Source organism: Pseudomonas sp. IT-P171 (genome assembly GCF_949767765.1).
GTDB lineage: Bacteria > Pseudomonadota > Gammaproteobacteria > Pseudomonadales > Pseudomonadaceae > Aquipseudomonas > Aquipseudomonas fluorescens_B.
In genome coordinates this window covers 399,970-495,208 of sequence record NZ_CATKQN010000022.1, presented here as the reverse complement: position 1 = coordinate 495,208, position 95,239 = coordinate 399,970, and the positions used below count along the sequence as shown (strand labels likewise).

Annotated in this window: 90 protein-coding genes, 1 tRNA gene and 3 pseudogenes (1 of these 94 cut by a window edge); 41 read left to right on the top strand and 53 right to left on the bottom strand. The window is 59.8% G+C overall.

Translation table 11 applies throughout. From position 1 onward, the window contains the following. Positions 1-62: 62 nt before the first annotated feature. A complete protein-coding gene (locus tag ACM6I5_RS17255) occupies positions 63-1,688 on the bottom strand; it encodes a methyl-accepting chemotaxis protein (protein ID WP_414877910.1) in 1,626 nt (541 codons plus the stop codon). Between the two features lie 275 nt (positions 1,689-1,963). Here ACM6I5_RS17255 and ACM6I5_RS17250 point away from each other — a divergent pair, with 275 nt between their 5' ends. Then, a complete protein-coding gene (locus tag ACM6I5_RS17250; RefSeq protein ID WP_017340385.1) occupies positions 1,964-2,986 on the top strand; it encodes a transporter in 1,023 nt (340 codons plus the stop codon). Positions 2,987-3,284: 298 nt separating this feature from the next. Beyond that, positions 3,285-4,898 carry an inorganic phosphate transporter gene (locus ACM6I5_RS17245; protein WP_414884264.1) on the top strand — a complete coding sequence of 538 codons (1,614 nt, stop codon included), beginning with the start codon at positions 3,285-3,287 and terminating at the stop codon, positions 4,896-4,898. A gap of 10 nt (positions 4,899-4,908) precedes the next feature. On the opposite strand, the gene ACM6I5_RS17240 is transcribed toward ACM6I5_RS17245, so the two are convergent. Then, a complete protein-coding gene (locus tag ACM6I5_RS17240; RefSeq protein WP_017340387.1) occupies positions 4,909-5,805 on the bottom strand; it encodes a LysR family transcriptional regulator in 897 nt (298 codons plus the stop codon). 121 nt (positions 5,806-5,926) lie between these two features. Between ACM6I5_RS17240 and ACM6I5_RS17235 the strand changes: the two genes are divergently transcribed. Continuing rightward, entirely contained in the window at positions 5,927-6,685 is a 759-nt protein-coding gene (locus ACM6I5_RS17235; RefSeq protein ID WP_017340388.1) for an SDR family NAD(P)-dependent oxidoreductase, read from the top strand. A gap of 42 nt (positions 6,686-6,727) precedes the next feature. Here ACM6I5_RS17235 and ACM6I5_RS17230 read toward each other — a convergent pair whose 3' ends face one another. Then, positions 6,728-7,165, bottom strand: coding sequence for a multidrug/biocide efflux PACE transporter (locus tag ACM6I5_RS17230; protein WP_414877903.1), 438 nt, complete (start codon positions 7,163-7,165; stop codon positions 6,728-6,730). An 89-nt stretch (positions 7,166-7,254) separates the two neighbouring features. On the opposite strand from ACM6I5_RS17230, the gene ACM6I5_RS17225 reads away from it, so the two are divergent. Next, positions 7,255-8,109 carry a LysR family transcriptional regulator gene (locus ACM6I5_RS17225; protein ID WP_017340390.1) on the top strand — a complete coding sequence of 285 codons (855 nt, stop codon included), beginning with the start codon at positions 7,255-7,257 and terminating at the stop codon, positions 8,107-8,109. Positions 8,110-8,121: 12 nt separating this feature from the next. Here the strand turns inward: ACM6I5_RS17225 and ACM6I5_RS17220 are convergent, their stop codons facing one another. From ACM6I5_RS17220 to ACM6I5_RS17210, 3 genes are all read right to left on the bottom strand, one after another. Further along, positions 8,122-9,357: an RNA polymerase sigma factor gene (locus ACM6I5_RS17220; protein ID WP_414877902.1), complete on the bottom strand. Its 1,236-nt coding sequence runs from the start codon at positions 9,355-9,357 to the stop codon at positions 8,122-8,124. 48 nt (positions 9,358-9,405) lie between these two features. Beyond that, on the bottom strand, positions 9,406-9,750 hold the full coding sequence (locus ACM6I5_RS17215; protein ID WP_414884263.1) for a YciI family protein: 345 nt from the start codon (positions 9,748-9,750) through the stop codon (positions 9,406-9,408). 66 nt (positions 9,751-9,816) lie between these two features. Next, positions 9,817-10,242: a YybH family protein gene (locus ACM6I5_RS17210; protein WP_414884262.1), complete on the bottom strand. Its 426-nt coding sequence runs from the start codon at positions 10,240-10,242 to the stop codon at positions 9,817-9,819. A gap of 141 nt (positions 10,243-10,383) precedes the next feature. Between ACM6I5_RS17210 and ACM6I5_RS17205 the strand changes: the two genes are divergently transcribed. Both ACM6I5_RS17205 and ACM6I5_RS17200 read left to right on the top strand, forming a co-directional pair. Further along, positions 10,384-10,869, top strand: coding sequence for a GNAT family N-acetyltransferase (locus ACM6I5_RS17205; RefSeq protein ID WP_017340394.1), 486 nt, complete (start codon positions 10,384-10,386; stop codon positions 10,867-10,869). A gap of 7 nt (positions 10,870-10,876) precedes the next feature. Continuing rightward, complete coding sequence (locus ACM6I5_RS17200) at positions 10,877-11,482, top strand: pyridoxamine 5'-phosphate oxidase family protein (protein ID WP_414884261.1); 606 nt, start codon at positions 10,877-10,879, stop codon at positions 11,480-11,482. A 42-nt stretch (positions 11,483-11,524) separates the two neighbouring features. Here ACM6I5_RS17200 and ACM6I5_RS17195 read toward each other — a convergent pair whose 3' ends face one another. The 3 genes from ACM6I5_RS17195 to ACM6I5_RS17185 all read right to left on the bottom strand — a co-directional run bounded on the left by ACM6I5_RS17195 (position 11,525) and on the right by ACM6I5_RS17185 (position 13,326). Next, the gene (locus tag ACM6I5_RS17195) at positions 11,525-12,013 is read right to left on the bottom strand and encodes a GNAT family N-acetyltransferase (RefSeq protein WP_017340396.1); all 489 of its coding nucleotides are present in this window, start codon (positions 12,011-12,013) and stop codon (positions 11,525-11,527) included. 97 nt (positions 12,014-12,110) lie between these two features. After that, complete coding sequence (locus tag ACM6I5_RS17190; RefSeq protein WP_414884260.1) at positions 12,111-12,596, bottom strand: GyrI-like domain-containing protein; 486 nt, start codon at positions 12,594-12,596, stop codon at positions 12,111-12,113. Between the two features lie 67 nt (positions 12,597-12,663). Continuing rightward, on the bottom strand, positions 12,664-13,326 hold the full coding sequence (locus ACM6I5_RS17185; RefSeq protein ID WP_414877898.1) for a LysE family translocator: 663 nt from the start codon (positions 13,324-13,326) through the stop codon (positions 12,664-12,666). Positions 13,327-13,465: 139 nt separating this feature from the next. Here ACM6I5_RS17185 and alaC point away from each other — a divergent pair, with 139 nt between their 5' ends. Beyond that, positions 13,466-14,677: an alanine transaminase gene (alaC, locus tag ACM6I5_RS17180; protein WP_017340399.1), complete on the top strand. Its 1,212-nt coding sequence runs from the start codon at positions 13,466-13,468 to the stop codon at positions 14,675-14,677. A gap of 126 nt (positions 14,678-14,803) precedes the next feature. Here the strand turns inward: alaC and ACM6I5_RS17175 are convergent, their stop codons facing one another. Beyond that, positions 14,804-16,156: a GntP family permease gene (locus ACM6I5_RS17175; protein ID WP_017340400.1), complete on the bottom strand. Its 1,353-nt coding sequence runs from the start codon at positions 16,154-16,156 to the stop codon at positions 14,804-14,806. Between the two features lie 81 nt (positions 16,157-16,237). Further along, positions 16,238-16,771 (bottom strand): gluconokinase, encoded by a 534-nt coding sequence (locus tag ACM6I5_RS17170; RefSeq protein WP_017340401.1) that lies wholly within the window; start codon positions 16,769-16,771, stop codon positions 16,238-16,240. A 215-nt stretch (positions 16,772-16,986) separates the two neighbouring features. On the opposite strand from ACM6I5_RS17170, the gene ACM6I5_RS17165 reads away from it, so the two are divergent. From ACM6I5_RS17165 to ACM6I5_RS17150, 4 genes are all read left to right on the top strand, one after another. After that, entirely contained in the window at positions 16,987-18,018 is a 1,032-nt protein-coding gene (locus tag ACM6I5_RS17165; protein WP_414877897.1) for a LacI family DNA-binding transcriptional regulator, read from the top strand. A 120-nt stretch (positions 18,019-18,138) separates the two neighbouring features. Then, entirely contained in the window at positions 18,139-18,627 is a 489-nt protein-coding gene (locus ACM6I5_RS17160) for a hypothetical protein (RefSeq protein ID WP_414884259.1), read from the top strand. Positions 18,628-18,796: 169 nt separating this feature from the next. Beyond that, positions 18,797-19,429, top strand: a complete 633-nt coding sequence (locus ACM6I5_RS17155) for a glutathione S-transferase family protein (protein ID WP_414877896.1) — start codon at positions 18,797-18,799, stop codon at positions 19,427-19,429. A 178-nt stretch (positions 19,430-19,607) separates the two neighbouring features. After that, positions 19,608-20,156, top strand: a complete 549-nt coding sequence (locus ACM6I5_RS17150; protein WP_414884272.1) for a hypothetical protein — start codon at positions 19,608-19,610, stop codon at positions 20,154-20,156. A 231-nt stretch (positions 20,157-20,387) separates the two neighbouring features. On the opposite strand, the pseudogene ACM6I5_RS17145 reads toward ACM6I5_RS17150, so the two are convergent. The 4 genes and pseudogenes from ACM6I5_RS17145 to ACM6I5_RS17130 all read right to left on the bottom strand — a co-directional run. Then, positions 20,388-20,816, bottom strand: a pseudogene (locus ACM6I5_RS17145) (methyl-accepting chemotaxis protein); the annotation flags it as partial. A gap of 114 nt (positions 20,817-20,930) precedes the next feature. Continuing rightward, a pseudogene (locus ACM6I5_RS17140) lies at positions 20,931-21,707 on the bottom strand (PAS domain-containing protein); the annotation flags it as partial. 405 nt (positions 21,708-22,112) lie between these two features. After that, positions 22,113-22,763, bottom strand: coding sequence for a peptidase inhibitor family I36 protein (locus tag ACM6I5_RS17135; RefSeq protein ID WP_414884258.1), 651 nt, complete (start codon positions 22,761-22,763; stop codon positions 22,113-22,115). 118 nt (positions 22,764-22,881) lie between these two features. Beyond that, the gene (locus ACM6I5_RS17130; protein WP_414884257.1) at positions 22,882-23,754 is read right to left on the bottom strand and encodes a LysR family transcriptional regulator; all 873 of its coding nucleotides are present in this window, start codon (positions 23,752-23,754) and stop codon (positions 22,882-22,884) included. 99 nt (positions 23,755-23,853) lie between these two features. Here ACM6I5_RS17130 and gstA point away from each other — a divergent pair, with 99 nt between their 5' ends. Both gstA and ACM6I5_RS17120 read left to right on the top strand, forming a co-directional pair. Next, entirely contained in the window at positions 23,854-24,456 is a 603-nt protein-coding gene (gene gstA, locus ACM6I5_RS17125) for a glutathione transferase GstA (RefSeq protein ID WP_414884256.1), read from the top strand. Between the two features lie 359 nt (positions 24,457-24,815). Continuing rightward, on the top strand, positions 24,816-25,232 hold the full coding sequence (locus ACM6I5_RS17120; RefSeq protein WP_414877894.1) for a GNAT family N-acetyltransferase: 417 nt from the start codon (positions 24,816-24,818) through the stop codon (positions 25,230-25,232). A gap of 35 nt (positions 25,233-25,267) precedes the next feature. On the opposite strand, the gene def is transcribed toward ACM6I5_RS17120, so the two are convergent. The 3 genes from def to ACM6I5_RS17105 all read right to left on the bottom strand — a co-directional run bounded on the left by def (position 25,268) and on the right by ACM6I5_RS17105 (position 27,123). Further along, the gene (gene def / locus ACM6I5_RS17115) at positions 25,268-25,807 is read right to left on the bottom strand and encodes a peptide deformylase (RefSeq protein WP_017340411.1); all 540 of its coding nucleotides are present in this window, start codon (positions 25,805-25,807) and stop codon (positions 25,268-25,270) included. Beyond that, a complete protein-coding gene (locus ACM6I5_RS17110; protein WP_414877893.1) occupies positions 25,804-26,760 on the bottom strand; it encodes a YihY/virulence factor BrkB family protein in 957 nt (318 codons plus the stop codon). The genes def and ACM6I5_RS17110 overlap by 4 nt, the downstream gene beginning before the upstream one ends. A 171-nt stretch (positions 26,761-26,931) precedes the next feature. Next, positions 26,932-27,123 carry a CsbD family protein gene (locus ACM6I5_RS17105; protein WP_017340413.1) on the bottom strand — a complete coding sequence of 64 codons (192 nt, stop codon included), beginning with the start codon at positions 27,121-27,123 and terminating at the stop codon, positions 26,932-26,934. Positions 27,124-27,323: 200 nt separating this feature from the next. Here ACM6I5_RS17105 and ACM6I5_RS17100 point away from each other — a divergent pair, with 200 nt between their 5' ends. Beyond that, a complete protein-coding gene (locus ACM6I5_RS17100; protein ID WP_017340414.1) occupies positions 27,324-27,701 on the top strand; it encodes a hypothetical protein in 378 nt (125 codons plus the stop codon). Positions 27,702-27,912: 211 nt separating this feature from the next. On the opposite strand, the gene fadD1 is transcribed toward ACM6I5_RS17100, so the two are convergent. Both fadD1 and fadD2 read right to left on the bottom strand, forming a co-directional pair. Further along, entirely contained in the window at positions 27,913-29,613 is a 1,701-nt protein-coding gene (gene fadD1 / locus ACM6I5_RS17095) for a long-chain-fatty-acid--CoA ligase FadD1 (protein WP_017340415.1), read from the bottom strand. Positions 29,614-29,972: 359 nt separating this feature from the next. Next, on the bottom strand, positions 29,973-31,661 hold the full coding sequence (fadD2, locus tag ACM6I5_RS17090) for a long-chain-fatty-acid--CoA ligase FadD2 (protein WP_017340416.1): 1,689 nt from the start codon (positions 31,659-31,661) through the stop codon (positions 29,973-29,975). A 227-nt stretch (positions 31,662-31,888) separates the two neighbouring features. Between fadD2 and ACM6I5_RS17085 the strand changes: the two genes are divergently transcribed. Next, positions 31,889-32,833 carry a lysophospholipase gene (locus tag ACM6I5_RS17085; RefSeq protein WP_414884255.1) on the top strand — a complete coding sequence of 315 codons (945 nt, stop codon included), beginning with the start codon at positions 31,889-31,891 and terminating at the stop codon, positions 32,831-32,833. A gap of 40 nt (positions 32,834-32,873) precedes the next feature. Further along, positions 32,874-33,344 (top strand): MaoC family dehydratase, encoded by a 471-nt coding sequence (locus ACM6I5_RS17080; RefSeq protein WP_008151121.1) that lies wholly within the window; start codon positions 32,874-32,876, stop codon positions 33,342-33,344. A gap of 153 nt (positions 33,345-33,497) precedes the next feature. Here the strand turns inward: ACM6I5_RS17080 and ACM6I5_RS17075 are convergent, their stop codons facing one another. The 4 genes from ACM6I5_RS17075 to ACM6I5_RS17060 all read right to left on the bottom strand — a co-directional run bounded on the left by ACM6I5_RS17075 (position 33,498) and on the right by ACM6I5_RS17060 (position 37,177). Then, positions 33,498-34,361 carry an HlyD family secretion protein gene (locus ACM6I5_RS17075; RefSeq protein ID WP_017340418.1) on the bottom strand — a complete coding sequence of 288 codons (864 nt, stop codon included), beginning with the start codon at positions 34,359-34,361 and terminating at the stop codon, positions 33,498-33,500. A gap of 10 nt (positions 34,362-34,371) precedes the next feature. Beyond that, positions 34,372-34,578, bottom strand: coding sequence for a DUF1656 domain-containing protein (locus tag ACM6I5_RS17070; protein WP_017340419.1), 207 nt, complete (start codon positions 34,576-34,578; stop codon positions 34,372-34,374). After that, positions 34,565-36,553: an FUSC family protein gene (locus ACM6I5_RS17065; RefSeq protein WP_414884254.1), complete on the bottom strand. Its 1,989-nt coding sequence runs from the start codon at positions 36,551-36,553 to the stop codon at positions 34,565-34,567. Before ACM6I5_RS17065 ends, ACM6I5_RS17070 begins: the two co-directional genes overlap by 14 nt. 156 nt (positions 36,554-36,709) lie before the next feature. Beyond that, positions 36,710-37,177: a ferritin-like domain-containing protein gene (locus tag ACM6I5_RS17060; protein WP_017340421.1), complete on the bottom strand. Its 468-nt coding sequence runs from the start codon at positions 37,175-37,177 to the stop codon at positions 36,710-36,712. A 203-nt stretch (positions 37,178-37,380) separates the two neighbouring features. Here ACM6I5_RS17060 and ACM6I5_RS17055 point away from each other — a divergent pair, with 203 nt between their 5' ends. Continuing rightward, a complete protein-coding gene (locus ACM6I5_RS17055; protein WP_017340422.1) occupies positions 37,381-37,617 on the top strand; it encodes a DUF3820 family protein in 237 nt (78 codons plus the stop codon). Between the two features lie 9 nt (positions 37,618-37,626). Next, the gene (locus ACM6I5_RS17050) at positions 37,627-38,808 is read left to right on the top strand and encodes an aminotransferase class V-fold PLP-dependent enzyme (RefSeq protein ID WP_414884253.1); all 1,182 of its coding nucleotides are present in this window, start codon (positions 37,627-37,629) and stop codon (positions 38,806-38,808) included. 2 nt (positions 38,809-38,810) lie between these two features. Here ACM6I5_RS17050 and ACM6I5_RS17045 read toward each other — a convergent pair whose 3' ends face one another. From ACM6I5_RS17045 to zwf, 4 genes are all read right to left on the bottom strand, one after another. Beyond that, entirely contained in the window at positions 38,811-39,536 is a 726-nt protein-coding gene (locus ACM6I5_RS17045; RefSeq protein ID WP_414884252.1) for an intradiol ring-cleavage dioxygenase, read from the bottom strand. A gap of 293 nt (positions 39,537-39,829) precedes the next feature. Continuing rightward, a complete protein-coding gene (locus ACM6I5_RS17040) occupies positions 39,830-40,495 on the bottom strand; it encodes a bifunctional 4-hydroxy-2-oxoglutarate aldolase/2-dehydro-3-deoxy-phosphogluconate aldolase (RefSeq protein ID WP_017340425.1) in 666 nt (221 codons plus the stop codon). Positions 40,496-40,512: 17 nt separating this feature from the next. Continuing rightward, the gene (gene pgl / locus ACM6I5_RS17035; protein WP_017340426.1) at positions 40,513-41,226 is read right to left on the bottom strand and encodes a 6-phosphogluconolactonase; all 714 of its coding nucleotides are present in this window, start codon (positions 41,224-41,226) and stop codon (positions 40,513-40,515) included. Next, positions 41,213-42,682 carry a glucose-6-phosphate dehydrogenase gene (gene zwf / locus ACM6I5_RS17030; RefSeq protein WP_017340427.1) on the bottom strand — a complete coding sequence of 490 codons (1,470 nt, stop codon included), beginning with the start codon at positions 42,680-42,682 and terminating at the stop codon, positions 41,213-41,215. Before zwf ends, pgl begins: the two co-directional genes overlap by 14 nt. 226 nt (positions 42,683-42,908) lie before the next feature. On the opposite strand from zwf, the gene ACM6I5_RS17025 reads away from it, so the two are divergent. Next, positions 42,909-43,769, top strand: a complete 861-nt coding sequence (locus ACM6I5_RS17025; protein ID WP_172825977.1) for a MurR/RpiR family transcriptional regulator — start codon at positions 42,909-42,911, stop codon at positions 43,767-43,769. Positions 43,770-43,922: 153 nt separating this feature from the next. Here ACM6I5_RS17025 and ACM6I5_RS17020 read toward each other — a convergent pair whose 3' ends face one another. From ACM6I5_RS17020 to edd, 11 genes are all read right to left on the bottom strand, one after another. Beyond that, complete coding sequence (locus ACM6I5_RS17020; protein WP_017340429.1) at positions 43,923-44,777, bottom strand: D-hexose-6-phosphate mutarotase; 855 nt, start codon at positions 44,775-44,777, stop codon at positions 43,923-43,925. Positions 44,778-44,891: 114 nt separating this feature from the next. Further along, a complete protein-coding gene (locus tag ACM6I5_RS17015; protein ID WP_414877888.1) occupies positions 44,892-46,238 on the bottom strand; it encodes a carbohydrate porin in 1,347 nt (448 codons plus the stop codon). A gap of 217 nt (positions 46,239-46,455) precedes the next feature. Continuing rightward, positions 46,456-47,616: an ABC transporter ATP-binding protein gene (locus ACM6I5_RS17010; protein WP_017340431.1), complete on the bottom strand. Its 1,161-nt coding sequence runs from the start codon at positions 47,614-47,616 to the stop codon at positions 46,456-46,458. Between the two features lie 2 nt (positions 47,617-47,618). Next, positions 47,619-48,464, bottom strand: a complete 846-nt coding sequence (locus tag ACM6I5_RS17005; protein WP_017340432.1) for a carbohydrate ABC transporter permease — start codon at positions 48,462-48,464, stop codon at positions 47,619-47,621. Next, complete coding sequence (locus tag ACM6I5_RS17000) at positions 48,457-49,365, bottom strand: carbohydrate ABC transporter permease (RefSeq protein WP_017340433.1); 909 nt, start codon at positions 49,363-49,365, stop codon at positions 48,457-48,459. Before ACM6I5_RS17000 ends, ACM6I5_RS17005 begins: the two co-directional genes overlap by 8 nt. Before the next feature lie 141 nt (positions 49,366-49,506). Next, positions 49,507-50,808, bottom strand: coding sequence for an ABC transporter substrate-binding protein (locus tag ACM6I5_RS16995; RefSeq protein WP_017340434.1), 1,302 nt, complete (start codon positions 50,806-50,808; stop codon positions 49,507-49,509). Between the two features lie 117 nt (positions 50,809-50,925). After that, positions 50,926-52,185, bottom strand: a complete 1,260-nt coding sequence (locus tag ACM6I5_RS16990; RefSeq protein WP_414884251.1) for an AGE family epimerase/isomerase — start codon at positions 52,183-52,185, stop codon at positions 50,926-50,928. A gap of 225 nt (positions 52,186-52,410) precedes the next feature. Further along, a complete protein-coding gene (locus ACM6I5_RS16985) occupies positions 52,411-53,880 on the bottom strand; it encodes an ATP-binding protein (protein ID WP_017340436.1) in 1,470 nt (489 codons plus the stop codon). Beyond that, positions 53,870-54,601: a response regulator gene (locus tag ACM6I5_RS16980; protein WP_007903365.1), complete on the bottom strand. Its 732-nt coding sequence runs from the start codon at positions 54,599-54,601 to the stop codon at positions 53,870-53,872. Before ACM6I5_RS16980 ends, ACM6I5_RS16985 begins: the two co-directional genes overlap by 11 nt. Positions 54,602-54,814: 213 nt before the next feature. Continuing rightward, positions 54,815-55,774, bottom strand: coding sequence for a glucokinase (locus ACM6I5_RS16975; RefSeq protein WP_017340437.1), 960 nt, complete (start codon positions 55,772-55,774; stop codon positions 54,815-54,817). Then, positions 55,771-57,597, bottom strand: coding sequence for a phosphogluconate dehydratase (edd, locus tag ACM6I5_RS16970; RefSeq protein WP_017340438.1), 1,827 nt, complete (start codon positions 57,595-57,597; stop codon positions 55,771-55,773). Before edd ends, ACM6I5_RS16975 begins: the two co-directional genes overlap by 4 nt. Before the next feature lie 220 nt (positions 57,598-57,817). On the opposite strand from edd, the gene gap reads away from it, so the two are divergent. The 10 genes and pseudogenes from gap (at position 57,818) to ACM6I5_RS16920 (ending at position 68,863) form a co-directional block, all read left to right on the top strand. Continuing rightward, positions 57,818-58,819, top strand: a complete 1,002-nt coding sequence (gap, locus tag ACM6I5_RS16965; protein ID WP_017340439.1) for a type I glyceraldehyde-3-phosphate dehydrogenase — start codon at positions 57,818-57,820, stop codon at positions 58,817-58,819. Positions 58,820-58,959: 140 nt separating this feature from the next. Then, the gene (locus tag ACM6I5_RS16960; protein WP_017340440.1) at positions 58,960-59,424 is read left to right on the top strand and encodes a methylglyoxal synthase; all 465 of its coding nucleotides are present in this window, start codon (positions 58,960-58,962) and stop codon (positions 59,422-59,424) included. A gap of 77 nt (positions 59,425-59,501) precedes the next feature. Further along, the gene (locus ACM6I5_RS16955) at positions 59,502-60,020 is read left to right on the top strand and encodes an RNA polymerase sigma factor (RefSeq protein ID WP_414877885.1); all 519 of its coding nucleotides are present in this window, start codon (positions 59,502-59,504) and stop codon (positions 60,018-60,020) included. A gap of 81 nt (positions 60,021-60,101) precedes the next feature. Further along, the gene (locus ACM6I5_RS16950) at positions 60,102-61,067 is read left to right on the top strand and encodes a FecR family protein (RefSeq protein WP_414884250.1); all 966 of its coding nucleotides are present in this window, start codon (positions 60,102-60,104) and stop codon (positions 61,065-61,067) included. A gap of 122 nt (positions 61,068-61,189) precedes the next feature. Next, positions 61,190-63,781, top strand: a complete 2,592-nt coding sequence (locus tag ACM6I5_RS16945; RefSeq protein WP_414884249.1) for a TonB-dependent receptor — start codon at positions 61,190-61,192, stop codon at positions 63,779-63,781. A gap of 114 nt (positions 63,782-63,895) precedes the next feature. Further along, on the top strand, positions 63,896-64,504 hold the full coding sequence (locus tag ACM6I5_RS16940; RefSeq protein WP_414884248.1) for a biliverdin-producing heme oxygenase: 609 nt from the start codon (positions 63,896-63,898) through the stop codon (positions 64,502-64,504). A 158-nt stretch (positions 64,505-64,662) separates the two neighbouring features. Then, the gene (locus ACM6I5_RS16935) at positions 64,663-65,058 is read left to right on the top strand and encodes a YbaN family protein (protein ID WP_414877881.1); all 396 of its coding nucleotides are present in this window, start codon (positions 64,663-64,665) and stop codon (positions 65,056-65,058) included. A gap of 91 nt (positions 65,059-65,149) precedes the next feature. Beyond that, positions 65,150-66,490 (top strand): annotated as a pseudogene (locus ACM6I5_RS16930) (chemotaxis protein); the annotation flags it as partial. 150 nt (positions 66,491-66,640) lie between these two features. Next, positions 66,641-67,396 carry a methyl-accepting chemotaxis protein gene (locus ACM6I5_RS16925; RefSeq protein WP_375379892.1) on the top strand — a complete coding sequence of 252 codons (756 nt, stop codon included), beginning with the start codon at positions 66,641-66,643 and terminating at the stop codon, positions 67,394-67,396. Positions 67,397-67,531: 135 nt separating this feature from the next. Beyond that, positions 67,532-68,863, top strand: a complete 1,332-nt coding sequence (locus tag ACM6I5_RS16920) for a CoA transferase (protein WP_414884247.1) — start codon at positions 67,532-67,534, stop codon at positions 68,861-68,863. Between the two features lie 168 nt (positions 68,864-69,031). Here the strand turns inward: ACM6I5_RS16920 and ACM6I5_RS16915 are convergent, their stop codons facing one another. Beyond that, the gene (locus ACM6I5_RS16915) at positions 69,032-69,895 is read right to left on the bottom strand and encodes a DNA-3-methyladenine glycosylase family protein (RefSeq protein WP_414884246.1); all 864 of its coding nucleotides are present in this window, start codon (positions 69,893-69,895) and stop codon (positions 69,032-69,034) included. Next, positions 69,892-71,319: an arginine-ornithine antiporter gene (gene arcD / locus ACM6I5_RS16910; protein ID WP_414884245.1), complete on the bottom strand. Its 1,428-nt coding sequence runs from the start codon at positions 71,317-71,319 to the stop codon at positions 69,892-69,894. The genes ACM6I5_RS16915 and arcD (ACM6I5_RS16910) overlap by 4 nt, the downstream gene beginning before the upstream one ends. Positions 71,320-71,857: 538 nt before the next feature. Here arcD (ACM6I5_RS16910) and arcD (ACM6I5_RS16905) point away from each other — a divergent pair. The 12 genes from arcD (ACM6I5_RS16905) (at position 71,858) to ACM6I5_RS16850 (ending at position 86,517) form a co-directional block, all read left to right on the top strand. After that, positions 71,858-73,285 (top strand): arginine-ornithine antiporter, encoded by a 1,428-nt coding sequence (gene arcD / locus ACM6I5_RS16905; protein WP_414884244.1) that lies wholly within the window; start codon positions 71,858-71,860, stop codon positions 73,283-73,285. Between the two features lie 24 nt (positions 73,286-73,309). Beyond that, entirely contained in the window at positions 73,310-74,566 is a 1,257-nt protein-coding gene (gene arcA / locus ACM6I5_RS16900) for an arginine deiminase (protein WP_017340451.1), read from the top strand. 68 nt (positions 74,567-74,634) lie between these two features. Then, positions 74,635-75,645 (top strand): ornithine carbamoyltransferase, encoded by a 1,011-nt coding sequence (locus ACM6I5_RS16895; RefSeq protein ID WP_017340452.1) that lies wholly within the window; start codon positions 74,635-74,637, stop codon positions 75,643-75,645. Positions 75,646-75,825: 180 nt separating this feature from the next. Beyond that, positions 75,826-76,755 carry a carbamate kinase gene (gene arcC, locus ACM6I5_RS16890; protein WP_414884243.1) on the top strand — a complete coding sequence of 310 codons (930 nt, stop codon included), beginning with the start codon at positions 75,826-75,828 and terminating at the stop codon, positions 76,753-76,755. 12 nt (positions 76,756-76,767) lie between these two features. After that, the gene (locus ACM6I5_RS16885) at positions 76,768-77,130 is read left to right on the top strand and encodes a DUF5064 family protein (protein WP_017340454.1); all 363 of its coding nucleotides are present in this window, start codon (positions 76,768-76,770) and stop codon (positions 77,128-77,130) included. A gap of 242 nt (positions 77,131-77,372) precedes the next feature. After that, positions 77,373-78,881, top strand: coding sequence for a sigma-54-dependent transcriptional regulator (locus ACM6I5_RS16880; RefSeq protein ID WP_414884242.1), 1,509 nt, complete (start codon positions 77,373-77,375; stop codon positions 78,879-78,881). A gap of 440 nt (positions 78,882-79,321) precedes the next feature. Then, positions 79,322-79,705, top strand: coding sequence for a glycine cleavage system protein GcvH (gcvH, locus tag ACM6I5_RS16875; protein ID WP_007949423.1), 384 nt, complete (start codon positions 79,322-79,324; stop codon positions 79,703-79,705). 11 nt (positions 79,706-79,716) lie between these two features. After that, the gene (gene gcvP, locus ACM6I5_RS16870; protein ID WP_414884241.1) at positions 79,717-82,569 is read left to right on the top strand and encodes an aminomethyl-transferring glycine dehydrogenase; all 2,853 of its coding nucleotides are present in this window, start codon (positions 79,717-79,719) and stop codon (positions 82,567-82,569) included. A 202-nt stretch (positions 82,570-82,771) separates the two neighbouring features. Continuing rightward, positions 82,772-84,148: an L-serine ammonia-lyase gene (locus ACM6I5_RS16865; RefSeq protein WP_017340457.1), complete on the top strand. Its 1,377-nt coding sequence runs from the start codon at positions 82,772-82,774 to the stop codon at positions 84,146-84,148. Between the two features lie 42 nt (positions 84,149-84,190). After that, complete coding sequence (gene gcvT / locus ACM6I5_RS16860; protein WP_414877874.1) at positions 84,191-85,315, top strand: glycine cleavage system aminomethyltransferase GcvT; 1,125 nt, start codon at positions 84,191-84,193, stop codon at positions 85,313-85,315. Positions 85,316-85,719: 404 nt separating this feature from the next. After that, the gene (locus ACM6I5_RS16855) at positions 85,720-85,932 is read left to right on the top strand and encodes a cold-shock protein (RefSeq protein ID WP_007977299.1); all 213 of its coding nucleotides are present in this window, start codon (positions 85,720-85,722) and stop codon (positions 85,930-85,932) included. A 96-nt stretch (positions 85,933-86,028) separates the two neighbouring features. After that, positions 86,029-86,517: an RDD family protein gene (locus ACM6I5_RS16850; RefSeq protein WP_017340459.1), complete on the top strand. Its 489-nt coding sequence runs from the start codon at positions 86,029-86,031 to the stop codon at positions 86,515-86,517. Positions 86,518-86,612: 95 nt separating this feature from the next. On the opposite strand, the gene nadA is transcribed toward ACM6I5_RS16850, so the two are convergent. The 12 genes from nadA to ruvB all read right to left on the bottom strand — a co-directional run. Next, the gene (gene nadA, locus ACM6I5_RS16845) at positions 86,613-87,671 is read right to left on the bottom strand and encodes a quinolinate synthase NadA (RefSeq protein ID WP_017340460.1); all 1,059 of its coding nucleotides are present in this window, start codon (positions 87,669-87,671) and stop codon (positions 86,613-86,615) included. Positions 87,672-87,944: 273 nt separating this feature from the next. Beyond that, positions 87,945-88,020 (bottom strand) — tRNA-Lys (locus ACM6I5_RS16840). Positions 88,021-88,083: 63 nt separating this feature from the next. Beyond that, positions 88,084-88,776, bottom strand: coding sequence for a 7-cyano-7-deazaguanine synthase QueC (gene queC / locus ACM6I5_RS16835; protein ID WP_017340461.1), 693 nt, complete (start codon positions 88,774-88,776; stop codon positions 88,084-88,086). A gap of 1 nt (position 88,777) precedes the next feature. After that, on the bottom strand, positions 88,778-89,425 hold the full coding sequence (gene queE / locus ACM6I5_RS16830) for a 7-carboxy-7-deazaguanine synthase QueE (RefSeq protein ID WP_017340462.1): 648 nt from the start codon (positions 89,423-89,425) through the stop codon (positions 88,778-88,780). 166 nt (positions 89,426-89,591) lie between these two features. After that, positions 89,592-90,431, bottom strand: a complete 840-nt coding sequence (gene ybgF, locus ACM6I5_RS16825) for a tol-pal system protein YbgF (protein ID WP_017340463.1) — start codon at positions 90,429-90,431, stop codon at positions 89,592-89,594. 6 nt (positions 90,432-90,437) lie between these two features. After that, positions 90,438-90,935, bottom strand: coding sequence for a peptidoglycan-associated lipoprotein Pal (gene pal, locus ACM6I5_RS16820; protein WP_003178634.1), 498 nt, complete (start codon positions 90,933-90,935; stop codon positions 90,438-90,440). Between the two features lie 52 nt (positions 90,936-90,987). Beyond that, a complete protein-coding gene (tolB, locus tag ACM6I5_RS16815) occupies positions 90,988-92,268 on the bottom strand; it encodes a Tol-Pal system beta propeller repeat protein TolB (protein ID WP_191623732.1) in 1,281 nt (426 codons plus the stop codon). Between the two features lie 17 nt (positions 92,269-92,285). Beyond that, on the bottom strand, positions 92,286-93,365 hold the full coding sequence (tolA, locus tag ACM6I5_RS16810) for a cell envelope integrity protein TolA (protein WP_017340465.1): 1,080 nt from the start codon (positions 93,363-93,365) through the stop codon (positions 92,286-92,288). Beyond that, positions 93,365-93,817 carry a protein TolR gene (gene tolR, locus ACM6I5_RS16805; RefSeq protein WP_162491085.1) on the bottom strand — a complete coding sequence of 151 codons (453 nt, stop codon included), beginning with the start codon at positions 93,815-93,817 and terminating at the stop codon, positions 93,365-93,367. Before tolR ends, tolA begins: the two co-directional genes overlap by 1 nt. Positions 93,818-93,840: 23 nt before the next feature. Continuing rightward, complete coding sequence (gene tolQ / locus ACM6I5_RS16800; RefSeq protein WP_017340467.1) at positions 93,841-94,536, bottom strand: protein TolQ; 696 nt, start codon at positions 94,534-94,536, stop codon at positions 93,841-93,843. After that, a complete protein-coding gene (ybgC, locus tag ACM6I5_RS16795) occupies positions 94,526-94,993 on the bottom strand; it encodes a tol-pal system-associated acyl-CoA thioesterase (protein ID WP_017340468.1) in 468 nt (155 codons plus the stop codon). The genes tolQ and ybgC overlap by 11 nt, the downstream gene beginning before the upstream one ends. Before the next feature lie 127 nt (positions 94,994-95,120). Continuing rightward, positions 95,121-95,239, bottom strand: the end of a protein-coding gene (gene ruvB, locus ACM6I5_RS16790) for a Holliday junction branch migration DNA helicase RuvB (protein ID WP_017340469.1). It continues 943 nt past the right edge of the window; only the last 119 of its 1,062 coding nucleotides appear in the window; its start codon lies beyond the right edge, outside the window; the stop codon is at positions 95,121-95,123.

Genomic DNA, 95,239 nt, shown 5'->3' with positions numbered 1-95,239 from the left:
TCCCCCCCAAAAAAGCCGCACGATTTTCGGATCGTGCGGCTTTTTTGCGTTTCGCTGGAACCTTACGCGCTTAAACGTGCCGTCACTTCATTCAGCTGTCCCGACAACCCATGCAGGTTGTGGCTGGCCGCTTCGGTGCGTTGCACGTTGTCCAGGTTGGTGCTGGCAATGCTGGTGATCTCGGTGAGGTTGCGCGAGATGTCTTCGGCGACCGAGGTCTGCTCTTCGGCAGCGGTGGCGATCTGGCGGTTCATGTCGCGGATGGCTTCCACGGCGTGGGTGATGCGCTCGAGCATGGCACCGGCCTGCGTCACTTGCTCGACGCTTTCTTCACTGCGCGACTGACCGCTCTCTATCGCCTGGGCCGCGTCTACCGCACCGGTTTGCACCGTCTGGATAATCTGGTTGATCTCAATGATCGACGCCGCCGTGCGCTGGGCCAGGCTGCGCACTTCATCGGCCACCACCGCAAAACCGCGCCCGGCTTCACCGGCTCGGGCGGCTTCGATGGCCGCGTTGAGCGCCAGCAAATTGGTTTGTTCGGCGATGCCGCGAATCACTTCCAGCACCTTGCCGATGCGGCCGCTGTCGGTTTCCAGTTGTCGAATGACCGTCGCGGTGTTGGCGATTTCACCGCGCATGCGGGTGATGGTGTGGATGGTGCCCTGCATCACTTTTCCGCCTTGTTGGGCGGACTGGTCGGCGTCATCCGCCGCACGCGCGGCATCGGCGGCATGCCGTGCGACTTCTTGCGCCGTGGCGGACATTTCGTTCATCGCCGTGGCCACCTGATCGGTGCGGTGGAACTGTTCGTTGGTGCCGCTGGCCATGAGGCCGGCGATCGCTTTCAACTCATTGCTGGCGCCGTCCAGATCCTTGGTACTGGCCTGCAAACGACTGAAGGTTTCGGCGAGAAAATCGCGCAACGTGTTGGCCGCCATCGCCAATTTGCCCAGCTCATCCTGACGGGTACTGGCCACGCGTTCGGCAAACTTGCCCTGGCTGAGTTGCGCCACGTAATCGATCAGCTTGCGGATCGGCTCGACCAGGTTGCGGTTGACCAGCCACAGGCTCAACAGGCCGATCAACAGACCCGAAGCGAGCATCACGATGATCCCCAGCAACACGGTGCGATCGGCACTGGCGCTGATCCGCTTCGACTGTTCAGTGCCCTGCTTGCGCAGCTCGCTGACCAGTTCGCTCATCTGATCACTGGTCGCCCGGTCCACGCCCTTCACGGCGGTATCGCCCGCCGTTGGATCGGCACCGGCCGCCACGTAGGCATCGCGGCCCTTCTGGTACGCCGCACCTAACACGCGGTGTTCGTCACGCAGGCGTTCGATGCGGGTCTTGAGTTGCGGCTCGATACCCTTCTGCCCTGCCAGCTCGCCGAGGATGCCCTGCACATCGCGCTGACGGTCTTCGAACTGCTTCCAGTACTTGTTCAGATCCGCCGGTTGCTTGCCGCGCAGCAGAACGTTTTTCCATTCCTGGACCTGCACCTTGAACTGCAGGTTGGCTTCATCGATCAATTGTGAGGTGTGCAGCGGGCCGTCGATCAAGTTCGCATAGCTTTGAACGCCGCTGGACAGAAAGTGAAAGCAGGCCAGCGCGATCAACAGCATCGCAAACAGGCTACCACTCAGCAGGGCGAGAATTTGCGCTCTCAAGGACTTTTGCAGAAACATCGGAAGGTACTCATGACAGGAATGAGGCACGCCCTGGGTGAGGCGTGAAAGTAGATCGGACATCCCTGTCTGCCGCGTCGGCGAGTGGCCGACGGCGCGCAACTTAACCTAAGCGTGATCGGCGTGCCAGAGCGCTTCTTTAAGCGAATCCGACCATCGGCAGCGCAATCGTTTGCGTTATTTATCCGTCACAAAAACGTCATCACAGCTTGCGATGATGCGGCTCAAGTGAACCTGTGAAACCCGCGACAGGCGCCTCCTCACAACGAGACCTCATGAACCACAGCATTGACCAAAGCCATCGCGACCCGGACCTGTTCGGTCTGCTGTACGGTTTCAGCTTTCGCCCCGGCGAACGCGGCCGGGAGATCGATTCGGCCATGGCGTTGCGGTGTCTGCAGCAACCGGGCGACAGCGATGAGTTTCTCTGGCTGCACCTGAACCTCGCCCATGCCGCGTGCGAGCGCTGGATGAAAAGTCATCTGGAGTTGCCCGACGAATTTTTCGAAGCCTTGCATGAAGGCTCGCGTTCGACGCGCATCGAGCATGTCGATTCGGCGTTGCTGGCGGTGGTCAACGACGTGGTGTTCAACCTCAGCAGCATGGTCTCCTCGGATGTGTCGACGTTGTGGGTATGCGCCCGTAGCCGGCTAATCATCAGCGCGCGCCTGCAACCGCTGCACTCGGTGGACAAGTTGCGTTCGTCGGTGAAGGCCGGTGAATGCTTTCGTTCGCCGCTTGAATTGCTGGTGCATTTGCTGCGCGACCAGGGCGAGGTGCTGACGCAGATCGTGCGCAAGACCAGCCTCAGTGTCGATCAGATCGAAGATGAATTGCTGTCCTCGCGGCTGTCGACCAACCGCGCGGAACTGGGTGCCAATCGCCGGGTGCTGGTACGCCTGCAACGGCTGCTGGCGCTGGAGCCGGGCTCGTTGCTGCGCCTGCTCAATCGTCCGCCGCAATGGTTGCAGAAAGAAGACGTGAAGGAGCTGCGCAAGTCCACCGAGGAGTTTGCGCTGATCATCAACGACCTGACGGCATTGGGTGAGCGGATCAAGCTGTTGCAGGAAGAGATTGCCGCCAACCTGAATGAACAGAGCAACCGTACGCTGTTCACCCTGACCGTGGTGACGGTGCTGGCCTTGCCGATCAACATCATTGCCGGTTTCTTTGGCATGAACGTGGGGGGCGTGCCGCTCTCCCAGGATCCGGAGGGGTTCTGGATTCTGGTGGCATTGGTCGCGACGTTTACCGTGATCGCGGGGCGATGGGCGTTTCGCAAGCGGCAGGATTACTAATCCCGAAGCGCATCGAACCCCTGTGGCGAGGGAGCTTGCTCCCGCTGGGTCGCGAAGCGGACCCACATCCTGCCAAACAGTTTTTCTGACACACCGCGAGTACCGGGTTTACGGTTGCTTCGCAGCCGAGCGGGAGCAAGCTCCCTCGCCACAGGGGATTGCGTAGCCCTTGGATGTTGGTGCGGGGTTCTGATCAACGGATCAGCAAAAGCGCCAAACACTGACCCAGCGCAGCGTCTCTGTAACATTTGGCAATGATCATGACTGACACTCCTTTCTCTCCTCAGGATTGTCCGTGATGGCTACTCCTTCCTACACCGCCGCCCAGGCGCCCGCCCGCAGCGCGAAGCCGCAGTTCGATAAAAAACCCGGCCTGCTGACCATCGTGATTTTCTTCGCTGTGCTGGCGATCGGGCTGTTGTTTACCGCGTACAGCCTGATGCACGACATGAACGAACTCGGCACGGTGGTCACCACCTGGACGCCGTTTCTGCTGCTGGGCGTGGCGTTGCTGATCGCGCTGGGGTTCGAGTTCGTCAACGGTTTCCACGACACCGCCAACGCGGTGGCCACGGTGATTTACACCAACTCCTTGCCGCCGAACGTTGCGGTGGTCTGGTCCGGGTTGTTCAACTTCCTCGGCGTGCTGCTGTCGAGCGGCGCGGTGGCGTTCGGCATCATCGCGTTGCTGCCGGTGGAGTTGATTCTGCAAGTCGGGTCGTCCGCCGGTTTCGCGATGATTTTCGCCCTGTTGATCGCGGCGATTCTGTGGAACCTCGGCACCTGGTGGCTGGGCTTGCCGGCGTCGTCGTCGCACACGCTGATCGGTTCGATCATCGGTGTCGGCGTCGCCAATGCCCTGATGCACGGGCGCGACGGCACCAGCGGCGTGGATTGGGCGCAAGCGACCAAAGTCGGTTATGCGTTGCTGCTCTCGCCCCTGGTCGGCTTCGCCGCCGCCGCGTTGCTGTTGCTGGCCCTGCGCGCCTTCGTCAAGAATCGCGCGCTGTACAAGGAGCCCAAAGGCAATACCCCGCCACCGTGGTGGATTCGCGGCCTGTTGATCCTGACCTGCACCGGCGTGTCCTTCGCCCACGGTTCCAACGACGGCCAGAAAGGCATGGGCCTGATCATGCTGATCCTGGTGGGCACCCTGCCGATGGCGTATGCGCTGAACCGCACCATGCCGGCGGATCAGGCGCTGCAATTCGCCGCCGTGGCCGAGGTTACCCAGCAAGCCCTGATGAAGCACACCTCGCTGCCCGCACCCGCCGATCCGCGTCCGGTGCTCTCCGATTACATGCGCACCAAGGACGCTACGCCGCAACTGATCCCCGCCCTCGCGACGCTGGCCGGCAACATCGGCAACGAAGTGAAGGGTTACGGTTCGCTGTCGAAAGTCCCGGCCGAGGCCATGGGCAACGTGCGCAACGACATGTACCTGACCAGCGAAACCATTCGCCTGATGGAAAAAAACAAGGTCGGTAACTTCGACGCCGACACCACCGGCAAGCTGCAGTTGTTCAAGCAGCAGATCGACAATGCCACACGGTTCATTCCGCTGTGGGTGAAGATCGCGGTGGCGATCGCGCTGGGCCTGGGCACCATGGTCGGCTGGAAGCGCATCGTGGTCACGGTCGGCGAGAAGATCGGCAAGAGCCACCTGACTTACGCCCAAGGTGCCTCGGCGGAAACCGTGGCCATGCTGACCATCGGCGCGGCGGACATGTTCGGGCTGCCGGTGTCGACCACCCACGTATTGTCATCGGGGGTGGCCGGGACCATGGTCGCCAACGGCGGTGGCTTGCAGATGACGACCATTCGCAACCTGCTGATGGCCTGGGTGTTGACCTTGCCGGCGGCGATTCTGTTGTCGGGCAGTTTGTATTGGTTGTTCACCCGAATCTTCTGACCACCACAGGTTATGCGTTGGACTGGATAATCTGCGCCAACCAATCCATGAACGCTCTGACCCGCAACGGCAAACGCCGTTGCGGGGCATAGAGGAGCGACACCTCCATCGACGGCGCGTTCAACTGCGGTAACACCGCCACCAGTTCACCGCTGAGCAAGCGCGACTGCATGCCCTTCAGCGGTGCCTGAATCAACCCGAATCCCCCCACGCACGCCGCTTCATAAGCGTCGGTGCTGTTCACCGTGACGCTGCCCGCCATCGGTAATCGATGCAGCTTGCCATCGACCTCATACAGAAACCCCTCCGAACGCGAACCCAGTACGCCGACGTAATGGACCAGCCGATGCTGCGCCAGGTCTTCGAGTGTTTCGGGAATGCCATAACGCTGCAGATAAGCGGGACTGGCGCAATTGACCATCGCAAAATCACACACGTGACGCGCGACCACCGATTGATCCGGTTGTACGCCAACCCGCACGACGCAGTCAAAACCCTCCCTTTGCACATCAACCCGGCGATCGGTGGTGCTGATTTCCAGTTCCAGATTGGGGTGCAGCGCGATGAATTCCGGCAACCGCGGCAACACCACCTGGCGCGCCAGGAAGTTCGGCATGTCGAAGCGAATCCGCCCGGTGAGCGACGCCGCATCCTGGCGAAACAGCCCTTCGATTTCGTCCATGTACGACAGCAAATCCTTGCTGCGTTCGTACAACACCAGGCCGTCCTGTGTCGCCTGAACCCTGCGCGTGGTTCGTTGCAGCAACCGCGTTCCCAGCAGCGCTTCGAGCGCCTGAACATGTTCCGACACGGTGGAACGGGGCAAGCCCAGGCTTTCGCCGGCCAGGGTAAAACTCGACACCTCGCTGACGCGAACGAAGGTGCGCAGCAGTTCCAGTTTGTTCATGGTTCGACCTTCGATTGTCCGGATTAACCGATCAGTGATTCCAATTTCAGCCTGTTTATCACCCTATGACGGATAAATAAACTTCCTTCACACCGTTACTCACCACCCTTGAGGAAGCCCCATGAATCGCAAAATCGCACTGATCACCGGCGCCAGCCGCGGCCTTGGCAAAAACGCAGCGCTGCATCTGGCCGCCCAGGGTGTCGACGTCATCGGCACCTATAACAGCAAAGCCGATGAGGCGCAGGCACTGGTCGCGGAAATCGAAAGCCTCGGTGGTCGCGCCGCCATGTTGCAACTGGACGTGGGCCAGAGCGAGCGCTTCGCAGATTTCGCCACGCAGGTCGCCGAGGTATTGCGCAGCCGTTTCGATCGCCAGCACTTCGACTTTTTGCTCAACAACGCCGGCATCGGGGTGTATGCGAACTTAGTCGACACCACCGTCGAGCAGTTCGACTTGCTGATGAACATCCATTTGAAAGGGCCGTTTTTCCTGACTCAGAAGTTGCTGCCGTTGATGACGGATGGTGGCCGCATCCTCAACGTGTCCAGCGGACTGACCCGCTTCAGCCTGCCGGGTTACGGCACTTACGCGGCGATGAAAGGCGCGATGGAAGTACTGACGCGTTATCAAGCGAAGGAGCTCGGTGCACGGGGCATCTCGGTAAATACCTTGGCGCCTGGCGCGATCGAAACCGATTTCGGCGGCGGTACCGTGCGCGACAATGCGCAGGTGAACCAGATGATCGCCGACAATACCGCGCTGGGTCGTGTCGGTCTGCCGGACGATATCGGCGCCGCGATTGCGCTGCTGCTGGCACCGGGCAGCCAGTGGATCAACGGCCAGCGCGTCGAGGCGTCGGGCGGGATGTTTTTGTAAACAGCACGCGTTAAGCGGGCTGACTATCAGCCCGCTTAACGATCATCCTTGGCAAGAAGTGCGCATTACCCATCGCTCGCGCACCACGTCATACGCCCAGTGGTAAACGTAGGTGTACGGCAGGAAAAACAGCAACACACCGATATCCAGCAGGAACGCCTGCCACAGGCTGACATTGAGCCACCAGGCAATCAGCGGCACGCCAACCGCCACCAGCCCCCCTTCAAACAACAGCGCATGGACGACTCGCGTCCAAGCGTTGTGCACGATGTCGAAACGCTGCAGCACACGATCAAATATCCCGTTGAACAGCACGTTCCACGCCAGTGCCAGCGCCGCGATCACGACGGTGACGACGCCCATGTCGAGCATCGGTTTGTCCATGATCCACGCCAGCAACGGGGTGCAGATCACGATGGCCAACAGCTCGAAGCCGATGGCCTGGAAAATACGTTCGGTGATGGATTTTTGCATGTTCATGAGCAGAGCTCCTGAGTGACTGTGGTTGTCATGATCCACTCCTGCACCGATACTTCATAACCAATAACCATCGATCAAGGCGATAGTTCATGGCGTCCCAGGAAGTGTTGCAGGCGTTTGTGCAAGCGGCGACCCAAGGCTCGTTTTCCGCCGCGGCGCGCAAGCTCGGGCGCAGTCAGTCGACCATCAGCGCCGCAGTGGCGAGCCTGGAGATTGATCTGGATCTGATCCTGTTCGACCGCAGTAGCCGCAAGCCGACCCTGACACCGGCCGGGCATGTGATGTTGCAGCGGGCCGAGGAGATTCTGGCGGCCACCAGCCGTCTGGAAATGACCGCCAGCCAGTTGGCTCAAGGGGTTGAGCCGAAGCTGACCGTGGCGATTTCCGACACCTATCAGTCCGACCGTTTCGAAGCGGCGCTCAGTGCGTTCGAGCAGCGATACCCGGACTTGGAACTCGAATGCCTGATCGCCGAATGCGATGACCTGGTGGCGCTGGTACAAAGCGGACGGGCGCATGTGGCGTTCGCCGAGCAACAGGAAAGTTACCCACCGGATCTGGTCAGCTCGACGGTGGCAGAGCGCACCGAAATCGCCCTGTTCGTGTCCCGCGAGCATCCGTTGGCAACGCTGGCTGTCATCGATCAGGACATCTTGCAACAGCACCGGGAGTTGCGTCTGGCGACGATCGTCAATCCGTATGAAAGCCGCGCCAAGGGGCGCGTCTGGTCGGCACCGAGTTATTTGATGCTGCTGGAAATGGCCCAGGGCGGATTCGGTTGGGCGCCGTTGCCGCGGTGGCTGGTGGGACGGTTTGGCGCCGGGACGTTGCAGGAGTTGAACGTGCGCGGGTGGCCAAAACCGCTGTTCGTCGATGCGCTGTGGTCGCGGCTGCATCCGCCGGGGCCGGCGGGGAGCTGGTTGTTGGGCAAGATGCTGGAATGAAGGTCCGGCACGTTATTTCAAAGCCTTGAGCCGGGCCTCGATAAACCGCCGCTCCGGCACCTGCTGCGTCAATTCCAGCGCCCGCTCATACGCCGCCCGTGCCTCCTCCACCCGTCCCAACTGCCGACAAAACTCGGCCCGCGCCGAATGTGCCAAGTGGTAATCCAGCAAATCCCCGCGCCCCAGAATCCCTTCAATCAGCGTCAACCCCGCCAACGGTCCATCCCTTCTGGAGATGGCGGCCGCACGGTTCAATTCGATCACCGGTGAAGGCACGGCCGCCAACAGCACGTCATACAACCCCACAATTTGCAGCCAATCGGTCTCCCCCGCCGTCGGCGCTTCGGCATGTACCGCCGCGATGGCCGCTTGCAAACAGTAAGGACCGAATCGCCGGGTACTCAGCGCCCGCTCGATCAGCGCGCAGCCTTCGGCAATCAACCCGGCGTCCCACAGCGAACGGTCCTGCTCATCCAGCAGGATCAGCTCGCCACTCGACGACGTCCGCGCCGGACGCCGTGATTCATGCAACAGCATCAGCGCCAGCAGGCCCATCACCTCGGGCTCTGGCAGCAGTTCCATCAGCAAACGCCCGAGGCGGATCGCCTCGCGGGTCAGGTCTTCACGGATGAGCTCGGTGCCGACGGACGCCGAGTAGCCTTCGTTGAACACCAGGTAAATCACCCGCAGCACGCTGTCGAGTCGCTCGGGCAATTCCGCCAGGGTCGGCACTTGGTAGGGAATTTTCGCGTCGCGGATTTTCGCTTTGGCCCGCACGATGCGCTGGGCAATGGTGGCCGGTGCGGAAAGAAACGCCCGGGCGATTTCTTCGGTGGTCAGGTCGCAGACTTCGCGCAATGTCAGCGGCACTTGAGCATCCGCCGCGAGTGCCGGGTGACAGCAGGTGAAGATCAGGCGCAAGCGATCGTCTTCCACGTCGTCGTCACTCCAGTCGGCCTGCTCCAGCGCCTCCAGTTGAGCGATCAGCATTGGCCGGGACGCGGCAAACCGCGCGCGGCGACGCAACACATCGATGGCCTTGAAACGCCCGGTGGAAACCAGCCACGCCCGTGGATTGTCTGGTACACCGTCACGCTGCCAGCGCTCGACCGCGATAAAGAACGCCTCGTGCAAGGCTTCTTCGGCGAGGTCGAAATCGCCAAGCAGACGGATCAGGGTCGCCAGGATCCGCCGCGACTCTTCGCGGTAAACCTGCTCGACCCGAGCCTTGACCGACACTCCGGGCATCAGTCCTGCATGCCTTGCGTCACCATGGAATCTCCTTGCCTGTGACCGTTAAGGATTCAATTGACGAACCGGCCGTACCTCGACACACCCGACCCGCGCCGCAGGAATGTTGCCGGCAACCTGAAGGGCTTCATTGAGATCTTTGGCGTCGATCAGGTAGAAGCCGGCCAATTGCTCCTTGGTTTCGGCGAACGGGCCGTCGGTGATCGACATTTTGCCGTTGCGCATGCGCACGGTAGTGGCGGTCTGCACCGACTCCAGCGCCTCGGCGGCGAGCATGCGGCCGCTGCCCTGGATCGATTCGGCATAGGCCATGCACTCGGCGTCCTTGGGGCTTTCGGGCAGTGAGTGCAATTCCTGTTCGTTGCTGTAGACCAGGCATAAGTACTTCATGGGGCTCTCCGATCGAACTGATCAACTATGGCTGCAGTTTGATGTTTTGGCGCTGATTCCCGACGATCAGGGTTCAAGGTTGAACAGCGCAGTGCCACTCGTCATGTCGAACGGGGCCGACCAGTGTTCGTGGACGATGCGCCATTGGCCGGCCTCGCGACGATAGCAGGCGGTCACGCGCATCCAGCAGGCCTGGGTTTCGCCCTTGTCGTTGGTGCCGCCGCAATGGGCCAGCCAATGGGCGAAGGCGATGTGCTCGTCCGCCACGACGTTCATCTGATCGAAGTCGAACTTATGCGCGCCCTGGCACATTTCCATGCATTCCAGCCAATGCTTGCGGTAGGCAGCCTTGCCGCGAAACTGCAGGGCCTTGACCGCGTCGTAGGAGACGATGTCATCGCCATACAACGCCATGATTTTCTCGACATCCTTGGCGATGACCGCCTGGCGATAGGAGTCGATCAGAGTCTCGATTTCGCGAGTTGCGTTCATGGTGGTTCTCCGTGTTTTTTGTTGTGAAGACACCCTTAGTCGTTCGGCGAAATGCCGAATCGACAGTCGAAATAAAAATAATCCATGGGCGCAAACTCGCTAGAATCCGAGGCTCATTTCTGATGGAAAAAGGACACTCCAGTGACAACCCGACTCGTGCCTTACGAAACCCTGAACGCGCGCCAGCGCCAGCAGGTCGAGGCCATCGAAGTTCGCAAAGAACAAATCAGATTCTCCGGCGACATTCATGGTGCGCTGCACACCTTGTTGTCCAAACCCGGCCCCGGCGTCAAAGGATTTGCCCTGTTGGCCGATGACATTCCGGTTGCCTTCCTGCTGCTCAAACGTCCGCCGGTGCTGCCTGCCTGGGCCGATGAACACAGCGCCACGCTGCATGCACTGCAAGTCGGCCAGCGTCATCAAGGCAAAGGGTATGGCAAGGCCTGCCTGCAAGCCCTGCCCGACGTGGCGCGCCAGGCATTTCCTGAAATCAGGGCGCTGGAGTTGTCGGTGGATGCGGACAACGAGGCCGCCATCGCGCTGTACGCCAGTTTCGGCTGGGTCGACAGCGGCGAAGCCTACAAGGGCCGGATCGGTTACGAACGGCGCATGGGACTGATTTTCTGAGGTGGTTATGCTCGACAGTATCGAAGCACTGGAAGCGATCTACGGCCAACCCCACGACCGCGCCATGCGCAAGCAAATCGCCTTTCTGAACGAGGACTATCAAGCGATGGTCCGCGCCTCGCCACTGGTGATCATCAGCTCGGTCGGCCCCGACGGCCTGGACGGCTCGCCGCGCGGTGACACGCCGGGTTTCGTGCGAATCATCGATGAGCGCACCCTGGCGATACCGGACCGCCCGGGCAACAACCGCATCGACACACTGCGCAATGTGGTGCTCGATTCACGGGTGTCGCTGCTGTTCATCATCCCGGGGATCGGCGAGACGTTGCGGGTCAACGGCTCGGCGCAGATCAGCAATGAACCGGGGCTACTGGAAAGCTTCGCGGTCAACGGCAAACCGGCGCGCACGGTGATGCTGGTGACGGTGGAGGCGGCATTTTTTCACTGTTCGAAAGCGATCGTGCGGTCGGATTTGTGGAACCCCGAGAAGCATCTGGATCGCTCGGCGCTGCCGACGGCGGGGGCGTTTCACAAGCGCTTGAATGATGGGGCGTTTGATGCCGAGACGTATGACCGGGAAGCGCCGGCGCGGGTGCGGGATAGCCTCTACTGATATTGCTCCCACACTCGATCTTCGGTGTTCGATGGAATCTGGTTACAGAGTCAGCACCATCTCATGCCAAGCCATCCCTCCATGATCCGACGCGGAGGGCTTGATATAGGCGAAGCCAAACCCGGCATACAGCGGAATATGCCGCTCCTTGCACATCAGGTTGATGCTGGCCTTGCCCAACGCACGCATCCGCTCGATGAATTCGCCCATCAAGCGTTTCGCCAGACCCTGCCCCTGATAATCCGGGTGCACCACCACCGACATGATCACCACGTGCGGGCCGGCCGGGTCGTGGCCGATCAGTTCCTTGAACGCTTCGTCCGACATCTCGACCTGAAACGCCGCCCCGGAGTTGATGAAACCGGCTACAACACCGTCCACTTCGGCGACGATAAACCCCTCGGGCCAGGTGGCGATGCGGGTGGCGATTTTCTCCCGGGTGGCGGCTTCGTCGCCTTCGTAGGCAACGGTTTCGATGGCGTAGCAGCGGTCCAGGTCAGCGGGGGTGACGTGGCGGATGACGGTGTTCATGGCAGCTCGGAATCAGCGGGGGAAAGGCTGGGGATCATAAATCAGCGTCGGCACGACATCGAGAGGCGAATCGCGGATCCGCCTCTCGATACCGACGTTACGCCTTGAGCGGCAGCCAGATTTCCAGCTTGCCGGTTTTGAGCTTCGGGTTGAAGTCTTCGCTGTAGCGTTCGAATTCCGGGGCGTCCGCGGCCTCTTTACCGGACTGCGGCAACCAGGTTTTCCAGATGTACTGAAACGTCTCGGGCAACTGGTCCAGCGAGCCTTTGTGCTCGAACACCGCGTAATACTGGGGTTGAACCTCGACCCAGCGGTACTTTTCGGGCAGGTCGTCGAGTTTTTCGATCTCGACGCCCGCGATGTATTCGAAGCCGCCCTTGCCATCCGGATTGCAGCAGATGCCGTAGGTCACTTCGCTTTTTTGACCGGGAATCTTGCCAATCTCGGGAACGAATTTCTCCCAGAGTTCGGGAATGCCTTGCGTGGTCTGTTGGGTAAATCGTCCACCAAGCCCCGCAATGAGCAGAAAGTGCCCGTGTTCAAAACGTGGCTCGGCCGGTTTTACGTCTGGTTGTTCATCCATGACTCGACTCCTGGATCAAAAAAGTGGGTTCGGCTGGGAGTATAGAAGCCAAACCCGATTAGCCCAGTCAGAGGCTGTGCAACGCCTCGACAGCAGCCACGCCTACAAACTCGTTGTAGCCCGATAGAATCACGTACACGGCGAAATAGCAGAAGATCGCTGCCGATGCCATGTAGGAGTAACGCAGCAGCTTGTCGCCGAGCAACTTGCCGCCATGGCTCGCGGCGAAACACAGGCCGGCGGACCACAGCAATCCCGCGCAGAGAAAACCGCCGAGAAAGAGTGCCGAGCTGAGTGCCCCGCCACCGCCGGACCGCGCAATCAGCGTGCCACCCACCGCGGCGAACCAGAGAATGGCGCTGGGTGACGACATGGCGAGAAAGATCCCGCGGAAAAACTCTTTACGGTGCGAGTTGTGACCGACTTCAGCGGTCTGTGCCAATACGGCTTCGTGGTGAATCGCCGAATAGATCATCTTCGCCGCGAAGTACACCAGCAACACCGAACCGCCGATCCACAGCACCCAGCGCACGGTTTCGTATTGCAGCAAAACAGTCATGCCAGCCAGTGCCAGCACCGCGTAAATCAGGTCGCCGACGCAGGTCCCCAATCCCAGCGCAAAGCCTTGAAAATAGCCGCGCTGCATGGCCAGGGTGATCATCGCGATATTGGCCACGCCGATGTCCAGGCACAAAGAAAGGCTCAGCAAGAAGCCGCTGCTAAATTCCATCAACCGTTATCCTTCGGAAAAATTTGTTTACACACTGGCTGGACAGTGTGCCATGCCACCCCTTATCTTCCGCAACAGGTCACCGCAGTGACCAGCGTCGCTCGGACGGTTCCGGGCGCTCACGTTATCCGAGGCAACAATGGCTAACCCAGGTTCGCCGCGCCGCTTTGCGCGCATAGATCGACTCCCCCCTTACGTTTTCAACATCACTGCCGAGCTGAAGATGGCCGCCCGTCGTCGTGGCGAAGACATCATCGATTTCAGCATGGGCAACCCCGACGGTCCGACGCCGCCGCACATTGTCGAAAAACTCGTCACCGTCGCCCAACGCGAAGACACCCACGGTTACTCGACGTCCAAGGGCATTCCGCGTCTGCGCCGGGCGATTTCCAACTGGTACAAGGATCGCTACGAGGTCGACATCGACCCGGAAACCGAAGCCATCGTGACCATCGGCTCCAAGGAAGGCCTGGCGCATTTGATGCTGGCCACCCTCGATCAGGGCGACACGGTGCTGGTGCCGAACCCGAGCTACCCGATTCACATCTACGGCGCGGTGATTGCCGGTGCCCAGGTGCGTTCGGTGCCATTGATTCCGGGCGTGGACTTCTTCGCCGAACTGGAGCGGGCGATTCGCGGCTCGATTCCGAAACCGAAAATGATGATCCTCGGCTTCCCGTCCAACCCGACCGCACAGTGCGTTGAGCTGGACTTCTTCGAGCGTGTGATCGCCCTCGCCAAGCAGTACGACGTACTGGTGGTGCACGACCTGGCCTACGCCGACATCGTCTACGACGGCTGGAAAGCTCCGTCGATCATGCAAGTGCCGGGCGCCAAGGACATCGCGGTGGAGTTTTTCACCCTGTCCAAGAGCTACAACATGGCGGGCTGGCGCATCGGCTTCATGGTCGGCAACCCGGAACTGGTCAACGCCCTGGCGCGGATCAAGAGTTACCACGACTACGGCACGTTCACTCCGCTGCAAGTCGCGGCCATTGCGGCGCTGGAAGGCGATCAGCAGTGCGTCAAGGACATCGCCGAGCAGTACCGGCAGCGCCGCAACGTGTTGGTCAAAGGCCTGCACGAGCTGGGCTGGATGGTCGAGAATCCGAAGGCATCGATGTATGTCTGGGCGAAGATTCCCGAAGCCTACGCGCACCTTGGCTCTTTGGAGTTCGCCAAGAAAATGCTCGCCGAGGCCAAGGTCTGCGTCTCGCCGGGTGTCGGGTTTGGTGAGTATGGGGATGATCATGTGCGCTTCGCGCTGATCGAAAACCAGGACCGGATTCGCCAGGCCGTGCGCGGGATTCGCGCAATGTTCAGGGCGGATGGGCTGGTCAGCAAATCCTGAGGCCTGGACACATAACACTGTGGGAGCGAGCCTGCTCGCGATAGCGGACTTACATTCAACATCTTCGCTGAATGTTAAGCCCTCATCGCGAGCAGGCTCGCTCCCACATTTGGTTTTGCGGTGTGCTTAAACGAACAACGACAGCAGCAGGATAAAGCCCAGGGCCACCACAGACAGGATGGTTTCCATCGCCGTCCAGGTCTTGAAGGTCTCCGCCACGGTCATGTTGAAGTATTGCTTCACCAGCCAGAAACCGGCGTCGTTGACGTGAGACAGGATCAACGAACCGGCACCGGTGGCCAGCACCAGCAACTCACGGTTCACACCCGGAATCATCCCCACCACCGGCACCACGATGCCGGCGCCAGTAATGGTCGCCACGGTCGCCGAACCGGTCGCGATACGGATCACCGCCGCCACCAGCCATGCCAGAAGGATCGGCGAGATTTCCGCAGCCACCGCCATGTTGCCGATGACATTACCCACGCCGCTGGTCACCAGCATCTGCTTGAAGCCACCACCGGCACCGATGATCAGGATGATTGCGGCGGTTGGCGCGAGGCTCGCGTCCAGCCATTTGAGCATCTGGTTGGAACCAATGCCCTGCTTGTAGCCGAAGGTGTACAGCGACAGCAGCAACGCCAGCAGCAGTGCCGAGATCGGGTGACCGATCAGGTCCATGAAGGTGCGGAAGAAGTTGCCGTCCGGCAGCACCACATCGGCAAAGGTTTTGAGCAGCATCAGGAACACCGGCGACAGCACGGTGATCAAGGTGATGGAGAAGCTCGGCAGATCGGCAGAATCGTTCTCGCGCGCCAGTTGATCCACCAGTTCCTGATTGGGATGACCGGGAATGTACTTGGCAATGAAGGTGCCGTAGATCGGGCCGGCGATGATGGCTGTCGGCAGCGCAACGATCAGGCCGTAGAGAATGGTTTTACCGATGTCGGCACCGAACACGCCGATGGCCAGCAACGGACCCGGGTGCGGGGGCACCAGACCGTGCACGGCGGACAGGCCGGCCAGCAGCGGGATACCGATCTTGATGATCGACACGCCGGTACGCCGGGCCACGATGAACACCAGCGGGATCAGCAGCACGAAGCCGATCTCGAAGAACAGCGGAATGCCGACCAGGAACGCGGCGAACATCATCGCCCACTGCACCTTGTCCTTGCCGAACGCGCGAATCAGCGTCTGGGCAATCTGATCCGCCCCGCCCGACTCGGCCATCATTTTGCCAAGCATGGTGCCCAGCGCAAGGATGATCCCGACGAAACCGAGCACCCCACCGAAGCCGTCCTGGAACGCTTTGATGATGGTGCCGATCGGCATGCCGGAGGTCAGCCCGAGAAAGGCTGCGGCAATGATCAGGGCAATAAACGGGTGAAACTTGAACTTGGTGATCAGGACGATAAGCCCGATCACCGTGACCACTGCATCGAGCAGCAGGAACGTCTCGTGGGACATGCCAAACATTAGGGGTGTCTCCTGGTTGTTGTTGTTATTGAAGCGGGTAATTCGAAAGCCATAAGGACAGCGCTATCTCTTCGAGCAAAATCAACCGGCGCGTTTCAAGCCGTGTTCCAGCCACCAGGCATGCGCCTGTTTCGCCAATTGGTCGACGCTGTGGGTGGACGCATCGAGGGCCAGGGTCAGCGGTTCGCCAACGGGGGACTCAAGGGTGGCGAACTGGCTGTCGATCAGCGTCGACGGCATGAAGTGCCCTGGCCGATGGGAGACACGATCGGCCGCCACTTCAGGCGTGAGTTCAAGGAACACGAAGCCCAGGCCCGGCAAGGCGCTGCGCAGACGTTCGCGGTAAATGTGTTTGAGGGCCGAGCAGGTCAGCACCGGGCGAGCGCCCGTGGCGTCTACGCGGCGCAGTTCGTCGCACAGGCTGTCGAGCCAGCCGGCACGGTCGTCGTCGTTCAGGGGAATGCCTGCGCTCATCTTTTCGATATTGGCGGCAGGGTGAAAAGTGTCGCCTTCAATGGCAGTCGCGCCGCTGAGCTCGCACAAGGCTTCGCTGACGCACGTCTTGCCGCAACCGGCAACGCCCATGATGACCAGGGCGGTGATGGGATGATTCATGTAACACCTCAGCGCGCAGACAGCGCTACCTTTGAAAGCTATGACACTCGTTCAAAAGCAGAAGTTGCCGACGCCTTCTTGTCATTTTTGTGGGTTGCAGCGTGTTCGTTCCCGACACCGAAAAGCGAGGTTCAGGCAAAACTCGCTTACGCATTTGCAGCTGCTTCGGGACAGCGCTACCTTAGTGCCTTGAATTTTGTTTGGCAAGCCGCCCGATGACCTCCCCTAAAAACGATAAAAATACGCGAACCACTGGCCGTCCTACTCTGAATGAAGTCGCCCGACTGGCCGGCGTCAGCCCGATTACCGCGTCCCGCGCCTTGCGTGGCGTGAGCACGGTGGCCACCGACCTGGTGGAAAAAGTCCAGAAAGCGGCGCTTGAGCTCAACTACGTGGTCAACCCCGCCGCCCGCGCGTTAGCCTCGGCCCAGAGCCATTCCGTCGTGGTGCTGGTGCCGTCGCTGTCCAACTTGCTGTTCATCGACACGCTGGAAGCCATTCATCAGGTTTTGCGACCGAAGGGCTTCGAAGTGCTGATCGGCAACTTCCATTACTCGCGCGATGAAGAAGAAAACCTGCTGCGCAATTACATGGCGTATCAGCCGCGTGGTTTGCTGCTGACCGGGTTTGATCGCACCGAAAGTTCGCGACGGATGATTGAGGCGAGCAACATTCCCTGCGTGTACATGATGGAACTGGACAGTGCGGCGGGCCTGAATTGCGTAGGTTTCTCGCAGCTCGCCGCCGGCGAAACGGCGGCCGAGCATTTGCTGTCACGCGGTCGCAAACGCCTGGCCTACATCGGCGCGCAACTGGATCAGCGCACATTGCTGCGCGGCGAAGGGTTCCGCAAAGCCCTGCAGAAGGCCGGTCGGTATGACCCGGACCTGGAAGTGCTGACGCCACGCGCCTCCTCCGTAGGTCTGGGTGGCGAACTGTTCCTGCAACTGATCGCCAGTCATCCGGATGTCGATGCAATCTTCTTCGGCAACGATGACCTGGCGCAGGGCGCGCTGCTGGAAGCGATGCGCTGCGGGATCAAAATCCCTGAACAAGTGGCAATCCTCGGTTTCAACGACCTGCCGATGTCGGCCCACATGGTCCCGCGCCTGAGCAGCATCAACACCCCGCGCGAGGCCATCGGCCGACGTGCCGCCGAACAGATGCTGACCTTGATGGCGGGCAACACGGTGGCGAAACCGGTGCAGGACATGGGGTTTGAGTTGAAAGTGCGCGAAAGTACGTAGTTCAGGACTGATCGTTGCCACGCTCTGCGGGCTGAACGGGAACGATCAGTTACACCTTTACCCTCCACCCCATGAGGGCCTCGTGCAAAATCCGCCCTCTCCATCCCGGCGGACACGTATATGCGCAAGATAATCATCATGGCCCTCCTGCTCGCCGTCTCGCTTGGACAGGCGCTACAGGTGCAGGCCTCTGAGCCAGATGACTGGACCCGTTTCCTGAACGACCCACGTTTCATGCCGGCGATCAAACGCTGTCTCGCCGCCCACCCGCAAGGTCAGGGGCCTGCCGTCGTAATGGGTGTTGGGCATGCCAGTCTTGAAGAGGCTTACGTCATGACCACCGACCTCACCGGGCGTAAAAATGTGTGTTTTTCCAGTAAGGATACGGGACTGGAAGTGCGCTCCCAGACCGTTTTCAATCTGCCAGGTCCGCTGTTTGTTTCAGTGGATCAAGTCAAGGTGCCCCCCAAGGGCGAGTGCATCGAGCCCACCCCTGTATTCATCGATCAACAGCTTCAAGGCTGGATCCTCAGGCAACCCATCCTCAATCAGCACATGCCCAGTGCCTGCTCGACTCCGGTCTGGACTGATCTGATACCGCTCGATTAGGTCTCACGACCCTTTTTTCAACGGTCGGTATCTGCACCATCAAGCCGCGCATCATCCATGCCGCAGGTTTTCAACTAATCTTGTGGGTGCTCCCTGTCCCGATTACCGCCTGCCAGGGCGGGCATACTGTTAGAGTCCCGAAGCGTCGAATCGCTAACGGAGTAGCTCCATGGAACATGCACTGAAGATCCTCGGTAAAGCGTCGTCCATCAACGTCAGAAAAGTCCTGTGGACCTGCGACGAGCTGGACCTTTCCTACGAGCGAGAAGACTGGGGCAGCGGCTATGCGTCGACCCACAGTCCCGAGTTTGTCCGACTCAACCCGAATGCACAGGTACCGGTGATCATCGACGATGCTGGCGTGCTGTGGGAGTCCAACACCATCTGCCGTTACCTGGCCGGCAAACATTCACACGCTGAATTGCTGCCGCACGAACCCGCGGCGCGCGCCCGGGTGGAGCAATGGATGGATTGGCAGGCCACTGATCTCAACTCGTCCTGGAGCTACGCGTTTACAGCGCTGGTACGCAAAGACCCGGAGTTCCAGGACGCGCACCGGATTGCCACTGGCTTACGCGGCTGGAACCAGAAGATGAGCATCCTCGAACATCAGCTCGCGGCCACCAAAGCTTATGTTGCCGGCCCCCGGTTCTCACTGGCCGACATTGTCATCGGGCTGTCGGTCAACCGCTGGCTGATGACCCCGATGGACCGTCCAGATTTTCCTGCCATCGACGAGTATTTCCAACGGTTGGCGCAGCGCCCCGGATTCCTGAAACATGGATGCAACGGCCTGCCTTGAAACCATGCCGGCTTCTCGGCGGTCGACGACTGCCGCCGAGCGGCAAAGGTTAACCGCGAGATTCGCGCCATTCGCCGGCCAAATAAAACTTAACTGACTGTAAAATATGTAATTTTTAATGCAGGCATAGTATTTGCTGAAGGCACTGCACCACAAACACCTACAAGGTCTACTCATCATGTTGGTCAGTGCAAACAAACAGTCGCTAATGACGCCAATCCTCAAGAAGCCCGGCGAAGATCCGACCGCCGAAGCCGCTGCCGGTCTTCAGAGTGTGATGCTGCAACGACAAGGCAACGTTCAGCCGCTCTCCGCGCAGGTGCAGAATTCCGCCACCCAAAACGCCACCCGGCAAGTCAGTGAGGCGAGTAAAATCAGCGACAACGTTGATGAAGCGTTCGCGAAAACACGCGTGGGACTGCAATTGACTAACGCGCCGCTTCCGACCGATGCGCAAGGCAAACTCAGTGGCGGTACGGCCACAGACGCGTTCAAGGAATACATGAGCAAAACCCCGGAAGAGCGCATGCAAGACGCCATTCTGGAAGAGATGGGCCTGACTAAAGAAGAAGTGTCACAAATGTCGCCGGAACAACAACAGGCGGTCGCTAAAGAAATGGCCGAACGCATGCAGGACAAGGTAAAACTGGCGCAGGCCGAGAAAGAAAACGGTGTGAGCGAGAAAGGCAGCCCGCAAGTGGTGGACAAGTTTCTCGCGTCGCTTTAACAACACCGGGTAATGCTGTTCACTTGAGCGCGCTCTTGGGTCATGCATACCTTTGTGGCGAGGGAACTCGCTCCCGCTTGAGTGCGTAGCACTCACAAAATCGGTAATGGTTGTCAGATTTTTGGGGCCGCTACGCAGCCCAGCGGGAGCAAGCTCCCTCGCCACAGATGTCTTGCTTGCCTGAAGACTTTCTTGAGTGCCCTCTACCAGCCCCTTGTCAGTTTGCCGCCATCAACTTATCTGCAAGGTCGAGTTGAACTGGCTGATCGCATCCACGACATGCCGCGACCCCTGTTGAATCTCCAGAATCACCTCCCCCGCCTCGTTCGCCAATTCCACCCCAAGACCGGTCCGGCTCAGACTCGACTGCATGCTCGACACCGCGCTCAATGACAAGTCGTGGTTCTTGCGCACCACGTCGACGATCTCCAGCGTCGCCTGACTGGTGCGTGCGGCGAGGCTGCGAACCTCATCGGCGACGACGGCGAACCCACGCCCGTGCTCCCCGGCCCGGGCCGCTTCAATCGCCGCGTTAAGCGCCAGCAGGTTGGTCTGATCGGCAATGCCGCGAATGGTCTGGACGATGGTGCCGATGATGTCGGACTGCTTGCTGACCGCGTCGATGCTCAACGCCGCCTCGTTCAAGTTTTTGGAAATGTCCTGGATGATCTGCACCGTTTGCTGCACCACCTGCGACCCTTTCTGCGCGCAGGCGTCGTTCTGGACCGAGGTGCTGTGGGCCGATTCGGCAGCGGTTTGCAGGGTGGTCACCTGATTCGTGATGTCGCTGGCAAACTTGACCACTTTGTACAGCCGGCCCTTGGTGTCGAACAACGGGTTGTAGGACGCTTCAAGGAAAATGGTATGGCCGTGTTTATCTTTGCGTTCAAAACGGTGCGAGTGATATTCGCCGCGATTCAATGAGGCCCAGAACGCTTTGTAGGCCTGGGATTCGGCTTCGGCGCGGTGGCAGAACAGGCTGTGATGCTGACCGACGACTTCGTTGAGCGAGTAATGGGTGGTCTTCAGGAAGTTCTCATTGGCGGTAATCACATGGCCTTCGGGAGTGAATTCAATCACCGCCATGGAACGACCGATCGCCGCGAGCCTGCTTTCGTTTTCGTGTTCTTTGGAAATCCTGGCGGAGACGTCCGTGGCCACTTTGATCACACTTTTTACTTGGCGGTCGGGACCGAAAACCGGCATGTAACTGGCTTCCAGCCAGATCTCCTTTCCCTTCTTGTTCAAGCGCAGGAAAGTGCCGCTGACCGGTTCGCCACGGGCCAGGTCACGCCACAATCTGGCGTAGTCTTCGCTTCGGTAAAACGCTTCTTCGCAAAAGATCCGGTGATGTTTGCCACGCACTTCCTCGACGCTGTAACCCATGGCGGCGCAAAAGTTTTCGTTGGCATCAAGGACGATGCCTTCAGGGGTGAACTCAATCATCGCCATCGAACGGCTGACGGCGGCCAGCCTGGCGTTGGCCTCGCTCAGTGCACAGCTGTAGCGCTCGATTTCCTGCAGGTCAGCTTTGTGATGTCGGTTAAACATGGTCGTATCACCCTAAGTGCGGTCCTTTGATTGATGAAAGTTCTTCAGTCTTTCAACGTATCCACCACAACGTTCCATGGCACAGGCGCACACATTCCTCCACAGGAGGAACGGTCAGGTGATCGATGATGTTGAATCGGAGAGTCCATGTGGCAACGCTCTTATCAAGACATCCGTCTCTTGATAGCCCGGGACCGGGCCAGCCCTGATGTTTTCAAAAGTAATTCCCTTTGTCGAAAGCTCCCTGTTGCTCGCGTCGGTGCCTTGGGTTGCGCACTCTTGAGGAGTGCATGACGGCCTTCATATCGCGACCTTCATGGTTTGGAATGAGCATAGTCAGGCGCAATCGGCTTGCAAGGCCACTAGTCGGCCAGTATTGAGGACAAAATCGGTTCAGCTTCGAGTCTATTTGCTAAACATCGGGCGAAAAACCACACTGATCATCGTGTCGTTTTTCGGGATAAGGCGGGACTCGGAATAAATCTCTATCCACCCACCGACAGGTTCTGTTTTTTCGGGAATGCCCAACGGACAGCACTCATTCTCATAATGGAAATCCTTGAGGGTACATGTCATGACCTTCCCCTGCCCGCCAGGTCCTTCCACACCGTAAACGATCACTGAGTACCGCTGATTGTTGTACTTCCAGGAAGATACTTGCTGGCTCATGTTGTAGTCGGAAAGATTTACCGGACTATTCGAAGGCGTACTCTGCAGTGCTAATTTGGTGCCGCCAAAGTCCCAAGCCGTCCAGACGCAAAAATAACCATAGGCGCAGTTGGTATCTTTTTGTTCAGCGCCTGAAACCGGAAACGTCATCACAACGGCTCCTTTTTCGTAAGCCACCTGAGTGGAGCTGACTTGTTGTCCTCCCGTTTTTCTCCTGAGCTGTTGATCAATCTGCTGTTGAACATCTGCCTTCTGTTCGGCCGTCATCTCGGGATTGAACAATGCATATTTGCCAAGCTCCTCAGCATCCGGTTTCGCATAGAAAAAAAACGCCAAACCGACACAGGCAAACAGTGCTGCGCAAACTCCCAGCCACTTGATGTTCATATTGAACCCCACACGTTAAGCGCCGAGAAAACCCCGGCGACCTGAAGCGCAGAATCCAAACATTACACGCGGCCGTCTACTGTCATAACTGACAGTCAAGACAATCGGTGCGGATGAATTATTGCTCGGAGAGCATCCCCATTAGCGCCTGCACCGCTGCCGAGGGTGGCTTATTCGCCGCGACCACCAAGGCGAACTCGCGATCGATTCGCGGTTTCAGCGGCACCACACGCAGGCCCTGGAGCTGGCTCGGCAGGGTCATTTCCGGCACCAGGGTCACACCGATGTTCTCCCGCACCAGGGTAAACGCACTGCTCCACTCGCGAACCTCGACCCGGACGTCATGCAACTGCAAACCGGCCTCGATGGCCAGGCTGCGGGCATTGGTCGAACAGCCGCCCGTGGCCAGCACAAAGGGTTGCTCCGCCAACTCGGCGAGGGCGACACCCTCTTCAACCGAGCGCCGCGCCAAAGGATGGCCGCCCGGCAGAACCGCCACCCAGGCATCGCGCCCCAAACGGCCGGTATTGCGCTCCGGTGCCGGGTTCAACACCACCCCCACGTCCACCAGACCGGCGCCGAGCAGTGTTTCCACTTCATCGTCGCTGACTTCCAGGGCAGTCACCTGAATACCGGGATACAGCCGATTAAACTGGCGCAGCAGCGGCGGCAGGAACGTCGCCAGCACCATGGGGAAACTCGCCAGGCGAATCGTCCCGCGCTCGATGCCTTTCGCGGCATCGACGGTACTGCGGATGGTTTCCAGGGCGCCGAGCATGGTGCGCGCCTGCTCGATGACCGGCAGACCAATGGCGGTTGGCAGGGTCTGGCGGTTTTCCCGGCTGAACAGTTGAACGCCGAGGGTTTCCTCGATCAACGCCAGCGCCTGGCTGGCGCCGGACTGGGTCATGCCGACGCGCTCGGCTGCGCGGGTGATGTTGCCTGTGTCTGCCACGGCCACCACCATTCGCCAGTGCATCAAATTCATCATGGCAGTAGCTTTCCTTATGGCAGCTTTCTGAAGAATTAATTTTACCGAAGGCGCCGCGCACTATGACACTGACGAAAACCCCGAACCAGAGGCCTGCCGATGCAGTTGTATTACGCCCCACACGCTTGCTCGCTCGCACCACACATTGTACTGCGCGAGCTGGACCTGCCCTTCGCATTGATTCGCGTCGATAACCGCACCAAACAGACCGCGAGCGGAGCGGACTTCCTCGTCATCAACCCGAAGGGTTACGTCGCGGCGCTGCAACTGGACAACGGTGCAGTGCTGACCGAAGGCCCGGCGATCCTGCAGTACCTGGCGGACCTGTGCCCCGAGGCGAACCTGGCGCCAGCCCATGGGACGTTCGAGCGGGTGCGGTTGCAGGAGTGGTTGAACTTTGTTTCGACGGAGATTCATGGCGCGCTGGGTTGGTTGTTCAATGCGCAGTTCCCGGAGCAGGTGAAGGCGCAGATCAAGGAGAAGTTGTACAAGCGGTTTGCGGTGGTGTGCCAGACGCTGGAGCGTCAGGATTATTTGCTGGCGGGTGGGTTCAGCATTGCCGATGCGTATTTGTTTACGGTGTTGCGGTGGGCGCCGTTGTTTGCGATTGATTTGGATGAGTGGCCGGCGTTGGCGGCGTTTCAAGCCAGAATTGATCAGCGGTCGGCGGTGAAAGCGGCGTTGGCCGCAGAATCCGCGTAAGCCTTGAGGCCATCGCGGGCTTGCCCGCTTCCATAAATGCGTGTGGCGAGGACGCTTGCTCCCGTTGGGTCACGAAGTGGCCCCAAAAAAGGGACTGCTGCGCAGTCCAGCGGGAGCAAGCGCCCTCGCCACAGGTTCACAGGAATCAATGACCGAACACATCCACCTTCTTGGCCTTCTTGTCTGCGCGCTTTTCATCGGCGGTTTTCGCCGGTTTTTTCTTTGCCGCTTTTTTTGAATCCATGCCTTTGGCCATGATACGTACTCCACTCATACGGGATGTGAGATCAGGTATACACCTATCGCCGGGCGCGCGTTCTTTTATAATCGCCCGCTTTGCGCACCGACAGATCACCTCCATGCCCGACACCCAGTACACCTTGCTCGCCGAGCCGTTATGGCCGCTGATGAACAAGTTTTATCGTGCCCACCAATCGTCGATGAAAGCGGTGCGCGACGCTCGATTGTGGGTCGCCAGGCGCGACGAGATCATTGGCGCGCTGTGTTTGCGTCCGGTCTCGGGCGGGCATTGGCTGACCGGTTTGTTCGTCGATCCGGCCTGCCGCGAACAAGGAATTGCGGCGGCGCTGATCGCCGAAGCGGTGAAAGGTCTCGAACAACCGGTGTGGCTGTTCTGCCATCCGGATTTGCGCGGATTTTATGAACGACGCGGTTTTACCTTCGATCCGGCCATGCCTTACGCCATGGTCGAACGCTTGAGCCGCTATGCGCGCAGCAAGCCGATGATTGCGATGGGGCTGGAACCGGTCAGGTAGAGGCATGGAGATCTAATGTGGGAGCGGCGGTGAAATCAATCGTCGGCGTTGGGATCGAGATCCGGGAACATGACTTCGGTGAACCCGAACTTGCTGAAGTCGGTAATCCGCGACGGATATAACCGGCCGATCAGGTGATCGCATTCGTGCTGCACCACACGGGCATGAAAGCCTTCGGCAATGCGCACGACCGGCTCGCCCTTCGGGTCGAAACCTTCGTAGCGAATCTGCTGATAACGATTTACCGCGCCACGCAGGCCAGGCACCGACAGGCAGCCTTCGAAGCCCTCTTCCATCACCGGGCTCAACGGCGTGATCAGCGGATTGATCAGAATGGTCTGCGGCACCGCTTCGGCATCCGGGTAGCGTTCGCTGTGCTCGAATCCGAAGATCACCAGCTGCAGGTCGACCCCGATCTGCGGCGCCGCCAGGCCAACGCCACCGACGCTTTCCATGGTCTGGAACATGTCGTCGATCAGTTGCCACAGCTCCGGGCTGTCGAACATTTCGGCGGGGACCGGCGGAGCGACACGCAGCAGGCGCTCGTCGCCCATTTTCAGGATTTCACGGATCATTTGATGACTTCGTCAGTGTTCGGCTTGATCGAGTGATCCCGACCCAGTCCCGAAACGTGGTGTTTATGTGCAGGGTCGAGCTCGCCGGGGACCTTTTCGCCAGGGCCCTTGCCTTCGTTCGACATGTGTTCGATCACCGCATTCATCTCCGCACCGAGCAACAGCACCGCCGCGGAAATATAGAAGTACAGCAACAGCACGATGATCGCGCCGATACTGCCATACATGGCGTTGTAGTCGGCGAAAGTCTTGACGTAGAACGCGAACCCCAGGGAAGCGACGATCCACACCGCCACCGCCAGCACCGAGCCGGGGGTGATAAAACGAAACTCTTGCTTGACGTCGGGCATGACGTAATAGATCAACGCCACCGCAATCATCATCAGGACAACGATGACTGGCCAGCGAGCAATCGTCCAGACCGTGACAATGAAGTCTTCCAGCCCGACCTGCGCAGCAATCCAGCCCATCACCTGCGGCCCGAGCACCATTAACGCGGCGGCGACCAGCAACATGCCGGCAATGCCGATGGTGTAGATAATCGACAGCGGAAAACGCTTCCACGCAGGACGGCCCTCCACCACATCGTAGGCGGCGTTCATCGCGCTCATCATCAGGCGCACGCCGGCCGAAGCCGTATACAGCGCGATGACGATACCGACCGACAGCAGGCCACCCTTGGATTGCTGGAGCTGGTCGATCACCGGGTTCACCTGCTCCAGCGCCTGGGGCGGCAGGACCAGTTCCGATTGCAGACGCAGCCAGGAGAAGAAGTCCGGCAGGTGCAGGAAACCGATCAGGGCGATCAGGAACAGGATGAAGGGAAACAGCGAAAACAGCATTTGATAGGCCAGTGCCGAGGCATAGGTCGACATCTCGTCGTCGACGAACTCGGTCACCGTGCGCACCATGACACGGTGCAGGCGCAGGCCTTTCATGTGTGGGAAAAACATTAGCGTCTCCTTTCGCCGCAGATTGGGTTGAAGTCGTGGCGACTCAGGGGCCGTTTTCTACATCAAAGTAGCCTACTTGGCGACTTTGAAACAATTTCAGTGTGCAAGTTCAGGCTGACACAAAAACGGCCATCCGTGGATGGCCGCCTCTGATATTCATCCAAGGCCGAATCAAGCCTTGTCGATGCCTTTTTTGATCGCGTCCTTGGCTTTGCCCACTGCTTGCTGAGCTTCGCCTTTCCTTTCCTGCACCACGCCTTCGGCGCGCATTTTGTCATTACCGGTGGCCTTGCCGACGCCTTGCTTGACGTTGCCGGCGGCTTCGTTGGCCATGCCTTTTACTTTATCGCCAGTGCTGCTCATGGTGTTTCTCCTGTGAACAATTGAACGAGAAAAGTCGTTACACAAGAATTGACCGGAGCCGTTTGCGCGGAGTTTCATTTATTTTCCCGGCGACATTTCATCGTTCCGTGCAGGTTGGGCTTTATGTTTGCCGAGCAACCCCCGAGAATGCGCAACGTATTCAGGCCGTGGCGCTGAAGATCCAATCCCGTAGGAATGTTATGAAACTCGATAAAAAGCAGGCCATTGCCCGCAGAAACCAGGAACTCGGCGGTGCTGTGCTTGGCGTCAACAACTGCCATTTCACCGAATTGAACCGTAACCGCAACATCTGGTGGTTCGACATCCCGGTTGCACGCCTGGCCGTTGGTCAGTACGAATGGATCCACCTGCTGATGCACACACCGGACACCGATGAACTGCTGCACCTGAAAGTGCCGACGGTGTTCCTGCGCGAGAAGCTCGAAGGGCTGGTCGTGCGTAACCAGGGCAAGCGCAAGGCTGCGTTAAGCCTGGAACTGAGTGCGGACAAGGATTCGTACTTGCAGGACATGCGCCCGGCGGGCACCCACGTCAATTTCGCGCCGTTCCGCCTGTAACACCGATCGCAGACAAAAACTGTGGCGAGGGAGCTTGCTCCCGCTGGGCTGCGAAGCGGCCCAAAATCAGGCGCCGCGATACTCCTGATGTATCTCCATCGCTGTGATCGCGGCTACTGCGCAGCCGAGCGGGAGCAAGCTCCCTCGCCACAGAAGCCCGCCCCTATCGCTATAAACAAAAAGCCCCGCATCTGCGGGGCTTTTTGCTGGATTACGCGGTGGCTTTCTTCGCGTTGATCTTCTTCAGCTCTTCATCACGCAATTCCCGCCGCAGGATCTTGCCAACGTTGGTGGTCGGCAATGCATCGCGGAACTCCACCGCTTTCGGCACCTTGTAGCCGGTGACGTTGGCGCGCATATGCTCCATCACCTGCTCCTTGGTCAGCGTCACGCCCGGTTTGGCGACGATGAAAATCTTGATCGCTTCGCCCGACTTCTCGTCCGGCACGCCGATGGCTGCGCATTGCAGTACGCCCGGCAGGGTCGCGAGCACGTCTTCGAGCTCATTCGGGTACACGTTGAAACCGGACACCAGAATCATGTCTTTCTTGCGATCGACGATGCGCATGTAGCCATCCGGCTGGATCAGCGCGATGTCACCTGTCTTCAACCAGCCTTCGCTGTCGAGGATTTCATCGGTGGCTTCCTGGCGCTGCCAGTAGCCTTTCATCACCTGCGGACCTTTCACACACAACTCGCCGATTTCGCCCATCGGCTGTTCAACGCCGGCATCGTCGATGATTTTGCACAGGGTCGACGGAACCGGAATACCGATGGTGCCGATCTGGATGTTCTGGATCGGGTTCACCGTCGCCACCGGGCTGGTTTCGGTCATGCCGTAACCTTCGCAGATGGCGCAGCCGGTGACCGCTTTCCAGCGCTCGGCCGCCGCCAGTTGCAGGGCCATGCCGCCGGACAGGGTGACTTTCAGCGCCGAGAAATCCAGTTTGCGGAAACCTTCGTTATTGCACAGGGCAACGAACAGCGTGTTCAGGCCGACGAAACCGCTGAACTTCCACTTCGACAGTTCCTTGACCATCGCCGGCAGGTCGCGCGGGTTGCTGATCAGGATGTTGTGGTTGCCGATCAGCATCATCGCCATGCAATGAAAGGTGAATGCGTAGATGTGGTACAGCGGCAGCGGCGTGATCAGGATCTCGCAGCCTTCGTTGAGGTTGGAACCCATCAGCGCCTTGCACTGCAGCATGTTGGCGACGAGGTTGCGATGGGTCAGCATGGCGCCCTTCGCCACGCCAGTGGTGCCGCCGGTGTATTGCAGCACCGCCACGTCACTGCTGGCCGGGTTGGCTTCAGCCACTGGCTGGCCATGGCCCTTGCTCAACACGTCGTTGAACTTGACGGCCTTGGGCAAGTGATACCCCGGGACCATCTTCTTCACGTACTTGATGACGCTATTGATCAGCAGGCGCTTGAGCGGCGGCAACAGGTCCGCCACTTCAGTGACGATGACATGCTTGACGCCGGTTTTCGGCACGACGGTCTCGGCCAGGTGCGCCATGTTGGCCAGGCACACCAGGGCTTTGGCGCCGGAGTCGTTGAACTGGTGTTCCATTTCCCGCGCGGTGTACAGCGGGTTGGTATTGACCACGATCAGCCCGGCGCGAATGGCACCGAACACAGCGACCGGGTACTGCAAGACGTTGGGCAGCTGCACGGCGATTCGATCGCCCGGTTGCAAGTCGGTATGCTGTTGCAGGTAAGCGGCAAAGGCGCCGGACAATTCGTACAGTTCACCGTAGGTAATTGTCTTGCCCAGGTTGCTGAATGCCGGTTTGTCGGCGAAGCGTTGGCAGGACTGTTTCAGCACTGCCTGAATATTCGGATACTCGTCCGGATTGATGTCGGCAGCAATCCCGGCAGGGTACTTATCCTTCCAGAAGTCTTCGATCATGGAAGCCCACTCCTCAGCAACGCGAATTCAAATACCGCATTTTGATGCGGTTATTATTGGTGTTTGATTATGGGTGAGTCTGGCTGTTAAAGCCGCCGAGAGGTCCCAAAGCGCGCCGAGAGTAGCAGCTTTGCAAAGGGCCGACTAGAGCCAAAAGCGGCCTCTACAGTCACTTTGGTGACTCGAGAATAACAAGCGGTCATTTTAGAGCAATAATTCTATAAATCCCTGAAAGCCTTTAAAACCGGGCCATAAAAGCAAAAGATCGCAGCCTTCGGCAGCGCCTACGGAGGAATACGATTCCCTGCAGGCGTTGCCGAAGGCTGCGATCTTTTGGGACCGCCCGGATCTATGACCGATCAGGCGATATCCCGCAACTCCCGCCGCAGAATCTTGCCCACCGGCGTCATCGGCAACGACTCACGCAACACAATGTGCTTGGGGACTTTGTACGCCGTGAAGTTTTCCTTGCAGTAGGCCTTCAGCTCTTCAAGGCTGACCCCCGACTCTCGCGCCACCACAAACAACTTCACCGCTTCGCCCGAACGTTCGTCCGGCACACCAATGACCGCGCAGTTGGCGACTTTCGGGTGAGCCATCACCACGTCTTCGATCTCGTTCGGGTACACGTTGAAACCCGAGACGATGATCATGTCTTTCTTGCGATCGACGATGCGCACAAAACCGTCCGGATCGATCACGGCGATGTCGCCGGACTTGAACCAGCCTTCGGCATCCAGCACTTCGGCAGTGGCCTCGGGTTTCTGCCAGTAGCCCTTCATGATCTGCGGACCCTTGATGCACAGTTCGCCGCGCTCGCCCATTGGCTGCTCGACGCCTTCATCGTTGATGACTTTCAGCGTAGTGCCCGGCACCGGCAGGCCGACCGTGCCGATCCGCGATTTGTCGCCGTACGGGTTGGTGCACGCCACCGGCGAGGTTTCGGTCAAGCCATAGCCTTCGGTGATGCGGCACCCGGTCAGTTGCTCCCAGCGCTCCGCGGTGGCCTTGACCAGCGCAGTGCCGCCGGAGTTGGTCAGTTTCAGGCTGGAGAAATCCAGGGTTTTGAAATCCGGATGGTCCATCAACGCAACGAACAGCGTGTTGAGCCCCAGCAATGCCGAAAACCGCCAGTTCTTCAGTTCCTTGATGAAGCCCTTGATGTCCCGTGGATTGGTGATCAGCACGTTATGGTTGCCGGTCACCATCATGCACATGCAATTCGCGGTGAAGGCATAGATGTGATACAGCGGCAGCGGCGCGATCATCACTTCCTGGCCTTCGCGCAGCAGCGGCTGCCCATCGTTGCCGAACTGCCCCAGGCACGCCCGCGCCTGCTGCATGTTCGCCACCAGGTTGCCGTGGGTCAGCATCGCGCCCTTGGCCAGGCCGGTGGTGCCGCCGGTGTATTGCAGCACGGCGATATCGCTGAGACCGGCGTCCAGCGGCTTGATGCCCAGGCCCCGGCCCATGCGCAACGCGCTCTTGAAGGAAACGGCCTGCGGCAAGGAATAGTCGGGGACCATTTTCTTGACCTTGCTCACCAGGGTGTTGACCAGCCAGCCTTTGGCGGTGGGCATCATGTCGCCCATCTTCGCTTCGATCAGGTACTGGATGTCGGTGTCGGCCAGCACTTCCTGGACCTTCTGCCCGAACATGTTCAGGTAGACCAGCGCCCGGGCACCGGAATCCTTGAATTGGTGACGCATTTCCCGTGCGGTGTACAGCGGGTTGGTGTTGACCACGATCAGCCCGGCGCGCAACGCACCGAACACGGCAATCGGGTAGTGCAGGACGTTGGGCATCTGCACCGCGATGCGATCCCCCGGCACCAGGTCGGTGTGGGCTTGCAGGTAACCGGCGAACGCGGCGCTGTAGCGTTCCAGTTCGGCGTAGGTCAGGGTCACGCCCATGTTGCTGAAGGCCGGGCGGTCCGCAAATTTTTTGCAGGAACGCTCGAACACCTCGATCACCGACTTGTAAGCCCCTTGATCAATGTCCAGGGGTACGCCGGCCGGGCGTTTGTCATTCCAGAAATCAGGTTGCATTGTTCTTGTCCTCTTTACCTGAACCGATCCGGGGCCACTCTCTGCACTGTCAGAAAAACAAAAAGCAAAAAGCGGAGCTTCACGGACACTAGCAGCTATGACGAATCAGGCAAATATGCCAACGTCCGTCATTGATCGTGTGAATCTTGGTGCCGTGGCGTGGCCTGATCAGACGCCCGGTGAAGGATGCGCTATACAATGCACCGAGCCCATGCAAAGGAATCGCCATGATCCACGACACCTTCTGGTTGACCGCGAGTGACCGCAGCCGCCTCTTCGTCAACCAGTGGCTGCCCGACGCACCATTGAAAGCGGTGATCCTGGTGGCCCACGGCATGGCCGAACACAGTGCCCGCTATGCCCGTCTGGCGGAAAAATGCTGTGAACAGGGCTATGGCGTTTACGCACCTGACTTGCGTGGACATGGCAAAACTGCCGAAAACGGGACACTCGGACATTTCGCCGATGACGATGGCTGGTGCAAGGTCGTCGGCGACCTGGCCAGCCTCAATCAGCACATCGGCCAGCAGCATCCCGGCGTGCCGATCGTGCTGCTCGGCCACAGCATGGGCAGTTACATCGCCCTGGCCTATCTGCTGCATCACAGCGCCAGCCTGTATGGGGCGGTGCTCAGTGGTTCGAACTTTCAACCGGTGGCGCTTTATCGCGCCGCCCGGCAAATCGCCCGCCTCGAACGCTTGCGCCAGGGGCCGAAGGGGCGCAGCGCGCTGATCGAATGGCTGTCGTTCGGCTCGTTCAACAAGAAGTTCAAACCGGTGCGCACCGCGTTCGACTGGCTCAGCCGCGACCCGGCCGAAGTCGACAAATACGCCAACGACCCGCTCTGCGGCTTTCGTTGCACCAATCAGTTCTGGATCGATTTGCTCGGCGGCTTGCAGCAAATCAGCAAAGCGTCCAATCTCGCCCAGATCGATCCGGGCCTGCCACTGCTGGTGATTGGCGGTGAATGTGATCCGGTGAGTGAGGGCAAGCGTCTGAAAGATCTGGCCGATGCACTGCGTGCCGCTGGCAGCCAGAGCCTGCAACTGAAGATTTACCCGCAGGCACGGCACGAACTGTTCAACGAGAGCAATCGCGATGAAGTGACAGCCGATGTGCTGAGCTGGATCGCGCACGCCCTGAGCCACCGCCGCCCACCCCGATCCGAATAGTGTTTTGTGGTTTTTTTATTTGTCACAGGAATTGAAACCGATGACCCAGGTTACCAACACCCCTTACGAAGCCCTTGAAGTCGGGCAGACCGCCAGCTACAGCAAGACGGTCGAAGAGCGCGACATTCAACTGTTCGCCGCGATGTCCGGTGATCACAACCCGGTGCACCTGGACGCTGAATTCGCCGCTGGCACCATGTTCAAGGAGCGTATCGCTCACGGCATGTTCAGCGGTGCACTGATCAGCGCCGCCGTTGCCTGCGAGTTGCCTGGGCCGGGCACCATTTATATCGGTCAGCAGATGAGCTTTCAGAAGCCGGTAAAAATTGGCGACACGCTGACGGTGCGTCTGGAGATCCTGGAGAAACTGCCGAAGTTTCGTGTGCGCATTGCGACGCGGGTGTTCAACCAGCGTGATGAGTTGGTAGTGGATGGCGAAGCGGAAATTCTGGCACCGCGCAAACAGCAAACCGTGACGTTGCCAACGTTGCCGGCGATCAGCATCGGCTGATTCACCGCTCCCCTGTGGCGAGGGAGCTTGCTCCTGCTCGGCTGCGAAGCAGTCGCAATAAACGTCACCTCGGTTCACCAGATTAAACGCGGTGCCTGATTTTGGGGGTGCTTCGCACCCCAGCGGGAGCAAGCGCCCTCGTCACAGGGACTGCTACCGGTCGCCTTCCTGCACCTGCACACTCGCCGTCATCCCCGAACTCAAATTGATCCCCTCGGGCACTTTGTCCAGTTTGATCCGCACCGGAATCCGCTGCGCCAGTCTCACCCAGTTGAACGTCGGCTCCACTTCCGCCAGCAACTGCCCATCCGGCGTGGTGTTGCGATCGGTGATCCCGCGGCTGACGCTTTCCACATGCCCTTGCAGCGCCTCGCCCGCACTCATCAACCAGACCTTGACCGGATCGCCAACGCGAATCCTCGGCAGTTTGGTTTCTTCGAAGTACGCCTGCACATAGAACGTTGAATCGTCGATCAGCGCCATCACCGCTTGCCCGGCATTCACGTAATTGCCTTGGGCCAGACGCAAGTTGGTGATGTGGCCGCTGCGCGGCGCGTGGACCTCGCTTCGGGCGAGGTTGAGTTCAGCGACCTTGGCTTCGGCCTGGGCTTCGCGCAGTTCACCACGGGCGATGCCGGCGTTGATTTGCGCGTTCTCGCGCAGCTCGGCACTGATCGCTTGCGGGCCGAGGGCAGCACGGCGACTGGCTTCGCGCTCACGCAGATTGAGTTGCTGCTGACGGGTTTGCACCACCGCTTGCGCCTTCTCCAGCGCGGCTTCGAACCGGTCGCGGTCGATGCTCAGCAACAGGTCGCCCGCCTTCACCGACTGGTTGTCGAAGGCCTTGAGCTCACGCACCCAGCCTGACACATCCGGAGCGATCACCACCACATCGGCGCGAATCCGCGCATCCCGGGTCCACGGCGTGAGCATGTAGTACTGCCACAAATGAAAACCGGCAAAAATCGCCACCGCCACCAGGCACAGGGTAACCGCGACACGTACGGATGTACGCATGTTCAACTCCTTATAAAGGTCCGAGGACGACGGTGATCAGGGTCAATACACAGACGTACAAGGCGCAATCGAATAACGCTTCGTGCCAGATCCAGCGGCCGGCCGGGGTCAGGCGCAACAGCAGGCGCAAGGCCCCGGTGACGAGCAGCGCCAGCAGCACATAAATCAGAAACGGGCTAAGCAGCACGCCCCCCACCGACCATTCACGCAAGCCCATGGCTTTGCTCCTGTTGACGGCACCACGCGCGCCAGCTGTTCTGCAATTGCAGCACCGCGCCCTGTGCCAGTTTCACGGCATCGCTGGGCGGCAACGCGTACAAGGTGTTCAAGAATGCTTCGCTGGGCTGTTCCAGGGCATCGGCATAACGACCGCTCGGGCCCTGTTCGAGGACTTTTTCCAGTGCCTCGAGATAGCGGCGCTGCGGCGCACTGACCGGCACCTGCGCCACGGCCAGGCTCAAGCGCAAATGCAGCAGTTCGTCGCCGATGTCCAGACCGAGCAAGCCGTCATCCCAGCGACTGCGCGCCGGCTCCGGCAACTCCGGATAGTGCCGCGCCAGTTGCAGCAAACGGTCGGCCATGCGCCCGCCGAACCAGCTTTCAGCGCCAGGCAAATTGCGCCGGGTCAAGCGCACGAGATCGTCGAGGGTCGCTGCCAGCAGACGTCGCCCGTGCCAGGCCGGGTTGCGCAGAATCAGCAAGTGAAACGCCAACACTGCCGCGCCGACGCCGACCACCATGGCTTGAGCGCTGTTGAAGAACGTCGCGACGTCGAACTTCATCGCGTTGAGCGGTGACACCAGCACGATGAAATGCAGGCAAAACGAAGTGGCCGTGGCGCCGATCTGCGGCTTGGCCATGCCCAGCGCGCCCAGAAACAACGGCACGCCCATGCCCATGCAAAGCAACGCAAAACCACTCCATTGCGGCAGCAGAATCTGCCCGACAATAAACGCCGCCGGGATCGCCAGAAAAATCCCGCGCATGAAACTCATGCCGATCTGCGCGCCGTTCTCGCGACTGGCGAACAGGCTGCACACCACGCAGGTCAGCACCAATGCGCCCGAGGCGGCGGGCCAGGCCGTCGCCATCCAGAAACACGACACCACCAGAAACGCCAAGGCACTGCGCGCCCCGAAGACCAGCGCCAATGACAGGTCGCGGTGCGGCGTCAGGGTGCGCGGCGGTTCAACGGTTTCCTTGCCCTCCTCCACCGCCTTCAACGCCGCGTTGGCCGCCATCGCGGTATCCATCAACAATGTGAAACGGACCAGGCAATAACTCTGCGCTGAACTGATTCGTGGGTCATGGGAGGCATCGAGCAAACGCGGTCGCAAGGCTTGCAACGTCGCTGCATCCGGGCTGGCGAGCGCTTCCTGAACCTCGGTCATCCATGGCTCCAACTGTACGGCTTCCTGCGGTTCCAACTGCTTCCACTGACGCCGTACTGAACGGGCGATGCGCAGCAGCATCAACAGTTTCTGGCTCAGTCCGCTGATGGCCCGCGCACGTTGCCGGCCGAGTCCGCCTTCGAACCAGGCGTGCTCGCGCTGGGCATCCACCGCGACAATTCGACCGAGGATTTCCAGCAGGCCCTTGCGCGCCTGACCGTCGCCGGCCAACGTCGCGCGCGCGGCATTCATGCCACTCTGCCACGCGGCTCGCGCCTGATCCGCCAGTTGCCGTTCAACCCGCATTGGCCACAGCAAGGCACTGGCGGCGGTGGCGCAGAGAATGCCCAGACAGATTTCCGTGCAGCGCGCCACCGCTTGATCGAACACCGTCAGCGGGTGAGTAATGGCGGGCAAGGCGATGATTGCGACCGTGTAACCGGCCAACACAAACGAATAGGACCAGGCACTGCGCAGCAAGGTCGAACTCGCCGTACACAGCCCGAGCCACAACGCCAATGCCAGAAGAAACAACCACGGCGTCTGTGCGAACAGGCTCATGAACACCACCGACATGATCGTTCCGATCAGCGTCCCCAACAGCCGCGCCAAGCCCTTCTGCACCACCATCCCGGACAGCGGCTGGGCGACGATGAACGCCGTCATCAACGCCCACGCCGGTTGCTCCAGCCCCCAGCGCAATGCCAGCCACAGCGCGAGGCCGCCGCCGAACAGGGTTTTGATCGCGAACTGCAGGGCACGGCGGTCGGGCGCAAACAAAGCCTGCAAAGTGATAGGCACGTAAAGCACTCTTCAAAGGACGATTTAACGATAGTCGGGTTCACCGAAGTGACTTGAAATCAAATTATTAGCTGGCTATCTATCTATCGTCCAGCGCTAAAAGCCGGGCACAAAAAAACGCCAGACTGGCTGGCGTTTCTGACAGGCTTTGCGCGCTTACGAGCGTGCGCGAGCCTGGTTACGCAGGGCTTTCACCTGATCGTGATTGCGTTGCACGCCGTGGTACTGACGTTCAACCAGATCACGAATGCCCACCAGGTTGTGCTTGTTGATTTTTTCGATGGCTTCTTTGTAAGCCTTCAGCGCATGGTCTTCACCGCGTTCGGCTTCGTTCAGCACGGCTTCTTCATCCTTGCCGGTGAACATAGCTTTCACGTCGACCCAGCGACGGTGCAGATCACCACTGACGCTGGTGGAAGTTTCCGGATCGCCACCCATCGAACGCACAGCCGCTTGCAGCTCCGAAGCGGCCGTAGCGCAGTCGGCGGAGCGCTGGATGAACAGCGTTTTCAGTTCTGGGTGCTTGATGTCTTCAGCGCAAGTCTTGAACCCTTCCTGACCGTCTTTGCTGGTTTCAATCAGGTCATTGAGTACAGAAATCGCTTCTTTATTCATGTCGGTCATTTTCAATTCCTCGCGGGTTGATGAAAGATGCAATAGCTATTGCACCCTGCATGCCAGCTTTGAATTGATAATTTATTGCTTAAATTTCAATAACTTAACTTTTACCCAGAAATCTGTATCCGCGTTATTTGCATGATCTGTCAATTGGCCTGCATGCAGAATGCCTGTATTTTCCAGCCTGACCGATTCAAGACGACTGATTGATGAACCCTGAAAAACTCGAACTGCTGATTACCCGTCAAATGCCCTTCGGCAAGTACAAGGGCCGCATCATTGCCGACCTGCCCGGCCAATACCTGAACTGGTTCGCCCGGGAAGGTTTCCCCCATGGCGAACTGGGCGGACTGCTGGCCTTGATGCAGGAAATCGATCACAACGGCCTGTCGGAGTTGCTTGAACCGCTGCGCGCCAAACACGGCAAACCCGCCCCTCGCCACTGAGCCATCCCCATGCCCGATAACACCCGCCGCGCCCGTGATGAAATGTTTTGGCAGACCTTTGCCGACCGCTATGCCGTCGAACCCGGCCCGATAAATCTCGAGAACGGCTATTTCGGACGCATGTCGCGCACGGTGATTGAGGAATACCAACGCAACATCGAACTCATCAACCGTAGCAACTCGGTCCATGTACGCCAGCGCTTCGAACGGGACGAAAACCTTGCGATCCTGGCCCAGCTCGACGACCTGATTGGCGTGGCCGCAGAATCCGTTGCCCTCACCCGCAACGCGTCGGACGGTCTGCAATCGCTGATCCGCAATTACAACCGACTGCAGCCGGGCGATCAGGTGCTGATCTGCGATCTGGAGTACGACACGGTCAAAGGCGCCATGCGCTGGCTCGCGCGGCATCGCGGTGTTGAAGTCATCGAGATCGATCACGCGCACCCCGCCAGTTTCGACAGTTTGCTGGCCACTTATCGCGATGCATTCGCGCGTTATCCGAAGCTCAAGCTGATGGCGCTGACCCACGTCACTCACCGTACCGGGCTGGTGATGCCGGTGAAGGCGATTGTCGCTGCCGCCAGGGAACACGGGATCGACGTGATCCTCGATGGCGCTCATGCACTGGGCCAGATCGAATTCAAACTCGATGACCTGGGCGTCGCATTCGCCGGTTTCAACCTGCACAAGTGGATCGGTGCGCCGCTGACCCTGGGCTTCATGTATATCGCTCCCGAGCGCCTGGCCGACATCGACCCGGACATGGGCGAGATGCATTTCCCGGTCACTGACGTTCGCGCCCGCACGCCATACAGCACCCCCAACATCCCGGCGTTGCTGACCCTGCCGCTGGTGTTCGAGGAGCATCGGGCCATGGGCGGTTCGGCCGCCAAGGGTGCACGGCTCAATTACCTGCGCAACCGCTGGGTCAATGCGGTACGCGATCTGGCGGGCATCGACGTCATGACCCCGGACGACCCTCGACTGTATTGCGGCATCACGGCGATGCGCTTTACCCGGCACGCCGATCAGCAGGCAATGGCCGAGCGGCTGCTCAAGGACTACAACCTGTTCACCGTGACGCGCAGCGGTGCAGCGAGTGGCCCGTGCATCCGCATCACACCGGGGCTGACCACCACCGCTGCGCATATGGACGTGTTGACCCAGGCACTGCACGAACTGCGCTGACGTCAGACCGTGTATTTGTCGAAGTCCTCCGGTTTGATCTGCGATGACGCCGCGAACGTGTCGATGCCAATGGTCATTTGGCCGAAAAACCCGTCTTCTTTCGAGTCTCGACTGAGGGTGTGAACGGTCAGGGTCGAGGCTTCGCCGCCCATGGTTTCATAGAGAACATCCTGATCGTTGGTCAGTGGCGCGACGCTTCGGCCACTGTATTGCCGGGTGTTGAGCACCGAACGCGAAGCCGCTTCAGGGAAGTACAGCTGGCCGACCCAGGCGACATGCCGTTCTTCGAGATAGTTGTTGCCTGCGGTGACTCGGACTGCGACGTGGATGTGCAACGCGCGTCCGGCATAGAAACCCGGATAGATCGTGGTAAAGCGCACGATGCCTTTCTGATCCGTGAACTGCCCGCCGCGCAGGTAGGTATCGTCATCGGTACGCGGGATCGCGCCGATATCGCCGTTGTCGACTTCCTTGTCCGGGTCGATCCTGCTCCAGCCCGAATACGCACCACGCGCATTGCAATGCCAGATATCGACGATGGCGCCGGTGACCGGCTGGCAGGTCATCGCATCGACGATCGTCAGTTTCAGCACCAGAGGAAGGCCGTCCATGCCTTCGCTGATGTTTCGCCTGATCAGTTTAGGGTTTCGAAAATACGGGCCGGCGGTCTGTTCGGGTGACAGCAGGCAAGCCGGTTGTGTGGATGTCACTGAGGTGTTGTCGTCCATGACGTTCTCTCTTCCATAAGATGAACGCAGGTTAACGCCGGATGAGCGGCGAGATGCGGTAACTATGTATCGCGTGATGTCCTGTCTCGAATGCCACCAGAGACTGTGGCGAGGGAGCTTGCTCCCGCTGGGCCACGAAGTGGCCCCAAAAAAGGGACTGCTGCGCAGTCCAGCGGGAGCAAGCTCCCTCGCCACAGGTTCAGTGGTTTTCATTGGGCAAAAAAAAACGGTGCACCGACCAAGCGCACCGTTAAAGCCGTAGAACACACAACGAAGTGTCAGGTAAAAGCAGATCAGTCCAGCAGCGCCAAGGCCTCGGCGGTGCATTCCTGAATGCGGGCCCAGTCACCGTTCTTGATCCACTCCGGATCAAGCATCCAGCTACCGCCCACGCACATCACGTTTTTCAACGCCATGTAGCTCTTGATGTTGGCCGGGCTGACGCCGCCGGTCGGGCAGAATTTCACTTCGCCGAACGGGCCGCCCAGGGCTTTGATCGCCGCGACGCCGCCGCTGACTTCCGCCGGGAACAGTTTGAAGCGGCGATAGCCCAGACCGTAGCCTTCCATGATGCCCGAGGCATTGCTGATGCCCGGCAACAGCGGGATCGGGCTGTCGACGCTGGCTTCGAGCAAGTCACGGGTGATGCCCGGCGTGACGATGAACTGCGACCCGGCGGCTTCTGCGGCGGCCAGCATGTGGCGATCGAGCACGGTGCCGGCGCCGGTCACCAGTTCCGGACGCTGCTCGCGCAGGATCTGGATGGCCTTGAGGCCGAACTGCGAACGCAGGGTCACTTCCAGGGCTGTCAGGCCACCGGCCGCGAGGGCGTCGGCCAGCGGCAGCACGTCCTGTTCGCGAGCAATGGTGATTACCGGCAGGATCCGCGCCTTGGCGCAGAGGCTGTCGATCAGGGCAACTTTGTCCGCCATGGAAACGGTCGGGGATGGGGTTGTCATAGCGGCTGTTCCTTGGCTCATGGGCACCAGTAAATCTCTAACGTAGGTTGCAGAAACGCGCGAATCGGCATGGCGGCGACATCGTCACCGGCCAATGCGGCACTCAGGGTGGTCAGCTTGGACTGACCGGAAATCGATAGAACGGTGTGTTTGGCCGAAGCCAGCAGCGCGCGACTCATGGTCAGGCGCTGATGCGGCACGGTCGGCGCCAGCATCGGGTAGCAACGACGTGTGCCGTCGACTTTCAAGGCGTCGGCCAGGTTCGGACTGTTCGGGAACAACGACGCGGTGTGGCCGTCGTCGCCCATGCCCAGTACCAGCACGTCGATGGCAGGCAACTCGGCGAGCAAACGGTCGGCTTGCTCGGCCGCTTGTTCAAGGTTGGCGCTGGCGCTGTACAGACTCAGGAACTGAGCCTTCGCCGCCAGACCTTGCAATAGGTAGCGCTTGAGCAGACCGGCGTTGCTGTCGGCGTGTTCCACCGGCACCCAACGTTCATCAGCCAGGGTCACGACGACCTTGGACCAATCCAGTTTCTGTTTCGCCAGGTTCTGGAAAAACGCCACCGGGCTGCGTCCACCGGACACCACCAGCGTCGCGGTCCCGCGAGCGTCGATAGCGTCACTCAGTTGCTTGGCCACCTTCAGCGCCAAACCATCGGCGAGCAACACCGGGCTCTTGAACTCATGGGCGCTGACGCCCTGAGGCAGTTTCAAATTAGATATCGCCATACCACGACCTCCCGTCCCGCGTGATCAGAGCAATGGAGCTCATCGGTCCCCAGGACCCGGCCGCGTACGGCTTGGGCGCATCACCGGATTTCTTCCACCCGGCGATCAACTGGTCACACCACTTCCACGCGGCTTCGATTTCATCTTTACGGACAAACAGGTTCTGATTGCCGCGCATCACTTCCAGCAACAACCGCTCGTAGGCATCGGGAATCCGTGCGCTGCGCCAGGTGTCGGAAAAATTCAGCTGCAACGGACCGCTGCGTAGCTGCATGCCCTTGTCCAGGCCTTGTTCTTTGGTCATCACACGCAAGGAAATGCCTTCGTCCGGTTGCAGGCGGATAATCAGTTTGTTGCTGATTTGCAGGCGCTGCTCGGGGGCGAAGATGTAGTGCGACGGCTCCTTGAAGTGGATAACGATCTGCGACAGTTTCTGCGGCATGCGCTTGCCGGTGCGCAGGTAAAACGGCACCCCAGCCCAACGCCAGTTGCGGATGTCGGCACGCAGGGCGACGAAAGTTTCCGTGTCGCTCTGGGTGTTGGAATTCGGCTCTTCCAGGTAGCCGGGAACCGGTTTGCCTTCGCTGTAACCGGCGATGTACTGGCCGCGCACCACTTGGGTGGTCAGGCCTTCCGGGCTGATGGGCGCCAGCGCCTTGAGCACTTTGACTTTCTCGTCGCGGATGCTGTCGGCGGACAGGTCGGCCGGAGGGTCCATGGCGATCAGGCAAAGCAGTTGCAACAGGTGATTCTGGATCATGTCCCGCAGCTGACCGGCCTTGTCGAAGTAGCCCCAGCGGCCTTCGATCCCGACCTTTTCAGCCACGGTGATTTCCACGTGGGAGATGTAATTCTGGTTCCACTGGGTTTCGAACAGGCTGTTGGCAAAACGCAGGGCGATGAGGTTTTGAACGGTCTCTTTGCCCAGGTAGTGGTCGATGCGGTAGGTGCGGTTCTCCGGAAAGAACTGCGCCACGGCGTCGTTGACCTTGCGCGAGGATTCCAGGTCGGAACCGATGGGTTTTTCCAGCACCACACGGGTGTTCTCGGCCAGACCGACCTTCGCCAGGTTTTCGCAGATCGCGCCGTAGACAGCGGCCGGCGTGGCGAAGTAGGCGATCACTCGCTGGGCGCTGCCGGCCATTTCGGCCAGGGCCACATAGTCTTCGGACTTGAGGAAATCGACGTGCAGATAGGTCAGGCGGGCCAGAAAACGTTCGACCACCGCTTCGTCCAGCTCTTTGGCGCCGACGTAGCGGCGCAGCTCGGAAGCGATGAACGCCAGATGCTCCTGCTCGCTGCCCGGCTCACGGGCCAGCGCGATGATGCGCGTGTCCTCGTGCAACAGGCCTGCGCCATCGAGTTGATAGAGGGCAGGAAACAGCTTGCGCAAGGCCAGATCGCCAAGCGCGCCGAACAAGGCAAAGGTGCACGGTTCAACCGTAATCGAAGGCATGATGTTTGTTCTTTTATCAAGTTAAGCTACAAATACCTTTTTTCAAGGCATCGCTCAAGCAAAAATGTAGTAATAACCACAACATTTTCGCAAAATACAGATTCCGAGTGGTGGTCAGTCGGAGCCATCAGTAGGATAGGCCACCGCTTGGGGTCGCATCAAAGGCCCAATTTGCATAGCCGAGCCCTTATTTGCATTGCAGAACCTAGGAAATCATATGGACCGCGTGCGAAATCTGCTGGAACAGATCCAGAATCGCCTTGAAGACCTGAACAAGGCCGAACGCAAAGTCGCCGAAGTGATCCTGCTCAACCCAGAGCAGGCCACCCGGTTCAGCATCGCCGCCCTCGCCCAGGCCTCCAAGGTCAGCGAGCCGACGGTCAACCGCTTCTGCCGTTCGTTCGGCGTCAGCGGCTACCCGGAACTCAAACTTCAGCTGGCCCAGAGCCTGGCCAGCGGCGCGGCGTATGTCAGCCGTGCGGTCGAGGCCGACGATAATCCGGAAGCCTATACCAAGAAGATTTTCGGCAGCGCCATCGCGTCGCTGGACAGTGCCTTGCAGGCCCTGGACCCGAATCTGATCAGCCGCGCCGTCGACCTGTTGATCCAGGCCCGGCAGATCCACTTCTTCGGCCTCGGCGCCTCGGCCCCGGTGGCGCTGGACGCGCAGCACAAATTCTTCCGCTTCAACCTCGCCGTCACCGCCCATGCGGATGTGCTGATGCAGCGCATGATTGCGTCGGTGGCCCACACCGGCGAGTTGTTCGTGATCATTTCCTACACCGGCCGCACTCGCGAACTGGTGGAAGTGGCGCGTATCGCCCGGGAAAACGGCGCTTCGGTGCTTGGGCTGACAGCCGAAGGTTCGCCGTTGGCCAAGGCCAGTACGCTGAGCCTGAACATCCCGCTGCCGGAAGACACCGACATTTATATGCCGATGACGTCGCGGATCATTCAATTGACGGTGCTGGATGTGCTCGCCACCGGCATGACGTTGCGCCGTGGTGTGGATTTCCAGCCGCATTTGCGCAAGATCAAAGAGAGTTTGAATGCGAGCAGGTATCCGGTGGGGGATGAGTTCAACTGATCCGAAATCTCTACTGACCGGTTCGGCCTCATCGCGAGCAGGCTCGCTCCCACATTGGATCTTCGGTGAACACAGCATTTGTGTTCAAAACCAATCCCCTGTGGGAGCGAGCCTGCTCGCGATGGCGGTAGTCCAGACACTGCCGCACCTGAACTAAACCCCCACCCGCGCCTGCAAACTCAAATGAGCCTTCTGCCCCGGCGCCAGGCTCAGGCTATCGGTCCCGCCGCTTGCCGCTTCCACACAGACAAACTCGGAAATCTCGTTCCAACTGACGCCCAATAGCGGACGCGAACCGGGATGCCAGACCACCGTGTCCGCATCCTCCCCGGTATCAATGCACAATTCCCGCTGCCAGGCGTGATCCCTGAGCTGCAATTCGCCGTCATGCTGGAACACGCGTTGACAGCCACCCTCCACCCGCAACTCGCCTTCCTGCTGGCAAGCCTGGCGGTTCAACTGGTCATAACCTTGCGCACCGTCGAGCCCAGACAGCGCTATCTCGCCAACATCGCCAATACGCCAGTAAGCATGCAAAGCCTGACTCAATTGGCACGGCAGGCTGTCCTGATGCTCGGTACTCAGGCGCAACGCCATGCGTTCGCCAAGGTGGGCATGCAGGTCTACTTGCCAGTCACACAACTGCAGTTGCCAGTGCAAGTGCACGCCGTCGTCGTCATGGCTGCTGTCGAGCAGTTTCCAGTCGAGCAACCGCGCCCAGCCATGGGATGGCCATGCGTTTTCACTCGGATGCCGTCCGTACCATGGCCAACACACCGGCACGCCGCCACGAATCGCACCCACGTGGGGCCACTTCGCCGCGCACCAGAGCCACGGTTTCTGCCCTTTGGGCTGGAAGTGCAGCAATTGCGCGCCCTGCCGACTGAACACCGCCTGACACAGCGGATGATCGATCACCAGCACATCGCGCATCTGATAGCGCTCCCACGCAAACATCGGACGTTCGCGCAAGGATTTGAAGAAGCGTTGTAGCGGATGCTCATGCATGTGCCACTGTCCTGAAAATCATCTGCCACCGGGGTGCGCCGCCCCCAAAAAAAAGCGGACAGCCTGGGCTGTCCGCAAAAATGCGCACATAGAGAGGAGCTTATCGCAACAGCGTTAGAACACCGACTGAATTTTCAGGCCGGCCACCAGCGCGTTGTCGACTTCATCCACACCGCCCGGGTGAGTGATGTATTGCAGGTTGGGACGCACGGTCAGCCAGTTGGTAACGTGGAAGCCGTAGTTGATCTCGTAGTTGTATTCAGTGTCACGCAGTGGCGCAAACCGCGGATCTTCGTACTGGGTGACACCATTGTCGGCGTTGACCAGCTCGGCGTTTTTCTTCACGTCATCGTTGACATGGATACGGGCGAAACCGATACCGACGTCATCTTTCGGACGTGCATCGAACGGGCCCTTGTACACAAACATCAACGACTGATAGTTGTCGACGACGTTGGTGTCCTTGTCGTGGAACGTGGCGTTGGCCGATACGGTCAGACCACGGCTTTTGTCACCGTTGTGGTCGGTCAGCTGTTGCTGCGCCACGAACCAGTAGCCGGACTTGCTGCTGTGGCTGCGGTAAGCGTTGCCGCTGGTGGCCGCATCATTGCCGTTGTCGTCTTCACGAACGTCATCGGCGCTGGCCGTGCTTTTGTAGTAACCGACACGGTATTCGCCCGGCAGGTTGTTCGGGTTAGGCAACCAGACCAGTTCGACCGGCAACACGGTGCCCTTGGTACCACTGCCGCTAAGCTTGAAGCCGTTGCCGTGTTCCAGTTGCGACGGGTTCTGGTTGTACGCGCCGATCTGCGCATAGAACTCGGGCGAGATGTTGTACTTTACGCGGATTGCGGCCTGGCTGACGGGCCAGTTGTACCAGATGTTGGTCGCCCAGTTACCCACCTGGGAACCGCAGAATGCCAGGTTCTGGAACTCGCAAGGGAAGGTGTTGAAGTCTTCGCCTTCGCCGAAGTAACCGGCCTTGACGTCCAGTTTGCCGTCGAGGAACTGGTGCTTGATCCACAACTGGGTCAAACGAACCATATGGCCGCGACCGTAGACTTCCTGGGAGGAACTCAAGGTGCCGGCACGCGGGTCGCCAACACGGTCATTGGAGATGTTTTCACCATTACGGTTGGTCAGCTGGATCTTCGCCTGGGTGTTATCCCAGCCCCACAGCTTTTGCAGGTCGAGCGCCACGCCCAGGCCGAACTGGTCGGCGTAACGCGCCGTCTTGTCGTTGTTGTAGCCGCCGTGGAGGTTGCTGCCCACTTCACCGACGTAGTCCATCTTGATGTCGATGCCCTGCTCGATCAGCTTGGTCCGCTCACCACCCCAATCGCCGGTCATCCATTCGGAATCGGCGCTGAACGCGTCAGCCGCGTGCACACTGCCAGCCAGCATCATTGCCGCAATCGCCGACAACTGGCAGATAAGCTGAGCGTTTTTGTTCTTCTTCATCCCTACATCCTCGTTTTATTGTTATTAACTGTTTTTATCTAACGCGGTTACATCAGTTGCGAAGAGCGACAGGCCGCTCACCGCATATGCCCCTGTGAGACCGGGCTTGTGGGAGCTGGCCTGCCGGCGATGCAAACGACTCGGTTTAATGTCGAACCGATTTGATGCCATCGCTGGCAGGCCAGCTCCCACACAACCCCATTCCCACATTTGATCTTCAGCGGCCTTTGAATTGAGTCACGTTGGCGCTGTGCACTTCGGTCTTTGGCAGACCGGCCACCCCCAGGCGCTCCCCGGTCTTGGCATCGAACAGCAGCACTTTCGATGGATCGAATTGCAGGGTCAGGGTCTCGCCCACGGCCGGTGCAACGTCCGGCGCCAGGCGGCAGCAGACTTTGGTGTCGTTGAGATTGACGAAAACCAGTGTGTCGGGACCGGTCGGTTCGGTGACCTGGACTTCGGCGCGAATGGTCGGCAAACCGTTCGGCTCGCTACCCGCCAGCACGATCTGTTCCGGACGCATGCCGAGGATCACTTCGCGGTCTTCGAGCCCTGCGTCCTGCATGCCCAATGGCAATTCGCAACGCGCCTGACCGCTGTCGAGCAGCGCCACCAGACGACCGTCCTTGCGCTGCAAACGCAGGGGGATGAAGTTCATCGGCGGCGAACCGATGAAGCTCGCCACGAACAGGTTGGCCGGGTTGTTGTAGATGTCTTTCGGCGTGCCGAACTGCTGGATGATCCCGTCCTTCATCACCGCCACTTTATCGCCCAGCGTCATCGCTTCGATCTGGTCGTGGGTCACGTAGACCGTGGTGGTTTTCAGGCGCTGGTGCATCAGTTTCATTTCGGTGCGCATCTCGACGCGCAGCTTGGCGTCGAGGTTGGACAGCGGTTCGTCGAACAGGTAAATCTTCGGCCGCCGCGCCAGCGCACGGCCCATCGCCACGCGCTGTTGCTGGCCACCGGAGAGCTGGCCCGGCTTGCGATTGAGCAAGTGTTCGATCTGCAGCAGCTTGGCGACCCGCGCCACTTCCGCTTCGATGTCGGCGGCAGGCATTTTGCGGATTTTCAAGCCGAAGGCGATGTTCTCGCGAACGCTCATGGTCGGGTACAGCGCGTAGGACTGGAACACCATGGCGATGTCACGGTCTTTGGGGCTCATGCCGCTGACGTCCTGATCACCGATCATGATCGCGCCGCCGGTGATGGTTTCAAGGCCGGCGATGCAATTCATCAGGGTCGATTTGCCGCAGCCCGAAGGACCGACCAGGATCAGGAACTCACCGTCCTTGATCGACAGTTCGATGTTCTTGAGGGTGTCCGGCAGGCCTGGGCCATAAGTCTTGTTTACGTTGCGAAGTTCGAGCGTTGCCATGATTACCCCTTGACTGCGCCGGCCGTGAGACCGCGCACGAAATACTTGCCTGCGACCACATAGACCAGCAGGGTCGGCAGCCCGGCGATCATCGCCGCCGCCATATCAACGTTGTATTCCTTGGCCCCGGTACTGGTGTTGACCAAGTTGTTCAGCGCCACCGTGATCGGTTGCGAATCACCGCTGGAGAACACCACGCCGAACAGGAAGTCGTTCCAGATCTGGGTGAACTGCCAGATCAGGCAGACCATGATGATCGGGGTGGACATCGGCAGGATGATCAGCCGGAAGATGGTGAAGAAACCCGCGCCATCCAGCCGTGCGGCCTTCACCAGCGCATCGGGAACGCTGACGTAGTAGTTGCGGAAAAACAGCGTGGTGAACGCCAGCCCGTAGACCACGTGCACGAACACCAGGCCCGTGGTGGTGCTGGCCAGGCCCATTTTGCCGAGCGTGAACGAGGCCGGCAGCAGGACGGTCTGGAACGGCAGGAAGCAACCGAACAGCAGCAGGCCGAAGAACAACTGCGAACCGCGAAAGCGCCACATCGACAGCACATAGCCGTTCAGCGCGCCGATGGCGGTGGAGATCAGCACCGCCGGGACGGTGATCTTGATCGAGTTCCAGAAATACCCGTCGACGGTGCCCCAGGCCTTGACCCAGCCAATGCCGCTGACCACGGTCGGCCAGCTCAGCAGGTTGCCGGTGTTGATGTCTTCCGGTGTCTTGAAACTGGTCAACAGCATGACCACCAGCGGTATCAGGTAAAGCAATACCGCCAGGATCAGCACGCCGTAGATCGCGATGCGACTCAGGCTGATGGAAGGTTTGGCAGCGAAACTAGTCATGACGCTTGGTCCTCAGCTCGGAGTACAGGTAAGGCACGATGATTGCGAGAATCGCACCGAGCATCAGAATCGCACTGGCCGAGCCCATGCCCATCTGGCCGCGACTGAACGTGAAGGAGTACATGAACATCGCAGGCAGGTCGGAGGAGTAACCCGGGCCACCGGCCGTCATCGCCGCCACCAGGTCGAAACTCTTGATCGCGATGTGAGCGAGGATCATCACGGCGCTGAAGAACACCGGACGCAGGCTCGGCAACACCACTTTGAGGTAGATGCGCGGCATGCTCGCACCATCGATCTGGGCGGCACGGATGATCGATTGATCAACCCCACGCAGGCCGGCGAGGAACATCGCCATGATGAAGCCCGAGGCTTGCCATACCGCAGCGATCACCAGGCAATACACCACGCGATCGGGATCGATCAGCCAGTCCAGGCGAAAGCCTTCCCAGCCCCAGTCACGCAACAATTTGTCCAGGCCCATGCCCGGGTTGAGCAGCCATTTCCAGGCCGTGCCGGTGACGATCATCGAGAGCGCCATCGGGTACAGGTAGATGGTGCGAATGAAGCCTTCGCGGCGAATACGCTGGTCAAGAAACACCGCCAGCAGCACACCGATCACCAGGGTGATGCCGATGAACATGCCGCCGAACACCGCGAGGTTCTTGCTCGCCACCCACCAACGGTCGTTGTCGAACAGCCGCTGGTACTGCGCCAGACCCGCCCACTTGTAAGTCGGCAGAAAGGTCGAACTGGTGAACGACAGCACGAACGTCCACAGGATGTAGCCATAAAAGCCCACAAGAACGATGAACATGCTGGGCGCCAGCACCAGTTTGGGGAGCCAGCGCTGCAATGCATCGAACGGCGAGGCCTTGCTGAACACAGCAACAGAACTCATGGGAAAATCCAGTATGTAGAGAAAGGATTACAAGCGCATTCCCTGTGGGAGCCAGCCTGCTGGCGATTGCGCTGTGTCAGTCGCACATTGAGTACCTGACACTCCGCTATCGCGAGCAGGCTCGCGCCTACAGGCCAAGCATTACTTGGCAGCCTTGATGGCCGTGCCCAGTTGCTTGGCGGCCGTGGCCGGATCGGCTTTCGGGTCGTTGATGAAGTTGGTCACGACATCAAAGAACGCACCCTGTACCGCCAGCGTGGTCGCCATGTTGTGCGCCATGCTCGGCTGCAGGCCGCCGGACTTGGCGTCTGCTAGGAAGTCCTTGGCCGCGGTCTGGGCGCAGGCGTCGAAACCGTACTTGCCCATGTCGCTCAGCATGTCGTTTCGAACCGGGATCGAGCCCTTGTTGATGCTGAAGACTTTCTGGAAGTTTTCACCCAGCACGATTTTCGCAATGTCCTGCTGAGCGGCAGCAGTACCTTGGTCTTTCTGCTTGAACACGGCCAGGGAGTCGATGTTGTAGGTGAACGCTTTTTCGGTGCCCGGGAAAGCTACGCACTCGTAGTCCTTGCCGGCGACTTTCTTGGCCGCTGTCCACTCGCTCTTGGCCCAGTCACCCATGATCTGCATGCCGGCCTTGCCGTTGATGACCTTGGCCGCTTCCAGGTTCCAGTCCTGGCCTTTGCCATCGACGTCCATGTAGGTCGCGACTTTCTTCAGCTCGGTCAGCGCCTTGACCATGTCAGGGCCGGTCAGCGCAGCGTTGTCCAGGTCCACCAGGGCTTTCTTGTAGCCGTCGACGCCCATGACCGAAAGCACCACCGCTTCGAACACGGTGCTGTCCTGCCAAGGCTGGCCGCCGTGGGCAAGGGCGATGAAGCCCGCTTTCTTGAGTTTGTCGCCAGCGGCGTAGAACTCTTCAAGGGTGGTCGGGGCTTTTTCGATCCCGGCTTTCTTGAAGACTTCCGGGTTGATCCACAGCCAGTTGACCCGGTGAATGTTCACCGGCACGGCCACGTAGTCACCCTCGTATTTCACGGTATCGGAGACTTTCTTGTCGAGCAGGCTGTCCCACTTCTCGGATTTAGCGGTGTCTTTCAAGACGTCGGTATCGAGCAAGCCGGTGGACGCCCATTCCTGGATGTCCGGACCTTTGATCTGCGCTACGCCCGGCGGGTTACCGGCAACGGCGCGGCTTTTGAGCACGGTCATGGCCGTCGCACCGCCACCACCGGCAACAGCGCCGTCCTTCCAGGTGAAGCCGTCTTTTTCGACTTGGGCCTTGAGCACATCGACCGCAGCCTTTTCGCCGCCGGAGGTCCACCAGTGAACGACTTCTACCGAACCCTTGGAATCGGCGGCAAGTGCACTGAGGGGGAATGCAGAGATTGGAAGCAATGAGGCAAGAGAAATGACAGTAGCGAGGCGAGAAATCGCATTCATCTAGAATTACCTTTCTTGTTGTTATGCATGCAAGTCTGGTGCTTGCGCTGCATAGGATTTTAAACAGGAGTCATCCCCTCGCAGGTAACGAAGGGACGCGTGAATGTCACCGCATGGTTACATAGAACCGCTCTGGGACAACCTCGCCAAGGCACTGGCCATGCTCGGCGCCAGTGGCAGGCGCGGAATCAGCACGGCTTGCCAGGCGTGATAGAGATCGGGTTTACCCGCCCAGATATCCGCACTCGGACGGTTCTGCGGATCGAGTTCATGGTGCCAACTGCCATCGCATCGATCGATGAAATGACGGTCACAAAAGTCCCAGAACAGTCGGTACCAGGTTTCGTAGTGCGCCTCGCCCGTGCGTTTGAGCAACGCGCTGGCGGCGGCGCTGGCTTCGCAATGGGTCCAGTGCAGGCGATGGCGAACCACCGCGCGGTTGTCCCAGTCGAGGGTGTAGACAATCCCCGGCAGACCATCGATTTCCCAGCCGTGACGGCAGTTGTGTTCGAAGAGTTTTTGCGCGTCGGTGGCGAGCCAGCCCGGCGTCAGCATCCCCGCCTGCACCCGCGCCGCTTCGAGGTGCAGCAATAGCCGCGCCCATTCGAAACCGTGGCCTGGCGTGGTGCCGTAAGGACGAAAACCGTCGGCCGGGTTGTCATGGTTGTACTCGCGCAGCGGCTGCCAGTCGTGGTCGAAATGCTCGACCACCAGGTAATCGTTGGCGGCGGCGTGACCATGGATCACGCGCTCGACGATCCGTTGCGCGCGGCACAACCAGCGGTTGTCTTCAGTGACATCGGCCAATGCGAGGAAGGCTTCGGTGGCGTGCATGTTGCTGTTGGCACCACGGTAGCGTTCTGCTTCACTCCAGTCGCGATTGAAGGATTCACGCATCGCGCCCTCCTCCTCGCTCCAGAAATGTGTGTCGATGATGTTGATCGCGTCATCGAGCAAGGCTTGCGCGCCGGGGCGTTGCGCGACTACCGCAGAACTGGCAGCGAGGGCGACGAACGCGTGCAGGTAGGCCGCTTTGCCCGTGTTGCCGTCGCGGTGTTCAGGGGCGGCGAACCAGCCACCGTGTTCGGCATCCTTCAACGGGCCGCTGAGTGCCTGGACGCCGTGATCCACCAGCTCGGAGAAACCCGGCAGGCCCTGGATATGCGCCATGGCAAAGCTGTGGGTCATGCGCGCGGTGTTCATGGTTTCGGCGTGGGCATTGGCCGGGAGGCGGCCTTTTTCATCGAGATTGCCGAAGCCTTCGGGGAGCTTCGAGGCCTTGGCAAACGCCAGCAGGCGCAGGCCTTCGGTAGCGAGCCATTGCTGATGGGCCGGTGCGTTCAGCCAACTGCTGAAGGCGGGTTGGAAGGTGTCCATGGGGTGCCTTTTTTGTTGTTATGACTGCGGGCAGTCTAAACAACGGGCGGGGACGGGCTTGTAACGAAGGGGGCGAGTTATGTCACCGAGTGGTGACATTCACTGCAGCGAGTGATCACCTGTGGCGAGGGAGCTTGCTCCCGCTGGGGTGCGAAGCGCCCCCCAAAAAAATAGGGACTGCTGCGCAGTCCAGCGGGAGCAAGCTCCCTCGCCACAGGGTCGGCGTCAATCGACTGAGCGCGGCAACTGCAAGGTCACCCGCAATCCACCTTCACGCAAATTCTGCAGGCTGACTTCCCCGCCATGGCTATGGGCAATGTTGCGCGCAATCCCCAACCCCAACCCATAACCCTGCTGCTGCCCGGCCAGGCGAAAGTGCGGCTCGAACACCTGCTCCAGACGCTGCTCCGGCACACCCGGACCTTCGTCATCGACATGCAGGACAAATGCGTTCTCGTCGTCATCGATATGCAAGTGCGCGTTCTGTCCGTACTTCAGGGCATTGTCGATCAGGTTGCCGATACAACGCTTGAGCGCCAGCGGCTTGCCCGGATACGCCGCCAGTGCCCGCCCCTGCTGGGTCACGCGACCATTGCCGTTGGGCGCCAGGTACGGCTCCACCAGGCAATCGAGCACATGGTTGAGGTCTACCGGTTCGATGTTTTCGTGGATGTCGGTGTCTTTCACGCATTGCAACGCGCCTTTGACCAGCAGCTCCAGCTCATCCAGATCGCGCCCGAACTTGGCTTGCAGCTTTTCGTCTTCAAGCAATTCAACCCTTAGCCGCAAGCGGGTAATCGGTGTGCGCAAATCATGTGAGATTGCGCTGAACAACTGGCTGCGTTCAGTCAAGTAACGACTGATGCGCTCGCGCATGGCATTGAAAGCGCGGCCCACTTCAACCACTTCACTGCCGCCACCCTCGGGCACCGGTTCGACCTCGGCACCGAGGGACATGTCTCGCGCTGCCCGCGCCAGGCGTTTGAGCGGACGACTTTGCCAATGCACCAGCAAGCCGATGAACAACAGCAAGAAACCGCTCGTGAGGACGATGAACCAGACTTGTTGCGCTGGCAGACCTTGCTCCTCAAGGCTGGTGTACGGCTCGGGCAGCAGCGAAGCGATGTACAGCCATTCTCCCGGCGCCATCTGGATTTGCGTGACCAGCACCGGCGGGTTCACTGGCTCCAGGGTCAGTGCGTAATGCGCCCAGGAACGCGGCAGCTCATCGAGTTTCAGGCCGCTATTGAAGATCCGCAGATCCTCGGGACTGACGAAGGTCACCGAGATATCCGTGTCGTGGCCGAGGGAATCGCGCAACACCTGATCCACTGCCTTGAGCACCGCTTCTTTGCGCGGGGTGACCGGCAGCACATCCATGCCCAAGGGTTTGTCGTTGAGGGTCACGACAAAACGGGTGCCGCCCATGCTGCGTAACTGGTCAAGCACCAGCGGCCTGAAAGCGACCGGCAACGAGCGGAAATAACTGACACTGGCGGTCATCGAATGGGCGAGGCTGCGGGCGCTGGTGACCAGGCCTTCGAGCTGTGTAGCGCGCAGTTGCGAAACCCAGATCACACTCGACAACGCCTGGGCGAACAGCACCGCCAGCAACGTCAGCAACAACATCCGCCCGAGCAGCGAACGTGGCACGGGCACCTTGGCCGCAAGCTTGCGGAAAAACTCAGTGACCATTGCTGGCAACCACATTGGCTGCCAGTTGGTAGCCGCTACCACGCACCGTGCGGATCAGGCGCGGCGGTTTTTCGGTATCGCGCAGACGCTGGCGCAAACGGCTGACCGCCATGTCGACGATCCGGTCCAGCGGCATCAGGTCGCGGCCACGGGTGGCGTTGCCGATGGTGTCGCGGTCGAGGATTTCCTGGGGGTGATCGAGGAACAGTTTCAGCAGGGCGAAATCGGCGCCGGACAGAATCACTTCCTCGCCATCGATGTGGAACAGCCGATGGCTGACCATGTCCAGCCGCCAGTCATCGAACGCCAGTACTTCACTGCCGGAACGCTCCTGACCGAACTGCGCACGACGTAACAAGGCTTTGATGCGCGCCTGCAATTCACGGGGGCTGAAGGGCTTGCCGAGGTAGTCGTCGGCGCCCAGTTCCAGGCCGATGACGCGGTCGGCTTCATCGGAGCTGGCGGTGAGCATGATGATTGGCACCTGCGCCTGCCGCGGGTGCTGGCGGATCCAGCGGCAGAGGCTGAAGCCGTCTTCGTCGGGCAGCATCACGTCGAGGATCACCAGATCGCTCGGCGCCTCGTTCAGCGCCTGGCGGAAACCGGCGCCGTCGGGCGTGGTGCGCACCTGAAAACCCGCGCGGGTCAGGTAGGTGTCCAGCAACTCGCGTATCTCTTGATCGTCATCGACCAACAAAATCGACTTGTTGACTGAGCTCACGGGGCGGCGTCCTTGTTATTGGAATTGGGCGGATTATGCCTGATGAAGATTTGAAAACGAGTAAGCATTTGTGGCGAGGGAGCTTGCTCCCGCTGGAGCGCGAAGCGCTGCCAAACCTGATGATTACAGCCTGACTGACGACGCCTGGTGTCAGGTTTTGCGGCTGCTGCGCACCCCTGCGGGAGCGAGCTCCCTTGCCACACGTTATTTTTTTCAGGCGAGGCTGGATTGTTCCAGCGCCACACCCGCGCCCACCAGCCCGGAATACGGTGCTGTCACCAGCCACACCGGAATCCCCTTGAAGTAATGGCTCATGCAGCCTTTGTCAGCAAAACACCGGGCAAAACCACTTTCAATGAAAAAATCGGCAAACCGTGGAATCACCCCACCAACGATGTAAACACCGCCTCGTGCACCCGTGGTCAGTACGTTGTTGCCGGCCACTCGACCGAGCCAGCAGCAGAACTGCTCCAGCACTTCCAGCGCAATCGGATCACCCGCCAGACCGGCAGCGGTAATCGCTTCCGGCGTTTCGAGCACAGGCGTGTGCCCGTCCACCGCACAAATCGCCCGATAGACGCGCGGCAAGCCGCCGCCGCTCAACGCCGTTTCAGCGCTGACATGCCCAATCTCATTGAAGATGTGCTGCCACAATTGCGTTTCACGCAGGCTGCTCAATGGCAAATCGACGTGCCCCCCCTCGCCCGGTAACGCAGCAAAACGGCCCTCGCCCAGGTCGAGCAAGGTGCCAACGCCCAGGCCCGTGCCGGGACCAATCACCACCGCCGGCCGCAACGGTTCCGGCGTGCCTTCGCACACCACGCGGAATTCGCCCGGTTGCAAACGGGTCATGCCCAGCGCCATCGCCGAGAAGTCATTGACCAGCAGCAGTTGATCGACCTGCAAGGTCTGGCAAAACGCCTTGCGGCTGAGGCGCCAGTGATTGTTGGTGAACTTGAATTCATCACCGCTCACCGGTCCCGCCACCGACAGGCACACCGAACCGATCGAACCCGGCGCCAGACCGAGCCCGCCCAGGTAGATCGCAATCGCCTCTTCCGGGCTGGCGTGATCGGCCGTCGCCAGCACCTGGACCGATTCCAGTTGCTGGTTTTTCCACAACGCGAATCGCGCGTTGGTCCCACCGATGTCACCGACCAAAGCCAGTTTCAATTAAGCGTCTCCAGGGCAGAAGTAAAGGCGCTGGCGCCCTGCTCTGCGGAGCTGAAGGCCATGCGCATGAAACCAAACAGCTCACGACCGCTGCCAATGTTGTTGCCCAGCAGGCCCTTGGCAGGTTCGCGCGCCGCGAATTCGTCGGCGTCCACCTTAAGCTCCAGGGTGCCTTTGACGCCATCGACGCGAATGATATCGCCCTCTTGCACCCGCGCCAAAGCACCGCCCACATGAGCTTCAGGGCTGACGTGTATCGCCGCCGGGATTTTCCCCGACGCACCGGACATGCGCCCGTCGGTGACCAGCGCGACTTTGAAGCCGCGATCCTGCAGCACGCCAAGGAACGGCGTCATCTTGTGCAGTTCCGGCATGCCGTTGGAGCGCGGGCCCTGGAAGCGCATCACCGCGACAAAATCTTTCTCCAGCAAACCGGCCTTGAACGCATCGGCCAGGTCCTGCTGATCCTGGAACACCATTGCCGGTGCTTCGACGATCTGGTTTTCCAGTGCCACCGCCGAGACTTTCATCACACCGCGACCGAGGTTGCCTTCCATCACCCGCAAACCGCCCTCAGGCGAGAACGCTCGAGCGACTGGACGCAGGATGGTTTCGTCGAGGCTTTCGGTCACGCCTTCGCGCCAGACCAACTCACCGTTATCGAGGAACGGTTCCTGGGTGTAGCGGCTCAGGCCATGGCCCAGGACCGTGTTGACGTTTTCGTGGAGCAGACCGGCGTCCAGCAGCTCGCGGATCAGGAACGACATGCCGCCCGCGGCCTGGAAGTGGTTGATGTCGGCTTTGCCGTTCGGGTAGACGTGGCTCAGGGTCGGCACGACTTCGGAGAGGTCGGCCATGTCCTGCCAGGTCAATTGAATACCGGCGGCCATGGCGATGGCCGGCATGTGCAAGGTGTGGTTGGTCGAACCGCCAGTGGCGTTCAGTGCCACGATGGAGTTGACCAGTGAACGCTCATCGACGATTTCGCCGATCGGCATGAAGTTGCCATTCTGCTTGGTCAGGCGCGTCACTTGATGCGCCGCTTCGCGGGTCAGGGCATCGCGCAGTGGCGTGTTCGGGTTGACGAAAGACGAGCCCGGCAAGTGCAGACCCATGACTTCCATCAGCAGCTGGTTGGTATTCGCGGTGCCGTAAAAAGTGCAGGTGCCGGGGCTGTGATAGGAATTCATTTCCGATTCCAGCAGCTCTTCGCGAGTGGCCTTGCCTTCGGCATAGCGCTGGCGCACATCGGCTTTCTGCTTGTTGGAGATGCCCGAGACCATCGGCCCGCCCGGCACGAAGATCATCGGCAGATGACCGAAACGCAGCGCACCCATCATCAGGCCCGGGACGATCTTGTCGCAGATGCCGAGCATCAGCGCGCCGTCGAACATGTTGTGGGAAAGGGCAACAGCGGTGGACAGCGCGATCACTTCACGGCTCGGCAGGCTCAGTTCCATGCCCGGCTCGCCCTGGGTCACGCCATCGCACATGGCCGGGGTGCCACCGGCGAACTGGCCGACAGAGCCAATCTCGCGCAGGGCTTTCTTGATCTGTTCAGGGAAGACTTCGTACGGCTGGTGCGCCGAAAGCATGTCGTTATATGACGAAACAATCGCAATGTTTGCGGAGTTCATCATCCGCAGGCTGTGCTTGTCTTCAGTGCCGCAGCCGGCCACGCCATGGGCGAAGTTGGCGCATTGCAGCTTGCCGCGCATCGGACCGTCGCTGGCTGCACCGCGAATGAGCGCAAGGTAAGCCTCGCGGGTTGCGCGGCTGCGGGCGATAAGCCGTTCGGTGACCTCAAGGACGCGGGGATGCATGTGTAGAACTCCAGGCTAACGGATGTGGCGACCTGATTGTCTATGCTGAGCAAGAGCCGTTGTTGTCGGGATGACAGACGGTTTTCTTGATCGGTCGGACCAGTTGATTCAGGTCACTCGTTGTAGATTGAACAAAATATTGCCATTAAAAAGGCTTGTTTTCTATTTTTATGCGAATAATCTTGTAATTCCAACAACAAAACGACGGCGGCCCTGTTAAATGACTCTTCGAATCGCAATCAATGGTTTTGGCCGAATTGGCCGCAACGTCCTGCGCGCACTGTATACCCAAGGCTATCGCCAGGATCTGCAGATCGTGGCCATCAACGATCTGGGCGACAGCGCAATCAATGCCCATCTGCTCAAGTACGACACCGTTCACGGCACGTTCGATGCCGATGTCCAGCACGATCAGGAAAGCCTGACCGTCAACGGCGACCGTATTGCTGTCAGTGCCATTCGCAACCCGGCCGAGCTGCCCTGGGCCGCTGAAAAGATTGACGTCGTGTTCGAATGCACCGGTTTGTTCACCGACCGGGCCAAAGCCGCTGCGCATATTACGGCCGGCGCACGCAAAGTGATCATCTCGGCCCCGGCCAAAGGCGCCGACGCCACCGTGGTTTATGGGGTTAACCACGACATATTGCGCCAATCCCACCAGATTATTTCCAACGCGTCGTGCACCACCAACTGTCTGGCGCCAGTGGCTCAGGTCCTGCACCGCGAGCTGGGCATTGAAAGCGGCCTGATGACCACGATTCACGCCTACACCAACGATCAGAACCTGACCGACGTCTATCACACCGACCCGTACCGCGCCCGTTCGGCCACTCAGAACATGATTCCGAGCAAGACCGGCGCCGCTGAAGCGGTCGGCCTGGTGCTGCCGGAACTGGCGGGTAAACTGACCGGCATGGCCGTGCGCGTTCCGGTGATCAACGTCTCGCTGGTGGACCTGACCGTGCAACTGAAACGCGAAGCGTCGGCCGATGAAGTGAACGCGCTGCTCAAGGAAGCCAGCCAGCATTCGAAAATTCTGGGCTACAACACCCTGCCGCTGGTCTCCAGCGACTTCAACCACAACCCGCTGTCGTCGATTTTCGACGCCAACCACACCAAGTCCAGCGGCAAGCTGCTCAAGGTACTGGCCTGGTACGACAACGAATGGGGCTTCTCCAACCGCATGCTCGATAACTGCCTGGCGCTGTGCAACGCCGAGTAAGCAAAGCTTACGAGTAGGCGCTGCCGCAGGCTGCGATCTCTTGATCTTTTCGGGATTGCTGAAAATCAAGATCAGAAGATCGCAGCCTGCGGCAGCTCCTACAGGTATTGCGTCGTTCATTACGTCCTGGAGCAGCCCCCATGATCGGAATCAGCTTCACGCAAAAGACCGTGGCGGCGCGCAAGCGTATCGCCCTGGTCGCCCATGACCACTGCAAGGTGTTTTTGCTGGACTGGGCCGAGCGGCACAAAGACAAGCTCGCTCAACATGAGCTGGTCGCCACTGGCACCACAGGGCTGTTGTTGCAACAACGCCTCGACCTGCCGGTGGAGAGCATGATCAGCGGTCCATTGGGCGGCGACCAGCAACTCGGCGCGCGAATCGCCGAACAGCGGGTCGACATGCTGGTGTTCTTCTGGGACCCGTTCGAACCGCAACCCCACGACCCGGACATCAAGGCGTTGCTACGGGTTGCTGCGGTCTGGAACATTCCGGTGGCCTGCAACGAATGCAGCGCCGACTACCTGCTCAGCAGTCCACTGATGGAGCAGGCGCACTCACAACGCATCCCCGATTACGCGACTTATTTGCTGGGCCGAGCTTAAACCTTCACAAATGAATACTTGACCACTCGAGCGGATGATAAGCATTATCATTTGCTCGAAATGGATCAGGTCCCCCCGTGAGTCAATCGCGCTTCAATCACGTCTTCATCGCCCAGCGGGTTTCCTTGCTGCGCACATTGGAGCGGATGGTCAACAATCACAGCACCGCCGAAGACCTGCTGCAGGAAACCTACCTGCGCGTGACCCGAGCGCTCGGCGAGCGATCCATCGATCACCTTGAACCCTTCGTTTTCCAGACCGCCCGCAACCTGGCGCTGGACCATTTGCGTGCGCGGCGCATTCAGTCCCGCACGATGCTCGACGACGTGCCGGCGGACGTGGTGGAAAGTATCGCCGCCCCCGCCAGCAGTGCCGAGGACGCCGCCCATGCCGAACAATTGCTGGAGCGTTTGAACGTGAGCCTCGGTGAACTCAGTGCCCGCCAGCAACAGATCTTCATCCTCAGTCGCCTGCACGGGCACAGTTATCTGGAGATCTCCGAGAAGCTCGGTGTGTCGTTGAGCACCGTGCAAAAGGAGTTGAAGCTGATCATGGCCATCTGCATCGGTGTCGCCGAGCGGTTAAACGGCGACTGAGCACGCCAGGCTTTGCTACCCTTGCCCGTTTTCAGGCTTCACTAAAAAACAGCCGTGCACAGACACCGCCGAGGAAACACCGTGACGGACACCCACCGCTCCCCTCCGCCCTCCCCGGCGCGGGACGCCGCAAGCGCGATGGACCAGGCTTTGGACTGGTTGATCGTCATGGGCAGTCCGAGCGAAGAACAGGCTCGCCAGTTCAACGAATGGCTGGACGCCGCCCCCTTGCATGCCGAGGCGTTCGCCAAGGCCCAGGCAATCTGGGATGGCCCGCAAGTCGTGCACTGTGCGCAAAACCTGGCCACCCTGCCACCTCAGGTGACCGTGCTGTCGCGCCTGCGCCCGCACTGGAAACCGTTGGCCACCGCTGCCGTGCTGATCCTCGGTTTGTTCAGCTTCAGCAGTTTGCCGATGCGCCTTCAGGCCGATCACTTGACCGTGGTCGGTGAACGTCAGCGCCTGCAACTGGAAGACGGCTCGAAGGTCCTGCTCAATACCAATTCGGCGTTCTCCAGCACTATCAATGATCAAAGGCGTGTCGCCCGCTTGTATCAGGGCGAAGCGTTTTTCGACGTGCCGGCCCGTCTCGGCCAGCCATTGGAAATCGATGCCGGCCCGGTGAAGGCCAGCGTGCACGACACGGCGTTCGCCGTGCGTTACCTCGATGGCGTGACCCAGGTTCGCGTGCAGCGCGGCGATGTCGATTTGCGCGCGACTCGCGACGACGCGCGAATCCGCTTGTCCGCCGGCGAAAGCATCCGCATCGGCCCCAACGGTTTCGACCGGCCCGCCAAGCTCGATGCCGCGACGGACCTGGCCTGGGTCCAGGGCCGACTGGTGTTCGAGAATTGCCCGCTGAGCCAGGTGCTGGCGGAGCTGCGGCGCTACTACCCGGGCTGGATCATCAACACCAACGAACAGCTGGCGGACGTCGCCGTAACCGGCAATTACCGTCTCGACCAGCCGCTGGACGTGGTCCGCTCGCTGGCGCACATCACCTCGGCGAGGCTCCAGGAATTCCCGGCGCTAGTGATCCTGAACTAAATGAGAATTATTTTTACTCGATAGTCGGCGCCCGTACGTCTCGTTATAGCCAATGCAATTGATTCGCATCTTCGGATGCCAGTCAGCACCTATAAAGATTCGTGCGACACGGAGCGCTATCGATGTCCTCTCGCCTTACCCGCCACTCCTCTTCACCGTCCCGCGTGCTCTCGCTGTTGACCGCCGCGATCCTCATGGCCGGCAGCGCGCCGCTCATGGCCGCCACCGCCCCCGAGCAGCCGACACGCAACATGGGCGATTACGCGTTCGCCATCCCGCAACAGTCGCTGGTCTCGGCACTCAATGCCTTTACTGCCGTGACGGGCTGGCAGGTCGGCTTGCCGGCGGAGCTGGGGCAAGGCGTGGCATCGCCGGGCGTGCGCGGGTCCCTGTCGCCGGAGAAAGCCCTGGATCGCCTGTTGGTGGGGACCCAACTGAGCTATCGCAAACTGGGCAACAACAACATCGTCCTGGAGAAGCGCCAGAGCAGCGGCGCCCTCAACCTGCAACAGGTGACCATCAGCGCCACTCGCCAGGAACAAAGCGTCGAAAGCGTGCCAGGCACCGTCACTGTTCACACCCGCGAAGAGCTGGACCGCAACAACGTCAACACCATCAAGAATCTGGTGCGCTACGAACCCGGTGTTTCGGTGGGTGGCGCCGGTCAGCGCGGCGGGATCAGTGGCTACAACATCCGTGGCATCGACGGTGACCGGATCCTGACCCAGGTCGATGGCGTCGAAGTGCCGAACGATTTCTTCAACGGCCCCTACGCCAAGACCCAGCGCAACTACGTCGACCCGGAGATCATCAAGCGCGTCGAAATCCTGCGTGGTCCGGCCTCGGTGCTCTATGGCAGCAACGCCATCGGTGGCGCGGTCAGCTATTTCACCCTCGACCCGGACGACATCATCAAGCCCGGCAATGACGTCGGCGCCCGCCTGAAAACCGGCTACAGCTCCGCCGACGACAGCTGGCTGAAGTCTGCCACCGTGGCCGGTCGCGCCGACCAGTTCGATGGCTTGCTGCATTACAGCCAACGCGACGGTCACGAAACCGAATCCTACGGCAGCCACAACGGCATCGGCCTGGCGCGCACCGCCGCCAACCCGGAAGACGTGCGCACCAGCAACGTGCTGGCCAAGATCGGCTGGAACTACAACGAAGATTCGCGTTTGGGCCTGACCTACGAAAAGTACAAGGACGATCGTGACACCGATCAGAAAAGTGCCTACGGCGGTCCTTACTTCCAAGGCGCACCGACCGTTCCGAACAGTACGCTGCCCGGCGGCATGTACCAGTGGCGCACCGGCAATGACACCGTTACCCGCGAGCGTTTCGGCCTGGAACACAGCTTCGCCCTCGACAGCCTGCTGGTGGACAACGTCAAGTGGAGCCTGAACCATCAGGTCGCCAAAACGGACCAGAGCACCGAAGAGTTCTACTTCCCGTTCTCGCGCAAAGTGTTGCGCACCCGGGAAACCCTCTACGAAGAAAAGCAGTGGGTGTTTGACGCACAACTGGACAAGGCTTTCAGCATTGCCGACACCGAGCACCTGCTGACCTACGGCACCACGATCAAGCAACAGAAAGTCACCGGTTCGCGCAGCGGCAACGGCACCTGCTACCAGTCCTTTGGTACCTGCCGCGTCGTCGGTGCCGTCAGCCCACTGGATGTCCTGAAAAAATCCAGCGACTTCCCGGACCCGACCGTCAATACCTACAGCCTGTTTGCCCAGGATCAGATCAGCTGGGACAAATGGACCTTCCTGCCGGGCCTGCGCTACGACTACACCCAGCTCAAGCCGCACATCACCCAGGAATTCATGAACACGGTGGCGGCTACCCCTGGCGGTACTGTCAGTGACGACACCAAGACCTGGCACCGCGTTTCGCCGAAATTCGGTCTGACCTACGCCCTGACCGACCACTACACCTGGTACGGCCAGTACGCCGAAGGCTTCCGCACGCCGACGGCCAAGGCACTGTTCGGGCGCTTCGAGAACACCACCACCGGGTATCGCGTGGAACCGAACCCGAACCTCGAGCCGGAAACCAGCAAAGGCTTCGAGACCGGCCTGCGCGGTCAATTCGAATCCGGCTCCTTTGATGTCGCCGTGTTCTACAACAAGTACCGCGATTTCATCGAAGAGGACGCCATCACCCCCGGTTACAGCGAGCTGACTTTCCAGAGCGCCAACATCAAGCACGCCACCATCAAGGGCGCAGAGGTCAAGGGCCGTCTGAACCTCGACGTATTCGGCGCGCCACAAGGGCTGTATACCCAAGGCTCGGTGGCCTATGCCTACGGTCGCAACAACGACAACGGTGAACCGATCAACAGCGTCAACCCGCTGACCGGTGTGTTCGGCCTCGGTTACGACCAGGACAACTACGGTGGCTTGCTCAGCTGGACGCTGGTGAAAAAGAAGGATCGTGTCGACGACAGCACATTCAAGTCGCCGGACGGCGTCAGCAGCCAGTTCAAATCGCCGGGTTTCGGCGTGCTGGACCTGACCGGTTTCTACAAGGTGACCGACGACGTGACTGTCAGCGCCGGGGTCTACAACCTGACCGACAAGAAGTACTGGCTGTGGGATGACGTGCGCGGTTACGACGGCGTCGGCGAGGCGTCGGTCATCAGCCCGGCCAACCTGGATCGCCTGACTCAGCCGGGTCGCAACTTTGCGCTCAACCTGGTCTGGGACATCTGATCCTGCCCTCTCGCTGCGCGGCATTTTATAGAGCCGCACAGTGAGTTTTTTTTACGCTCAGGCGCCTTCCTGTTCGTCTCGTTACCAGGCGCCTCTTTTCTTCAAGGATTTCTCATGACGACCCAGGACACTGCTCAACGCCCGGCTTTGCGTTCGCAACGTTTGAACCAGATCACCAACGAACCCCACACCAGACTCGATGCGCTGGTCAAAGCCCACGCGCCGTTCGAAACCCAGGCCAGTTTCGCCCGTTTCGTGGTGGCGCAGTATTGGTTCCAGTCGGAACTGGTGGGGCTGTACAACGATGCCGAACTGATCGCCATCGTTCCTGATCTGGCGGCACGCTGCCGTGCCGAAGCGGCCAAGGCTGACCTGGCCGATCTGGAAACCGAAGTGCCGGCGCCCGTCGCGGGCGCAGTGAAGAATCCGGGCAAGGCCGAAGCATTGGGGTGGTTGTTTGTTTCCGAAGGCTCGAAGCTTGGCGCAGCGTTCCTGATCAAACGTGCGGTCGGCCTGGGCCTGAGCGAAACCTTCGGCGCCCGTCACCTCGGCGAACCGGCCGGTGGCCGCGCCGAAGGCTGGAAAAGCTTCGTCAAGACCCTGGATAGCCTGGAGTTCACCGAGCAGGAAGAGGCCGAGCTGGATAAAGGCGCCATCGCTGCGTTCAACCGGTTCACGGTGTTGCTTGAACAGGCTTACGCCACCACCCCCGAACTCGCCTGACTGAATGCACGCCCTTGTGGGGGCTTGCCCGCGAAAGCGATATACCATTCAGCCTCTGTGTTGAATGTTAATCCGCCATCGCGGGCAAGCCCACTCCCACAGAAACTGAGCAACTCGCAAGATTCTCCATCAAGCCTGACACGCGTTCGCCCGAGCCCATGCCTCTACCCGTTCCCAACAAACTCGCCCGCCTCCTCTTCGGTCTACTGGCTTACATCAGTCTGGGTATCGGCCTGGTCGCCATCGTCGTCCCCGGCCTGCCCACCACCGAGTTCATCCTGCTGGCCGCCTGGGCCGCGACCAGGAGTTCGCCGCGCCTGAGCGCCTGGCTGGAAAACCACCGATTGTTCGGTCCGATCCTCTACAACTGGCGCAACGGCAAGATCGTCGCACGTCGCGCCAAGGTCAGCGCCACCCTCAGCATGCTGCTGTGCGCCGCTGTGATGTGGCTCATGCTCGATCACGGCTGGCCGGTTTACCTCGCCATCGCCGGCATGAGCCTGGGCAATCTGTGGATCTGGTCACGCCCGGAATCAATGCCGTCACCCTCCTGACAACACCGCGATTTTCCTCCGTTTTACGCCGCTTTTCGGCACATTTTTCCGCGCAAACGTTAAACCATGACCGTTCGTCGGAGCCACCATCATGCATCCCCGCCCCTCGCCGATTGCAATGAATGGCGCTGAATGGATTTGGCGAACCGGGTCGACCTCGACTCACAGTCAACACCTCATTCATTTGCGAGCTCGTCCTATGTTCGACTCTCTGTCCATCCGCCTGAAAATCGTTCTGCTCTCCGGACTCTGCCTCCTGGGCGTGATCGTCCTGATCGTCAGCATGAACTTCTACGAGACCAACCAGAACGATGAACTGGTCAGCACCTCCAGCAGCAAAATGCTCACCGACAGCGTGCAGGACCTGCTTCAGGCCAAGGCCGCCGAGCAGGCGGTGCGGGTGCAGAAAACGTTCGGCGAAAGCCTGCTGGTAGTGACCGCCCTGGCGGACCAGATCAAGGACATGCGCAACATGGCGGCCAAGCGTTCGCTTGAAGCCGGTGCCCTGCGTGAAGAGTTGAACCAGAGCCTGAAAACCGCGTTCGAGCGCAACAGCAAAGTGCTGGGGATCTGGCTGGCGTTCGAGCCCAATGGCCTGGACGGCAAGGACAGCGAGTTCGCCAATGACGCCGCTCGCCAGTCCAACGAAGCCGGTCGTTTCGCCAGTTACTGGAGCCGCGCCGGCGGTGCCGCGCTCAACACGATCATGGTCGAAGACGACATGACCAAAACCACCTTGAGCCTCAGCGGCACGCCCTACAACAGCTGGTACACCTGCCCTCGCGACAGCAAGCGTACCTGCCTGCTGGACCCGTACGCCGACACCGTTGGCGGCAAGGAAATGCTGATGACCACCATTTCCGTCCCGCTGCTGGTGGACGGCAAATCCATCGGCGTGGTCGGTGTGGACATCGCCCTCGACGCGCTGCAGGCCGCGGCTGTCGATTCCCAGCGTGACCTGTTCAACAACGCCGGACACATGCTGATTGTCTCCGGCAGCGGCGTGCTCGCCGGTTACAGCATCGACGCGAGCAAGGTCGGCAAAAGTATCGGCGACACCCTGGGTGCAGAGGGCAAGGATGTCCTGCAATTGCTCAGCGGTGGCGCACCGAAAATTCTCGAACAAGGTGATTTGATTCGTGCGGTGTACCCGGTCAGCCCGATCAGTGACTCCAGAGCCTGGGGCGTGGTGATCGACCTGCCGAAACAAGTGCTGCTGGCCGATTCGGTGAAGCTGCAAGCGGTCCTCGATGACGCCCAGCAAAGCGGCACGATCAAAGCGGTGCTGGTGGCCGTCGCTGCCGGCCTCGTCGGTCTGTTGCTGATCTGGCTCACCGCATCGGGCGTGACCCGGCCGATCAACAGCGTGGCCGAGATGCTCAAGGCAATTGCCAGTGGCGACGGCGACCTGACGCAGCGTCTGCACTACAGCAAGAAAGATGAACTGGGGGAACTGGTCAGTTGGTTCAACCGTTTCCTCGACAAGTTGCAACCGACCATCGCCCAGATCAAACAGAGCATCACCGACGCCCGTGGCACCGCCGACCAGTCTTCTGAAATCGCCCGCCAGACCAGCGAAGGCATGCAGGTGCAGTTCCGCGAAATCGACCAGGTGGCCACGGCCTCCAACGAAATGAGCGCCACCGCCCACGATGTCGCCAACAGCGCATCGAGCGCGGCAAACGCGGCCAAAGGTGCGGATCAATCGGCCCGCGATGGCATGTCGATCATCGAACGCAGCACTCGCGACATCAATCAACTGGCCGACGAAGTCAGCAAGGCGGTCACCGAAGTCGAAGCCTTGGCGGTCAACAGCGAGCAGATCGGTTCGGTGCTCGAAGTCATCCGCAGCATCGCCGAACAGACCAACTTGCTGGCGCTGAACGCCGCCATCGAAGCGGCCCGTGCCGGGGAAAGCGGTCGCGGCTTTGCGGTGGTGGCCGACGAAGTGCGCAACCTCGCCAAACGCACCCAGGATTCGGTGGAAGAAATCCGCCTCGTCATCGAACGCATCCAATCGGGCACCCGCGGCGTGGTCGCCACCATGCATTCGAGCCAGACCCAGGCCCACAGCAACGCCGGGCAGATCCAGCAAGCCGTGCAAGCTTTGAGCAAAATCAGCGACGCGGTCACCGTGATCAGCGACATGAACCTGCAAATCGCCAGCGCCGCCGAACAGCAAAGCGCCGTGGCCGAAGAGGTCAACCGCAACGTCTCGGCGATCCGCACCGTCACTGAAACCCTCACCGGCCAGGCCACCGAATCGGCGCAGATCAGCAGCCAGCTCAACGCCCTGACCAACCACCAGATGAAATTGATGGATCAGTTCCGGGTGTAGAGAACCCGCACACAATACGGTGGGAGCAGGCAAGCCAGCTCCCACGGGTTCAGGTGTTCGGTCGACACTTGGGGATTTCATCCGGCCGGGCATTTTTTTGATCTATGATCGGGCTCTCGTTCCGGAGGGCCTTCGATGACTGGTTTACTCACGTCCATTCAAGCCGCACTCGGCTTGCCCCGCACCCCGATTCCGTTCACCTCGAGTGGCGCCCTGCCCTCGGCGTTCGCCGTCACCGACCTCGCCTGCGCCAGCATCGCCGCCGCCGGCCAGGCTGCCAGCGCATTACTGCAGCAGCAGACCGGTCGCTTGCCCAACCTTGAAGTCGACCGGCGCCTGGCCTCCTTCTGGTTCGCAACGTCGATCCGCCCCGTCGGCTGGAGCGTTCCACCACTCTGGGACCCGGTTGCTGGCGACTATGCGACCAAGGATGGCTGGATCCGCCTGCACACCAACGCACCTCATCATCGCGCCGCCGCCGAAAGCGTGCTCGGCGCGTGTGCCGACCGCGCAGACGTGGCGAGCAAGGTTGCGCAATGGTCGAAAACCGATCTGGAACAGGCCGTGGTCGACGCCGGTGGCTGCGCCGCTGAAATGCGTACCTGGGCGCAATGGCAAGCGCACCCCCAGGGCTTGGCCGTAAACGCCGAGCCGTTGATTCAGTTCAGCGCCAGTAACCCGCAACCACCGAAATCCTGGAAAGGCTCGGTGGCGCAACCGCTGGCCGGGATCAAAGTGCTGGACCTTACGCGCGTGCTCGCGGGGCCCATTGCCAGTCGTTTTCTCGCGGGCCTCGGCGCCGATGTCTTGCGCATCGACCCGCCGACCTGGAACGAACCGGGCGTGGTGCCGGAAGTCACGCTGGGCAAGCGCTGCGCAAGGCTGGACCTGCACAACCCTGACGATCGAGCCGTGTTCGACAGCCTGCTCAAGGACGCCGACATTTTGCTCCACGGCTACCGCGCCGACGCACTGGAAAGGTTGGGTTACGGTGTCGCCGAGCGGCAAAAACTGGCGCCCGGCCTGGTTGATGTGTGCCTCAACGCCTATGGCTGGAGCGGTCCGTGGCAGAACCGTCGCGGATTCGACAGCCTGGTGCAGATGAGCAGCGGGATCGCCGAGGCGGGGATGCGGTGGAAGAACGCGGACAAGCCGATGCCCTTGCCGGTACAGGCGCTGGATCATGCGACCGGGTACTTGATGGCGGCGGCGGCGATTACTTTATTGGGACGTGCTGGGTCAGCCAGATTGTCGTTGGCGCGCACGGCGAAGTTGTTGATTGAAAACGGTGCAGGAACGGATGAAACGCTGCGTGCTGAGGACGACAAGGATCAAGGCCTGTTGGTTGAGCAAACGCCCTGGGGGCCAGCACATCGGCTGCATGTGCCGCTAAAAATCACCGGAACGCCGTTGCAGTGGGCGCTTCCAGCAGCTGAACTGGGTTCCCATCGCGCGCAGTGGTGGTGACCGCTCTGGCCCCATCGCCAGCAGGCTGGCTCCCACAGTGAATCTGCATCATTCACAAAACCTGTGGGAGCCAGCCAAGCCAAATCATCACAATCAAGACAGTTGATTTATGTCGATCACAAAACCTGTGGGAGCCAGCCTGCTGGCGATGAGGCCGGAACAAACAACTCAATCCATCCGGCTCAGCGATGTCCAAAGAAGCTGCGCCGCATACCCTCGAAAAGGTCGCCAGTCCTGAGCCCGCGCCGACAACTCCCTAGCCGTCACCCGCTCACCTTCAAGCGCCACCAGCGCCTTGATCAACCCCACATCCCCCGATGGAAATGCATCCATCTCCCGCAACTGCCGCAACGCAATGTACTGCGCCGTCCAGTCACCAATCCCGTTCAACGCCAGCAACCGTGCCACGCCGCCCTCACGCCCCGGCTCAAACAACAGCGGATCATCGAGCAACGCCTGAGCCACACCCGACAACGTCCGGCCACGAGTTTTCGGCATGCCCTGCGTCGCCAGATCCGCCACTGCCAAAACGGCCGCTTCAGGAAACACTGACGTGACGCCGGGCAAAACAGACGCCAAGGGCTGTCCATACTGTGCAACCAGTTTCCCCACCAACCGGATCGCCGCGCTCACCGTAATCTGCTGACCCAACACCGCACGAATCGCCAGTTCCAGGCCGTCCCACGCCCCCGGCACCCGCAACCCCGGCCGTTCGGCAATCAACCGCGCCATCAACGGATCTGTCTTCAAAGGGCGATGGATCGTCGGCAGGTCCGCATCCAGATCAAACATTCGCCGCAACCGCGCAACGATCTCCGGCACCGCCGCCACGTCAGGAAAATCCAGCGTCACTTGCAACGCATCGCCCGCCACCGGCTTGATCGAAAACGTACCGTGAACACCGTTCAACCCGATGCTGCGCGAGTACACGCCATCGACAATCGCTTCCATCCCGACCACGGCCCGCGCCGACAGAAAACCCAGCATCGCCGGCCAGTCATAGGGCGGCTGATACGCCAGCAACAACCTCACAGCGACAACAAGCCGCTGTACAACCCATACGCCGCCAGCCCGGCGCCACTGATGACAGCGGTAAAAATACCTGTCTCGATTGGCGTAAACAGCGGTTCACCCTGCTCATGTTTGGCCTTGGCGAACAAGATCACCCCCGGTGCGTACAGCAACGCCGACAGCAGCAAATACTTCACCCCCCCGGCGTACAACAGCCACACCGCATAACTCAGCGCGATGCCGCCAATCAGCAAGTCTTTGGTGCGCTCCGCCGATGCGTGTTCGTAGGTTTCCCCCCGCCCGCTCAACAGCACCGCATACGCCGCCGACCACAGGTACGGCACCAGGATCATCGACGACGCGAGGTAGATCAGGCTGGTGTAGGTGCCGGCGGAAAACAGCGTGATCAGCAGGAAAATCTGGATCATCACGTTGGTCAGCCACAACGCGTTGACCGGCACATGATTGGCGTTTTCCTTTTTCAGGAAGGCCGGCATGGTGTTGTCTTTCGCCGTGGCGAACAGGATCTCGGCGCAGAGCAGCGCCCAGGACAGCAGTGCACCCAGCAGCGAAATCGCCAGGCCAATGCTGATCAACAAAGCGCCCCAAGGCCCGACGACATGCTCCAGCACGGCCGCCAGCGACGGGTTCTGCAGGTTGGCCAGTTCCGGCTGACTCATGATCCCCAGCGACAACACATTCACCAGCACCAACAGGGCCAGCACGCCAAGAAAACCGATGACCGTCGCGCGCCCGACATCCGAACGTTTCTCCGCCCGCGCTGAATAGACGCTCGCGCCTTCGATGCCGATAAACACGAACACGGTGACCAGCATCATGTTGCGCACCTGATCCATGATGCCGCCAAAATTCGGGTTGCTGCGGCCCCAGATGTCCCGGGTGAAGATGTCGGCCTTGAACGCCACGGCGGCGATCACGATGAACATGATCAGCGGCACGATCTTGGCCACGGTGGTCAGCTGATTGATGAACGTCGCTTCCTTGATCCCGCGCATCACCAGAAAGTGCACAGCCCACAGCAGCACCGACGCGCAGCCAATGGCAACGGGCGTGTTGCCCTGGCCAAACACCGGAAAGAAATAACCGAGGGTGCTGAACAGCAACACAAAGTAGCCGACGTTGCCCAGCCAGGCGCTGATCCAGTAACCCCAGGCGGACGAGAACCCCATGTAGTCACCGAACCCCGCCTTGGCGTAGGCATACACCCCGGAATCCAGCTCGGGCTTGCGATTGGCCAGCGTCTGGAACACGAAGGCCAGCGTCAGCATGCCCACGGCGGTGATCGCCCAACCGATCAAGATCGCCCCGGCGTCGGCTCGGGCGGCCATATTCTGTGGCAAGGAAAAAATCCCGCCGCCAATCATCGATCCCACCACCAGCGCGATCAGCGCACTCAGAGGAAGTTTTTGCGTCGGTTGCGACATCCCAGCGTCTCCCTTTTTCTTGCACTGAACCTGTGGCGGGGTGCTTGCCGGAACGCCGCACCGTCCCGCCGGGTTGCGGAACGACCTCAACAAAAGGAACTGCTTCGCAGTCCAGCGGAAGCAAGCTCCCTCGCTACAAGTGGATAACTTTAACTAAATAGGTAAACGGTAATAACGTTAGTTAATTAATGGCAGCTCACGTCTTTTATTTATAGCCGATACTTCTATGCCCATAGCCGGCAATAGCAGTCTTGTCTGTAGATCCTAATAAATCAATTCGACACTGCAACAACCGTCCAAAAATTTGCGGAAACCGTAAAACCAACTAGCGTAAAAACTCCAAGCAATACCCGTTATTCCCGCCTGACTTGTCCGAGGCCTCTGGAATGGGCTTTTCCGGCGATACCTTTATGCCCGGGAAAGATTCATAAGTCTTTCATTAACAATGGAATGTGAGCATGCACTGATCTATGTCAGATGATCGAATGGCTAACGGAATTAATCTGTCGTCTCTTTTCTCCTGCATTGGAGTCATGCAATGTCTGAATCCCCCGGAAAACTGAAACTCGGTGCACTGGTTGCGTTGGTTGTCGGCTCAATGATTGGTGGCGGGATCTTCTCTTTGCCGCAGAACATGGCCGCCAGTGCCGATGTCGGCGCCGTGCTGATCGGTTGGGCCATCACCGCCGTCGGCATGTTGACGCTGGCCTTCGTGTTCCAGACGCTGGCCAATCGAAAGCCTGATCTGGACGGCGGTGTCTACGCCTACGCCAAGGCCGGTTTCGGCGACTACATGGGCTTCTCGTCCGCGTGGGGTTACTGGATCAGCGCCTGGCTGGGAAACGTCGGTTACTTCGTTCTGCTGTTCAGCACCCTCGGTTACTTTTTTCCGATCTTCGGCGAAGGCAACACAGTTGCTGCGGTGATCGGCGCTTCGGTGCTGCTCTGGGCCGTGCATTTCCTGGTGCTGCGCGGGATCAAGGAAGCAGCGTTCATCAACCTGGTGACCACCGTCGCCAAGGTCGTGCCGCTGCTTCTGTTTGTGTTGGTCGCAGTTTTCGCATTCAAACTGGACATCTTCACGGCCGACATCTGGGGCCTGAAAAACCCGGACCTGGGCAGCGTGATGAACCAGGTGCGCAACATGATGCTGGTCACCGTGTGGGTGTTCATCGGCATCGAAGGCGCGAGCATTTTCTCGGCCCGCGCGGAAAAACGCAGCGACGTCGGTAAAGCCACCGTGATCGGTTTCATCACCGTGCTGCTGTTCCTGGTGCTGGTGAACGTGCTGTCGCTGGGCATCATGACCCAACCGGAACTGGCCAAGCTGCAGAACCCGTCAATGGCAGCCGTGCTGGAACATGTGGTCGGTCCGTGGGGCGCGGTGCTGATCAGCGTCGGCCTGGTCATCTCGTTACTGGGAGCACTGCTGTCGTGGGTGCTGTTGTGCGCCGAAATCATGTTCGCCGCCGCCAAGGACCACACCATGCCAGCGTTCCTGCGCAAGGAAAATGCCAAGCAAGTGCCGGTCAATGCCTTGTGGCTGACCAACGCGATGGTGCAACTGTTTCTGGTCATCACCCTGTTTTCGGCCAGCACTTACCTGTCACTGATCTACCTCGCCACCTCAATGATCCTGGTGCCGTACTTGTGGTCGGCGGCGTACGCGCTGCTGCTGGCGGTGCGTGGCGAGAGCTATGAAAACGCCGCGGCCGAACGCCGCAAAGACCTGTTCATCGGTGCCGTCGCGTTGATTTACGCGGTCTGGCTGATCTATGCCGGCGGCGTCAAATACCTGCTGCTCTCCGCCCTGCTCTATGCCCCCGGCGCGATCCTGTTCGCCAAGGCCAAGATGGAACTCAACAAACCGGTTTTCACCAACGTCGAGAAGCTGATTTTCGCCGCAGTGATCGTCGGCGCCCTGGTGGCGGCCTACGGCCTGTATGACGGCTTCCTGACCCTGTAATTTGTTATCTGGAGGATCACGGTAATGACCACCGAAAAAGTTAAGTACGGCGTCCATTCCGAAGCCGGCAAACTGCGTAAAGTCATGGTTTGCTCCCCCGGCCTGGCCCATCAGCGGCTGACCCCGAACAACTGCGACGAACTGCTGTTCGATGATGTGCTGTGGGTGGCCCAGGCCAAGCGCGACCATTTCGACTTCGTCACCAAGATGCGTGAACGCAACGTCGATGTGCTGGAAATGCACAACCTGCTGACCGACATCGTCGCCATCCCCGAAGCCCTCGACTGGATTCTGGAACGCAAGGTCACCGCCAACTCGGTCGGCCTCGGCCTGATCAACGAAGTGGGTTCGTGGCTGCGCAGCCTGGAGCCCCGCCATATCGCCGAGTTCCTGATCGGCGGCGTCTCCGCCGACGACTTGCCGGACAGCTTCGGCGGCAAGACCATCCAGATGTTCCGCGATTTTCTGGGCCACTCAAGCTTCATTCTGCCGCCGTTGCCCAACACTCAGTTCACCCGCGACACCACCTGCTGGATCTACGGTGGCGTGACGCTGAACCCGATGTACTGGCCGGCGCGCCGTCAGGAAACCCTGCTGGCCACCGCCATCTACAAATTCCACCCGCAGTTCACCAACGCCGATTTTGAAATCTGGTATGGCGACCCGGACCAGGATCACGGCAGCGCCACCCTGGAAGGCGGCGACGTGATGCCAATCGGCAACGGTGTGGTGTTGATCGGCATGGGCGAGCGGTCGTCCCGTCAGGCCATCGGCCAATTGGCGGTGAACCTGTTCAAGAACAAAGCCGTGGAGAAAGTCATCGTCGCCGGCCTGCCGAAGTCCCGCGCAGCAATGCACCTGGACACGGTGTTCAGTTTCTGCGACCGCGACCTCGTCACGATCTTCCCGGAAGTGGTGAACCAGATCGTCGCCTTCACCCTGCGCCCTGACGAAAGCAAGCCGGGCGGCGTCGACATCCGCCGCGAAGAAACCAACTTCCTCGACACCGTCGCCAAGGCCCTCAACCTCAAAGCGCTGCGCGTGGTGGAAACCGGCGGCAACAGCTTCGCCGCCGAACGCGAGCAATGGGACGACGGCAACAACGTGGTGGCCGTGGAGCCCGGCGTGGTGATCGGTTATGACCGCAACACCTACACCAACACCCTGCTGCGCAAGGCCGGTGTGGAAGTCATCACCATCAGCGCCGGCGAACTGGGACGCGGCCGTGGCGGTGGCCACTGCATGACCTGCCCGATCATTCGCGACCCTATCGACTATTAATGCTTATCCCTGCTTCGCGCCCATAAAGCGTGAAGCAGGCGGATAACCGAAACCCAAGGAGATCCAAAATGGCTTTCAATATGCGCAACCGCAGCCTGCTCTCGCTGATGCACCACACCACTCGCGAGCTCAACTACCTGCTGGACCTGTCCCGCGACCTCAAACGCGCCAAGTACACCGGCACCGAGCGTCCGCACCTGCAAGGCAAGAACATCGCGCTGATCTTCGAAAAAACCTCGACCCGCACCCGTTGCGCCTTCGAAGTGGCGGCCCATGACCAAGGCGCCCACGTCACCTACATCGACCCGGTGTCGTCGCAGATCGGCCACAAGGAAAGCATGAAAGACACCGCTCGCGTGCTCGGGCGGATGTTCGATGCCATCGAGTACCGTGGCTTCGAACAGGAAATCGTCGAGGAGCTGGCCAAGTTCGCCGGCGTGCCAGTGTTCAACGGCCTGACCGCTGAATTCCACCCGACGCAGATGATCGCCGACACCCTGACCATGCGCGAACACAGCGACAAACCGCTGCATGACATCAGCTACGCCTACCTCGGCGACGCTCGCTACAACATGGGCAATTCGCTGTTGATGATCGGCGCCAAACTGGGCATGGACGTGCGCATCGCCGCGCCGAAAGCGCTCTGGCCACACGCTGATTTCATCGCCCAGTGCAAAGCCTTCGCCGAAGAAAGCGGCGCGCGCATCACCATCACCGAAGACCCGAAAGCAGCGGTCAAGGGCGTGGACTTCATCCACACCGACATCTGGGTGTCGATGGGTGAGCCGGTTGAGGCGTGGGACGAGCGTATCGAGCAACTGCTGCCGTACCAGGTCAACGCCGCGATGATGAAAGCCTCCGGCAACCCGCGGGTGAAATTCATGCACTGCCTGCCGGCGTTCCACAACAGCGAAACCAAGGTCGGCAAGGACATCGCCGCACGCTATCCGCACCTGGCCAATGGCGTAGAGGTGACTGAAGAAGTCTTCGAATCGCCGGCCAACATCGCCTTCGAGCAAGCGGAAAACCGCATGCACACCATCAAGGCGATTCTGGTGTCGGCGTTGGCGGATATCTAACGGCCCACCCGGCTCTCCCGGCTGGAACAAAGCCCCTGTGGGAGCGAGCCTGCTCGCGATAGCGGAGTAACAGTCAACGTCTCTGTTGAGTGTTAAATAGTCATCGCGAGCACGCTCACTCCCACACTGATCGGGTTTCATCAGGGATGACCGAGTCACCTCATTTAGAAGGACTGCATTATGCGTATCGTCGTTGCCCTGGGCGGTAACGCCCTGCTCCGCCGTGGTGAGCCCATGACCGCGGACAATCAGCGCGCCAACATCCGCGTCGCCACCGAACAGATCGCCAAGATTCATGCCGGCAATGAACTGGTCATCGCCCACGGCAATGGCCCGCAAGTCGGCCTGCTGTCGCTGCAAGCGGCGGCCTACACCTCGGTTTCGCCGTACCCGCTGGACGTGCTCGGTGCCGAAACCGAAGGCATGATCGGCTACATCATCGAACAGGAACTGGGCAACCTGCTGGACTTCGAAGTGCCCTTCGCCACCCTCCTGACCCAGGTCGAAGTCGACGCCAATGACCCGGCCTTCCAGAACCCGACCAAACCCATCGGCCCGGTCTACGCCAAGGCCGAAGCGGAAAAACTCGCCGCCGAAAAAGGTTGGGCGATTGCCCCGGACGGCGACAAATACCGTCGTGTGGTGGCCAGCCCGAGACCGAAACGCATCTTCGAAATCCGCCCGATCAAATGGTTGCTGGAAAAAGGCAGCATCGTGATCTGCGCGGGCGGTGGCGGCATCCCGACGATGTACGGCGCCAGCGGCAAACTGCAAGGTGTGGAAGCAGTGATCGACAAAGATCTGTGCTCGGCGCTGCTGGCCGAACAGCTGGAAAGCGATCTGCTGGTGATCGCCACCGACGTCAACGCCGCCTGCATCGACTTCGGCAAACCGACCCAGAAAGCCATCGCCCGAGCCCACCCCGACGAAATGGAAAAACTCGGCTTCGCCGCCGGCTCCATGGGACCGAAGGTGCAGGCCGCCTGCGAGTTCGCCCGCCATACTGGAAAAACCGCGGTGATCGGTTCACTCTCGGACATCGAAGCAATCGTCCAGGGCAAGGCCGGCACGCGCATCAGCACGGCGACACCTGGCATTACTTATTTATAAGGAGAAACGTCAATGGCAACGTTCGCCCCCGGTCACTTGCACATCGAGCGCCACGCGCTGACCTCGGATGATGTCAGCTACAACCTGCACTTCGACTATGAGGTCAGCAATAACGACAAAGGGGAAAAAGGCATCCAGTTCACCATGCATGGCAGCATTCTGGGAAAGGATATGAGCGAAACCTTCTTTCTTCCCAAGGTTGAGGCCTACAACTTCGCCAACAACATAACGAATATCGCCGAGAAGTACGGTATTCCAAGGACCCACAGCCAAATCGGCTCGGCTCACAAAAATTACGACCAGGTGTTTGAAGACATTCGGAAGAAGCTGGATATGAAATCCGGCGACCCGGTAGACCTCAAAAACTTTGAGTAGCCTGCGTCCCCTTGTGGGAGCGGGCCTGCTCGCGATGACGGACTTTCATTCGCTATGGATGCCGACTGAAAGACTGCGACCCCACGACCTGTAGGAGCGAGGCTTGCCCGCGAAGCTTTTAGCCGTCTTGATGGCCTCTTCGCGGGCAAGCCTCGCTCCTGCAGGTTGAACACGTGCATTTCACCTGAGACCCGCCCCAAGGCATACTTGCCCCCTCCGCTTGCCAGATTGAAAACCGCCCCATGCGTATCCACGTCAGCTTCATCGACCGCGTCGGCATTACCCAGGAAGTCCTGGCCCTGCTCGGTGGGCGCAATCTCAATCTGGATGCGGTGGAAATGGTCCCGCCCAACGTGTACATCGACGCTCCGACCCTGAGCCCGGACGTGCTCGAAGAGCTGCGCGATGCGTTGCTCAGCGTGCGCGGCGTGCAAGCGATGACGGTGGTCGACATCCTTCCGGGGCAACGGCGGCACTTGCAGCTCGATGCGCTGCTCGCCGCCATGACCGACCCGGTGCTGGCCCTGGACAGTGACGGCAAAGTGCTGCTGGCCAACCCGGCGCTGATCGCGTTGTATGGTCGCGAACCGGCCGGTGAAAGCATCGCGGATCTGTTTGCCGATCCCGCCCTGCTCGATACCCTGCTGGAACAAGGCTTTCGCCTGCCGCTGCGCGAGATCACCGTCAACGGCCAGACCCTGCTGCTCGACGCCACCCCGATCACCGATGCCGGCGCGTTGCTGACGCTGTATCAACCGAACCGCATCGGCGAACGCCTCTCGGCGCTGCACCACGACCATGCCGAAGGGTTTGACGCGCTGCTGGGCGAATCCCCGGCCATTCGCACCCTCAAGGCCCGCGCCCAACGCGTGGCAGCCCTTGATGCGCCGCTGTTGATCCAGGGCGAAACCGGCACCGGCAAAGAACTCGTCGCCCGCGCCTGTCACGCCATCAGTGCGCGGCACAGTTCACCCTTCCTGGCGCTGAACTGCGCGGCATTGCCGGAGAACCTCGCCGAAAGCGAACTGTTCGGCTACGCCCCCGGCGCTTTTACCGGTGCGCAACGGGGCGGTAAACCGGGACTGATGGAACTGGCGAACCAGGGCACGGTATTTCTCGATGAAATCGGCGAAATGTCACCATACCTGCAGGCGAAACTGCTGCGGTTTTTGAACGACGGCAGCTTCCGCCGCGTGGGCGGCGATCGTGAGGTGAAGGTCAACGTGCGGATCCTCAGCGCCACGCACCGTGACCTGGAAAAAATGGTCAGCGAAGGCACGTTCCGTGAAGACCTGTTTTACCGCCTCAACGTCCTCAACGTCGAAGTCCCGCCGCTGCGCGAGCGTGGCCAGGACATCCTGCTGCTGGCCCGTTATTTCATGCAGCAGGCCTGTGCGCAAATCCAGCGACCGGTGTGTCGCCTCGCGCCCGGTACCTACCCGGCGCTGCTGGGCAACCGTTGGCCAGGCAACGTGCGGCAATTGCAGAACGTAATCTTCCGCGCTGCCGCGATTTGTGAGAGCAGCCTGGTGGACATCGGCGACCTCGACATTGCCGGCACCTCCGTGGCACGCCAGAGCGACAGCGAAGTCGACAGCCTGGAGCAGGCAATGGAAGAGTTCGAAAAGACCCTGCTGGAAAAACTCTACGTCAGCTACCCCTCGACCCGGCAACTGGCCAGCCGCCTGCAAACTTCCCACACCGCGATTGCTCATCGGTTGCGCAAGTACGGCATTCCAAACAAACCCTGAAGTCCCCAAAACACCGCAGCCCCCCTGTGGGAGCCAGCCTGCTGGCGATTGCGGTGTAACAGGCAAAAAGGTGTCGACTGTCATGGCCTCATCGCCAGCAGGCTGGCTCCCACAGGTTTTCTGTTGTCACAGAAAATCCCTCTCCAAATACGACCTCCACCTGTACTGAAAGCGCTACAGCGGAACGATATCGATACAGCTCTTTCTAATCAGCGCTGTACAAGGCTTTGATCCCATTACGCTTTTTTCTTCGCTTCCGGCTGTAGCGATTTCGCTACAGTCATTCCATTCGCTCGCACCTCAAAAATACTCAAGGCACTGATTTATAAGGATTTATTAACATTGGCCGCGATCTTGCTTAGTAGCCACGTATAAAGAAGGGCTTTTGCCCAAGCATTCAATCGCGTCCACCAGACGAGTCTGGCCCCCTAGGAGTTTCCATGAGCGAGTTGCGTTTTACTGAAGATCACGAATGGCTGCGCACCGAAGCTGACGGCACTGTCACCGTCGGCATCACGGCTTTCGCGCAGAATGCCCTGGGCGACGTGGTTTTCGTACAACTGCCTGAGCTGCAGTCCTACGACAAAGGCGCAGAAGCCGCCACCGTGGAATCGGTAAAAGCCGCCAGCGGCGTGTACATGCCACTGGACGGTGAAGTGTTGGAAGTGAACCCGGCGCTGGACAGCAGCCCTGAACTGGTCAACGAAGATCCGCTGGGCGAAGGCTGGTTCTTCCGCTTCCAGCCAACCGACGCCTCGGCAGTTGCCAAACTGCTGGATCAGGACGCCTACGACCGTCTGATCAAAGCCAACGCCGAAGCCTGAGGAGCGCTGACATGACTCAAGTAAACCTTACGACCGCCAACGAATTCATCGCGCGCCACATCGGCCCGCGTTCCGGCGATGAGCAAGCCATGCTCAACAGCCTCGGCTTCGATTCGCTGGAAGCCCTGAGCGCCAGCGTCATTCCGGAAAGCATCAAAGGCACCAGCGTCCTCGGCATGGACGACGGCCTGAGCGAAGCCGACGCCCTGGCGTTGATCAAAGGCATCGCCGCCAAAAACCAACTGTTCAAGACTTACATCGGCCAGGGCTACTACGGCACGCACACGCCGTCGCCGATCCTGCGCAACCTGCTGGAAAACCCGGCCTGGTACACCGCGTACACCCCGTACCAGCCAGAAATCTCCCAGGGCCGTCTCGAAGCGCTGCTGAACTTCCAGACCCTGATCAGCGACCTGACCGGCCTGCCGATCGCCAACGCCTCGCTGCTGGATGAAGCCACCGCCGCTGCCGAAGCCATGACCTTCTGCAAACGCCTGAGCAAGAACAAAGGCAGCCATGCGTTCTTCGCATCGGTTCATTGCCACCCGCAAACCCTCGACGTGCTGCGCACCCGTGCCGAGCCGCTGGGCATCGACGTCGTCGTCGGCGACGAGCTTGAACTGACAGACGTAACGCCGTTCTTCGGCGCGCTGCTGCAATACCCGGCGAGCAACGGTGACGTGTTTGATTACCGTGAACTGACCGAACGCTTCCACGCCGCCAATGCTCTGGTAGCGGTGGCTGCTGACCTGCTGGCCCTGACCGTGTTGACCCCACCGGGCGAGTTCGGCGCTGACGTGGCCATCGGCAGCGCACAACGCTTCGGCGTGCCGCTGGGCTTCGGTGGCCCGCACGCCGCTTACTTCTCCACCAAGGATGCGTTCAAGCGTGACATGCCGGGCCGTCTGGTCGGTGTCTCCGTGGACCGTTTCGGCAAGCCGGCCCTGCGTCTGGCGATGCAGACCCGCGAGCAACATATCCGCCGCGAGAAGGCCACCTCGAACATCTGCACCGCCCAGGTCCTGCTGGCCAACATCGCCAGCATGTACGCCGTGTATCACGGCCCGAAAGGCCTGACGCAGATTGCCAACCGCATTCATCACCTGACCGCGATCCTCGCCAAAGGCTTGGGCGCACTGGGCCTGACCGTCGAACAAGCCAGCTTCTTCGACACCCTGACCCTGAAAACCGGCGCCAACACCGCCAAACTGCACGACAAGGCACGTGCGCAGCAGATCAACCTGCGCGTAGTCGATGGCGAGCGTCTGGGCCTGTCCCTCGATGAGACCACTTCGCAAGCTGACGTCGAAACGTTGTGGGCCTTGTTCGCCGACGGCAAGGCACTGCCGGACTTCGCCGCCCTCGCCGCTGCAGTGGTCAGCACCCTCCCGGCCGCTCTGGTTCGCCAATCGCCAATCCTCAGCCACCCGGTGTTCAACCGTTATCACTCGGAAACCGAGCTGATGCGCTACCTGCGCAAGCTCGCCGACAAGGACCTGGCCCTGGATCGCACCATGATCCCGCTGGGTTCGTGCACCATGAAACTCAACGCCGCCAGCGAAATGATCCCGGTGACCTGGGCTGAATTCGGTGCCCTGCATCCGTTCGCCCCGGCCGAGCAAAGTGCCGGTTACCAGCAACTGACCGATGAACTGGAAGCGATGCTCTGCGCCGCCACCGGTTACGACTCGATCTCCCTGCAACCGAACGCCGGTTCGCAAGGTGAGTACGCCGGACTGCTGGCGATTCGCGCCTACCACCAGAGCCGTGGCGAAGACCGTCGCGACATCTGCCTGATCCCGTCGTCCGCCCACGGCACCAACCCGGCCACCGCCAACATGGCTGGCATGCGTGTGGTCGTGACCGCGTGCGATGCCCGCGGCAACGTCGACATCGAAGACCTGCGCGCCAAGGCCATCGAGCACCGCGAACACCTCGCCGCGCTGATGATCACCTACCCGTCGACCCACGGCGTGTTCGAAGAAGGCATCCGCGAAATCTGCGGCATCATTCATGACAACGGCGGCCAGGTGTACATCGACGGCGCCAACATGAACGCGATGGTCGGCCTCTGCGCACCGGGCAAGTTCGGCGGCGACGTGTCCCACCTGAACCTGCACAAAACCTTCTGCATCCCTCACGGCGGCGGCGGCCCGGGCGTTGGCCCGATCGGCGTCAAGTCGCACCTGACCCCATTCCTGCCGGGCCACGCCCAAATGGAGCGCAAGGAAGGCGCGGTTTGCGCGGCACCGTTCGGCAGCGCGAGCATTTTGCCGATCACCTGGATGTACATTCGGATGATGGGCGGCGCGGGTCTCAAGCGCGCTTCTCAACTGGCGATCCTGAATGCCAACTACATTTCCCGTCGCCTCGAAGAGCACTACCCAGTGCTGTACACCGGCAGCAACGGCCTGGTGGCGCACGAATGCATCCTCGACCTGCGTCCGCTGAAAGACAGCAGCGGCATCAGCGTCGATGACGTCGCCAAGCGTCTGATCGACTTCGGCTTCCACGCCCCGACCATGTCGTTCCCGGTGGCTGGCACACTGATGATCGAGCCGACCGAAAGCGAATCCAAGGAAGAACTGGACCGCTTCTGCGACGCCATGATCCGCATCCGCGAAGAAATCCGCGCAGTGGAAAACGGCACGCTGGACAAGGATGACAACCCGCTGAAAAACGCTCCGCACACCGCGGCGGAAATCGTTGGCGAGTGGACGCACCCGTACAGCCGCGAGCAAGCGGTGTATCCGGTCGCATCGCTGATCGAAGGCAAGTACTGGCCGCCGGTCGGTCGCGTCGACAACGTCTTCGGCGATCGCAACCTGGTTTGCGCTTGCCCGTCGATCGAAAGCTACGCTTAAACGAATGAGGGGGCGGGTTCGCTCGCCCCCACCTTCGAGAACACTGCAAGACTCTGTGGGAGCTGGCCTGCCAGCGATAGCGGTGGGTCAGTCGACATTTTCGCTGTCTGACACTCCGTCATCGCTGGCAGGCCAGCTCCCACAGAATCGTGCCTAGCCTGAAATCCCGTGAATTCCTATAACAAGAAACCGGAGAACAACCATGTCGTTAAGCGTGTTCGACCTGTTCAAGATTGGCATCGGCCCCTCCAGCTCCCACACCGTCGGCCCGATGCGCGCCGCTGCGCGTTTCGCCGAAGGTCTGCGCCGTGAAGGGCTGCTGACCGCCACCACCTGCGTCAAAGTCGAGCTCTACGGCTCGCTCGGCGCTACCGGCAAAGGACACGGCAGCGACAAGGCTGTGTTGCTGGGCCTGGAAGGTGAACACCCGGACACCGTGAACACCGAGACCGTCGCCGCCCGTCTGCAAGAGATTCGCGGCAACGGTCGCTTGAACCTGCTCGGCGAACACAGCATTGCGTTCAACGAGAAAGAACACCTGGCGATGATCCGTAAACCATTGCCCTATCACCCCAACGGCATGATCTTTCGCGCCTTCGACACAGCGGGCCTGCAGATCCGCAGCCGCGAGTACTACTCCGTTGGCGGCGGTTTCGTGGTCGATGAAGACGCCGCCGGCGCCGACCGCATCGTCGAAGACGCCACGCCGCTGACCTTCCCGTTCAAAAGCGCCAAGGACCTGCTCGGTCATTGCACCACCTATGGCTTGTCGATCAGCCAGGTGATGCTGACCAACGAAAGCGCCTGGCGTCCGGAAGCGGAAACCCGCGCCGGCCTGCTGAAAATCTGGCAAGTGATGCAGGATTGCGTCGACGCCGGTTGCAGGAACGAAGGCATCCTGCCGGGCGGTTTGAAGGTTAAACGTCGAGCGGCAGCGCTGCATCGGCAACTGTGCAAGAACCCGGAATCGTCGTTGCGCGATCCACTGTCGGTGCTGGACTGGGTCAACCTCTACGCCCTGGCGGTCAACGAAGAAAACGCCAACGGCGGGCGCGTGGTCACCGCGCCCACCAACGGCGCAGCGGGTATCGTCCCGGCGGTTTTGCATTACTACATGCGCTTCATCCCCGGCGCCAACGAAGATGGCGTCGTCCGTTTTCTGCTGACGGCCGCGGCCATCGGCATTCTCTACAAAGAGAACGCCTCGATCTCCGGCGCCGAAGTCGGCTGTCAGGGTGAAGTCGGCGTGGCCTGTTCGATGGCTGCCGGCGCCTTGTGCGAAGTGCTTGGTGGCACCGTGCAACAAGTGGAAAACGCCGCCGAAATCGGCATGGAACACAACCTCGGCCTGACCTGCGATCCAATTGGCGGGCTGGTACAAGTGCCTTGCATCGAGCGCAACGCCATGGGTTCGGTGAAGGCGATCAATGCGGTGCGCATGGCCCTGCGCGGCGACGGTCAACATTTCGTCTCCCTCGACAAAGTCATCCGCACCATGCGCCAGACCGGCGCCGACATGAAAAGCAAATACAAGGAAACCGCCCGTGGCGGTTTGGCGGTCAACATTATCGAGTGCTGATGCGCGCTCATTCGCATCTGCACACATTTTCAGGAGCTGGATATGTCCACCGAACAACTGTTGAAAACCCCGTTGCACGCACTGCACATCGAACTCGGCGCCCGCATGGTGCCGTTTGCCGGCTACGACATGCCGGTGCAATACCCGCTGGGCGTGATGAAAGAGCACCAGCACACCCGTGATCAGGCCGGGCTGTTCGATGTCTCCCACATGGGTCAGATCCGCCTGACCGGCGCCAATGCCGCCAAGGCCCTGGAAACCCTGGTGCCAGTGGACATTATCGACCTGCCGGTGGGCATGCAGCGCTACGCCATGTTCACCAATGAAACCGGCGGCATCCTCGACGACCTGATGGTCGCCAACCTCGGAAACGACGAACTGTTCCTGGTGGTCAACGCCGCCTGCAAGGATCAGGACCTGGCGCATCTGCGTCAGCACATCGGTGATCAGTGCACCATCGAGCCGCTGTTCGAAGAGCGCGCCTTACTGGCGTTGCAAGGTCCGGCAGCAGTCACCGTGCTCGCACGCCTGGCGCCTGAAGTGGCGAAGATGACCTTCATGCAGTTCACCCGTGTGAAATTGCTGGGTGTGGACTGCTTTGTCAGCCGCTCCGGCTACACCGGTGAAGACGGTTTCGAAATCTCGGTGCCGGCCGCCAACGCCGAAGCCCTGGCTCGCGCTCTGCTGGCCGAACCGGAAGTCGCAGCCATCGGCCTCGGCGCCCGTGATTCACTGCGCCTGGAAGCGGGCCTGTGCCTCTATGGCCACGACATGAACACCGAGACTAGCCCAATCGAAGCCAGCCTGTTGTGGGCCATCTCCAAGCCTCGTCGTGCCGATGGCGCACGGGCTGGCGGCTTCCCTGGCGCTGAAACCGTGTTTACCCAGCAACAAGCCGGTGTCAGCCGCAAGCGCGTAGGCCTGCTGCCTCAGGAACGTACGCCCGTGCGCGAGGGTGCAGAGATCGTCAATGACGCGGGCGAGATCATCGGCACCGTGTGCAGTGGCGGGTTCGGTCCGACCTTGGGCGGCCCCTTGGCCATGGGTTACCTCGACAGCGCCTACATCGCCATCGATACACCTGTGTTCGCGATCGTTCGTGGGAAAAAGGTGCCTCTGCTTGTAAGCAAAATGCCATTTGTTCCACAACGCTACTATCGTGGCTGATTGACTGTTTCTATAAGTAACGAGGTTGCGTTAACAGTGCACTAATGTGTAACGCAACCGCCATAAAACAGTGCATTCCTTTAGCTCTAAGCTTCGTTTATGAACTTTGCTTATAACGATCGAAAACAATTGAACACCTCCTTCGCATAAGCCAGCGCTAGTTGGCGCTCGAAGGCCACCAACGCGAGCAAAACCGGGCCTTTCACAGGGCTTGTTTTTTCTCCCGTAGTTGGCGTAGAGTTTGTTCACTGTGTTTGCATGGGTCGCTTGGAATCGTGACCTGGGCAGTAGCCTACAAGTTAGCTACATCCCGTTCGACGTCTTCTTACTCTCCTGCAACCAGCACCAGTACTCTTTCATGAGAAGGAGACTGTCATTAATTTTTGCGTCAAAGGAAATAAGAAATGTCCCAACGTCAGAGCGGTACCGTCAAGTGGTTTAACGACGAGAAAGGTTTTGGTTTTATCACTCCAGAAAGCGGTCCGGATCTGTTCGTGCATTTCCGCGCTATTCAGGGCAACGGCTTCAAGAGCCTGAAAGAAGGCCAGAAAGTGACCTTCATCGCCGTGCAAGGCCAAAAAGGCATGCAGGCTGACGAAGTACAAGCAGAAGCCTAACCTTCTGTTACGAAAAAGCCCCTGATGCTGACATCAGGGGCTTTTTTGTGCGCGTAAATCCGTAAAATGGCTTCTTTTTTCGTCGAGAGCCCTGCCATGTCGAAACACTTGCTCAACCCTCAGGGCGACTTTCCCGCCGCAACCCTGGGTCGTCGCCTGGCAGCGATGTTCTATGACTTCCTGCTGTGCACCGCCCTGCTGATCGTCACCAGCGGCGTTTACAAGATGATCCAGATGGCGATCATCGGCGAAGACAAAATGCGCACCCTGACCGAAGCCGGCGCGCTGGACGGCGATCCGTTGTTGTCGACGGTGCTGTTGTTCGTGCTGTTCGGCTTCTTCGCCAAGTTCTGGACCTGGTCCGGCCAGACCCTGGGCATGCAAGTGTGGTGCATCCGCGTACAGAACGCCGACGGCTCATCCATCAGCCTGTGGCAGGCACTGCTGCGGTTTGTGGTGTCGATCGCGTCGCTGCTATGCGTTGGGCTGGGGTTCATCTGGTCACTGTTTGATAAACAGAAACGCAGCTGGCATGACATGTACTCCAACACCCAACTGGTGCGCATCCCGAAGAAAACCAAATAACGGCCACAAAAAAGATCGCAGCCTGCGGCAGCTCCTACACGGTTTTTTGTTCACCTGTAGGAGCTGCCGAAGGCTGCGATCTTTTGATATTGCCTTTAAGCGTTACCGGCCAGCTTCATCCGCGCTGCTTGCGTGAAGTCGAGCATCCGCTTCAACGGCCGAATTGCCTGAGGAATCAACGCCGGATCAACAAAGATCTCGTTCGTCCCTTCTTTCAAGCTCTTCAGCACGCGCTCAAGCGTATTCATCGCCATCCACGGGCAATGTGCGCAACTGCGGCACGCCGCGCCGTTACCCGCCGTTGGCGCCTCGATGAAGACCTTGTCCGGGCACAACTGCTGCATCTTGTAGAAGATGCCACGGTCGGTGGCGACGATCAGCGTCTTGTTCGGCAGGCTTTGTGCCGCAGCAATCAGCTGACTGGTGGAACCGACGGCATCCGCCAATTCGATCACCGAGGTCGGCGATTCCGGATGCACCAGAATCGCCGCGTCCGGATACAGGGCCTTCATGTCTTCAAGCTGCTTGGACTTGAACTCTTCGTGAACGATGCAGGCACCGTCCCATAGCAACATGTCCGCGCCAGTCTTGCGCTGGATGTAGGTGCCGAGGTGTTTGTCCGGCCCCCAGATAATCGTTTCGCCGTTGTCCATCAGGCTTTCGACGATTTCCAGCGCACAGCTAGACGTCACCACCCAGTCCGCCCGGGCTTTGACTGCTGCCGAGGTATTGGCATACACCACGACGGTACGTTCCGGGTGCTGATCGCAGAACGCCGAAAACTCGTCTACCGGGCAACCCAGGTCGAGCGAACAGGTCGCTTCCAGGGTCGGCATCAGCACCCGTTTTTCAGGGTTGAGGATTTTCGCGGTTTCGCCCATGAACTTCACGCCGGCGACCACCACGGTCTTGGCCGGGTGAGCATTGCCGAAGCGGGCCATTTCCAGCGAGTCGGAGACACAGCCACCGGTTTCTTCAGCCAGGGCTTGAATAACCGGATCACAATAAAAGTGGGCAACCAGCACCGCGTCCTGAGCCTTGAGCTCGGCGGCAATGGCAGCACGGTAATAGGCCTCTTCCTCGGCTGTCAGCGGCTTGGGCTGCTTGGCGTCGAGGTGGGCTTGAACCAGAAGGCGTTCGGAAATCTGCGTCATGTTCGCAAGACCTGCAAGCGCTTACGCGCGAAAGTCGAGTATACACCCGGCTCCGGCCCCTTCAGGGGTACCGCCGGGAGAGTGGGTAATCATCAGGCACGGATAGCGTTGAAGCTGCGCAAGGCTACAGAATATCCAGTGGATGCAAAAGATGATTCTGACCTGTGTCACGCAGTGCAGCCCGAACGGCGCCGACCTTAAATCGCGGGCAAAAAAAAATCCGGAAATCCTCACTTGCGTGGGCCTTCCAGACTTTTAAAACTGCTACAAAAATGGTGGGTCGTGTGGGATTCGAACCTACGACCAATTGGTTAAAAGCCAACTGCTCTACCAACTGAGCTAACGACCCGCTGTGTGGTGGCGCGTATAATACTGATTTTTAAGGACTATTCAACACCTAATTTGAAATAAATCAAAAATAAGGTGTTGGATCGCTGATTCCGGCCGCTGCGAAGCCTTCAGCACGCAGCCTGCAGCTGTCGCATTTACCGCATGCACGGCCATTATCGTCGGCTTGATAGCAGGAAACAGTCAGCCCGTAATTGACGCCCAGCTTAACGCCCGCCTGGACGATCTGCGCCTTACTGAGGTTTTGCAGTGGCGCCTGGATACGGAAACCATTGCCCTCTACACCGGCCTTGGTCGCCAGATTGGCCATGCGCTCGAAGGACTCGATGAATTCCGGACGGCAGTCTGGGTAGCCGGAATAATCGACGGCGTTGACACCGATAAAGATGTCACGCGCACCGAGCACTTCAGCCCAACCCAACGCCAGCGACAGGAACACCGTGTTGCGCGCCGGTACATAAGTGACGGGTATGCCCTCCCCCAACTCCTCGGGGATGTCGATGCTTCTGTCGGTGAGTGCCGAGCCGCCCATACCGTTCAGATTCAGGCCGATCACCTTGTGTTCGACCACACCCAAATCCCGGGCAACACGCTCGGCGGCGTGCAATTCGGCATGCGAGCGCTGACCGTAGTCGAAACTCATGGTGTAGCAGCTGTAGCCTTCGGCCCGGGCCATGGCCACGACAGTGGCCGAATCCAGGCCGCCGGACAGCAAAATGACCGCACGTTTTTCAGTGGTGTTCAATTGTTCCGTCATATCAGCGCCCCGGCTCGTCATTCCAAAGATATTTATGCAGCTGCAATTGCAGGCGCACTGGCAGGTTGTCCGCCACCACCCAATCCGCCAGGTCCCGAGCATTCAGGTCGTGGTGGCTTGGCGAGAACAGCACTTCGCCGACACGCCGGTCCAGACCGTACTGAATCAGCTTCGATACGGCCCAGTCGTAGTCTTCCCGCGAACAGATGACAAATTTCACCTGATCGTTGGGCGTGAGCAGCTCGATGTTCTCGTAAAGGTTGCGATGCGCTTCCTTCGAACCCGGGGTTTTCAGGTCGACAACACGACTGACCCGTGAATCTACCGCCGAGATATCCAGCGCACCACTGGTTTCCAGTGACACTTCGTAACCGGCGTCGCACAACTGCTGGAGCAATGGGATGGCGTTAGGTTGCGCCAGCGGCTCGCCGCCGGTGACACACACATAACGCGGGCGGAACCCGGCCACTTGCTCGAGGATATCGTCGAGCGTGCGGACAGTGCCGCCAGAGAACGCATAGGCGCTGTCGCAGTATTGGCAACGCAATGGGCAACCGGTCAGGCGCACAAAAACAGTGGGCAGCCCGGCAGTCCGCGTTTCACCCTGCAACGAGTAGAAAACTTCGGTGATTCTCAATGTGTCTTGCATAGTCGCCACGGGCGTAACAGCTAAACAGGCTGTCCGCCTCCGTCAGGCACTTCAAGGAACCCCGCCAATGCGCAGATCCCAAAAAGCGTGTTTCATAAAAAGGGCGTGAATTCTAACGAAAAAACCCGCGACAAGCGCGGGTTTCTTCGAAATGGGTCAAGCGGGCTTACATGCGTTGCAGATCGCGTTGGGCCAGCTGAGCGGCGGAAGTGCCCGGATATTGGGACACCACCTGCTGCAGAATGCCTTTGACCTTGTCGGGATGACCGAGGCGGCGCTCTACATCAGCCAGCTTGTACAGCGAGTCAGGCACTTTGTTGTGCTTGGGGTACAACTGCGACACCTTGGCAAAGGCTTGACCTGCACCTTGCAGATCGCCTTTGGCCAGGTTCACTTCGCCCAACCAGTACTGGGCGTTACCCGCGTACTGGCTGTTCGGGTATTTGCGCAGGAAAGCGGCAAAAGCCTGGCTGGCCTTGTCGAAATCCTTGGCCTTGATCAGGTCGAAGGCTGCATCGTAATACAGTTTTTCCTTCGCCGGATCCGCCGGTTCGCTACCCGCGGCAGGCGCTTGAGCGGCAGCCGCCCCTGCACCTGCACCCGCTGCAGCACCGGGGGCGTTCAAATTGCCACCGGAGGAAGAATTCTCAGGAGTCGCGGCTGGTGCAACGCCGGTTCCTATGCGCCGATCAAGATCCTGATATCGCTCCAGGTTTTCCTGCTTCATGCGCGCTACATCATTTTGCAGAACTTCGATGATGCCTTGTTGGCGCGAGATCTGCTCCTGCATCGATTGCAGTTGGTTGAACAGCTCGCCCTGTGCCGAGACAGGGGCCGAAACCCCTCCCCCGGCATAGGCGCCGTTCGTACCGTAACCCGCAGGCGGATAACTGCTCCCGCTATTGTTATAGCCGGAGTTGTCCTCGACCACAGGAACCGCAGCCCACACCGCAAGCGGTGCGAGGCTGAGAGCCAAAACAGTTACAGCACGACGGCACGTTCGCATGACGAATTACTTACGCAGTTCGACGCGACGGTTTTGAGCCCAGGACTGCTCGTCGTTGCCGGTAGCAACTGGACGCTCTTCGCCGTAGGAAACCAGTTCCAGCTGAGCTGGGGAAACACCTTGCAGTACCAGGTAGCGTTGAACGGCTTTCGCACGACGCTCGCCCAGTGCCATGTTGTACTCACGAGTACCACGTTCGTCGGTGTTGCCTTCCAGAACAACGCGAGCGCCGTTTGCTTTCAGGTCTTTGGCGTGAACGTCCAGAGCGCGCATGGCTTCTGGCTTCAGGTCCGAGCTGTCGTATTCGAAGTAGAAGGTGGTGATTGCGCGCAGAGCAGCTTCTTCGCTCAGGGAGCCATCAACGGCACCAGTGTTAGCGCCGTAACCAGCGTTTGGATCAACAGCGCCTTCACCGGCGTTGTCGCCGCCTTTGGACGAGCAACCTACAGCTACAGCCATGGCCAGAGCCAGCGCAGCAAATTTACCAAACTTCAGCATTTCCATCGTGAAACTCCTAATGAACCCCAGTGTGTTAAGTAAAACGTGTAGCGCCGCGTCAGTTCAGGTAAGGGGACCAGGAAGGTTCTCTGACTTCGCCTTGTGCGGTAGGAAGCGGGAGCCTTACGCGTCCATTAATGGACACGAGCATCAAGACTCCCCGGCCCTGCTGGCGGGTGGCGTAGATTACCATGGTGCCGTTGGGCGCAACAGTAGGCGACTCGTCCAGAGTGCTATCAGTGAGGATTTTTACGCTTCCGCGCTGCAAATCCTGGGCCGCCACCTTGAAATTAGTGAAACCATCCTGGCGATGGATCATCACCAGGGTCTTTTCATCAGCCGAAAGCTTCGGGTTGGCGTTGTAGTTACCGATAAAGGTCACACGCTCCGCACCGCCGCCGCTAACGCTGGACTTGTAGATCTGTGGCTTGCCGCCACGGTCTGACGTGAAGTACAGGGTCGAACCATCCTTGCCCCAGAACGGTTCGGTGTTGATGCCGGGACCGTTGGTGACGCGAGTGATCTGACGCGAACCCAGGTTCATCACATAGATGTCCGGGTTACCGTCTTTCGACAGCACGAACGCCAGGCGATTGCCATCCGGCGACCAGGCTGGTGCGCCATTCAGGCCTTCGAAGTTGGTGATCTGCTCACGGCGACCGGTGTCGATGTTCTGCATGAAAATACGTGGACGCTTCTGCTCGAACGACACATAAGCGATGCGCTTGCCATCCGGTGCGAAACGCGGCGACAGGATCGGCTCGCGCGACTGCAGCAGGGTCACGGCGCGGGCACCGTCATAATCCGAACGTTGCAGCGTGTAGCGCGTGTTCTTCTCGGAGAAACGCTCCGCAGTCACGTACAGCAGACGAGTCGAGAACGCACCTTTGATACCGGTGAGTTTTTCGAACGACTGGTCCGCAATGTAGTGCGACATGTCGCGCAGTTGATCAACGCTGCCCGACACGCTGCCGGTCAGCACTTGCTGTTCGGTGGCGACGTTGAACAGAGCATATTGAACCTGCAGGCGACCGCCCGCTGGAGCAATGCTGCCGACCATGACGTACTGGGCGCCCAGCGCCTTGAAGTCACGGTAGATGATTTCGCTGGCCTGGCTCGGCTGGCTGATCATGTTCTGCTTTGGAATCGGCGAGTAGTAACCCGAGTTGCGCAGGTCGTTACCGATGATTTCGGCCATGTCGTCCGGCAGCACGCTGCCGCCCTGGTTGCCGAACGGTACAACGGCGATCGGAGTTGCCCGATCGCTGCCGCTGGTGACCAGAATGTTTTTTTCATCTGCCGCCGCTATCCCTGCCATGCAGCAGATCACGACAAGCATTCCTCGAAGAAGGTTTCTCACAAGGCTAGATCCTCAGGTGTGAATGTCATCTTGAATGAACGATACGGGGCGAAATCGCCCGGCTTCATTCCCTGCATTTCTGTCAAACGTCCAATATTCTTCACCGCCGCTACAGCCGAAGCGTCAAACGGACCATCACCACTGGACTTGGACACAGTGACCGAAGTCACCGTACCGTCCGGCAACATGCCGATTTGCAGAACGACCGTCATGCCTTTGCGTGCCGAAGGAGGACGAGCCCAGCCTTCCGCTGCACGAGCACGAATCAAATCATCGAAACTGCCGGCGACTTCGTCACCCTGCTCATCCGCCAAGGCCTGCTGGCGCTGCGGCGTGTCGGAAAGCAAATCTGCCAGGGCCTGAGCCTTTTTCTCTTCGGCGGATTTACGTGCCGCTTCCTGCGATTTCTTCTTCGCAGCATCGGCAGCAGCTTTCTTCTTCGCGTCTTCGGCGACTTTCTTTTTCGCCTCTTCAGCTTCAGATTTCTTCTTGGCGTCTTCCGCGGCTTTCTTCTTCGCGTCTTCGACAATCTTCTTCTTGGCTTCTTCCGCGGCCGCTTTCTTGGCCTCTTCTTCAGCCGCTTTCTTGGCTTCTTCTTCAGACTTCTTCTTGGCTATATCAGCCAATTGTTTCTCTTCGGCCTTTTTGGCTTCCGCGGTCTTCTTCGCTTCATCGGCTTTTTTGGCTTCGTCAGCCTTTTTAGCCTCTTCCGCTTTCTTGGTCTCGTCGGCTTTCTTGGATTCTTCGGCTTTTTGAGCCGCGTCTTCCTTCTTTTGTTCCGCGGCTTTGATCGCTTCCTGCTCGATCAACTTCTGCTCCATCTGTTCGACTTCGGTCTGGCGCGCGGCGGATTTCTTCGCCTCACCCGCAATCTTCTGATTGGTCTGGGTGGTCGCCTGACTTTTCGACTTCAGCTGGTACAGGGTTGCCTGGACAATCGGCTTGGCCGGCGGGAGCTCCGGTGTGAAGGCGAAACTGACGAACAGCATGCCGAAAACCAGCACGTGCAAGACAATCGCCCAGACACTAGGCCAGAAGTAGCTTTCCGAGGCTGTTGGCTCTCGCTGTTGCTGCATCAGGGCGCCTCGGTAATCAGGCCAACGTTACCGACTCCGGCTTTCTGCAACCCGCCCATCGCCCCCATGACGGAACCGTAATCAACGGTCTTGTCGCCGCGGATGAACACTTGGGTACGCTTGCCGCCTTCAGTACCGGCGCGAATGATCTTGGTCACAGCGTCAGTCATTTGCGGCAAGGTCATTGCCTTGTCCTGCTGCTTTTGCGTGTCGACTTCGCTGCCAAGGTTCCAGTAGTAGGTCTTGTCAGCCTTGATCGAAATGGTCAGGACCTGGGTGTTGTTGTCCTGCGGCAAGGCTTCGCTGGAAACCTTGGGCAGATCAACTTTCACGCCCTGATTGAGCATCGGCGCGGTCACCATGAAGATGACCAGCAGTACCAGCATCACGTCGATGTAAGGCACCACGTTCATCTCGGCGACCGGCTTGCGCTTTTTGCGAGCTCGAGCGATTAAAGCCATTGGAAATTACCTGCTTATTCTTCGCTGGTGTGCACTTTGCGGTGCAGGATCGCCTGGAATTCATCGGCGAAGGTGTAGTAACGGCTGATCAGCGTTTCGCTGCGAGCGGCAAAACGGTTGTAAGCGATAACGGCCGGGATGGCTGCGAACAGACCGATCGCGGTGGCAATCAGCGCCTCGGCAATACCTGGAGCCACGGTGGCCAGGGTCGCTTGCTGGGCAGTCGCCAGACCACGGAAGGAGTTCATGATGCCCCAGACCGTACCGAACAGACCGATGTACGGGCTGACGGAACCGACGGTGGCAAGGAACGGCAGGCTCTGCTCGAGCTTTTCTTCTTCGCGGGAAATGGCTACGCGCATGGCACGGGCCACGCCTTCCATGACCGCTTCCGGGTCAACGCCTGGCTGCTGGCGCAGACGGGAGAATTCCTTGAAGCCGGCACGGAAGATCTGCTCTACGCCCGAATCCGGATCAGGGTTGCTGCCGGCCTGACGGTAGAGCTTGGACAGGTCGATGCCCGACCAGAAGCGCTCTTCAAAGCTCTCCAGGGCACGTCGACCCGCGCGCAGCAAGTTGCTGCGCTGAAAGATCATGATCCATGAGGTCACCGATGCGGCTACCAGGATCAGCATTACCAGTTGCACCACGATACTGGCATTGCTGACCAGGCTCCACATGGAGGAATGGTCGACGACGTTAGCTTCCACGCTTTATCTCCTGCTTTGAGTGAGTACCCGCGCCGCTCACGTCGGCAAAGGCCGCACGTAGAGCTTCGGGAATGGCCCGGGGTTTTAAACTTTCAGTGCGCACACAGGCCACCAGAAACTGCCCTTCGCAGAGCAGCACATTATCCGTGGCTCGCCTGACCTGCTGCTTGAAGCGCAGGCTGACACGGTTCAATTCGATTACTTCAGCGCTTACCAGGAGTTCGTCGTCCAGTCGCGCCGGCGCGTGATAACGCGCTTCGCTGGAATGCACGACAAACAACAGGTCCTCTCCTGCCAGCTGGGATTGGGCAAAGCCCAGCTCCCGGAGCCGCTCGGTTCGAGCCCGTTCCATAAACTTGAGGTAATTAACGTAATACACGATGCCGCCCGCATCGGTGTCCTCGTAATAAACGCGACAACGAAGTGCGAAAGGCTCAAGCCCGTTTTGCGCGCGCATACTCTAGTGCTTACTCCTCAGGTTGCCAATCCGGCCAGGCAACTGTTTTTCATTGATTCACGGCTTTCTCGCGAAAGTACGGTCCTAGGACAGCACAATGCCCGAAAATTCTGCCCGCAAATGTTAATTAATCGTCCACGGCATCAAGGAACTCGTCTACCACGGGCATCTCGCCCAATCGTGACGGAATATTTAAACCGAAATGCAGATAGGCATGCCGGGTGACCACCCGCCCCCGCGGTGTGC

Coding starts and splice junctions, on each gene's coding strand:
- ACM6I5_RS17155 (WP_414877896.1), top strand. CDS start 18,797: ATGGAACATGCACTGAAGATCCTCGGTAAAGCGTCGTCCATCAACGTC.
- nadA (WP_017340460.1), bottom strand. CDS start 87,671: ATGACGCAGATTTCCGAACGCCTTCTGGTTCAAGCCCACCTCGACGCC.
- ACM6I5_RS17010 (WP_017340431.1), bottom strand. CDS start 47,616: ATGGCAACGCTCGAACTTCGCAACGTAAACAAGACTTATGGCCCAGGC.
- zwf (WP_017340427.1), bottom strand. CDS start 42,682: ATGCCTTCGATTACGGTTGAACCGTGCACCTTTGCCTTGTTCGGCGCG.
- ACM6I5_RS16985 (WP_017340436.1), bottom strand. CDS start 53,880: ATGGTCACTGAGTTTTTCCGCAAGCTTGCGGCCAAGGTGCCCGTGCCA.
- arcA (WP_017340451.1), top strand. CDS start 73,310: ATGACCACCGAAAAAGTTAAGTACGGCGTCCATTCCGAAGCCGGCAAA.
- tolA (WP_017340465.1), bottom strand. CDS start 93,365: ATGCAGCAACAGCGAGAGCCAACAGCCTCGGAAAGCTACTTCTGGCCT.
- ACM6I5_RS17085 (WP_414884255.1), top strand. CDS start 31,889: ATGATCCACGACACCTTCTGGTTGACCGCGAGTGACCGCAGCCGCCTC.
- ACM6I5_RS17130 (WP_414884257.1), bottom strand. CDS start 23,754: ATGATGAATTTGATGCACTGGCGAATGGTGGTGGCCGTGGCAGACACA.
- ybgC (WP_017340468.1), bottom strand. CDS start 94,993: ATGCGCGCGCAAAACGGGCTTGAGCCTTTCGCACTTCGTTGTCGCGTT.
- ACM6I5_RS17170 (WP_017340401.1), bottom strand. CDS start 16,771: ATGAATCATCCCATCACCGCCCTGGTCATCATGGGCGTTGCCGGTTGC.
- ACM6I5_RS17105 (WP_017340413.1), bottom strand. CDS start 27,123: ATGAGCAGCACTGGCGATAAAGTAAAAGGCATGGCCAACGAAGCCGCC.
- edd (WP_017340438.1), bottom strand. CDS start 57,597: ATGCATCCCCGCGTCCTTGAGGTCACCGAACGGCTTATCGCCCGCAGC.
- ACM6I5_RS17005 (WP_017340432.1), bottom strand. CDS start 48,464: ATGACTAGTTTCGCTGCCAAACCTTCCATCAGCCTGAGTCGCATCGCG.
- ybgF (WP_017340463.1), bottom strand. CDS start 90,431: ATGCGAACGTGCCGTCGTGCTGTAACTGTTTTGGCTCTCAGCCTCGCA.
- ACM6I5_RS17120 (WP_414877894.1), top strand. CDS start 24,816: ATGCCCGACACCCAGTACACCTTGCTCGCCGAGCCGTTATGGCCGCTG.
- fadD2 (WP_017340416.1), bottom strand. CDS start 31,661: ATGCAACCTGATTTCTGGAATGACAAACGCCCGGCCGGCGTACCCCTG.
- ACM6I5_RS17190 (WP_414884260.1), bottom strand. CDS start 12,596: ATGGATGAACAACCAGACGTAAAACCGGCCGAGCCACGTTTTGAACAC.
- alaC (WP_017340399.1), top strand. CDS start 13,466: ATGGCTAACCCAGGTTCGCCGCGCCGCTTTGCGCGCATAGATCGACTC.
- ACM6I5_RS17255 (WP_414877910.1), bottom strand. CDS start 1,688: ATGTTTCTGCAAAAGTCCTTGAGAGCGCAAATTCTCGCCCTGCTGAGT.
- ACM6I5_RS17165 (WP_414877897.1), top strand. CDS start 16,987: ATGACCTCCCCTAAAAACGATAAAAATACGCGAACCACTGGCCGTCCT.
- ACM6I5_RS16945 (WP_414884249.1), top strand. CDS start 61,190: ATGTCCTCTCGCCTTACCCGCCACTCCTCTTCACCGTCCCGCGTGCTC.
- ACM6I5_RS17100 (WP_017340414.1), top strand. CDS start 27,324: ATGAAACTCGATAAAAAGCAGGCCATTGCCCGCAGAAACCAGGAACTC.
- ACM6I5_RS17200 (WP_414884261.1), top strand. CDS start 10,877: ATGCTCGACAGTATCGAAGCACTGGAAGCGATCTACGGCCAACCCCAC.
- def (WP_017340411.1), bottom strand. CDS start 25,807: ATGATCCGTGAAATCCTGAAAATGGGCGACGAGCGCCTGCTGCGTGTC.
- gcvH (WP_007949423.1), top strand. CDS start 79,322: ATGAGCGAGTTGCGTTTTACTGAAGATCACGAATGGCTGCGCACCGAA.
- ACM6I5_RS17070 (WP_017340419.1), bottom strand. CDS start 34,578: ATGGGCTTGCGTGAATGGTCGGTGGGGGGCGTGCTGCTTAGCCCGTTT.
- arcC (WP_414884243.1), top strand. CDS start 75,826: ATGCGTATCGTCGTTGCCCTGGGCGGTAACGCCCTGCTCCGCCGTGGT.
- ACM6I5_RS17055 (WP_017340422.1), top strand. CDS start 37,381: ATGAACCCTGAAAAACTCGAACTGCTGATTACCCGTCAAATGCCCTTC.
- ACM6I5_RS17195 (WP_017340396.1), bottom strand. CDS start 12,013: ATGAACACCGTCATCCGCCACGTCACCCCCGCTGACCTGGACCGCTGC.
- ACM6I5_RS17020 (WP_017340429.1), bottom strand. CDS start 44,777: ATGCATGAGCATCCGCTACAACGCTTCTTCAAATCCTTGCGCGAACGT.
- ACM6I5_RS17040 (WP_017340425.1), bottom strand. CDS start 40,495: ATGACAACCCCATCCCCGACCGTTTCCATGGCGGACAAAGTTGCCCTG.
- ACM6I5_RS17160 (WP_414884259.1), top strand. CDS start 18,139: ATGCGCAAGATAATCATCATGGCCCTCCTGCTCGCCGTCTCGCTTGGA.
- tolB (WP_191623732.1), bottom strand. CDS start 92,268: ATGCTTGTCGTGATCTGCTGCATGGCAGGGATAGCGGCGGCAGATGAA.
- ACM6I5_RS17185 (WP_414877898.1), bottom strand. CDS start 13,326: ATGGAATTTAGCAGCGGCTTCTTGCTGAGCCTTTCTTTGTGCCTGGAC.
- ACM6I5_RS17215 (WP_414884263.1), bottom strand. CDS start 9,750: ATGAAGTACTTATGCCTGGTCTACAGCAACGAACAGGAATTGCACTCA.
- ACM6I5_RS16850 (WP_017340459.1), top strand. CDS start 86,029: ATGTCGAAACACTTGCTCAACCCTCAGGGCGACTTTCCCGCCGCAACC.
- fadD1 (WP_017340415.1), bottom strand. CDS start 29,613: ATGATCGAAGACTTCTGGAAGGATAAGTACCCTGCCGGGATTGCTGCC.
- ACM6I5_RS17060 (WP_017340421.1), bottom strand. CDS start 37,177: ATGACCGACATGAATAAAGAAGCGATTTCTGTACTCAATGACCTGATT.
- ACM6I5_RS17235 (WP_017340388.1), top strand. CDS start 5,927: ATGAATCGCAAAATCGCACTGATCACCGGCGCCAGCCGCGGCCTTGGC.
- arcD (WP_414884244.1), top strand. CDS start 71,858: ATGTCTGAATCCCCCGGAAAACTGAAACTCGGTGCACTGGTTGCGTTG.
- ACM6I5_RS16865 (WP_017340457.1), top strand. CDS start 82,772: ATGTCGTTAAGCGTGTTCGACCTGTTCAAGATTGGCATCGGCCCCTCC.
- ACM6I5_RS16920 (WP_414884247.1), top strand. CDS start 67,532: ATGACTGGTTTACTCACGTCCATTCAAGCCGCACTCGGCTTGCCCCGC.
- ACM6I5_RS16925 (WP_375379892.1), top strand. CDS start 66,641: ATGCAGGTGCAGTTCCGCGAAATCGACCAGGTGGCCACGGCCTCCAAC.
- ACM6I5_RS17000 (WP_017340433.1), bottom strand. CDS start 49,365: ATGAGTTCTGTTGCTGTGTTCAGCAAGGCCTCGCCGTTCGATGCATTG.
- ACM6I5_RS17075 (WP_017340418.1), bottom strand. CDS start 34,361: ATGCGTACATCCGTACGTGTCGCGGTTACCCTGTGCCTGGTGGCGGTG.
- gap (WP_017340439.1), top strand. CDS start 57,818: ATGACTCTTCGAATCGCAATCAATGGTTTTGGCCGAATTGGCCGCAAC.
- queE (WP_017340462.1), bottom strand. CDS start 89,425: ATGCAAGACACATTGAGAATCACCGAAGTTTTCTACTCGTTGCAGGGT.
- ACM6I5_RS17220 (WP_414877902.1), bottom strand. CDS start 9,357: ATGCCCGGAGTGTCGGTCAAGGCTCGGGTCGAGCAGGTTTACCGCGAA.
- ACM6I5_RS16885 (WP_017340454.1), top strand. CDS start 76,768: ATGGCAACGTTCGCCCCCGGTCACTTGCACATCGAGCGCCACGCGCTG.
- ACM6I5_RS16940 (WP_414884248.1), top strand. CDS start 63,896: ATGACGACCCAGGACACTGCTCAACGCCCGGCTTTGCGTTCGCAACGT.
- ACM6I5_RS17230 (WP_414877903.1), bottom strand. CDS start 7,165: ATGAACATGCAAAAATCCATCACCGAACGTATTTTCCAGGCCATCGGC.
- ACM6I5_RS17245 (WP_414884264.1), top strand. CDS start 3,285: ATGGCTACTCCTTCCTACACCGCCGCCCAGGCGCCCGCCCGCAGCGCG.
- ACM6I5_RS16880 (WP_414884242.1), top strand. CDS start 77,373: ATGCGTATCCACGTCAGCTTCATCGACCGCGTCGGCATTACCCAGGAA.
- arcD (WP_414884245.1), bottom strand. CDS start 71,319: ATGTCGCAACCGACGCAAAAACTTCCTCTGAGTGCGCTGATCGCGCTG.
- pal (WP_003178634.1), bottom strand. CDS start 90,935: ATGGAAATGCTGAAGTTTGGTAAATTTGCTGCGCTGGCTCTGGCCATG.
- ACM6I5_RS17175 (WP_017340400.1), bottom strand. CDS start 16,156: ATGTTTGGCATGTCCCACGAGACGTTCCTGCTGCTCGATGCAGTGGTC.
- ACM6I5_RS16990 (WP_414884251.1), bottom strand. CDS start 52,185: ATGGACACCTTCCAACCCGCCTTCAGCAGTTGGCTGAACGCACCGGCC.
- ACM6I5_RS17210 (WP_414884262.1), bottom strand. CDS start 10,242: ATGAACGCAACTCGCGAAATCGAGACTCTGATCGACTCCTATCGCCAG.
- ACM6I5_RS17015 (WP_414877888.1), bottom strand. CDS start 46,238: ATGAAGAAGAACAAAAACGCTCAGCTTATCTGCCAGTTGTCGGCGATT.
- ACM6I5_RS16995 (WP_017340434.1), bottom strand. CDS start 50,808: ATGAATGCGATTTCTCGCCTCGCTACTGTCATTTCTCTTGCCTCATTG.
- ACM6I5_RS17150 (WP_414884272.1), top strand. CDS start 19,608: ATGTTGGTCAGTGCAAACAAACAGTCGCTAATGACGCCAATCCTCAAG.
- ACM6I5_RS17135 (WP_414884258.1), bottom strand. CDS start 22,763: ATGAACATCAAGTGGCTGGGAGTTTGCGCAGCACTGTTTGCCTGTGTC.
- ACM6I5_RS17045 (WP_414884252.1), bottom strand. CDS start 39,536: ATGGACGACAACACCTCAGTGACATCCACACAACCGGCTTGCCTGCTG.
- ACM6I5_RS17250 (WP_017340385.1), top strand. CDS start 1,964: ATGAACCACAGCATTGACCAAAGCCATCGCGACCCGGACCTGTTCGGT.
- ACM6I5_RS17110 (WP_414877893.1), bottom strand. CDS start 26,760: ATGTTTTTCCCACACATGAAAGGCCTGCGCCTGCACCGTGTCATGGTG.
- ACM6I5_RS16895 (WP_017340452.1), top strand. CDS start 74,635: ATGGCTTTCAATATGCGCAACCGCAGCCTGCTCTCGCTGATGCACCAC.
- queC (WP_017340461.1), bottom strand. CDS start 88,776: ATGACGGAACAATTGAACACCACTGAAAAACGTGCGGTCATTTTGCTG.
- gcvT (WP_414877874.1), top strand. CDS start 84,191: ATGTCCACCGAACAACTGTTGAAAACCCCGTTGCACGCACTGCACATC.
- gstA (WP_414884256.1), top strand. CDS start 23,854: ATGCAGTTGTATTACGCCCCACACGCTTGCTCGCTCGCACCACACATT.
- ACM6I5_RS16935 (WP_414877881.1), top strand. CDS start 64,663: ATGCCTCTACCCGTTCCCAACAAACTCGCCCGCCTCCTCTTCGGTCTA.
- ACM6I5_RS16960 (WP_017340440.1), top strand. CDS start 58,960: ATGATCGGAATCAGCTTCACGCAAAAGACCGTGGCGGCGCGCAAGCGT.
- ACM6I5_RS16855 (WP_007977299.1), top strand. CDS start 85,720: ATGTCCCAACGTCAGAGCGGTACCGTCAAGTGGTTTAACGACGAGAAA.
- ACM6I5_RS17240 (WP_017340387.1), bottom strand. CDS start 5,805: ATGAACAAACTGGAACTGCTGCGCACCTTCGTTCGCGTCAGCGAGGTG.
- ACM6I5_RS17225 (WP_017340390.1), top strand. CDS start 7,255: ATGGCGTCCCAGGAAGTGTTGCAGGCGTTTGTGCAAGCGGCGACCCAA.
- pgl (WP_017340426.1), bottom strand. CDS start 41,226: ATGGCGATATCTAATTTGAAACTGCCTCAGGGCGTCAGCGCCCATGAG.
- gcvP (WP_414884241.1), top strand. CDS start 79,717: ATGACTCAAGTAAACCTTACGACCGCCAACGAATTCATCGCGCGCCAC.
- ACM6I5_RS17050 (WP_414884253.1), top strand. CDS start 37,627: ATGCCCGATAACACCCGCCGCGCCCGTGATGAAATGTTTTGGCAGACC.
- ACM6I5_RS17080 (WP_008151121.1), top strand. CDS start 32,874: ATGACCCAGGTTACCAACACCCCTTACGAAGCCCTTGAAGTCGGGCAG.